Source organism: Catenulispora subtropica (assembly GCF_039531675.1).
Taxonomy (GTDB): domain Bacteria; phylum Actinomycetota; class Actinomycetes; order Streptomycetales; family Catenulisporaceae; genus Catenulispora; species Catenulispora subtropica.
Genome location: NZ_BAAAQM010000041.1, coordinates 1 through 95,860, shown reverse-complemented (window position 1 = coordinate 95,860; position 95,860 = coordinate 1). Strand labels below are relative to the sequence as shown.

Annotated in this window: 90 protein-coding genes and 2 pseudogenes; 36 read left to right on the top strand and 56 right to left on the bottom strand. The window is 72.0% G+C overall.

The genetic code is table 11. From position 1 onward, the window contains the following. Window positions 1-359: 359 nt before the first annotated feature. The 13 genes from tyrS to ABD466_RS29800 form a co-directional block, all read right to left on the bottom strand. The gene (gene tyrS, locus ABD466_RS29860) at window positions 360-1,622 is read right to left on the bottom strand and encodes a tyrosine--tRNA ligase (RefSeq protein ID WP_344660534.1); all 1,263 of its coding nucleotides are present in this window, start codon (window positions 1,620-1,622) and stop codon (window positions 360-362) included. A 91-nt stretch (window positions 1,623-1,713) separates the two neighbouring features. Beyond that, entirely contained in the window at window positions 1,714-2,355 is a 642-nt protein-coding gene (locus ABD466_RS29855) for a DNA-3-methyladenine glycosylase (protein ID WP_344660533.1), read from the bottom strand. Between the two features lie 50 nt (window positions 2,356-2,405). After that, window positions 2,406-2,930 carry a protein-tyrosine phosphatase family protein gene (locus ABD466_RS29850; protein WP_344660532.1) on the bottom strand — a complete coding sequence of 175 codons (525 nt, stop codon included), beginning with the start codon at window positions 2,928-2,930 and terminating at the stop codon, window positions 2,406-2,408. A 100-nt stretch (window positions 2,931-3,030) separates the two neighbouring features. Beyond that, on the bottom strand, window positions 3,031-4,449 hold the full coding sequence (gene argH, locus ABD466_RS29845; RefSeq protein WP_344660531.1) for an argininosuccinate lyase: 1,419 nt from the start codon (window positions 4,447-4,449) through the stop codon (window positions 3,031-3,033). An 84-nt stretch (window positions 4,450-4,533) separates the two neighbouring features. Beyond that, on the bottom strand, window positions 4,534-5,742 hold the full coding sequence (locus ABD466_RS29840; protein WP_344660530.1) for an argininosuccinate synthase: 1,209 nt from the start codon (window positions 5,740-5,742) through the stop codon (window positions 4,534-4,536). Between the two features lie 35 nt (window positions 5,743-5,777). Further along, window positions 5,778-6,284, bottom strand: a complete 507-nt coding sequence (locus ABD466_RS29835; RefSeq protein ID WP_344660529.1) for an arginine repressor — start codon at window positions 6,282-6,284, stop codon at window positions 5,778-5,780. Then, entirely contained in the window at window positions 6,281-7,204 is a 924-nt protein-coding gene (gene argF / locus ABD466_RS29830) for an ornithine carbamoyltransferase (RefSeq protein ID WP_344660528.1), read from the bottom strand. The genes ABD466_RS29835 and argF overlap by 4 nt, the downstream gene beginning before the upstream one ends. Before the next feature lie 3 nt (window positions 7,205-7,207). Further along, window positions 7,208-8,578: an acetylornithine transaminase gene (locus ABD466_RS29825; protein ID WP_344660542.1), complete on the bottom strand. Its 1,371-nt coding sequence runs from the start codon at window positions 8,576-8,578 to the stop codon at window positions 7,208-7,210. Between the two features lie 2 nt (window positions 8,579-8,580). Further along, complete coding sequence (gene argB, locus ABD466_RS29820; RefSeq protein WP_344660527.1) at window positions 8,581-9,492, bottom strand: acetylglutamate kinase; 912 nt, start codon at window positions 9,490-9,492, stop codon at window positions 8,581-8,583. Further along, window positions 9,489-10,640: a bifunctional glutamate N-acetyltransferase/amino-acid acetyltransferase ArgJ gene (gene argJ / locus ABD466_RS29815; protein ID WP_344660526.1), complete on the bottom strand. Its 1,152-nt coding sequence runs from the start codon at window positions 10,638-10,640 to the stop codon at window positions 9,489-9,491. Before argJ ends, argB begins: the two co-directional genes overlap by 4 nt. Next, window positions 10,637-10,789, bottom strand: a complete 153-nt coding sequence (locus ABD466_RS29810) for a hypothetical protein (protein WP_344660525.1) — start codon at window positions 10,787-10,789, stop codon at window positions 10,637-10,639. The genes argJ and ABD466_RS29810 overlap by 4 nt, the downstream gene beginning before the upstream one ends. After that, window positions 10,786-11,814 carry an N-acetyl-gamma-glutamyl-phosphate reductase gene (gene argC, locus ABD466_RS29805; RefSeq protein WP_344660524.1) on the bottom strand — a complete coding sequence of 343 codons (1,029 nt, stop codon included), beginning with the start codon at window positions 11,812-11,814 and terminating at the stop codon, window positions 10,786-10,788. Before argC ends, ABD466_RS29810 begins: the two co-directional genes overlap by 4 nt. Before the next feature lie 285 nt (window positions 11,815-12,099). Next, window positions 12,100-12,660 carry a hypothetical protein gene (locus ABD466_RS29800; RefSeq protein WP_344660523.1) on the bottom strand — a complete coding sequence of 187 codons (561 nt, stop codon included), beginning with the start codon at window positions 12,658-12,660 and terminating at the stop codon, window positions 12,100-12,102. Between the two features lie 78 nt (window positions 12,661-12,738). On the opposite strand from ABD466_RS29800, the gene ABD466_RS29795 reads away from it, so the two are divergent. Further along, on the top strand, window positions 12,739-15,672 hold the full coding sequence (locus ABD466_RS29795; RefSeq protein ID WP_344660522.1) for an AfsR/SARP family transcriptional regulator: 2,934 nt from the start codon (window positions 12,739-12,741) through the stop codon (window positions 15,670-15,672). Between the two features lie 543 nt (window positions 15,673-16,215). Continuing rightward, window positions 16,216-16,770 (top strand): AAA family ATPase, encoded by a 555-nt coding sequence (locus ABD466_RS29790; RefSeq protein ID WP_344660521.1) that lies wholly within the window; start codon window positions 16,216-16,218, stop codon window positions 16,768-16,770. A 124-nt stretch (window positions 16,771-16,894) separates the two neighbouring features. On the opposite strand, the gene pheT is transcribed toward ABD466_RS29790, so the two are convergent. The 7 genes from pheT to infC all read right to left on the bottom strand — a co-directional run bounded on the left by pheT (window position 16,895) and on the right by infC (window position 24,441). Continuing rightward, window positions 16,895-19,396: a phenylalanine--tRNA ligase subunit beta gene (gene pheT, locus ABD466_RS29785; protein WP_344660520.1), complete on the bottom strand. Its 2,502-nt coding sequence runs from the start codon at window positions 19,394-19,396 to the stop codon at window positions 16,895-16,897. Beyond that, the gene (gene pheS, locus ABD466_RS29780) at window positions 19,396-20,532 is read right to left on the bottom strand and encodes a phenylalanine--tRNA ligase subunit alpha (RefSeq protein WP_344660519.1); all 1,137 of its coding nucleotides are present in this window, start codon (window positions 20,530-20,532) and stop codon (window positions 19,396-19,398) included. Before pheS ends, pheT begins: the two co-directional genes overlap by 1 nt. Window positions 20,533-20,708: 176 nt before the next feature. Then, the gene (locus ABD466_RS29775) at window positions 20,709-21,944 is read right to left on the bottom strand and encodes a sensor histidine kinase (protein WP_344660518.1); all 1,236 of its coding nucleotides are present in this window, start codon (window positions 21,942-21,944) and stop codon (window positions 20,709-20,711) included. A gap of 169 nt (window positions 21,945-22,113) precedes the next feature. Beyond that, window positions 22,114-22,932, bottom strand: a complete 819-nt coding sequence (locus tag ABD466_RS29770; RefSeq protein WP_344660517.1) for a TrmH family RNA methyltransferase — start codon at window positions 22,930-22,932, stop codon at window positions 22,114-22,116. A 48-nt stretch (window positions 22,933-22,980) separates the two neighbouring features. Then, window positions 22,981-23,367 carry a 50S ribosomal protein L20 gene (gene rplT, locus ABD466_RS29765; protein ID WP_344660516.1) on the bottom strand — a complete coding sequence of 129 codons (387 nt, stop codon included), beginning with the start codon at window positions 23,365-23,367 and terminating at the stop codon, window positions 22,981-22,983. 54 nt (window positions 23,368-23,421) lie between these two features. Further along, complete coding sequence (rpmI, locus tag ABD466_RS29760) at window positions 23,422-23,616, bottom strand: 50S ribosomal protein L35 (RefSeq protein WP_344660515.1); 195 nt, start codon at window positions 23,614-23,616, stop codon at window positions 23,422-23,424. Window positions 23,617-23,757: 141 nt separating this feature from the next. Further along, a complete protein-coding gene (infC, locus tag ABD466_RS29755) occupies window positions 23,758-24,441 on the bottom strand; it encodes a translation initiation factor IF-3 (protein WP_344660541.1) in 684 nt (227 codons plus the stop codon). Window positions 24,442-24,876: 435 nt separating this feature from the next. On the opposite strand from infC, the gene ABD466_RS29750 reads away from it, so the two are divergent. Next, window positions 24,877-25,254 carry a DUF1844 domain-containing protein gene (locus tag ABD466_RS29750; RefSeq protein WP_344660540.1) on the top strand — a complete coding sequence of 126 codons (378 nt, stop codon included), beginning with the start codon at window positions 24,877-24,879 and terminating at the stop codon, window positions 25,252-25,254. 49 nt (window positions 25,255-25,303) lie between these two features. After that, window positions 25,304-25,738: a hypothetical protein gene (locus ABD466_RS29745; protein WP_344660514.1), complete on the top strand. Its 435-nt coding sequence runs from the start codon at window positions 25,304-25,306 to the stop codon at window positions 25,736-25,738. Between the two features lie 39 nt (window positions 25,739-25,777). On the opposite strand, the gene ABD466_RS29740 is transcribed toward ABD466_RS29745, so the two are convergent. Next, complete coding sequence (locus ABD466_RS29740; RefSeq protein ID WP_344660513.1) at window positions 25,778-27,862, bottom strand: S8 family serine peptidase; 2,085 nt, start codon at window positions 27,860-27,862, stop codon at window positions 25,778-25,780. A gap of 35 nt (window positions 27,863-27,897) precedes the next feature. Next, window positions 27,898-28,761, bottom strand: a complete 864-nt coding sequence (locus ABD466_RS29735) for a hypothetical protein (RefSeq protein WP_344660512.1) — start codon at window positions 28,759-28,761, stop codon at window positions 27,898-27,900. Between the two features lie 110 nt (window positions 28,762-28,871). Between ABD466_RS29735 and ABD466_RS29730 the strand changes: the two genes are divergently transcribed. The 4 genes from ABD466_RS29730 (at window position 28,872) to ABD466_RS29715 (ending at window position 32,626) form a co-directional block, all read left to right on the top strand. Then, window positions 28,872-30,095 carry an amino acid deaminase/aldolase gene (locus ABD466_RS29730; RefSeq protein WP_344660511.1) on the top strand — a complete coding sequence of 408 codons (1,224 nt, stop codon included), beginning with the start codon at window positions 28,872-28,874 and terminating at the stop codon, window positions 30,093-30,095. Continuing rightward, complete coding sequence (locus tag ABD466_RS29725) at window positions 30,092-30,664, top strand: P-loop nucleotide/nucleoside kinase family protein (RefSeq protein ID WP_344660510.1); 573 nt, start codon at window positions 30,092-30,094, stop codon at window positions 30,662-30,664. Before ABD466_RS29730 ends, ABD466_RS29725 begins: the two co-directional genes overlap by 4 nt. Window positions 30,665-30,816: 152 nt before the next feature. Continuing rightward, the gene (locus ABD466_RS29720; protein WP_344660509.1) at window positions 30,817-31,350 is read left to right on the top strand and encodes a SigE family RNA polymerase sigma factor; all 534 of its coding nucleotides are present in this window, start codon (window positions 30,817-30,819) and stop codon (window positions 31,348-31,350) included. Between the two features lie 7 nt (window positions 31,351-31,357). After that, window positions 31,358-32,626: a hypothetical protein gene (locus tag ABD466_RS29715; protein WP_344660508.1), complete on the top strand. Its 1,269-nt coding sequence runs from the start codon at window positions 31,358-31,360 to the stop codon at window positions 32,624-32,626. 168 nt (window positions 32,627-32,794) lie between these two features. On the opposite strand, the gene ABD466_RS29710 is transcribed toward ABD466_RS29715, so the two are convergent. After that, complete coding sequence (locus tag ABD466_RS29710) at window positions 32,795-33,778, bottom strand: ArsR/SmtB family transcription factor (RefSeq protein WP_344660507.1); 984 nt, start codon at window positions 33,776-33,778, stop codon at window positions 32,795-32,797. A gap of 59 nt (window positions 33,779-33,837) precedes the next feature. Between ABD466_RS29710 and ABD466_RS29705 the strand changes: the two genes are divergently transcribed. After that, window positions 33,838-35,094: an MFS transporter gene (locus ABD466_RS29705; RefSeq protein WP_344660506.1), complete on the top strand. Its 1,257-nt coding sequence runs from the start codon at window positions 33,838-33,840 to the stop codon at window positions 35,092-35,094. Here ABD466_RS29705 and ABD466_RS29700 read toward each other — a convergent pair. The 14 genes from ABD466_RS29700 to ABD466_RS29635 form a co-directional block, all read right to left on the bottom strand. Further along, window positions 35,021-35,560: a hypothetical protein gene (locus ABD466_RS29700; RefSeq protein ID WP_344660505.1), complete on the bottom strand. Its 540-nt coding sequence runs from the start codon at window positions 35,558-35,560 to the stop codon at window positions 35,021-35,023. The genes ABD466_RS29705 and ABD466_RS29700 overlap by 74 nt on opposite strands. An 11-nt stretch (window positions 35,561-35,571) precedes the next feature. Further along, window positions 35,572-36,267, bottom strand: a complete 696-nt coding sequence (locus ABD466_RS29695) for a class I SAM-dependent methyltransferase (RefSeq protein WP_344660504.1) — start codon at window positions 36,265-36,267, stop codon at window positions 35,572-35,574. A gap of 9 nt (window positions 36,268-36,276) precedes the next feature. Then, complete coding sequence (locus ABD466_RS29690; RefSeq protein WP_344660503.1) at window positions 36,277-37,278, bottom strand: phosphatase domain-containing protein; 1,002 nt, start codon at window positions 37,276-37,278, stop codon at window positions 36,277-36,279. Between the two features lie 13 nt (window positions 37,279-37,291). Further along, the gene (locus ABD466_RS29685; protein ID WP_344660502.1) at window positions 37,292-38,521 is read right to left on the bottom strand and encodes an RNA ligase; all 1,230 of its coding nucleotides are present in this window, start codon (window positions 38,519-38,521) and stop codon (window positions 37,292-37,294) included. After that, on the bottom strand, window positions 38,514-39,599 hold the full coding sequence (locus tag ABD466_RS29680) for an RNA ligase (ATP) (RefSeq protein WP_344660501.1): 1,086 nt from the start codon (window positions 39,597-39,599) through the stop codon (window positions 38,514-38,516). The genes ABD466_RS29685 and ABD466_RS29680 overlap by 8 nt, the downstream gene beginning before the upstream one ends. Window positions 39,600-39,701: 102 nt before the next feature. Further along, entirely contained in the window at window positions 39,702-40,511 is an 810-nt protein-coding gene (locus ABD466_RS29675; RefSeq protein ID WP_344660500.1) for a GNAT family N-acetyltransferase, read from the bottom strand. A 62-nt stretch (window positions 40,512-40,573) separates the two neighbouring features. Next, on the bottom strand, window positions 40,574-41,056 hold the full coding sequence (locus ABD466_RS29670; RefSeq protein WP_344660499.1) for a GNAT family N-acetyltransferase: 483 nt from the start codon (window positions 41,054-41,056) through the stop codon (window positions 40,574-40,576). 14 nt (window positions 41,057-41,070) lie between these two features. Then, window positions 41,071-43,641, bottom strand: a complete 2,571-nt coding sequence (locus ABD466_RS29665; protein ID WP_344660498.1) for a polynucleotide kinase-phosphatase — start codon at window positions 43,639-43,641, stop codon at window positions 41,071-41,073. Beyond that, window positions 43,634-45,310 carry a 3' terminal RNA ribose 2'-O-methyltransferase Hen1 gene (locus ABD466_RS29660; protein WP_344660497.1) on the bottom strand — a complete coding sequence of 559 codons (1,677 nt, stop codon included), beginning with the start codon at window positions 45,308-45,310 and terminating at the stop codon, window positions 43,634-43,636. The genes ABD466_RS29665 and ABD466_RS29660 overlap by 8 nt, the downstream gene beginning before the upstream one ends. 52 nt (window positions 45,311-45,362) lie before the next feature. Further along, window positions 45,363-45,920: an RNA 2'-phosphotransferase gene (locus tag ABD466_RS29655; RefSeq protein ID WP_344660496.1), complete on the bottom strand. Its 558-nt coding sequence runs from the start codon at window positions 45,918-45,920 to the stop codon at window positions 45,363-45,365. A 233-nt stretch (window positions 45,921-46,153) separates the two neighbouring features. Further along, the gene (locus tag ABD466_RS29650; protein ID WP_344660495.1) at window positions 46,154-48,346 is read right to left on the bottom strand and encodes a bifunctional polysaccharide deacetylase/glycosyltransferase family 2 protein; all 2,193 of its coding nucleotides are present in this window, start codon (window positions 48,344-48,346) and stop codon (window positions 46,154-46,156) included. Window positions 48,347-48,655: 309 nt separating this feature from the next. Further along, window positions 48,656-49,447, bottom strand: coding sequence for a hypothetical protein (locus ABD466_RS29645; RefSeq protein ID WP_344660494.1), 792 nt, complete (start codon window positions 49,445-49,447; stop codon window positions 48,656-48,658). A gap of 169 nt (window positions 49,448-49,616) precedes the next feature. Next, on the bottom strand, window positions 49,617-50,483 hold the full coding sequence (locus ABD466_RS29640; RefSeq protein ID WP_344660493.1) for a hypothetical protein: 867 nt from the start codon (window positions 50,481-50,483) through the stop codon (window positions 49,617-49,619). Window positions 50,484-50,802: 319 nt separating this feature from the next. Next, on the bottom strand, window positions 50,803-51,537 hold the full coding sequence (locus ABD466_RS29635) for an RNA polymerase sigma factor (protein WP_344660492.1): 735 nt from the start codon (window positions 51,535-51,537) through the stop codon (window positions 50,803-50,805). 191 nt (window positions 51,538-51,728) lie between these two features. Between ABD466_RS29635 and ABD466_RS29630 the strand changes: the two genes are divergently transcribed. The 3 genes from ABD466_RS29630 to ABD466_RS29620 are packed head-to-tail and all read left to right on the top strand — an operon-like array spanning window position 51,729 to window position 55,281. After that, window positions 51,729-52,556 (top strand): enoyl-CoA hydratase family protein, encoded by an 828-nt coding sequence (locus ABD466_RS29630; protein ID WP_344660491.1) that lies wholly within the window; start codon window positions 51,729-51,731, stop codon window positions 52,554-52,556. Continuing rightward, window positions 52,553-52,960, top strand: a complete 408-nt coding sequence (locus ABD466_RS29625) for a RidA family protein (RefSeq protein ID WP_344660490.1) — start codon at window positions 52,553-52,555, stop codon at window positions 52,958-52,960. The genes ABD466_RS29630 and ABD466_RS29625 overlap by 4 nt, the downstream gene beginning before the upstream one ends. Next, complete coding sequence (locus tag ABD466_RS29620) at window positions 52,957-55,281, top strand: bifunctional salicylyl-CoA 5-hydroxylase/oxidoreductase (RefSeq protein WP_344660489.1); 2,325 nt, start codon at window positions 52,957-52,959, stop codon at window positions 55,279-55,281. The genes ABD466_RS29625 and ABD466_RS29620 overlap by 4 nt, the downstream gene beginning before the upstream one ends. Window positions 55,282-55,291: 10 nt before the next feature. Here ABD466_RS29620 and ABD466_RS29615 read toward each other — a convergent pair whose 3' ends face one another. After that, window positions 55,292-56,194 carry an alpha/beta fold hydrolase gene (locus ABD466_RS29615; protein WP_344660488.1) on the bottom strand — a complete coding sequence of 301 codons (903 nt, stop codon included), beginning with the start codon at window positions 56,192-56,194 and terminating at the stop codon, window positions 55,292-55,294. A 54-nt stretch (window positions 56,195-56,248) separates the two neighbouring features. On the opposite strand from ABD466_RS29615, the gene ABD466_RS29610 reads away from it, so the two are divergent. Beyond that, entirely contained in the window at window positions 56,249-56,878 is a 630-nt protein-coding gene (locus ABD466_RS29610; protein WP_344660487.1) for a TetR/AcrR family transcriptional regulator, read from the top strand. Here the strand turns inward: ABD466_RS29610 and ABD466_RS29605 are convergent. Together ABD466_RS29605 and ABD466_RS29600 are read right to left on the bottom strand one after the other, a co-directional pair. Continuing rightward, the gene (locus ABD466_RS29605; protein ID WP_344660539.1) at window positions 56,851-57,648 is read right to left on the bottom strand and encodes a PaaX family transcriptional regulator; all 798 of its coding nucleotides are present in this window, start codon (window positions 57,646-57,648) and stop codon (window positions 56,851-56,853) included. The genes ABD466_RS29610 and ABD466_RS29605 overlap by 28 nt on opposite strands. A 154-nt stretch (window positions 57,649-57,802) precedes the next feature. Then, on the bottom strand, window positions 57,803-59,440 hold the full coding sequence (locus ABD466_RS29600; RefSeq protein WP_344660486.1) for a benzoate-CoA ligase family protein: 1,638 nt from the start codon (window positions 59,438-59,440) through the stop codon (window positions 57,803-57,805). A 117-nt stretch (window positions 59,441-59,557) separates the two neighbouring features. Between ABD466_RS29600 and ABD466_RS29595 the strand changes: the two genes are divergently transcribed. Continuing rightward, complete coding sequence (locus tag ABD466_RS29595; protein WP_344660485.1) at window positions 59,558-60,748, top strand: acyl-CoA dehydrogenase family protein; 1,191 nt, start codon at window positions 59,558-59,560, stop codon at window positions 60,746-60,748. Window positions 60,749-60,782: 34 nt separating this feature from the next. Here the strand turns inward: ABD466_RS29595 and ABD466_RS29590 are convergent, their stop codons facing one another. Further along, window positions 60,783-61,376, bottom strand: coding sequence for a hypothetical protein (locus ABD466_RS29590; RefSeq protein ID WP_344660484.1), 594 nt, complete (start codon window positions 61,374-61,376; stop codon window positions 60,783-60,785). A gap of 153 nt (window positions 61,377-61,529) precedes the next feature. Between ABD466_RS29590 and ABD466_RS29585 the strand changes: the two genes are divergently transcribed. Beyond that, window positions 61,530-61,733 (top strand): DUF6191 domain-containing protein, encoded by a 204-nt coding sequence (locus tag ABD466_RS29585; protein WP_344660483.1) that lies wholly within the window; start codon window positions 61,530-61,532, stop codon window positions 61,731-61,733. On the opposite strand, the gene ABD466_RS29580 is transcribed toward ABD466_RS29585, so the two are convergent. Beyond that, window positions 61,711-62,232 (bottom strand): ribonuclease FAU-1 family protein, encoded by a 522-nt coding sequence (locus ABD466_RS29580; RefSeq protein ID WP_344660482.1) that lies wholly within the window; start codon window positions 62,230-62,232, stop codon window positions 61,711-61,713. The two genes, ABD466_RS29585 and ABD466_RS29580, sit on opposite strands and share 23 nt — an antisense overlap. Before the next feature lie 139 nt (window positions 62,233-62,371). On the opposite strand from ABD466_RS29580, the pseudogene ABD466_RS29575 reads away from it, so the two are divergent. The 3 genes and pseudogenes from ABD466_RS29575 to ABD466_RS29565 all read left to right on the top strand — a co-directional run. Continuing rightward, window positions 62,372-63,061: pseudogene (locus tag ABD466_RS29575) on the top strand (lysophospholipid acyltransferase family protein); the annotation flags it as partial. 407 nt (window positions 63,062-63,468) lie between these two features. After that, entirely contained in the window at window positions 63,469-63,810 is a 342-nt protein-coding gene (locus tag ABD466_RS29570; RefSeq protein ID WP_344660481.1) for a DUF6401 family natural product biosynthesis protein, read from the top strand. Further along, window positions 63,810-64,190, top strand: coding sequence for a VOC family protein (locus ABD466_RS29565; RefSeq protein ID WP_344660480.1), 381 nt, complete (start codon window positions 63,810-63,812; stop codon window positions 64,188-64,190). Before ABD466_RS29570 ends, ABD466_RS29565 begins: the two co-directional genes overlap by 1 nt. Before the next feature lie 164 nt (window positions 64,191-64,354). Here the strand turns inward: ABD466_RS29565 and ABD466_RS29560 are convergent, their stop codons facing one another. From ABD466_RS29560 to ABD466_RS29550, 3 genes are all read right to left on the bottom strand, one after another. Continuing rightward, window positions 64,355-64,693: a hypothetical protein gene (locus ABD466_RS29560; RefSeq protein ID WP_344660479.1), complete on the bottom strand. Its 339-nt coding sequence runs from the start codon at window positions 64,691-64,693 to the stop codon at window positions 64,355-64,357. A gap of 373 nt (window positions 64,694-65,066) precedes the next feature. After that, window positions 65,067-65,879 (bottom strand): mechanosensitive ion channel family protein, encoded by an 813-nt coding sequence (locus ABD466_RS29555; protein ID WP_344660478.1) that lies wholly within the window; start codon window positions 65,877-65,879, stop codon window positions 65,067-65,069. A 101-nt stretch (window positions 65,880-65,980) separates the two neighbouring features. Beyond that, window positions 65,981-66,703 (bottom strand): TetR/AcrR family transcriptional regulator, encoded by a 723-nt coding sequence (locus tag ABD466_RS29550; protein ID WP_344660477.1) that lies wholly within the window; start codon window positions 66,701-66,703, stop codon window positions 65,981-65,983. Between the two features lie 243 nt (window positions 66,704-66,946). Between ABD466_RS29550 and ABD466_RS29545 the strand changes: the two genes are divergently transcribed. From ABD466_RS29545 to ABD466_RS29520, 6 genes are read left to right on the top strand one after another with little or no spacing between them, the layout of a single operon-like run. Further along, window positions 66,947-68,611 carry an amidohydrolase gene (locus tag ABD466_RS29545; RefSeq protein ID WP_344660476.1) on the top strand — a complete coding sequence of 555 codons (1,665 nt, stop codon included), beginning with the start codon at window positions 66,947-66,949 and terminating at the stop codon, window positions 68,609-68,611. 51 nt (window positions 68,612-68,662) lie between these two features. Next, window positions 68,663-70,333: an ABC transporter substrate-binding protein gene (locus tag ABD466_RS29540; RefSeq protein ID WP_344660475.1), complete on the top strand. Its 1,671-nt coding sequence runs from the start codon at window positions 68,663-68,665 to the stop codon at window positions 70,331-70,333. Further along, on the top strand, window positions 70,330-71,280 hold the full coding sequence (locus tag ABD466_RS29535) for an ABC transporter permease (protein WP_344660474.1): 951 nt from the start codon (window positions 70,330-70,332) through the stop codon (window positions 71,278-71,280). The genes ABD466_RS29540 and ABD466_RS29535 overlap by 4 nt, the downstream gene beginning before the upstream one ends. Beyond that, window positions 71,277-72,245 carry an ABC transporter permease gene (locus tag ABD466_RS29530; protein ID WP_344660473.1) on the top strand — a complete coding sequence of 323 codons (969 nt, stop codon included), beginning with the start codon at window positions 71,277-71,279 and terminating at the stop codon, window positions 72,243-72,245. Before ABD466_RS29535 ends, ABD466_RS29530 begins: the two co-directional genes overlap by 4 nt. Beyond that, window positions 72,229-73,200, top strand: coding sequence for an ABC transporter ATP-binding protein (locus ABD466_RS29525; RefSeq protein ID WP_344660472.1), 972 nt, complete (start codon window positions 72,229-72,231; stop codon window positions 73,198-73,200). Before ABD466_RS29530 ends, ABD466_RS29525 begins: the two co-directional genes overlap by 17 nt. Before the next feature lie 34 nt (window positions 73,201-73,234). Then, entirely contained in the window at window positions 73,235-74,071 is an 837-nt protein-coding gene (locus ABD466_RS29520) for an ABC transporter ATP-binding protein (RefSeq protein WP_425558778.1), read from the top strand. 136 nt (window positions 74,072-74,207) lie between these two features. On the opposite strand, the gene ABD466_RS29515 is transcribed toward ABD466_RS29520, so the two are convergent. After that, window positions 74,208-74,705, bottom strand: coding sequence for a GNAT family N-acetyltransferase (locus tag ABD466_RS29515; RefSeq protein WP_344660471.1), 498 nt, complete (start codon window positions 74,703-74,705; stop codon window positions 74,208-74,210). Between the two features lie 88 nt (window positions 74,706-74,793). Here ABD466_RS29515 and ABD466_RS29510 point away from each other — a divergent pair, with 88 nt between their 5' ends. Further along, a complete protein-coding gene (locus tag ABD466_RS29510; RefSeq protein WP_344660470.1) occupies window positions 74,794-75,372 on the top strand; it encodes a 3'-5' exonuclease in 579 nt (192 codons plus the stop codon). After that, on the top strand, window positions 75,356-76,168 hold the full coding sequence (locus tag ABD466_RS29505; RefSeq protein WP_344660469.1) for a phosphotransferase: 813 nt from the start codon (window positions 75,356-75,358) through the stop codon (window positions 76,166-76,168). The genes ABD466_RS29510 and ABD466_RS29505 overlap by 17 nt, the downstream gene beginning before the upstream one ends. A gap of 22 nt (window positions 76,169-76,190) precedes the next feature. On the opposite strand, the gene ABD466_RS29500 is transcribed toward ABD466_RS29505, so the two are convergent. Both ABD466_RS29500 and ABD466_RS29495 read right to left on the bottom strand, forming a co-directional pair. Further along, window positions 76,191-76,943: an alpha/beta hydrolase family protein gene (locus ABD466_RS29500; protein WP_344660468.1), complete on the bottom strand. Its 753-nt coding sequence runs from the start codon at window positions 76,941-76,943 to the stop codon at window positions 76,191-76,193. Window positions 76,944-77,171: 228 nt separating this feature from the next. Then, complete coding sequence (locus tag ABD466_RS29495) at window positions 77,172-78,344, bottom strand: trans-sulfuration enzyme family protein (RefSeq protein ID WP_344660467.1); 1,173 nt, start codon at window positions 78,342-78,344, stop codon at window positions 77,172-77,174. Between the two features lie 101 nt (window positions 78,345-78,445). Between ABD466_RS29495 and ABD466_RS29490 the strand changes: the two genes are divergently transcribed. The 4 genes and pseudogenes from ABD466_RS29490 to ABD466_RS29475 all read left to right on the top strand — a co-directional run bounded on the left by ABD466_RS29490 (window position 78,446) and on the right by ABD466_RS29475 (window position 83,225). Continuing rightward, a complete protein-coding gene (locus tag ABD466_RS29490) occupies window positions 78,446-78,949 on the top strand; it encodes an Lrp/AsnC family transcriptional regulator (RefSeq protein ID WP_344660537.1) in 504 nt (167 codons plus the stop codon). A gap of 43 nt (window positions 78,950-78,992) precedes the next feature. Beyond that, on the top strand, window positions 78,993-81,026 hold the full coding sequence (locus ABD466_RS29485) for a M3 family metallopeptidase (RefSeq protein WP_344660466.1): 2,034 nt from the start codon (window positions 78,993-78,995) through the stop codon (window positions 81,024-81,026). A 179-nt stretch (window positions 81,027-81,205) separates the two neighbouring features. Beyond that, a pseudogene (locus ABD466_RS29480) lies at window positions 81,206-81,688 on the top strand (sigma-70 family RNA polymerase sigma factor); the annotation flags it as partial. A gap of 127 nt (window positions 81,689-81,815) precedes the next feature. Continuing rightward, window positions 81,816-83,225: a hypothetical protein gene (locus tag ABD466_RS29475; protein WP_344660465.1), complete on the top strand. Its 1,410-nt coding sequence runs from the start codon at window positions 81,816-81,818 to the stop codon at window positions 83,223-83,225. Window positions 83,226-83,245: 20 nt separating this feature from the next. Here the strand turns inward: ABD466_RS29475 and ABD466_RS29470 are convergent, their stop codons facing one another. Next, window positions 83,246-83,731 (bottom strand): GNAT family N-acetyltransferase, encoded by a 486-nt coding sequence (locus ABD466_RS29470; protein ID WP_344660536.1) that lies wholly within the window; start codon window positions 83,729-83,731, stop codon window positions 83,246-83,248. Between the two features lie 80 nt (window positions 83,732-83,811). On the opposite strand from ABD466_RS29470, the gene ABD466_RS29465 reads away from it, so the two are divergent. Together ABD466_RS29465 and ABD466_RS29460 are read left to right on the top strand one after the other, a co-directional pair. Beyond that, window positions 83,812-84,813 carry an ADP-ribosylglycohydrolase family protein gene (locus tag ABD466_RS29465; protein WP_344660464.1) on the top strand — a complete coding sequence of 334 codons (1,002 nt, stop codon included), beginning with the start codon at window positions 83,812-83,814 and terminating at the stop codon, window positions 84,811-84,813. A gap of 17 nt (window positions 84,814-84,830) precedes the next feature. Continuing rightward, on the top strand, window positions 84,831-85,049 hold the full coding sequence (locus tag ABD466_RS29460; protein ID WP_344660463.1) for a hypothetical protein: 219 nt from the start codon (window positions 84,831-84,833) through the stop codon (window positions 85,047-85,049). A 7-nt stretch (window positions 85,050-85,056) separates the two neighbouring features. Here the strand turns inward: ABD466_RS29460 and ABD466_RS29455 are convergent, their stop codons facing one another. Together ABD466_RS29455 and ABD466_RS29450 are read right to left on the bottom strand one after the other, a co-directional pair. Further along, a complete protein-coding gene (locus ABD466_RS29455; protein ID WP_344660462.1) occupies window positions 85,057-85,485 on the bottom strand; it encodes a pyridoxamine 5'-phosphate oxidase family protein in 429 nt (142 codons plus the stop codon). Window positions 85,486-85,582: 97 nt separating this feature from the next. Continuing rightward, complete coding sequence (locus ABD466_RS29450) at window positions 85,583-86,449, bottom strand: alpha/beta fold hydrolase (protein WP_344660461.1); 867 nt, start codon at window positions 86,447-86,449, stop codon at window positions 85,583-85,585. A 58-nt stretch (window positions 86,450-86,507) separates the two neighbouring features. Here ABD466_RS29450 and ABD466_RS29445 point away from each other — a divergent pair, with 58 nt between their 5' ends. Beyond that, entirely contained in the window at window positions 86,508-87,035 is a 528-nt protein-coding gene (locus tag ABD466_RS29445; RefSeq protein ID WP_344660460.1) for a methylated-DNA--[protein]-cysteine S-methyltransferase, read from the top strand. Window positions 87,036-87,086: 51 nt separating this feature from the next. On the opposite strand, the gene ABD466_RS29440 is transcribed toward ABD466_RS29445, so the two are convergent. Then, a complete protein-coding gene (locus ABD466_RS29440) occupies window positions 87,087-87,659 on the bottom strand; it encodes a GNAT family N-acetyltransferase (RefSeq protein ID WP_344660459.1) in 573 nt (190 codons plus the stop codon). A 52-nt stretch (window positions 87,660-87,711) separates the two neighbouring features. Here ABD466_RS29440 and ABD466_RS29435 point away from each other — a divergent pair, with 52 nt between their 5' ends. Then, window positions 87,712-88,191, top strand: a complete 480-nt coding sequence (locus ABD466_RS29435; RefSeq protein ID WP_344660458.1) for a YbaK/EbsC family protein — start codon at window positions 87,712-87,714, stop codon at window positions 88,189-88,191. A 21-nt stretch (window positions 88,192-88,212) separates the two neighbouring features. Here ABD466_RS29435 and ABD466_RS29430 read toward each other — a convergent pair whose 3' ends face one another. Both ABD466_RS29430 and ABD466_RS29425 read right to left on the bottom strand, forming a co-directional pair. Continuing rightward, window positions 88,213-89,343, bottom strand: a complete 1,131-nt coding sequence (locus ABD466_RS29430) for a serine hydrolase domain-containing protein (RefSeq protein ID WP_344660457.1) — start codon at window positions 89,341-89,343, stop codon at window positions 88,213-88,215. A 24-nt stretch (window positions 89,344-89,367) separates the two neighbouring features. Continuing rightward, on the bottom strand, window positions 89,368-90,636 hold the full coding sequence (locus ABD466_RS29425; RefSeq protein WP_344660456.1) for an MFS transporter: 1,269 nt from the start codon (window positions 90,634-90,636) through the stop codon (window positions 89,368-89,370). 202 nt (window positions 90,637-90,838) lie between these two features. Between ABD466_RS29425 and ABD466_RS29420 the strand changes: the two genes are divergently transcribed. Then, window positions 90,839-91,987: a hypothetical protein gene (locus ABD466_RS29420; RefSeq protein WP_344660455.1), complete on the top strand. Its 1,149-nt coding sequence runs from the start codon at window positions 90,839-90,841 to the stop codon at window positions 91,985-91,987. Window positions 91,988-92,439: 452 nt separating this feature from the next. Further along, window positions 92,440-93,393 carry a serine/threonine-protein kinase gene (locus tag ABD466_RS29415; RefSeq protein ID WP_344660454.1) on the top strand — a complete coding sequence of 318 codons (954 nt, stop codon included), beginning with the start codon at window positions 92,440-92,442 and terminating at the stop codon, window positions 93,391-93,393. A gap of 21 nt (window positions 93,394-93,414) precedes the next feature. On the opposite strand, the gene ABD466_RS29410 is transcribed toward ABD466_RS29415, so the two are convergent. Together ABD466_RS29410 and ABD466_RS29405 are read right to left on the bottom strand one after the other, a co-directional pair. Then, window positions 93,415-94,149 (bottom strand): DUF7873 family protein, encoded by a 735-nt coding sequence (locus ABD466_RS29410; protein WP_344660453.1) that lies wholly within the window; start codon window positions 94,147-94,149, stop codon window positions 93,415-93,417. Between the two features lie 427 nt (window positions 94,150-94,576). Continuing rightward, window positions 94,577-95,860: SPFH domain-containing protein (locus tag ABD466_RS29405; RefSeq protein ID WP_425558777.1), on the bottom strand; the 1,284-nt coding region annotated here is incomplete at its 5' end.

Genomic DNA, 95,860 nt, shown 5'->3' with positions numbered 1-95,860 from the left:
ATCTTAGCAGATCCTCTGCGTTTCCCGCAATTTCGCTTTTCGCTTGATTGCGATTCGCTTCGGGCGGGATGTGAATTCCCGTTCCTCGGCGGTTCCCAGACTGTATCGGACTCTCCGGCCGGCGACCAAATCGGCGCCGTCGGGGTCCGGCATCATCCGCAGACGCTGACACGGCACCTACGGAGCTTCAGTCAGCCCCATACTTGCCGTGTGGTTTTGCCGCTTCGGATGGTTACCCGGAGTGATCTCGTGGTGACGTAGATCCTGTCTGGCGGGCAACGTCTACAAAATATACGCGGAGGCGTTGCCCGCGTCAACTCCTGGCGAACAGAGCTGATCAGGTCCCGGTCGGGCCGGGGTCAGGCGCCGACTTCGACCGCGCCGAGGGTGCGCTTGCCGCGGCGCAGGACGAGCCAGCGGCCGTGGAGCAGATCGTCCGCGGTGGGGGTCTCGTCCTCGGCCTCGATCTTGCGGTTGTTCACGTACGCGCCGCCCTCGTTGATGGTGCGGCGGCCGGCGCCCCGGCTCGCGACCAGGCCGGTGTCGGCCAGCAGCTGCGCCACCGGGACCAGCTCGGCCACCTTGGTGCTGGGCAGCTCCGACAGGGCGGCGCGCAGTGTCGGCTCGTCGAGCTCGGCCAGGTCGCCCTGCCCGAACAGGGCGCGGGACGCGGCGATCACCTTCGCGGTGTTGTCGGCGCCGTGCACCAGCGTCGTGACGTCCTCGGCCAGGGCCTTCTGCGCGGCACGCATCTGCGGCTTGTCGGCGGTGAGCTGCTCCAGCTCCTCGATCTCGGCGCGGGGGCGGAAGCTGAAGACCTTCAGGTAGGTCATCACCATCGCGTCCTCGGCATTGAGGAAGTACTGGTAGAAGGCGTACGGCGACATCAGGTCGGGAGAGAGCCAGACGGTGCCGGACTCGGTCTTGCCGAACTTGGTGCCGTCGGCCTTCAGCAGCAGCGGGGTGGCCAGCGCGTGCACCGAGACGCCCTCGGCCTTGTGGATCAGGTCCACGCCGGCGGTGATGTTGCCCCACTGGTCGCTGCCGCCGGTCTGGAGCGTGCAGCCGTACTGCCGGTACAGCTCCAGGTAGTCCATGCCCTGCAGGATCTGGTAGCTGAACTCGGTGTAGCTGATGCCGGCCTCGGAGTTCAGGCGGGCGCTGACCGCGTCCTTGGCGAGCATCTTGCCGACGCGGAAGTGCTTGCCGATGTCGCGCAGGAAGTCGATCGCGGACATCGGGGCGGTCCAGTCGAGGTTGTTCACCACGGTCGCGGCGTTCGGGCCCTCGAAGGACACGAAGCGGGAGACCTGCTCGCGGATCTTGCCGACCCACTCGGCGACCGTCTCCTTGCTGTTCAGCTGCCGCTCGGCGTTCGGCTTCGGGTCGCCGATCAGCCCGGTGGAGCCGCCGACCAGGACCAGCGGCCGGTGCCCGGCCTGCTGGATGCGGCGGGCCGCCATGAGCTGGACCAGGTTGCCGAAGTGCAGGCTGGGCGCCGTGGGGTCGAAGCCCACATAGAAGGTGACCGGTCCGTCGGCGAACGCCTTGCGCAGCGCGTCCTCGTCAGTGGACAGGGCCAGCAGGCCGTGCCACTTGAGCTCCTCGACGATGTCGGTCACTTTGGTCCCTCACGGTATCGGTAGGCGGCGTACGAGCTGTCGGATACCAGCCTGCCGTATCGGGCGCCGGTCTTGCGAACGAGTTCAGGACTCAGGACGACGTGGCGGAGGTCGGAGAAGTCGCCGCACTCCCCCGCGCCCGCGGCTTGTGGGCCTTGTACGCGCTCACCGTGCGGTCGCCCTCGATCCAGAACCGCCACGGCACCTCCGCGGCCGAGGACACCCCGACGCGGGGACCGCTCACCACAGCGAAGTCGGCGGACGCGCGCTCCATAACGGTCAGCGGGCCACCGTCACACAGGTCAAGGCCGTTGTCCTCACGTGCCAGCTCCAGCGCCTTGGTCAGCCGCGCCGGTCCGCGGGCCAGATCCCGGTCGGAGGATCCGGGACGGGCAGCGCGCGCCAACTCGGCACCTTCGACGATCTCGCCGGCGCGGATGAGGACTGCCGAGCATTCCCCCTCGGGACTACATACGAAGTTGATGCAGAAGTGCATCCCATAAGTGAAGTACACATAGAGGTGACCCGGCGGACCGAACATGACCGCATTTCGCGGTGTCTTCCCCCGAAAGCCGTGGGAAGCGGGGTCCAGTGGCCCGGCGTACGCCTCGACTTCCGTGATGCGTAGAACGCGGCGTCCCTCCGCACTTTCCCGTACGAGCAGACACCCGAGGAGCTCTGGGGCCACAGTCTCGGCGGGGCGGGAGAAGAAGGAGCGCGGGACGACGGGCATGGGGAGAGTCAATCATGCGGTACTGACGACCCTGGCGGTTTCCAGACCCGTCAGTCGTCCGCGCCCAGGGCTGTGAGCTGGGCCGCGAGGTCCAGTCCCGTTTCCAGGTACGAGACGAAGTGCTCGTTGTTCAAGGCGCCTGGAGCCCGGCGTCTCCGAATCATCGCTATAGCGTCCCCCGCGGTGAGCCCACCGCTGATCAGCACCGCCGCGACGACCAGCCCCGATCGGTTCATCCCGGCGCGGCAGCGCACCAGGACGCGGTTCCCCTTCGCATAGTCCCGCGCCACAGCTGCCGCGAAGTCCTCCACCGCGCGGATCTGCCCGGCGGTCAGGGCGTCGTCCGGCACCTCCAGCACCCGATGCCGGACTCCGTCCGCCGGGCCGTGGCCCTCCCGGGAGTGGAGGCTGTAGACGGCGTCGAACTCGTCGCCGACGATCGCCAGCGTCCACACCCCGTCGGGGTCGAGGTACTCGTGGCCGCCCATCCACAGTCCCGGCACGATCTCCGACCACGGCTCGTACGGCTCGTCGTCGTGCTCGCCGCGACCGCGCGACCTGTTCTTCGTACGCACAGTGGGTTCCCCCCTACGCAGACATGCCTTCCAGAGTGCCGAAAGCGCCGCCAACCCACCATGGGCGGCGGCGCTTTGGCGCGAATGCGTCAGGAGGCGGTCAGCGCCCGGCCCACTCCCGCTGCGCCGCGACGTCCGCCGCCAGCGCGTCCAACTGCTCGGCGACCCGCTTCGGGGCGGTGCCGCCGCGGCCGTCGCGGGAGGCCAGCGAGCCCTCGACGGTCAGCACGGTCCTCACGTCCGGGGCCAGGAACGGGGAGATCTCGGCGAGCTGGGCGTCGGTCAGCTGCTCCAGCGTGATGTCGCGTTCCTCGCAGTACCGCACCGAGGCGCCGGCCACCTCGTGCGCGACGCGGAACGGCACGCCCTGCCGGACCAGCCACTCGGCGACGTCGGTGGCCAGGGAGAAGCCGGCCGGGGCCAGCGCGGCCATCCGGTCGCCGTGCACGGTCATCGTCGCGATCATGCCGGTGAACGCCGGGAGGAGGACCTCGAGGGTGTCGACCGAGTCGAAGACCGGCTCCTTGTCCTCCTGCAGGTCCCGGTTGTAGGCCAGGGGCAGGGCCTTGAGCGTGGCGAGCAGGCCGGACAGGTTGCCGATCATCCGGCCGGACTTGCCCCGGGCCAGTTCGGCGATGTCCGGGTTCTTCTTCTGCGGCATGATCGACGAGCCGGTGGCGTAGGCGTCGTCCAGGGTGACGAAGGAGAACTCCTTCGTGGTCCACAGGATGATCTCCTCGGCGATCCGGGAGACGTCGACGCCGATCATCGCCGTCACGAACGCGAACTCGGCCGCGAAGTCGCGGGCGGCGGTGCCGTCGATCGAGTTGGCGGCGCTGGCCGAGAAGCCGAGGTCGGCGGCGACCGCTTCGGGGTCCAGGCCGAGCGAGGAGCCGGCCAGGGCGCCGGAGCCGTAGGGCGAGACGTCCGCGCGCTTGTCCCAGTCCCGCAGGCGCTCGGCGTCCCGGGACAGGGCCTGGGCGTGGGCCAGGATGTGGTGCGCGAACAACACCGGCTGGGCGTGCTGCAGGTGGGTGCGGCCGGGCATGGCCACGTCGAGATGGGCGGCCGCCTGGTCGATCAGCGCCTGCTGCAGGTCGGCGATCAGGGTGGCGATCTGCTTGGCGTGGTCGCGCAGGTACATCCGGAACAGGGTGGCGATCTGGTCGTTGCGGCTGCGGCCGGCCCGCAGGCGGCCGCCGAGCTCGGCGCCGAGCCGCTCCACCAGGCCGCGCTCCAGCGCGGTGTGGCAGTCCTCGTCGGCGACGGTGGCCACGAACGCCCCGGAGACCACGTCGACCTCCAGCGCGTCGATGCCGGCCAGCATCGCGGCCAGGTCCTCGTCGCCGAGCAGGCCGGCGCGGTGCAGCACGCGGGCGTGGGCGCGCGAGCCCGCCAGGTCGTAGCGGGCCAGCCGCCAGTCGAAGTGCACGGACGCCGACAGGGCGGCCAGCGCCTCCGACGGTCCGCCGCTGAACCGTCCGCCCCAAAGCCGCAGGGTGGGTTCCGGGCTGCTCATCATTCCTCGCCGTTTCTACCTTCGGGTTCTATCTCCTGTTACCGGCTCTGGGAGCCGGAAACGGGAGGCAGAAGCGGTTGTCAACTACAGCTGTCGTGGTGTGGCCAGGTCCCGCTTGGCCGCGATCTTCGACGGCAGGCCGAAGAGCTCGATGAAGCCCTTGGCCAGCGTCTGGTCGAAGACGTCGCCGGTGTCGTAGGTCGCCAGGTTGAAGTCGTACAGCGACTCCCCGCTGCGTCGGCCGGTGACCACCGCGCGGCCGCCGTGCAGTGTCATCCGGACATCGCCGGAGACGTGCTCGTTGGCGTCGTCGACGAACCCGTCCAGGGCCCGCTTCAGCGGCGAGAACCACAGGCCGTCGTACACCAGCTCGCCCCAGCGCCGGTCCACGCCCTTCTTGAAGCGGGCCAGATCCCGCTCCATCGTGACGTTCTCCAGCTCCTGGTGCGCCGTGATCAGCGCGATGGCGCCGGGCGCCTCGTACACCTCGCGGCTCTTGATGCCGACGAGCCGGTCCTCGACCAGGTCGATCCGGCCCACGCCCTGCTCTCCGGCGCGCCGGTTCATCTCCAGGACCGCCTCCAGCGGCGTCACCGGCCGGCCGTCGAGGGCCGTGGGCACACCCGAGGTGAAGGTGATCACGACCTCGTCGGGCTCGCGCGGCGCGGCAGGGTCCTGCGTGTACGAGTACAGGTCCTCGACCGGCCCGTTCCAGATGTCCTCCAGGAAGCCGGTCTCGACGGCCTTGCCCCACAGGTTCTGGTCGATCGAGTACGGGTTCGCCTTCGTGGTGCCCACCGGCAGCCCGTTGACCTCGGCGAAGGCGATGGCCTCATCCCGCGTCATCCCGTAGTCGCGGACCGGGGCGATGCACTTCAGATCCGGCGCCAGCGACGCGATGCCGGCCTCGAAGCGCACCTGGTCGTTGCCCTTGCCGGTGCAGCCGTGGGCGACGGTGCTCGCACCGTGCTTCTTCGCCGCGGCCGCCAGATGCTTCACGATGACCGGTCGCGACAGCGCCGACACCAGGGGATAGCGGTCCTGGTAGAGCGCGTTCGCCTTCAGGGCCGGGACGCAGTAGTCGGTGGCGAACTCGTCGCGGGCGTCGGCGACCTCCGCCTCGACCGCGCCGCACGCCAGGGCCCGCCTGCGGATCGCCTCCAGGTCCTCGCCGCCCTGGCCGACGTCGACGGCCACCGCGATGACCTCCGCGCCGGTCTGTTCGGCGATCCAGCCGATGCACACCGAGGTGTCCAGGCCGCCGGAGTAGGCCAGCACCACCTTCTCAGTCATGGCTTTCCGCTCCTCGCTACCGCTGTGGTCCGTTTCTAGTTCTCTGCCGCCGACAGCAGCTTCGCAGCCAGAGCGGCGCCACCCACGGGATCACGGCTGATCAGCAGCACCGTGTCGTCGCCGGCGATGCTGCCGAGGATCTCCGGCACCGCGGCCTTGTCGAACGCGCTGGCGAGGAACTGCGCCGCGCCCGGAGGCGTGCGCACCACCACCAGGTTCGCCGACGCCTCGGCGCTCACCATCAACTCGCCGAGCAGCCGGTTCAGCCGCTGTTCGAAGACCGGTTCGGCCTGCGCGGCCACCGGGGTGCGGTCGCCGCCCTCGGCCGGGATCGCGTAGACCAGGTTCCCGGCGCCGTCGCGGACCCGGACCGCGCCGAGTTCGTCCAGGTCGCGCGAGAGCGTGGCCTGGGTGACCGACAGCCCGTCCTCGGCCAGCAGCCGGCCGAGTTCGGCCTGCGACCGGACCGAGTGCCGTTCCAGCAGCAGGGCGATCCGCTGGTGGCGCGCGGTGCGGGTCTGCGGGACCGTGGCTTCGCTCATGGGGACTCCAACAGGAAAGCAAGAAGGGCCTTCTGCGCGTGGAGTCTGTTCTCAGCCTCGTCCCACACCACGCTCTGCGGGCCGTCTATCACCGAGGCCGAGATCTCGTAGCCGCGGTAAGCCGGAAGACAGTGCAGGACTATCGCGTCCGGGGCGGCGAGCGCCAATGCGTCGTCGTCGAGACCGTACGGCTTGAAGATCTCGGCGCGCTCGGCCTTCTCGTCCTCCTGGCCCATGGAGACCCAGGTGTCCGTGACGAGCACGTCGGCGCCGGCGCAGGCCTCCGCGGCGTCGGTGGTGAAGGTGACGGAGCCGCCGGTGGCCCCGGCGATGCGCGCGGCGTCGGCGACGATGTCCGGCCGCGGCGGGTAGCCGGCGGGTCCGGCGACCCGGACGTGCATGCCCGCGGTGGCGCCCCCGAGCAGGTAGGAGTGCGCCATGTTGTTGGCGCTGTCGCCGAGGTAGGTCATGGTGAGCCCGGCCAGGGCGCCCTTGTGCTCGCGCACCGTCTGCAGGTCGGCGAGGATCTGGCAGGGGTGGAAGTCGTCGGTCAGGGCGTTGACGACCGGGACGGCGCTGACCGCCGCGAGCTCCTGGATCCGGGACTGGCTGAAGGTCCGCCACACGATGGCCTCGACCTGCCGCTCCAGCACCTTGGCGGTGTCGCCGACCTCCTCGCCGCGGCCGAGCTGGCTGCCGGCGGCGTCGATGACCAGCGGGTAGCCGCCGAGCTGGGCGATGCCGACGCTGAACGACACCCGGGTGCGGGTCGAGGGCTTGTCGAACAGGACCGCGACGGCCTTCGGCCCGGTCAGGACCTGGTGGTCCAGCGGGGCCTTCTTGAAGACGGCGGCGAGGTCCAGGACGTGCGCCTGCTCGGCCGGGGTCAGATCGTCGTCACGGAGGAAGTGGCGGACCATTGCTCAGGCGTCCTTGTCGGTGGCTTCGGCGGCTTCAGTGGTTTCAGGGGCTTCAGGGGCTTCAGGGGCGACGGCGGCGGAACCGGCGTCGAGCAGCGCGGGCAGCGCGGCCAGGAACTCGTCGGCCTGGGCCGTGGTGAGCACGAGCGGCGGGGCCAGCCGGATGGCGTCCGGCGCCGGCGCGTTGACGATGAACCCGGCCTCCAGCGCGGCCTCGGCCACGGCGGCGGAGTACGGACCGGTCAGCATGATCGCCAGCAGCAGCCCTTCGCCGCGGACTCCGGCGACGGCCGGGTGCCCGAGCCCGGTGATGCCGGCCGCCAGGTGGGCGCCGACCTCGGTGACGTTGGCCAGGATGTCGTCCCGCTCGATGGCGTGCAGCACGGCCAGTCCGGCGGCGCAGGCGACCGGGTTGCCGGCGTAGGTGGAACCGTGCTGCCCGGGGCCGAGCAGGGTCGCGGCCCGGCCCAGGCCCACGCAGGCGCCGATCGGCATCCCGCCGCCGAGGCCCTTGGCCAGGGTGACCAGGTCCGGGACCACGCCGGCGGCGGTGTGCCCGAACCACCGGCCGGTGCGGCCGACGCCGGTCTGGATCTCGTCCACGATCAGCAGCGCGCCGTGCCGGGCGGTGATCTCCCGCGCGGCCCGCAGGTAGCCGGGCGGCGCCGGGACGACGCCCTTCTCGCCCTGGATCGGCTCGACGATGAAGGCGGCGGTGGCGTCGTCGACCGCGGCTTCGAGCGCCGCGACGTCGCCGTACGGCACGAACGTCACGTCGCCGGGCAGCGGCTCGAACGGCTCGCGGATCGCGGCCTTCCCGGTGAGCGCGAGCGCGCCCATGGTCCGGCCGTGGAACGAGCCCTCGGTGGAGACCATCTTGGTGCGGCCGGTGCGGCGCGCCGCCTTGAACGCCGCCTCGTTGGCCTCGGCGCCGGAGTTGCAGAAGAAGACCCGGGCGTCGGTGCCGTTGGCGTGGCCGAGCAGCTCCACCAGCCGCTCAGCGAGCACGATCTGCGGGGCCGAGGCGAAGAAGTTGGAGATGTGGCCGAGCGTGGTCAGCTGGGTGGTGACGGCCTGCACAATCAGCGGGTGGGCGTGGCCCAGGGCGTTGACCGCGATGCCGGCCAGCAGATCCAGGTAGCGCTTGCCGTCGGCGTCCCAGACGTAGGCGCCCTCGCCGCGCACCAGGACGCGCTGGGGCGTGCCGAAGGTGTTCATCAGGGCGTGGCCGTAGCGCTCGGTCCAGGCCGCGCCGTATCCGGGTTCGACGACCGGCAGCGTGTCGTCGCCGGTCCGCCCTGTTTCCAGCTCCGTGTCGGGCTTCGTCGTCCGGTCCGTCTTCGGGTTCGCGGCCGACCCCGTCCTCGCCACCATACTCATGCCGGCACCACCATCGTTCCGATCCCCTCGTCGGTGAAGACCTCCAGCAACAGCGCGTGCGGGACGCGGCCGTCCAGCACGTGGGCGCGCGGCACTCCCCCGCGCACGGCCCGCAGGCAGGCCTCCATCTTCGGGACCATGCCGGAGGACAGCGTGGGCAGCAGCGCGGCGAGCGCGTCGGCGCTGAGGCGGCTGATGACCTCGTCGGAGGCCGGCCAGTCCGCGTACAGGCCCTCGACGTCGGTGAGGACCACGAGCTTCTCCGCGCCCAGGCCGACGGCGAGCGCCGCGGCGGCGGTGTCGGCGTTGACGTTGTAGACGCCGGGGCCGTCGGCGGCGCGGGCGATGGACGACACGACCGGGATCCGGCCGTCGTCCAGCAGGGCGTCCAGGGCGCCGGGGTCGACGGACTCGATGTCGCCGACGCGGCCGATGTCGATCGGCGTGCCGTCGACGTCGAAGCCCTGGCGCTTGACCGCCTTCATGGTGTCGGCGTCCTCGCCGGACATGCCGACGGCGAAGGGGCCGTGGGTGTTGATCAGGCCGACGATCTCCCGCTGCACCTGGCCGGTGAGGACCATGCGGACCACGTCCATGGTCTCGTCGGTGGTGACCCGCAGGCCGCCGGCGAAGCGGTGCTCGATGCCGAGCTTGTCGAGCTGGGCGTTGATCTGCGGGCCGCCGCCGTGGACGACGACCGGGCGCAGGCCGGCGTAGCGGAGGAAGACGATGTCCTTGGCGAACGCGGCCTTGAGCTCGTCGTCGACCATGGCGTTGCCGCCGAACTTCACGACGACGGTCTTGCCGTGCAGGGCGGACAGCCAGGGCAGCGCCTCCGTGAGTATCCCGGCCTTGGCCAGGGCCTCGTGCCGGCGCGCGCCGGTGCCGGCGCTCTCGAGGGTGCTCATGAGGAGTAGGCCGAGTTCTCGTGGACGTAGCCGGGGGTCAGGTCGTTGGTCCAGACGGTGGCGGACTCCCCGCCCGCGGCGAGGTCGATGGTGACCTGGACGTCGCGGCCGGTGAGGTCGACGAGGTCGCGGTCGTCGCCGACGCCGCCGTCGCGGCAGACCCAGACGCCGTTGATGGCGACGGAGACGTGGTCGGGGTCGAAGGCGGCCTCGGTGGTGCCGACGGCGGACAGGACGCGGCCCCAGTTGGGGTCGTTGCCGTACATGGCGCACTTGAAGAGGTTGCTGCGGGTGACGGCCTTGGCGACCTGGACCGCGTCCTGCTCCGTGGCGGCGTGGACCACCTCGACGGCGATGTCCTTGGTGGCGCCCTCGGCGTCGCCGACGAGCTGGCGGGCCAGGTCGGCGCAGACCTCGGTGACCGCGTTCTGGAACTCGGCGGGGTCGGGGGTGATCTCGGAGGCGCCGGAGGCCAGGAGCAGGACGGTGTCGTTGGTGGACATGCAGCCGTCGGAGTCGACGCGGTCGAAGGTGACCTCGGCTGCGTTCCGCAGGACGGCGTCGAGGGTGTCGGACTCGACGACCGCGTCGGTGGTGACGACGACGAGCATCGTGGCCAGGCCGGGCGCGAGCATGCCGGCGCCCTTGGCCATGCCTCCGACCACGTAGCCGGTGCCGTGGGCCTCGGCGGTCTTGGCGACGGTGTCGGTGGTCATGATGGCGGTCGCGGCGGCCGGGCCGCCGTCCGCGGCGAGCGCTCCGGCGGCGGTCTTGAGGCCGGAGAGCAGGGCGTCCATGGGGAGGCGGACGCCGATCAGGCCGGTGGAGCAGACGGCCACCTCGGCGGCGGAGGTGCCGAGGAGGGCGGCGGCCTCCTCGGCGGTCTTGTGGGTGTCCTGGAAGCCGGCCGGGCCGGTGCAGGCGTTGGCGCCGCCGGAGTTGAGGACGACGGCGGTCACCGTGCCGGCCTTGAGCACCTGTTCGGACCACTGGACCGGGGCGGCCTTGACGCGGTTGGAGGTGAAGACGCCGGCGGCGGCGTGGTGGGGGCCGTCGTTGACGACCAGCGCCAGGTCGGGGTTGCCGGAGGCCTTGATGCCGGCGGCGATGCCCGCCGCGCGGAAACCTTTCGCGGAGGTGACACTCATAGTTCGGCTCCCATCCGAGCTGAGATCCCCATGGCGGCGACGATGGTGCGGCGCAGGGTGCGGGCGGCGTTGGTGAGGTGGCTGGCGGGGCTGGTGGCACTTGGGGCGTTCGCGCTGTGCGCGCCGGCCGAGGTGATGGCGGTGTTCACGGCGCGATCCCGACGGTGCTCAGGCCCGTGGTCTCCGGCAGGCCCAGGGCGAGGTTCGCGCACTGCACCGCCGCCCCGGCGGTGCCCTTGGTGAGGTTGTCGACGGCGCCGATGACGACGGCGCGGCCGGCGGCCTCGTCGACCGCGACCTGGAGCTGGATGGTGTTCGAGCCGAGCACGGCGGCCGTGGCGGGCAGCCGGCCTTCGGGCAGGAGGGTCACGAACGGTTCGTCGGCGTAGGCCTTGGTGTAGGCGTCCCGCAGCTGGTCGGACCCCACGCCTGTCTTCAGCTTCGCGGTACAGGTCGCGAGGATGCCGCGCGGCATCGGCACCAGCACCGGCGTGAAGGAGACCGTCACCGGCTCCCCCGCGATCGCGCCCAGGTTCTGTGCGATCTCCGGCGTGTGCCGGTGCACCCCCGCGATGTTGTACGCGGACACGTTCCCCATGATCTCCGAGCCGAGCAGGTTCGGCTTCAGGGACTTGCCGGCCCCCGAGGTCCCGGTGGCCGCGACCACGACCACGTCCGGCTCGACCAGGCCCGCGGCCACCGCCGGCGCCAGGGCCAGCGAGGAGACGGTCGGGAAGCAGCCGGGCACGGCCACCCGCTTGGCCGTCCGGAGCGCGGCGCGCGCGCCGGGCAGCTCGGGCAGGCCGTAGGGCCAGGTGCCGGCGTGCGGGGAGCCGTAGAACTTCTCCCAGGCCGCGGCGTCGGCCAGCCGATAGTCGGCCCCGCAGTCGACGACCAGGGTCTCCGGCCCGAGCGCCTCGGCGATGGCCGCCGACTGCCCGTGCGGCAGCGCGAGGAAGACGACGTCGTGCCCGGCCAGCACTTCCGCCGTGGTGTCGGCCACGACCCGCTCGGCCAGCGGCGCCAGGTGCGGCTGATGCTCACCGAGAAGCGAACCCGCGCTGGACCCCGCGGTCAGCGCCCCGATCTGGAACTCCGGATGCCCGAGCAGCAGGCGGAGCAGCTCCCCGCCCGCGTAGCCGGTCGCGCCGGCCACCGCCGCCGTGAATGTCATGTGCATGAGAATACGGAATACTGGAACTGTATGCAAAGCGCCGTCTCGGAGGATGGACCGGACCGCCGACGGGGCGGCGAAGGCGGCGGACTACCGCTGTAGCCAGGGAAACGCGAGCTCCGGGGGGCACTCCTCATTGCTTACCTTGGCTGGTTCGCGGAAGTGGTGCCAGGTCCGATCGCATTCGCGTTGGCTGGCACAGCCGTGGTTCAAGCCGTCTTCAAGCGCGCCGGTCGGGTTTACGCGGTCGGCGCATTGCTGGCGGCGCAACGCCACGGATCGGGGCTAGAAACGGTCCGCCCCAGCCGACAACGCCGCGACGATGTCCTCCCGCTCCAACGACGCGGCGCACCAGGCGAAGTGGCCGTCCTGTGCTGACAGGGCCCGTGGCCAGGTGTCGCCGCCGGACCGCATGGCCCGCGGCTCGTCGACGACCGGCAGGTCGCGGGCAGCGGGGCCGCCGGGAATCGTGCGCAGCGCGGCCAGCACCTCCATCACACACGCGCGGCCCTGTTCAACCGAAACGGCGCCGTCGGCCAGGCGCTCGCGCAGCGTCGTGCCGGTCAGCTTCCGCTCGACTGTCACCGCCTGGCCGGGGGCGTCACCGTCGAGGACGCCGACCTCGAGGATCTCGGGGAACCTGACCGGCGACGGGTTCGCGCCCAGCTCCCTATAGAACGCCTGAAGCACGCCGAGCTCCTCAGGCCGGCGTCGGAACCACACCTTCCCGACCACGTCGTCCCCGAGGTCGTAGACGATGCCCTCCATACCCCGGCCCAGGACTCCACCGAAGCCGTAGCCGCGTTCTGTGAAATACCGCTCTTCGGCACCCGTGTCCCCAGTCACGCGGGGATGCTATCGAGCAGACCCTCTCCGAGCTGCCGAATTGCCCCTTCCATGTTCAGTCCAATACTGTCCGTGTCCATGTCAGGGGTACGGTTCGGCATCCTGGGTCCGCTGCTCGTCGAGGATTCCACCGGACCGCGCCCGATCGCCGCGGCCCGCCAACGCGCGCTGCTCGCGGCCCTGCTCCTGACCGCGCCGCGGCCCGTCGCCGCCGCCGATCTCGCCGACCAGGTGTGGAACCTGGAGCCCCCGGCCGGGGCGGCGGGGACGCTGCACAGCTATCTCAGCCGCCTGCGGACCGCGCTGGGGCCGCTCGGCGACCGCATCAGGACCCACAGCTCCGGCTACACCGTCGAGTTCGAGACCGGCGAGCTGGACGCCGACGTGTTCCGCACACTGCGCGACCAGGCCCGCGCCGCGGTGGCGAGCGGGGATCTCGCCGCCGCCGCGACCGCCTACAACGAGGCGCTCGGGCTGTGGCGGGGCGCACCGCTCGCCGACGTGCCGGGCGGACCGTGGCGTGACGACGCCGTCCGCTACTGGGACGAGCAGGAGCTGGCGACCCGCGAGGAGTTGTGCGAGGTCGAGGTGCAGCTCGGGCGGGCCGCCGCTGTGATCCCGCGGTTGCGGGTGCTGGTCGCGGAGAACCCGTTCCGGGAGCGGCCCGCGGCCCTGTTGCTGCAGGCGCTGGCCGCGGACGGTCGGCGGGCCGAGGCGCTGGCCGAGTACCAGCGAGTGCGGCGGGTGCTTGTCGAGGAGGCCGGCATCGAGCCCGGGGAGCAGCTGCGGGCCGCCTTCCACGAGATCCTGCGCGAGGACGAGGACCGTCGGCCGGCCGCGCCGCACCTGCTCCCGGCCGGGGTCGCCGACTTCACCGGGCGCGAGGAGCAGCTCGCCGCCGTGGCGGAGGCGCTCACGGCGGCCGAGCCGGGCGATCCGGCCCCGGTCGTGGTGGTCACGGGGCCGGGCGGCGTCGGCAAGACCTCGTTCGCGGTGCGCCTGGGACAGCGGCTGCGCTCGGAGTTCCCGGACGGCCAGGTGTTCGTGCGGCTCGGCGGGCTGCGCGCGCCGCGGCGGCCGGGCGAACTGGTCGCCGAGGTGCTGCGGGCGCTGGGCGTCACCGAGTTCCCAGGCGACGCGGACAAGCGCTCGGCGCTGCTGCGCACCACGCTGGCCGACCGCCGGGTGCTGCTGGTGCTGGACGACGCCACCGACCCGGCTCAGATCCGCCGCCTGCTGCCGGCCGGCGCGCCGGCCGCGGTGGTGGTCACCACCCGGCGTCGGCTGCCGGGCCTGCCGGGCCAGGTGCCGGTGGAACTGGGCAGCCTGCCGACGGAGCAGGCCGCCGCCATGCTCGCCCGCATCATCGGCGCCGACCGGGCCGCGGCCGAGCCGGAGGCGCTGGTCCGCCTGGCCGAGGCGTGCGGCGGCCTGCCGATCGCGCTGCGGATCTGCGGCGCGCGGCTGGCGCAGCGGCGGAACCGGAGCGTGGCGTCGCTGGTCGCGCGGCTGGAGACGGTCGGGCGGCGGTTGGAGGGCATCGACGCGCTGGACGAGGATGCCGACGCGCTCGGCGACACCGGAGTTGGAAACGGCATCGTGGAACCGGGAGCTGGAGACCGGCCCGAGACCGACCCCGCCGATCGCTCCGCCCTGCGCGGTCCGCTGGAGGAGAGCTACCGCGCCCTCGACTACGGCGCCACCGGTCGCGACGTCGACTTGGCGCGCGCCTTCCGGCTGCTGAGCCTGATCGGCGGCGAGCGCTTCAGTCTTCCGGCGGCCGCGGCGGTGCTGGACGTCGACGAGTTCGACGCCGACTCCGCGGTGGAGCACCTGGTCGAGGTGTCGCTGCTGGAGGCTGCGGGGTCGGACCGGTTCGCGTTCCATCCGCTGATCCAGGAGCTGGCTCGGGAGCACGCGCGGGCGAGTGACGGCGCCGGCGAGCGGGCCGCGGCGCTGGGGCGCTGGACGGCGTGGTGCCTGGCCGTGGCCGCGGCGGCGGATCATCTGTTCAACCCGAACCGTCCCAAGCTGGCGTGGGAGGCCTGGATCCCGCGTGGCGGCCCGGTGCCCTTCGACGGGCTGCCCGAGGCCGGCGACTGGTTCGACCGGGAGTCGGCGGGTCTGCTGGAGGCGGTGACGACGGCGGCCGGCAACGGCGACCACGCCACCGCCGCCGCGCTCCCTCTGGTGCTGCTGCACGGTTTCCGCATCCGGGGACGGGTGGAAGAGCTCGAGGAGCCGCTGCGGGTGGCGGTCGCGTCGGCGGTGGCCCTCGGCGAGGCGGAGGTGGCGGGTGTCCAGTTGAACAACCTCGCCATCGTCTACGGCGCGCTCGGGCGCTTCGACGAGGCCATCGCCACGTTCGCGGAGGCCGTTGCGCACTACGAGAAGGCCGGGCTGGCCGAGCGGGTGGCGCAGGCCCGCATCAACGCGGCGATCACGGTCGCGCAGAGCGGCCGGCCCGGCGAGGCCGCCGAGCGGTTGCAGTCGTCGCTGGCCGAGATCGAGGGTCTGCCGGAGACTCCGCTGCTGGCCAGCATGCGGGTGTCGGTGCTGCTCGCGCTGGCCGAGTCGCTGCGGGACTCCGGGCAGCCGGAGCGGGCGTTGGCGGTGTATCCGCGGCTGCTCGCCGAGGCGGAGGCCGCCGGCGACACCCCGCGGCTGGCCATCGCCTGGGGCAACTTCGGCAAGCTCCACGTCAAGGACGGCCGGCCGGAGGAGGGCATCGGCTCCATCGAGAAGGCGCTGGAGCTGCACCGGTCGATCGGCAACCACGACGGTGAGGGCTACGCGCTGTGGGCGCTCGGCGAGGCCCAAGCGGCCCTGGGCCGGGTCGACGACGCCCGCCGGACGTGGGTCCGGGCCCGGGAGATCTTCCAGCGGCTGGGGCGGCAGGGCTTCGCCGCGGACCTCACGCGCGAGATCGCCGGTCTCGTCGAGCTCGCCGAGCTCGACGAGCACAGTGCGGAGGACGGCCTCGCCACAGAGGACGACCGCGCCGCGGAGTGAGTTCGGGATGAGCTCCGGCCCGGGCCCGGACTGAGTACAGGAACGATCTCGGCCTGAGCACCGACCCGATCCCGTCCCCGTTCCGATCCCGGCCCCCGTCCCGCGTCCCCGAACCGCCGGCCCCGGGAGCCGACCGCGTTCGGCCGACCCCCTCGACCGGCCCAACCCGCGGCGTCCACCAAGATCGCAGTCTGCCCGCCGCCCCACGACGGGCAGACTGCGCGCTTATGGACCCCCCGGGTCCTGCCAGCCCCCGATACGGAATCTCGCAGAACCCCTCCCGGCCAGGTCCCCGACGGTGTTCCCTGGTTGACATCAATTCTCAACGCCGAGGCTTGCGTTTGGCTTGCGCCGGATGTGCGCCGACGCAAGGAGCGAGGGGAGACACGGTGATCATCGCTAGGACCGCCGCTTGCGGCACTGCGAGCCGCTGTCGCGCAATGGGGAGGCACCACGCGCCGGGTTCCAGGCGGAGCCCGGCCGGCGCCGGCCTCCGGGGAAATCGGTTGCCCGGCGGATCAAAGGTCTGAATCATCGGCCCCCGTGACTGAATCCACCGCCCTCCCCGGAGTCCTGATCATCACGGGTATGCCCGGCGCCGGGAAGTCGACCATCGCCCAGCTCGCCGCCGAGAAGCTGAACCGGTCCGCACGGATGGACGGCGACGTCGTCAACCGGTTCGTGATCGGCGGCCGGGTCTGGGCCCTGGGCGAACCCGCCGACGAGGCCGCGCGCCAGGTCGAGCTGTGCAACCGCAACCTGTGCGCGCTGGCGGCCAACATGGCCGACGCCGGCTTCACCGCGCTGATCGACTGGGTCATCCCGAACCGCGAGCAGTTCGACCTCTTCATCGAGCTGCTCGCGCCCCGGCCGGTCATGTTCGTGGTCCTGGCCCCGGGCATCGCGGCGTGCCGGTACCGCAACACGATCAGGCATCCGGACCAGCAGTTCCACTTCGAGGGCTACGACGTCCTGGAGGCCGCGATGCGCCGCGAGCTCGGGGACGTCGGCTGGTGGTTCGTCTCCTCGGAGCTGAGCCCCGAGGAGACCGTCGACCGGATCCTGCGCGACGCACCGCGGCGGGCCCTGGTGGCGTAGCGCGCCCCCGGGACACGGAAACGCCCGGCCGAGGCGAGCCCGGCCGGGCGTTTCCAGCACCTGTTTCCAGCACCTGTCTCCAGCTCCCGTTCCCGTTTCCAGCTCCGGGATCCAGAAGCCGTTTCTAGCTCCGCAGCACCGCGCCGGTCCGCGCGGCCGCCAGCGCCACCGCCTCCTCGCGTGCCGCGCTCGCCTCCTCCGCGGTCAGCGTCCGGTCCTCCGCCCGGAACCGCAGCGCGAAGGCCAGGGACTTGCGGCCCTCGCCGATCCGCTCGCCGGTGTAGACGTCGAACAGCCTCAGCGACTCCAGCAGCGGGCCCGCGCCCTCGCGCAGCGCCGCCTCCACCGCGTGCTCCGGCACCGAGGCGTCCACGACCAGTGCCACGTCCTGGGTGGCGACCGGCATCGAGGAGATCCGCGGCGCCTGCGTCAGCACCTCCTCGGCCGGGATCATCCGGTCCAGTTCGAGCTCCAGGGCGGCGGTGCGGGGCGGCAGGCCCAGTTCGGCGACCACTCGGGGGTGCAGCTCGCCGGCGTGGCCGACCAGACGCCCGTTCACCGCCAGCCGGGCGCAGCGGCCCGGGTGCCAGGGCTCGTGCTGGTCCTGGGTGACCTCCAGGTCGACCCGGCAGGCGTCGGCGATGATCCGCGCCGCCTGGATCGCGTCCTGCCAGCCGGCCGGGCGCCCGGCGCCCCACCAGCCGGCCGGCTCGCGCAGGCCGGACAGCACCACGGCGACCCGCCGCGGCTGGTGCGGCAGCGCCGCGTCCAGGGTGGCCAGCTCCTCGTCGGTGGGACGGCGCTCGACCGTGAGCCGGGGCGCCACCGGGGCGGCGTCCCGCTTCGGACGGAACACCAGGCCCTGCTCGAACAGCGCCAGGTCGCCGGAGCCGCGGCCGACGTTGCGCCGCAGCGCCGCCAGCAGCCCGGGCAGCAGCGTCGTGCGCATCGACGGCTGCTCCTCGGAGATCGGGTTCGCCAGCGGCACGGTGTTGCGCCGCGGGTCGTCCTCCGGCAGGCCGAGCGCGTCCAGGTCGGCCGGCCCGAGGAACGGGTAGGCGATCACCTCGACGTAGCCGGCCGAGGCCAGCGCCGTGCCGACCCGGCGGCGGATCCGCTGGGCGTGGCTGTAGCCGGTGCCCGCGCCGGCCCTGGGCAGCGTCGAGGGCAGCCGGTCGAAGCCCTCCAGCCGGATGACCTCCTCGGCCAGGTCGTTCGGGTCGCGCAGGTCCGGGCGCCAGCTCGGCGGCGTGACCACCAGGTCGTCGTCGCCGGAGGGCGCCAGGTCGCACCCGACCTGGGTGAGACGCGTCTCGACCTCCTCGCGGGTGTAGTCCACACCCGCGACCCGGCCCGGGTACGTCCACGGGATCGTCATCGGCGCCGGCCGCGTCGCCGCGCCGACCACCGTCACGCCCGCGTCGGCGGTGCCGCCGGCCAGCTCGACCAGCAGGTCCACCACGCGCTGCGCCGCCGCCGCGGCGGTGGCCGGGTCCGCGCCGCGCTCAAAGCGCTTGGACGCCTCGGAGAACAGCTTGTGCCGCCGCACGGTGCGCGCGATCGACGTCGCCTCGAAGTGCGCGGCCTCGATCACCACCTCGGTGGAGCCGTCGTGGATCTCGGTGGACGCGCCGCCCATCACGCCGGCCAGGCCGATCGGCCCGGAGTCGTCGGTGATCAGCAGGTCCGCCGGGTCCAGCTGCCGCTTGGCGCCGTCCAGCGTCTCCAGCACCTCGCCGGCCCGGGCCCGCCGCACCACGATCGCCCCGGACAGCCGCTGCCGGTCGTAGGCGTGGATCGGCTGGCCCAGCTCCAGCATCACGTAGTTGGTGACGTCGACGATCAGCGAGATCGGCCGCATCCCGGCCATCTGCAGCCGCCGCTGCATCCACAGCGGCGACGGCGCCTGCGGGTCGATGCCGGTCACGATCCGAGCCACGAACACGTCGCAGCCGGCCGGGTCCTCGACCACCACGGGGTAGCCGCCGTCGTTCGCCTCCGGCGTCGCCAGCCCGGCCGGGTCCTGGAACGGCACCCCGAACCCGATCGCCGCCTCGCGCGCGATCCCGCGCAGCGACAGCGCGTATCCGCGGTCCGGGGTGATCTCGAACTCGATGACCTCGTCGTCCAGGCCCAGATAGGCGATCGCGTCGGCGCCCACCGGCGACTCCGCGGGCAGCACGATGATGCCGCTGTGGTCGTCGCCCAGGCCCAGTTCGCGCGCCGAGCAGATCATGCCGTCGGAGTCCCGGCCGTAGGTCTTGCGCGCGGCGATCCGGAAGTCGCCGGGCAGCACCGCGCCGGGCAGCGCGACCACGACGTGGTCGCCGACCGCGAAGTTGCGGGCGCCGCAGACGATCGACTGCGGGTCCGCGGCCGAGCCCGGCCCCTCGGCCGCCGCCGTGACGACGACGCGGCAGTGCCGGATCGGCTTCTTGAACTCGGTCAGCTCCTCGATGGCGACGACCTCGCCGACGACCAGCGGCCCGGTCAGGCCCTCCCCGGCGTGCTCGATGGTCTCCAGCTTGCCGCCGCCGGTGTCGGTCAGCTTGTCCGCGACCGCGAACGCGGTGGTCCCGTCCGGCAGCGCAACGTAGTCCTGCAGCCAGGAGTAGGGGACGCGCATCAGATCTCCATCCCGAACGGGAGCGTGAAGCGCACGTCTCCCTCGATCATGTCCCGCATGTCCTGGACGTTGTTCAGGAACATCAGGCTCCGCTCAAGGCCCATCCCGAAGGCGAACCCGCTGTAGCGCTCGGGGTCCACGCCGCACGCGATCAGAACGCGCGGGTTGACCATGCCGCAGCCGCCCCACTCGATCCAGCCCTCCGAACCGCAGGTGCGGCACGGGTTCTCGGGGTCGCCCACCGAGGCGCCCTTGCACACGAAGCACTGCAGGTCGACCTCGGCCGACGGCTCGGTGAACGGGAAGAAGTGCGGACGCAGGCGGGTGACCACGCCGTCGCCGAACATGGCGGTGGCCCAGTGGTCCAGGGTGCCCTTCAGGTCCCCCATCGTCAGGCCCTCGTCGACGGCCAGGCCCTCGATCTGGCTGAACACCGGGGTGTGCGTGGCGTCGAGCTCGTCGGTGCGATAGGTGCGCCCCGGGGAGACCACGTAGACCGGGGCGCCCTGCGCCAGCAGCGTGCGCGCCTGGACCGGGGAGGTGTGGGTGCGCAGCACCAGGCCGCTGGCCGTGTTCTCGCCCCCGGCGCCGTCCTCCTTGCCGGCCACGAAGAACGTGTCCTGCAGGTCGCGCACCGGGTGGTCCGGCGGGAAGTTCAGCGCGTCGAAGTTGTACCACTCGGCCTCGACCTCGGGGCCGTCCACCACCTGGTAGCCCATGGCCACGAAGATGTCCGCGATCCGCTCCTGGATCGTGGTCAGCGGGTGCCGGGCGCCGCGCGGGGCGCGGTCCCACGGCAGGGTGACGTCCACCGCCTCCTCGATGAGGACGCGGGCGTCCCGCTCGGCCTCCAGCTGCTCCTGCCGCTCGGCCAGCGCCTGCTTCACCGCGCCGCGGGCCTCGCCGATGCGCTTGCCGGCCTCGGCGCGCGCGGCCGGCGGCAGGGCGCCGATCTCGCGGTTGGCCAGGGCCAGCGGGGCGCGGTCGCCGGCCACGGCGATCTTCACCTGGTGCAGTTCGTCCAGCGTCGCCGCCGCGGTGATCGCGGCGAGCGCGTCGGCCCGGTGGCGGGCGACCTCGTCCGGCTTCACCGCCTCGACTTCCACCGGGTCGTACGACTTGTTCGGTGCCGACATGTTGTTGACGTCTCCAAGGATTCACGGCCCCGCGAGCTCAGCAGGGCACAGCCGAGTCTAGAGGGGGTATCGGGCGAACACGGATTCCGCCCGCGCTGTGACACGGCGCGAGTAGGCGAACAGGCGGAAAGACGTTCGGGAACGCGGAGCAGCCCGCGCGTCGGGCCGGGGCGGCCCTACGCGACGGGCAAGGTAAATCGGAAGCGGGCGCCACCGGTGGCGGCGTTCCCGGCGGACACCACACCGCCGTGGGCTTCCACGAGCCCCTTCACGATGGAGAGGCCAAGGCCGGTCCCGCCCCGGCGGCCACCCCGGAAGAACCGGGTGAAGACGCGAGTGAGCTGGTCCTCCGGGATCCCGGGACCTTCGTCGCTCACCGCAACCGCCACGCTCGACACACCTTCAGTATGGAGACTGTCCGGGTGGGACCGGTCGTCCTCGGCCCGAGCCTCGATTGTGACAGTTCCTCCGCCGTGGCGCACGGCGTTTTCCAGAAGATTGGCCAGTACTTGGCGGAGTTTGTCCGGGTCGGCGGAGACCGCGGGCAGCCCGCGCGGAACCTGGATGCGGAACGTCTCCTCCGGCACGCCCTGCGCCACGCAGGCCCGCACCTGATCGGTGATCAGCTCGTGCAGGTCGACCGGGACGCGGCGCAGCTCCATCCGGCCGGAGTCCAGGCGCGCGACGTCGAGCAGCTCGGCGATCAGGCGGACCACGCGGTCGGCGTCGGCGTCGACGGTCTGGAGCATCATGCGCTTCTGGTCGTCGGTGAACCGGTCCCAGCGCGCCAGCAGAGTCGCGGTGAAGCCCTTGACGCTGGTCAGCGGGGAGCGCAGCTCGTGGGCGACGGTGGCGATCAGGTCGGCCTGCCGGCGGTCGCGACGGCGGCGCAGCTCGGTGCCGCGCAGGGCCAGCACGAGGCCGGTGACCGGGGTGGAGCGGCCGTCGCGGCGCAGGTAGCGGGCGGTGACGAGGAGTTCGGTGCCGGTCTCGGGGTCGATCGCGGCGGCATCGGAGAGGAGAGGAATGCGCGTATCAGGACCGGCATCAGCGCCGATGTCAGCGTCGGCATCCCCGTCGGCACCGGCACCGTCGCCGGGCATCAGCCACAGCGGTACCTCGGGATGCCCGGTCCTTATGCTCAGCCCGCCGTAGGGGTCGGTGAGGCGCCACCAGTCGCGGCCGTCGGAGGTGCGCAGGGGCAGCACCTCGGTGAAATCGCGGCCCAGCGCGTCGTCCGCGGCGATGCCGGTGAGGGCCGAGGCCGCGCGGTTGAAGACCCGCACCACGCCGCCGTCGTCGGCGGCGACGAACCCGTCCGGGAGGTCGTCGGGCACCAGCAGGCCGTCGAGCGCGCCGGCGAACAGGCGCATGCCGCGCCCCGCCTCGCGTGCCCCGACCGATACGGTCACCTGACGGTCCTCCTGCCTGCCCGCGCCGTCCTCGCGCTGTGCGTCTTTTGCGTCACCTTCCGTCGATCCGCCACACTATCGTTCCGCCGCGACGGATCACGGGCTACCGGTGGCGGGCCATTCGCCACGGTGACCGCCTGCGGACTCGGGAGGGACTCGCGAGGGACGCTCAGCGCTGCGCCCGGGCAGAGGAATATAAGCACACTGCTGCCGCCGTCGCCAGGTTGAGGCTTTCGGCGCGGCCGTGGATGGGCACCCGCACCGCCTCGTCGGCCAGGCCCAGGAGCTGCTCGGGCAGACCCCAGGCCTCGTTGCCGAACAGCCAGCAGGTGGGCTGCGCCAGGCGGCCGGCGTCCAGCTCGTCGTCCAGGTCGGCCGCGCCGGTCCCGTCCGCGGCGAGAATCCTCAAGCCCGCCTCACGCAGAGCGCCGACGGCGTCCTCGGCGGTGACGCCGACGGCCACCGGGACGTGGAAGAGGCTGCCGGCCGAGGCGCGCACCGCCTTGGGGTTGTAGACGTCGACCGACTCGGCGGTGACCACGACCAGGTCGGCACCGGCGGCGTCGGCGCAGCGGAGCACCGTGCCGGCGTTGCCGGGATCGCGGACGTGGGCCAGGATCGCGACCAGCTTCGGCCGGTGCGCGGCGAGGTGCGCCTCCAGCGGCACGTCCAGGAAGCGGCACACGCCGATCAGACCCTGCGGCGTGACGGTCTCGCTCAGCGACGCGACCAGCTCGGGGGTGGCCGGAGTGATCTTCGCACCCTGTCGGCGGGCGGCGGCGACGATGTCGTCGTGGCGGTCCGCGGCCTCGCGGGTGGCGAACAGCTCGACCAGCACGCCGTCCAGGTCGGCGGCCTCGCGGACGGCCTGCGGCCCCTCGGCCAGGAAGAGTCGCTGTCTACTTCGATACGACCGCGAGGCGAGCCGCCGGGCCGCCACCGCGCGGGGTGCGCGCTGGTTGGACAGCTCGGGACTCGCCTCGCTCATCGCTTACCGTGCCGATCCTCGAGGTGGGGCTTCAGATCGGAAGGCTGCTCAGGCCGCGGCCTTGGGCGCGTTCACGTCGGAGGGCAGCGCCTTCTTCGCGACGTCGACCAGGGCGCGGAAGGCCTCGGCGTCGTTGACGGCCAGCTCGGCCAGCATCTTGCGGTCGACCTCCACGTTCGCCAGGTGCAGGCCCTGGATGAAGCGGTTGTAGGTCATGCCCTCGGCGCGGGCGGCGGCGTTGATGCGCTGGATCCACAGCCGGCGGAAGTCGCCCTTGCGGTCCTTGCGGTCGCGGTAGGCGTAGACGAGGGAGTGGGTGACCTGCTCCTTCGCCTTGCGGTACAGCCGCGAGCGCTGGCCGCGGTAACCGGCGGCCTGCTCGAGGACGACGCGGCGCTTCTTCTGGGCGTTCACTGCCCGCTTGACGCGTGCCATTGTTCTATCTCCTGCTCAGTAACTAGGTCGGGGGGCGTTGCGACGCGGGGCGCCTCAGCGGCCGAGCAGCCGCCGGACGCGCTTGACGTCGGACTTGGCGACCTCGACCTCGCCGGTCAGACGGCGGGTCAGCTCCGAGGACTTGCGCTCGAAGTTGTGGCGCATGCCGGTCTGGCCGCGCATGATCTTGCCCGAGCCGGTCACCTTGAAACGCTTCTTGGAACCGCTGTGGGTCTTCTGCTTCGGCATGGCGCCGCTTCTCCTTCACATGGGGCGGATCCGTGGGGGTGTCCCCGCACGGATCCGCTCTCGCTCTACGCTCCGGCCGGCCGCCGCGCTGGATTCAGCGTCGGGCGGCTCCGGCCCGGAGCCCGTCCGGCCTGACCGGGGTCAGGACTGCTCTTCTGTCGCGGCGTCGGCGGCCGGCTCGGCGGCGGTCGCCGTCGTCGCCGACTCGGCACCCGGAGCCTCGGCCTCCGCGGGCGGGGCCTCGGACTCGGCGGCCGGGCCGCCGGCCTTGCGCTGCTCCTTGGCCGCGCGGGCCTCGGCCATCGCCTCGGTCTTCTTCTTGTGCGGGCCGAGGACCATGATCATGTTGCGGCCGTCCTGCTTCGGCGCGAACTCGACGAAGCCGAGCTCGGCCACGTCCTCGGCGAGCTTGCTCAGCAGCCGCCGGCCGAGTTCGGGCCGGGACTGCTCCCGACCGCGGAACATGATGGTGATCTTGACCTTGTCCCCGGCCTTCAGGAACCGCACCACGTGACCCTTCTTGGTCTCGTAGTCGTGCGGGTCGATCTTCGGGCGGAGCTTCATCTCCTTGATGACCGTGTGCGCCTGGTTCTTGCGCGCCTCACGGGCCTTCAGGGCGGACTCGTACTTGTACTTGCCGTAGTCCATGACCTTGACGACCGGCGGGCGCGCGGTCGCGGCGACCTCGACCAGGTCGAGATCCTGCTCCTGAGCCAGCCGGAGCGCGTCCTGGATCGACACGATGCCGACCTGCTCACCGTTGGGGCCGACCAGCCGCACTTCGGGAACGCGGATCCGGTCGTTGATACGGGGCTCAGTGCTGATGGGGCCTCCTACGTTTTGGGCTCTTCGCCCGGCTCTGTTCGGTACGCGGCTCCTGCGCGGAAAACACAAAAGCCCCGCACGACATGCATGCGAGGCTCCACCACCGGACTGACCGACACTCGGAACGCGCTACCCTTCGGCGTGTACGCCGACGGACGCAGCCCCGAGTGTGAGGCTGTGTGACCGGAACCCGTCCGCCCGAGGGCTGACCAGGTGGGAGATGGATCTCCGCTTGCGGATCGGGGCACACACGAGCATGCCCGGATCGGTCGTGGAACCGATACTAGCAGCTTCCGCGGGGCGGCCGTGACACGAGGTCACCGACCACGGCGTGGGAAGCTGGACCGGCACAGGACAGATCCGCCGCAAGGAGCCGCAGTGACCGACAACACCCCCAGCGCCTCGGACATTCCCGCCGCCGACGCGATCGGCACCCTGGCGGACGACCTGGGAGCCGACCTGGGAGCCGACCTCGAAGCCGACCTGGCCGAGCAGCGCGACCTGGCGGACGTCCCGGCGGTCGAGGTCATCGGCACCCTGGCGGTGCACCTGATGAGCGCGGCCGCGGTGAAACTCGGCCTGGCCGAGAACGGCGAGGCCGACCTGGACCTGGACGAGGCCCGCAAGCTGATCACCGCACTGGCCGGCCTGATCACCGCGGCCGCCCCGGAGATCGGCTCACAGCACGCCGCACCGCTGCGGGACGGTCTGCGGACGCTGCAGCTGGCGTTCCGCGAAGCGTCGCCGTACCCGGACGAGCCGGGGCAGGGGCCGGGCGAGAAATTCACCGGGGCGGTTTACGCGCGGTCGTAGGTTCGGGCTCCTGGAGGGACCGTGGGGTCTTTGCTGAAAGGATCCCACCGTGACGCTTGCGTGGATACCTCTGGCCTCAGGGCGCGACATCGAACTGAATCGCTTGGAGATCTTCTCGACGTACGGCGGGATGCTCGAGGGCTATCCCTGCGCGTTGATCAACGACCGGCTGCTTTCGGCGCTGTCCAAGCGACCTGAGAGCCCCTTCTGGACACCTCCGGTGCACGTGATCACACCGCCGCGCAGCTACCCCGAGCCAAAGGCGGCACGGGCGTTCGGGCCCGTCGAGGTCCTGCCCGGGACGTACTGCCGTGGCGCGTTTCAATCGGACCGCGTCGACGAGCGACTCGACGACGTGCTCTACCGGTCGTACCTCACCGTGGTCTGGTTCCAGGAAGGACTTGACGGGACGGTTGCCGACTTCGTCACCGCCGCCTTATCCAGCCTCCAGTGGGAGCAGTTCGCCGAGGACAGCGAGTTGTAGCCCCGTTTTCAGCTCCCGAGGAAGCGGCCGCGTCGCGTTCTACGCCGGGCTCGCGCCGTCTTCGCCTGCGTTCCCCTCGGCCTCGGCCTTCTCCAGCACGGCCGCGAAGGCCCGCACCGCCGCCGGCTCAACCTCCAGGAACGACGGCAGCCCGAGGTCGACGAGCACGATCTCCGCGCCCTCCGCCTTCGCCGCCGCGCAGGCCCGCGGGAACGGCACCGGCATGGGCCGTGCCTCCGCGTTCCAGGCCGCGAGGGCCGCCACCGATGTGAAGACCGGCATGGCGCGCGTGCCGTCCGGCGCGACCAGTGTCACCAGGGCCATGTCGCTGTTCTTGTCCCGCCGCAGGTTCCTTCCCTGCTCGTCCTCGACCTCCTCGGCCTCGCCGAGCACCGCCACGATCGGCGCCAGCACCCGCGCGTTGAGCAGGTAGCCGTAGGCGTGCTCGACGGCTGCCTCCCCGCGCCCCTGCGCCTCCAGGACGGCCAGCAGGGCGGGATCCGCGGTGCCGTTGTCGTCGGGGAAGGCGGAGGGGGCGATGGTGCGTCCGGCGAAGTCGGTCATGGAGTCGACTGTAGTCGGGGCCGGCGGGTCCGCTTGCGCGGGTGCGTCAGCCTGCGCGGGCGGGCCGGCGGACTCGGTCGGCTCGGTGGACTCGGTCGGTGCGGTCGGCTCGGTCGGCGCGATGTCAGCCGTCTGCCAGCTAGGTGTATTAGTCGACAAGGCGATAGTTGACGCCGATCCCACGCTGGGAAAGGCGCCAGCCCATCCGGCGCCGACCGGTCGGACGGGTCCGACGGGTCCCATCGGTCCCATCGGTCCTGGCCCGGCCAGCCCGACCATCCCGCCGCCGCCCGTCGTCATGGCGGCGGCAGCCCGGGCTTCCCGGGCTTTCCTCCGTCCCCGAACCACCATCCATCCGGCGAGCAGCAGCGAACCGGTGCCCGCGATCGCGGCGTCGGCGATCCCGCGCTCCCGCCGGCTCAGCCCACCGAGCTGCTGGTCCGCGACCGTCTCGGGTCCGTAGCCGAAGTACTTCGGCCCCTTGTACGCCCCGGGGGTCGGCGTCGCCGGCTCGCCCGCGACGCCCGCGGCCGCCTTCAGGGCGGCGACCGGGTCGACGATGCCGTTGCCGAACTGGTCGTCGTGGCCGAGGGCCGGGCGGTGGGAGGCGGTGTCCTTGACGATCTGCGCGACCTGCAACGGGCTCAGGGCGGGGTTGGCCGAGCGGATCAGGGCCACCACGCCCGCGACGTACGCGCAGGCCGGGCTCGTGCCGCTGCCGACCAGGGTGTCGGTGCCGATCAGCGGGCCGAACTCGTCGTAGGCGCCGGTTCCCGCGTCGTCGACCGGCAGCGCCTGCGGGATGTCCACGCCCGGTGCGGCGACCGCGACGTCCCAGCCGGTTGAGGAGAACGACGCGCGCTTGCCGAAGCGGTCCACGGCCGCGACGCCGATGACCCCGCGCTCACCGGCCGGGTACTCGGTGACGTCCCTCGCCGGGTCCCGGCCGCCGTTGCCCGCCGCGACCACCACGGACACGCCGTGCGCGAGCGCGTAGCGGACCGCGTCGGCCTCGTGCGTGGTGTCGCTGTCCGCGCCCTCGACGGTGCCGCCGAGCGACATGCTGATCACCTGTGCGCCGTGGTCGACGGCGTAGCGGATGCCTTCGGAGATGGGTGTGTGCGACAGCTCCAGCAGTCCGCGGTCCGGGCTCTCGTCGTCCCGGATCACCCGCACCGAGAGGATCTTCGCCTCCGGCGCCACGCCCATCACGCCCGCGCCGTTGCCGGGTCCGTGGCCGTGCCCGGCGATCACGGACGCCATCCCGGTCCCGTGCACGCCCCACTGCGCGTCGCCCGGCTTCTCCTTGCCCCCGACCAGGTCCGGGCCGGTCGTGACCTGCCCGGTGAGGTCGGCGCGGGTCCCGACGACGCCGGTGTCCAGCACCGCGACCGTGACCCCGGCGCCCTTGGTGGTCTTCCAAGCCTGCGGCAGGTTCAGGAACCCGATCGGCCACTGCGCGTCGCGCACCGCGTCGGCGTGCGCGGCCGGAGCCGCGACGACCACCGGGAGCACGGAGGCGGCCGCCAAGGCCGCGATCCGACGCAGAATCCCCTGCACAGAGGTCCTCCCCGTTTCCCGCTCCGGAGCGGCGTTCACTGCTTCTTCCCGGCCTCGTCGAACTGCGCGGCGAAGCTCTGCGACAGCCCCAATGCCGCCTGCACCGGCGGCGAGTCGGCATTCAGCGATTTGACGGTCCCCACCCGCAGTTGCCCGTCCATGGTGCCGGGGCGGCCGTCGGCGAACGCCGAGACCACGTACACCAGGTAGGAGCCGTCGAGGGAGGACTGGGAGTTCCAAACCGTGCGCTGCTGGTCGGTCCACGTGGCCGCCGCCGTCCCCGGCACCGGGAACACGTCCGGCATCAGCTCCGGCCGCCTGGAGTCCCGGTCCGGAGTCCAGTTCCGCCACACCTTCTCCCGGTCCTCGGCGCTGCCGTCGATGACCACGATCCCGACCGTCGCGAAGACGGTCTGCGTGATGTCGGTGTACGTCGCCCGCAAAACCTTCACACACTTCGTCTCCGGCGCGGCCTCGGCCAGGTCGGTGACGAAGTCCTTGGGCAGCACCTCGCACCCGGCGGCGCCGGCGACGCCCAGCCGCACGTACTGGCTGCCGATCGCGACCGTCGCCGGGAACAGCTGCTCCACCGGCTTCGTCCGCCACAGTGCCCGCATCGCCTGATCCTGCAGCTGCGATGACGACACCACCGCCGGCTTCGCCGCACCGGACGGGCTCGGGCCCGAGCCCGTCGCCACCACCGCGGCCGCCGCCAGCGCCCCGCCGGCCACCAGCGTGGCCGCCGTCCCGAGCCGATAACGCTTGGCCATCCGGGGGCGCTCGGTCACCCCGCCCCCGACCTGGACCGATCCCAGACCGGCCGCACCGTCCCCCGCCCAAGCCGCCGCAGGCCCGGGCACGTCTGCCGACGCGGACTGCGCGCTCTCCTCCGCGTCCACCTCAACACCCCTATTCAGAACCGAACGCGGAGAACAGTAGCCGCCCGCCCTCCCCCACGTAACCTCACCTCCCCTACCGCCTCCCCGCTCGCGTGTGCGAGGCTGATCCCATGCCCCCCACCCCGCCCGGCCCCGAATCGGACCGCCGCCGTCTCGACACCGCGACCGCCGATCTCGAGCCGCCGTTCGCCGCCGTCGACCTGGACGCGTTCCACGCCAACGCGGCGGACCTGACCCGGCGCGCGGCCGGCAAGCAGATCCGGGTGGCGAGCAAGTCGGTCCGCTGCCGGGCGCTGCTGGAGGAAGTCCTCGCGCTGCCCGGGTATCAGGGCATCCTGGGCTACACGCTCCCGGAGGCCCTGTGGCTGGCCGGCTGCGGCTTCGACGACATCGTGGTCGCGTACCCGAGCACCGACCGCGCCGCCTACGCGCAGCTGGCCGGGGACGAGACGGCGCTGGCGGCCGTCACGGTCATGGTCGACAGCGTCGACCACCTGGACCTGATCGAGAAGGCGATCGCCGCCGCGCCCGACGGCCCCGGCGCCCCGATCCGGGTGTGCATCGACATCGACGCGGCCTTCCACGCCGCCGGCGGCCGCATCCGCATCGGCGCGCGCCGCTCGCCGCTGCACACCCCGGCCCAGGTGGCGGCCATGGCGCGGGAAGTGGTGCGGCGGGACACGTTCCACCTGGCGGGGCTGATGGCCTACGAATCGCAGATCGCCGGCGTCGGCGACGCCCCTCCCGGACGGCCGCTGCGCGGCGCCGCGATCCGGGCGATGCAGAGCCGCTCGGCCCGGGAGCTGGCGACGCGGCGCGCGGCGATCGTGGACGCGGTCCGGGCGCTGGCCCCGCTGGAGTTCGTCAACGGCGGCGGCACGGGCAGCATCGAGCGCACGACCGCCGAGGACGCGGTGACCGAGATCGCCGCGGGCTCCGGTCTGTACCAGCCGTGGCTGTTCGACTCCTACCGCTCCTTCCGCGGCCGGCCCGCGGCGTTGTTCGCGCTGCCGGTGGTGCGGCGTCCGGGACCGGAGGTCGCGACGGCGCTGGGCGGCGGCTACCCGGCCTCCGGCGCGGCCGGGAAGGACCGCCTGCCGCAGCCGTACCTGCCGCCGGGGCTGTCCTACGACCCGAACGAGGCGGCCGGCGAGGTGCAGACGCCGCTGCTGGGCAAGGTGGCCGCGACGCTGCGGGTCGGCGACCGGGTGTGGTTCCGGCACACGAAGGCCGGCGAGCTGTGCGAACGATTCGACACGCTGCACCTGATAGCGGGCGACGAGGTGGTCCGCTCCGTCCCGACCTACCGGGGCGAGGGTAAAACCTTCTTGTGACCTCAAGCGACGACGCGAGCGCGGCAGAGCCCTTCCATCGCAGGATCGTGATGATCTCCGGTGCGCCCGGAGTCGGCAAGACCACGATCGCGCGGCCGCTGGCCAGGGCGCTGGGGCTGCCGCTGTTCGCGAAGGACGGTATCAAGGAGCGGATGCACGACGTACTCGCCGAGAACGGCCCGGTGGACCTCACGTGGTCGCGGCGGCTGGGCGCGGCGTCGATGGAGCTGCTCTGGCTGCTGGCCGCGGACGCGCCGGGCTGCGTGCTGGAGGCGAACTTCTGGCACGGCCATGAGCAGCAGAACGCGTCTCTGCGGGAGCTGAGCACCGGCGGGACGTTGGTGGAGGTGTACTGCACCGCGCCGCACGAGGAAATCATCCGGCGGTTCCGCGCGCGGCAGGCTTCCGGCGAGCGGCACGCGGTGCATCCCGATCACGAGTTCACGCCCGACTACTGGGACCGGAACTTCGGCAAGCCGATCGGGATCGGTCAGGTCGTCGAGCTCGACACATCGGTGCCGGTGGACGTCGCCGGCCTGGCCGCCACCGTCCGGGCGCTCCTGGCTTGACCTTGACGTGACGGTCACGCTCGGGGAGCAGGTGGTGGCCGAAGGGCTGGCCGAGACGAGAGCCGGCCCGCACCCCCGAAATAGGCTGGCGGTTGCATTTTTCTTTGGAGAAGGGCTAGAACCCTGAGCCCGCTTACTCCGGTTGTATCTGCGTGAGATCTCTCAGGAAAGGCACCAGCCCGGAGCTCCAAGAGGAGTTCAGGGCCTTCGTCACGGGAAGCCAGGGCCACCTGAGGCGCTCGGCCTACGTGCTGTGCGGTGACTGGCACCTCGCCGAGGACCTGGTTCAGACCGCGTACCAGCGGATCTTCCGGTCGTGGCACCGGGTGCGGATGATCGACATGCCCGATGCCTACGCGCGGCGTGTGGTCTACCGCTGCTTCCTCGACAGCCGCAAGTGGCAGCGCGAGGCGGCGTCGCTGGAGGCGCTGGTCGACCGGCCGGCCGTGGAGGTCGACACCGCGGCGCGGCTGACGATCCTGGCCGCGCTGGCCGCGCTGGCGCCGCGTACGCGTGCCGTCGTCGCTCTTCGCTACTGGGAGGACCAGAGCGTCGAACAGACCGCGGCCGCGCTCGGAATCAGCGCGGGCACGGTCAAGAGCATGTCCGCTCGCGGGCTGGCGCAGCTGCGCGAGCGGCTGGGCGACTTCGCAGCCCTGCTTCCCGACTCCGTAGAAAACAAGTGAGGCAGCAGTGGAATCAGAGAATTCGGACCTGGTGGTCCATGCCGTGATCGGCCGGCTCTTCGAGGAGCCGGAGCCGACGCACCGCGCGGATCTGGCCGACGGCGCGATCGCGCAGGGGATGGCGGCCAACCGGCGGCGCGGGTTCGCCGTGGCCGGGGCGACCCTGAGCGTGCTGGCGGTGGTCGCCGGGGCGGCGACGGTGGCCGGCGGCCGCGGCGGGGGGAGTTGGTCGCTCGGAACGGAGTCGGCGAACGTCTCGCCGCAGTCATACGAGGATGCCGGTCCCACGTACGCCGACCGGCAGCGGGAGATCGCGGAGCAGCTGCCGGGGGTGCTCGGCCCGTTGTTGCCGGCCGGGATGACGGTGCGCCGCGATCCGCAGATCGGCAACGATTCGAAGTCGTTCCTGACCGGCGACTTCTCGCCCGCTTTCGCGGTGGAGTCGGGGGGGACCGAGTATGTCCTGCAGATCATCGGCGGCGAGAGCGGGGCCGCCGAAGCGTTCGCCAAGGCCTCGGTGAAACCGGTCGCCGTGACCGGTGGCTCGATCCGGATGACGGTGCCGTCCGGCGACAGCACCAAGGGCCCGGTCTATTACGAGTTCACGCCCACCGACGCCGCTGCGCCGCCGGTCCGCTTCGCCGTCTTCGGCTTCCGTACGCCCACGCCCTTCGATTCCTCGCCCATCGACGCGACAGCCTTCAAGAAGATGGTGGAGGCGCCGGGATTCGCGAAGCTCCGGCAGCTTCTGGACCCGTCGGCCAAGGCCTCGGCCGCCGCGGTCCGGAAGCGGTACACCATCGAGGCGAAGATCAACGCCGAGGCCGGGACCGTGCTGCCACCGGGATTCCGGCTGAAGCTCAGTCCGGGGGCGCCCGGTGAGCTCGAACTCGTCGGTCCCGATGGGGTGAACGCCTTCCAGTGGCACAGCCTCACCGGGGCTGAGGACCAGATCAAGTGCCCGGCCGAAGCGCTGTGTTTCGTCCCCTCCGACGGTCCCGGCTTCCAGAAGATGGGCCCGGACGGCAAAGCCCGGCTCGGCGTGTATGCGGGATGGGTCGGGAAGTCCACCGACTCGTCGGTCACGCTTTCCGTCTTCGGCAAGCCGCAGACGTTCACCTCGATGACGTTCCCGGACGTGCTGGAAATCGGCAAGCCCGTCGAGACCGCCCCGCAGGGTCCGGGCCTGACGCCGCAGGAGGCGCGGGCGATCATCGAGGCGCCGGGGCTGCCGAAGGTGATCGCGGACGTGCAGAAGCTGGTCGCTCTGACCTGAGCGGCTGATCACCCGTAGAGCCACAGATCCGGCAGTGAACACCGATCCGGCCGGCCGTCCCGAAGGAGGGCCGGCCGGATCCAGGTAGGGCGCGCAGGTGCTGCGCCGGGCCTCAGGAATTGTGAGGCCCTTCGACGCGGCGGCGCGGGCGGCCGTCGAGGTCGTGGCTCAGGTCTCGGGCGGCCTCGACGCGCCTTCGACCAGCACGTCGCCGCCCGCCGTGCGGTAGTAGAGCACGGACTTGCCCGAGCGGCGGCGGCGGACGAGGCCGGCGTCGAGCAGGATCCGGAGGTGGCGGCCGACCGAGCCGAGCGTCTGGTCCGTCAGCGCGACCAGCTGCGTGGTGCTCTTCGGCGCGTCGAGCAGGACCAGGATCAGCGCGCGGTTCGTTCCGAGCAACCGGGCGAGGGGTTCGGGCAGGGTCGTCTCGTCGACGTCGGCCAGGACGCCCGAGCAGGGGTAGACGATCGCGTAGCGCGGCGTGTCGTCCCAGGCCACCCAGCCGCGGGCCGGGGTGACCGGAGCGAAGTACAGGCGGGCGCCGGCGGTCTGTCTCGGCGGGAAGTCGTGGACGTTGATCTGCAGACGTCCGTCGCCGAGCCATCGCATCCCCGGCCGCATGTCGTTCAGCGCCGCCGCCCAGCCGGTGCGGCTCAGCTGCGCGGTACGGGAGATGACGTCCGCTTCCATGATCCGGCGGCGGCGCTCCCAGGTCGGCGCCACCGTCGCGGTCCACACCCGGGCCAGGACGTCCGCGAGCCGCCCGGCGATGTCGGCGTCCTCGAGCAGCTCCGGCAGCGGTCCGCCGGAGGACACGACGAGGTTCGCGCGCGCCCGGTCCGCGGGCGTCTCCCGGGTACGCCGAAGCTCCTGCTCGAAGCTCGGCGCGTCCTCGAACGGCACCGGGGTGAGCAGATCGGCGATCCAGTGCGTGCGCAGTCCCATCGCCGCGTCGAGCAGCGGCCCGGTCAGGGGGTCGGCCGCGACCATGGCCTGGAAGGCGGGACGGTGCGCGTCGAGCCAGACCCGCTCGGCGGGGTGGGCCGTCGTGCCCCGGTACAGGGTGTGCAGGCAGGCCAGCGTCTCGGCCAGCGGCGACACGACGAACCGCCCGCTGGCCAGCGTGTCCGTGTCAACCTGCCAGAACCCCATCGTTTCGCCTCCATGCGAAACAGTAACGGTCCCGCGGCACCCGGGCCGAGACTTCGGGCATGCGAACGTATCGACAGCTCTTCGCGGTGCCGGAGTTCGGATCCCTCTTCTTCATGAGCCTGGCGCAGGTCGCCGGGCAGACCGTCAGCGGCCTGGCGCTCGGCACCCTGATCTTCGCCGCGACCGGCTCGCCGCTGCTGTCCGCGCTCAGCATGTTCGGCCCCAGCCTCGCGCAGGTCGTCGGCGCGACCGCGCTCATGTCGGCCGCGGACCGCCTCGCGCCGCGCGCGGCGCTGTCCGGGCTCGCCCTCATGTTCGCGCTCGCCACCGCCGCGCAGGCGGTTCCCGGGCTCCCGGTCGCCGCCGCCTTCGGCATCCTGGTGGTGATCGGGACGCTGGCCTCCGTCGGCGGCGGGGTGCGCTACGGTCTGCTCAACGAGATCGTCCCCAAGGACGGCTACCTGCTCGGCCGCTCGGTCCTGAACATGTCCACCGGCCTGATGCAGATCTCCGGCTACGGCCTCGGCGGCCTGCTGGTCACGGCCCTGACGCCGCGCGCCACGCTGCTGGTCGGCGCGGGCCTGTACCTCGCCGCCGCCCTCACGGCCCGCCTGGGCCTGAGCCGCCGGCCGCCGCGCGCAGCCGGGCGAGCGTCGATCCGGCAGACGTGGCGCAACAACGCGGTCCTGTGGTCCTCGGTGCAGCGCCGTTACGTGTTCCTCGCACTGTGGGTTCCCAATGGCCTGATAGTCGGCTGCGAGTCCCTGTTCGTCGCCTACTCACCGCGGCACGCCGGCGTCCTGTTCGCCTTCGCCGCCTTCGGCATGCTGCTCGGCGACATCACGGCCGGGCGCTTCCTCCCAGCGCGCTGGCGAGCGGTCCTCGGGCCGCCGCTGCGTCTGCTGCTCGCAGCCCCCTACCTCGCGTTCGCCGTGCACCCGTCGCTCCCGCTGGCGGCCGCGACCGTCATGATCGCCTCGGTCGGCTTCGCCGCCAGCCTGCTGCTGCAGGAGAGCCTCATGGCCCTGACACCCGACGAGCTGAGCGGGCAGGCGCTCGGCCTGCACTCCTCGGGGATGCTGACGATGCAGGGCGTCGGCGCGGCGACCGCGGGCGTCATCGCCCAGTGGTCCTCGCCGGCCGCGGCGATGACGGTGATGGCCGTGCTGTCCGTGGTGGTGACGCTGTTCCTGGCGCCCGGGTTGCGGCCCGCGCGGTTGGCCTCCGGCCTGCGCGGCTCCCTTACAGACACATCCAGCAGTACAGCCGCTCCCCGCGCTCAGCCGCACCTCGTGCCAGCTCCCCCAGCGCCGTGAGCAGTCGCACGATCGGCTCCAGGTCCGGGGTGGGGGATCCCGGGAGCGCGGACTCCTCCGCCCAGGCCTGCGCCGCCGTTGTGAGCTCCGGCCCGGTCGCCGCCGCCAACGCCGCGCTCGTCGCGTCGCTGATCGGCAGCACGAGGCACTCGCCCTCGTCCCGTATCGCGACCGGCTCCGCCTCCCGCGCCATGAGCGCGTCGCCGGAGACCCCCGTCAGCGACTCCTCGATCGCCCCCAGGTCGACGACGGGATCGAAGTTCTTCGCCGACACCGAGGGGAACCCGTACTCCGAGACCCTGACCTGGGGCTTGAAGAACTCCATCGCACCGTCGTGACCGTACTCGGCCTGCAGCCGGGCGAACGGCATCGGCAGCTGGAACTTCCCCGGGCCGCCGACCATGTCGATCGCCTCGGCGGCCGCCGCGTCGTCGGCAGCTGAGAAATAGTCGAAGAGGACTCCCATGCGGCGCGACGCTAGTCGGCCGCACCGACAACGCCGGCCTTCACAGCCCACAACCGCGCGTGCCACCGTTGCGACCCGGGCACCTGCTCCTCCTGCCGCGCGGTGATCCGGAGCCCCGCCGCCTCGATCAGGCCCGCGACCTGATCGACCGGCAGCAGATGCGACTCGTACGACACCGGATGCCCATAGGCCTCCGTCTTCGCGACCCGCTCCCCCGTCCCGGCGTGGGAACCCCACAACAGCCGTCCGCCCGGTGCCAGCACCCGACACACCTCCGTGAACGCCTCCGCCACGAGCCCGGCCGGCATGTGGTGCGTCGAGTACCACGTCAGCACCCCGCCGAGCGAAGCGTCGGCGAGCGCCAGCCGAGTCATCGACCCGACATGGAAGCGCAGGTCAGGGTACTTCGACTCGGCCACCGCGATCATCCCCGGCGACAGATCGACCCCGAACACCGGCCCACCGCGGCCGGCCAGGAACGCCGTCACGTGTCCCGGCCCGCAGCCCAGATCGGCGATCGGGCCGAGTCCGTCCCCGCGCACCCGGTCGGCGAAATCGGCGAGCACCTTGTGGTCTTCCGACAACGCGTCGAACGCCGTCGCCGCCAACTCCGCATAATCGGCGGCGACGGTGTCGTACGAGGCGCGGATCGCGGCCAGGCCGATCGCGTCCGCGCCCGCTTCCGCGTCCCCGTACTCGTCCTTCATCGCTTGGCCTCAGAAGTCCCCGTAGTCGACCTGCCAGCAGGCCAGCCCCATCCGCCGCCACAGCGCCACCACGCGCGACCGGTCGTCCAGGACGACCCGGACCGCGAACCGGTGCCGCACGTGCGCGTCGAACAGCTCGCTCTTCACGACGTCGTCCGCCCGCTGGTCCCCGGCCTTGCGCATCCACAGCTCGTCGTACGCGACCCCGTTCGCGGCCAGCCAGCGCTCCGTGCCCTCGCGCACGTCCTCGCCCCGGCCCGACATCAGGATGATGCGGTCCCCGCGCGCGGCGAACGCGGTCAGCGCGTCGGCGGTGGCGACGATCAGCTCGTCGGTCTCCACCTTCGCCCAGTCGTACGGCCCCCGGTTCTTGTTGTCAGCGAGCGTGCCGTCGATGTCGCACAGCACGGCGGCCGGCAGCGCCGGGTCCGCCACGTAGGTCCGCGCCGGCAGGACCTCGTTCAGCTGGGCCTCGCTCAGTTTCCAGCCCGAGGCCTTCGTCGAGGCCAGCCGCAGCGCCATCGAGCGGATGTGCTCCTCCCCCACCGGGTTCGGGCGCAGCGCGTCGCGGCGGACGCACTCCTCGACGTCCACGTCCGTCAGGTCGTGCACCCGGAACTCCGCCCGCCCGCCGAGCAGCTGCTTGAGCCGCTTGGGGATCCGCGACACCAGGTGCGTGTTGTCCACGACCACGTCGAACCCGGACTCGACCGCGGCCAGCACCGTCGCGTCCTGCACCGCCAGCACCGTCTCCTCGTGCGCGCGCCCGAGCCGCTTGGAGCCGTCGTTGTCGTCCAGCATCCGGCGCAGGTCGTCCAGGCTGACCCGGCGCATCCGGCCCTGCGAGGCGGCCATCAGCTCCCGCGCCCGCGTCGACTTGCCCGACGCGGGCAGGCCGCGCATCAGGTGCACCACCGGCTTGCCGGCCGGCACGCCGGGCCCGGTGGGCACCGGCGCCTCGAAACCGCCCGGGACGTCGTCGGTGTAGTCCTCGTCCCGCAGGTCCTGCATCACAGCCCCACCCTCAGTTCTCGTCGTCGTCCCGGAACGCCTCCACGGCCTCCGGCTTCACCGCGCGCCACACGTGCATCGCGATCGGCCGGCCGTCCAGCAGCAGGAACATCCCGGACCGCACGAAGCCGTCGAAGTCCTTCGCGGCGCGCGCGTACGCGCCGCGGTCCCCCGCCAGGTGCGCCAGCGACCCGTGCGCGCCCTCGATCTTCGCAGTCAGCTCGGCGGCGCGCGCCGTCAGGTCGTCGCAGACCCCGCGCACCCAGGCGTCGTACTCGTCGGGCACGTCCTCCAGCAGCGGCGCCATCGGCCCTCCGGGGATGCGCCGCATCCCGACGACCTCGTTGGTCTGCACCCCGATCGCCTGGGCGATCTGCACGTCGGTGGCCTCCGGATGGCGCTGCACCGCCAGCGCCCGCCAGATGTGCTTGGGCGTGACGCTGGTCAGCCGGTAGTGCAGGGAGACGTAGCCGGTCAGCTTGGTCTTGGTCCGGACGCCGGAGGCGAAGCGGACGACCCAGCCCTCGGCGTCGGTGCCGGTGGCGTCGGCGCCGTCGAGATGCTGGTTCTTCTCCGCCAGCGCCGCGATCACGCCGAAGGTGTCGGACCAGTCGTAGGTGCGCACGACGCTGCCGACGCCCTGCCACGCCGCGGCGGCCTCGCGCAGCGGCAGCTCGGTGCCGTCGGCCCGGAACGCGGCCAGCAGCACCAGGTCGCGGCGGTCGCCGTAGTTCACGACGATGCGGTTCTCGGGGTAGACGATCTCGGCGAGGTAGGTCACCGAGGGGTCCAGCCCTGCGGTGTCGGCCTTGTCGAGGTAGCGCTGCGCCCACGCGGCCTGGTCGGAGATGAACGAGCCCTTCGACGCCGCCCGCCAGGCGCCGTCGTAGTGGAAGACGATCCCGAGGGAGCCGTCGACCTTGTCGTAGACCTCGAACGGCTCGTCGGGCAGCGGCGGGGCGTAGTCGAACTTGCCGTGCTGGCCGTGGTTGAAGAACTTCGGCAGGCACCAGGCCGCCACGCGGCCGGTCGTGTCGTCCACGACCAGGCCGCGGGTGCGGACGGTGACCGGCGTCCAGTATTGGTCGTACTGGCAGGTGCGGCTGTAGGAGTAGATCGACAGCGGCAGGGCCGGGTGCGCGCGGCGCGTGACCCGCTCGTCCGCGATCTCGCGGGCCAGCTCGTCCGGATCCAGGACGTCGGACAGCAGCGGGCGCTCCCCCGCGGTCACCTGGTCACTCATACTCGGTCCCCCCACTCCTCGTCACGTACTCGGCCGACACGATCTTGCCGATCGTGCGGCTTCCCACCACGTCGTTGCGGTGCTCCTTCCGGGCCCGCACGACGATGCCCTCCCGGATGTGCGCCCCGGTGCCGCTGACGGTCTCCTCGCCGGAGGCCAGAGCCAGCAGCAGCGCCTCATCGTAAGGGCCCTCGTACAGGACCGGGACCCGGGGTATCTCCAGATCGGCGACGGCGGCCAGCGCCTCGGTCAGCTCCGGGGCGTCCAGCCAGCGCACGACGCCGTCGACGTCGACGCAGACGTCGAAGACGGCGTAGCCGGGCTTGTCCTGGGCGTCGGCCCCGTAGGCCAGGTCCTGGACGCCCTTGCCGTAGACCTCTCCGTAGATGCCGACGCGCCGCGCGCCGTAGGACTCGGCGATCCGGACGGCGGCCTCGGGCAGCCGGTAGCCGTGGACGGCGCGCCAGTACAGGTTCCGGTCGGCCTCGGCCAGTGCCAGGTATTTGGCTCCGAAGCCCTTGGACGTCACCAGGCTCTCGCCGGTCTCGGCCAGGTACGTGTACAGGCAGCAGGTCCCGTGCACCTTCTCGGTGGCGGACACCGGTTCTCCGGGTTCGAAGATGCCGGGGTAGCGGGCGATGTTCTCGATGTCGGTCCACGGCAGCAGGTCGGCTGCCGAGACCACGTCGCCGGACATGCTCACCGGCACCGGCGGCACCCACTTGACGATGCCCAGCCGCTCGGCGAAGTCCTCCCCGTCGCGGTGGGCGGCGGCCAGGTCGACGTCGGCGAGGGCCTTCGGCAGGCAGACGATGCCCTGCGACAGCTCGCCGCGCAGGCGGATGGCCTTGACGCGGTCCTTGGCCGGTCCGGCCAGGCGGCCGGTGAGCCCGAGCTCGTCGATCAGATCCGGCGGCAGCACGGCCTGTTCGGGGACGTATATCGCGTGGTCACCGGTCCGATAGGCGCCCTTGGCGACGACGGCCCGGTAGAGGCCGACCTGCGCCAGCTCCAACGCGTCGGCGTCGGGGTGGACGTGGATCGTCAGCGGCTCGGCGGTGACACGCAGGGTGGACATGGCCTTCCTCGTCTTCGTGAGTCGTGAGGTGGTCCGGAGACAGACCTCCACGACCGTAGAGGCAGGCTTCAGAAGACGGCGATCGATTTTTGCGCGGCGGGATCAGGACCCGCCGAGCTTGACGGTGCGGTAGTCCTGGACTTCGCGGTAGCCGAGGCGCTGGTAAAGGGCGTTGCTGGTGGGGTTGGCCAGATCGGTGAACAGGACGGCCTCGTTGCCGGCATCCTGGGCGCGACGGCTGATCGCCATGGTGACGCCGCCGGCGTAGCCGCGGCCGCGCAGTGTCGGCGGGGTGTAGACGGGGCCGACCCGCACCATGCCGCCGACGGACGGGGTCGCACCGGCCATGGAGACCGGGACGCCGTCGACCTCCCAGAGCACCATGCCGCCGTGTTCCATGCGGTCGTCGACGAGGCGGGCCGAGGCGGCGGCGGGTTCGTCCGCCTCGTCGGCGAACGCGGCGAACCAGTCGAGCAGCACGGCGCGGTCGGCCGGGCCGGCGAGCCGCGCGGCGCCTTCGGGCATCGGCTGTGGCGGGGTGAGGTCCGTCAGGCGGTAGAGCCGGTGGCGGGCGGTGACCTCGGCGGCGCGGCCGGGCGCCGCGGCGACCCAGGTGTCGGAGAACGCCGTGACGACGTCGGAGGCACCGTCGACGGCGGTCACCTCCGGCAGCTCCGCGACCAAGGCTTCAGCGGCGTGCGGCGGCATGCCGGAGAGCAGCGCCGGGTGCGGTGGCGTACGCAGGAACACGCCCTGGACCCGCTCGCCGGCGGGCTGGTACCAGCCGAACCGCGGAGCGCCGGTGCCGAAGATGTCGACGCCGCTTCGCCGAAGAGTCGCCGTGACGCTCAGCAGCACGGTGTTGCGCACGGGATCGGCGAGGAGGAAGCTCCAGGCCGCGTCTTCAAACACTTCTACGTCAGCTGTCGCGTGCCAGGCCATGCCCCACCGTAACGCGGAACTTGATCGCGGAACTAGATCTCCTTGCGCATGGTCATGGACGCGACGTCGTAGCCGAGGCGGCGGTACAGCCCGATCGCCGCCTCGTTGTCGCCGACGACGTTCAGGCCCAGCGCGGTCTTGCCCTCCTGCGCGATGAGCACCTCGACGGCGGTGAGGATCGCGGAGCCGTAGCCACGGCGCCGGAACTGTTCGAACACGTTGACGTCGTACAGCCAGGCCGCGGCCGCGGTGGAGGCGGCCTTGCCGGGGTCCGGGCCGACCCACGCGTTGCCGACCGCCGCGCCGGCGGCGTTCTCCGCCGTCAGCAGGTGGTGGCCGGAGGTGTCGAGGCCGTCGGGCAGGAACCTCGCGGTTCCCGCCCGGACCCGCTCCCAGGCGAGCTCCTCGGGCATCAGTCTCCCGAGGGCCCGCACCGACTCCAGCTCGCGGTGCTCGGTCGCGGCCCGGTACTCCGCCGCCGTCATCTTCCGCAAGGTCACCTGCTGCGCTGTCATGCTGGTAACGGTACCTACAGCCGGGGGTCCACCGGTTCGGACTCCAGCGCCAGCACCGCGAACACCGCCTCGTGCACCCGCCACAGGGGCTCGCCGCCCACGAACCGCTCCAGCGACTCCAGCCCGAGCGCGTACTCCCGGCTCGCCAGCGACCGCTTGCGTCCCAGACCGCGCCGCCGCAGCCGCTCGAGGTTCTCCGGCTCCAGGTATTCGGGGCCGTAGATGATCCGCAGGTACTCCGGGCCGCGGCACTTCACGCCGGGCTGCACCGGGCCGCGGGGGCCGGGGGTGAAGCCGTGCAGCGGCTTGACCACCATGCCCTCGCCGCCGGCCGCGGTCATCGTCTGCCACCAGGCCGTCGCGTCGGCCACCGAAGTCTCGTCGTCGAGGTCGACGACGCGGCGCCCGGTCCGGGTGAAGAAGTCCGGGTCGGCGGCGACCAGGCGGTCGGCCAGCTCGAGGTGCCAGGCGTTGTCCTTGCCGACGGCGTGGTTCCCGCCCTGCGACGCCAGGATCTGGAACGGTGCCAGCCGCAGTCCCTCCAGGCCGTCGACCGGCCAGCAGTAGCGGCCGTAGGCGGTGGTGAAGGCGAGGGCGCCGGCCAGCCGGCGTTCCTGCCGCGCGGCGAGCTCGCCGACGTCCAGACCGCGCGCCGCCGCGGCGGACAGCACGGAGGTCGCCGCGGCCAGCGATGCGCGCGCCGCGGCGCCGACGGCCGCGTACTGGTCCCGCAGCAGTCCCATCGCCTTGGCGGACCAGGGCAGGAGTTCGCAGTCCAGGAGCAGCCAGTCCGTTCCCAGCTCCGCCCACAGGTCTGCGGTGTCGGCGGCCGACCGGACCCGTGCCAGCACCGCCTCCACCCGCTCGGGCCGGTCGAAGAACGGACGCCCGGTGCGGGTGTAGACGGCGCCGGTGCTTCCGTCGTCGACGCCGAAGCGGTTCCGGGCGGCGTCCAGGTCGCGGGCGAGGATGACCACGGCGCGTGAGCCCATGTGCTTCTCCTCGCACAGCAGTTCCCTGACGCCCTCATCCCGGTAGGCCTGGAACGCCTCAGCCGGGTGCTCCAGGAACCCGGGCAGCGTCGAGGTCCCGCACGGCGCCATCGTGGGCGGCAGGTACACCAGCCAGCGCGGGTCCACCGCGAACCGGCTCATCACCTCCAGCGCGGCGGCGGCGTTCTCCTCCTGCACCGTGACCCGTCCCAGGTGCCGGGCCTCCACGGTGCGGCGGCCCAGGACGTCGTCCAGGTCCAGCACGCCGGGGTCGCGGCGCACCACGCCGGCGGCCGAGGCGAACGTGGCGGCCTCCAGCGGACGCACGGGCTCGTACCAGACCTGTTCGGCCGGCACCGAGACCGGCTCGCGCTCGGGGTAGCGCAGAGCGCTGAGCCGGCCGCCGAACACGACGCCGGTGTCCAGGCACAGGGTGTTGTTGACCCACTCCAGGTCCAGGACGGGGGTGTGGCCGTAGAGCACCGTGGCCTGGCCGCGGTAGTCGTGGGCCCACGGGTAGCGCACCGGCAGGCCGAACTCGTCGGTCTCGCCGGTGGTCTCCCCGTACATCGCGAACGAGCGCACCCGGCCCGAGGCGCGGCCGTGGAACTCCTCCTTCAGGCCGGCGTGCGCCACGACCAGCTTGCCGCCGTCCAGCACGTAGTGGCTGATCAGGCCGTCGCAGAAGGCGCGGACCCGCTTGCGGAAGTCCTCGTCCTCGGCGCCGAGCTGCTCCAGCGACTCGGCCAGGCCGTGCGCGACCTTGACGTTGCGGCCGTCCAGCGCGCGGACCAGCTTGTTCTCGTGGTTGCCGGTGACGCACAGCGCGTGCCCGGCCTCCACCATGCCCATCGCCAGCCTCAGCACGCCCGGGGTGTCGGGGCCGCGGTCGACGAGGTCCCCGACGAACACGGCGGTGCGGCCGTCGGGGTGCGCGGCGTCCACCGGGCGGCCGAGGTCGTCGCGGACCAGGGCGTAACCGAGCGTGGTCAACAGCGTTTCGAGCTCCGAGCGGCAGCCGTGGACGTCGCCGATGACGTCGAACGGGCCGGTGAGGTCGCGCTTGTCGTTGTAGGCCTTCTCGTACGCGATGACGGCTTCGTCGACCTCTTCGACGCCGCGCAGCACGTGGACCTTGCGGAAGCCCTCACGGGCCAGACCGCGCAGGCCGTTGCGGAGCTCGCGGCGCTGGCGGGAGATCACGCGGGCGGGCAGGTCGGCGCGGTCGGCGCGCGCCGCGTTGCGGTCGACGCAGACCCGCTCGGGCACGTCCAGGACGATCGCGACCGGCAGCACGTCGTGCTCGCGCGCCACGCGGACCAGCGCCTCGCGGGCCTTGGCCTGCACGTTGGTGGCGTCGACGACGGTCAGCAGGCCGCGGCGCAGACGGATGCCGACGATGTGGTGCAGCAGCGCGAACGCGTCGGGGGTGGCCGCCTGGTCGTTCTCGTCGTCGGCGACGATGCCGCGGCAGGCGTCGGAGGACACGACCGCGGTGGAGCGGAAGTGCTTGTGGGCGAAGGTGGACTTGCCGGAGCCGCTGGTGCCGATCAGGACGACAAGCGACAGCTCCGGGACGGCCAGCTCAGACATCGGCCGTGACCTCCTTCTCAGCCCCGGTCGGGTTCTCCGTGGGGTTCTCGGTCGTGCTCTCGTTTCCAGCTACGGTGAACAGCGCCAGCTGCGTCGACGGGCCGAGCTCGGGGTCCTGCTCGCCGACCGGCTTGAAGCGGACGGCGTAGCCGTGCTCGGCGGCGACGCGCTCGGCCCAGGTGCGGAACTCGGCCCGGGTCCACTCGAAGCGGTGGTCGCCGTGGCGGAACCGCCCGGCCTCGAGGGTCTCGTAGCGGACGTTGAACTCGACGTTCGGCGTGGTGACCACCACCGCGCGGGGGTGCGCCGCCCGGAACACGGCGTGCTCCAGCGCGGCCAGGCGGTGCGGGTCGACGTGCTCGACGACCTCCATGAGCACGGCGGCGTCGTAGCCGGCCAGCCGGGCGTCGGTGTAGGTCAGGGCGCCCTGGCGCAGGGTCAGGCGCGCCCTGACGCGGTCGGGCAGCCGGGCCACGCGCAGCTTGCGGGCGGCCGTCTGCAGCGCCCGGGCCGAGACGTCGACGCCGACGATGTCGGTGAAGGCGCGGTCCTTGAGCAGGTCGCGGATCAGCGCGCCCTCGCCGCAGCCGAGGTCCAGGACGCGGGCGGCCCCGACCTCGTGGAGGCTGGCGACGACGGCTGCGCGGCGGGCGATGGCGAGGGACTGCTTGCGTTCCTTCGGCCCGCTCGACCCGCTCGGCTCGTTCGCCCCGCTCAACCTGCTCAACCCGCTCGGATCGCTCAACCCGCTCGGCTCATTCAGCCCGTTCGGCTCGCTCGGCTCCGAGGCGGGTCCGGGCACCGCGGCTTCCTCCTCCGCCTCGAACCCGACCGCGTTGTCCAGCGCCTCCGGCTCCACGTCGTCGACCTCTGCCAGGCGGGCCAGAGCCTCGCGGACCAGCGGCTGGCGGCGGGCCAGGTAGCGGCGGGCGATCATGCCGCGCAGAGGGTGGCTGCCGAGCCAGCCGCCGCCGACGCGGACCAGTTTGTCGACCTCGTCGCTGGCGACCCAGTAGTGCTTGGCACCGTCGAGCGCGGCGAGCAGGACGAACAGGTGCGACAAGGCGTCGGACAGGCGGAGGGTGCCGGTCAGGGTCAGGCTCAGGTAGCGGGAGGCGCCCCAGTCCGGGAAGGCGGGGTCCAGCGGGACCCGTTCAGCGATGACGGTCCAGCCCAGCGGTTCGAACAGCGCCTTCGCCAGCTCCGGTTCCCGGGCGTTGGATTCAGCGCGTTGGGATTCAGCGCGTTGGGATTCAGCGCGTTGGGATTCAGCGCAAATCAGGGCCGGAACTTCGATGCGCAGCGGCAGCGGGGTGGCGGCCAGTTCGGGGCGCTGGTCGCAGCGGCCGCGCAGGGCCGTGCGGAACACGTGGCCCAGGGCCGAGGCCAGCAGGGAGGAGGCCGCGTAGGGCCGGTCGTTGACGTACTGCGCGAGCGCGAAGTCCGGCGTGTTCGGGCCCTTGCCGCGGACCAGGGCGACCGGGTCCACTTCGAGCAGCAGGGCGACGGTGCACTCCCGCGGGTCGGCCGCCGGATAGAAGACGTGGGCCTTGCCGTAGGTCACGTCGAAGACCTGGACCCGCTCCGGGTTCTTGTGGAGCAGGTAGCCCAGGTCGGTGGCCGGCCAGTCGGCGCCGGGCGGCGGCGTCGCGGTGATCGTCAGGAGCATTGCACGATGTTCGCCGAGCGGCAGCGGCCCGGCAAACAGATATCACGTGGGGTCACGGACGGATCGGGACGTCGCTGAGATACGCCGGAGGCACGGCTTCGGTCAGCCACACGCCGTTCCCGGTCACGAAGAACACGTGCCCGTCGGCGTGCATGCGCGCCGCCGCCACGGCCAGAACCGCCGGCTTCCCGTGCCGGCTGCCGACCTTCACGGCGGTCTCGGTGTCCGGGGACAGGTGCACGGCGTGCCGTGCCATCGGCAGCAGCCCGTCGCGGCGGATCACGGCCAGCGAGCCCTGGCCGGTGCCGTGGAACAGCACCTCGGGCGGGGCCGCCGGCTCGTAGCCCAGGTCCACCGGCACCGAGTGCCCCTGCCGGGCCCGGATCAGCGACCCGGTGTCGTCGAACTCGAAGCGCCGTTTGTTGTTCTCGGCCACGACCTGTTCCAGCTGGTCGCGGCTGAACGCGCGGCCGTGCGCGGCCGCCTGCGCCAGCAGGTCGTCGACCAGCACCCAGCCGGCCTCGTCCATCGCCAGGCCGATCGCTTCGGGGTTGTGGCGCAGCCAGTTCGACATCCGCTTCGACAAGCGGACCAGTTCCTTCTCATTCATCTTGGCGCCCAAGGTCCCGCAGCCGGGAGGCTGATCGCAAGGGACTTTCGGGCGCCGGGCCGCGTGATGGGCGGCCGGGAGCCGGAAATACGGCGGATATAAGCATTCGGCTCCGGGCCCCGTCGGGAATGGGCGACGGGGTTCCGGAGCCGAACGCTGTACGAGATGCCACCTTCTCGCCGACATATAGGCGTCACAGCCCGCTCTGGCGTTACACCCCTCGGCGAAAGACGCTAAATACGCTGCTGACCTGCGGCGGGAGTGCCGAACGAGCCGTAACGCTGCATCCGCTGCCAGCGCAGCCGGGTGCCCACGACCGCCGTGACCAACGAGTGGATCACCACCAGGTACATCAGTTGGCGGTAGACCACTTGTTGCAGCGGCAGCGTCCACAGGGCGGTCGGGCGCTCCTTGTCGAGGCGGAACGCGTACAGCGCGATCAGGACCTGCACCGCCAGGAACGCCAGCCACACCGCGCCGACCCGGGCGGCGTCGTTGAACAGGAGTCCGTATATGGCGAACACGTCCACCACCGGGGCCAGCAACGGCATCAGGACCTGGAACAGCAGCATGTAGGTCAGGCCGCGGCGGCCCAGTTTGCCCTCGCTGCCGCGCCGCAGGACGCTGCCGCGGTGCTTCCACATGGCCTGCAGCGTGCCGTAGCACCAGCGGTAGCGCTGCCGCCAGAACTGCCGCAGCGACGACGGGGCCTCGGTCCAGGCGATGGCCCGTTCCTCGTAGACCGCGCGCCAGCCGTCGCGGATGACGGCCATGGTCAGGTCCGTGTCCTCGGCGAGGGTGTCGTCACTGACGCCGCCGACCCGGGCCAGCGCCTCGCGGCGGAACGCGCCGACCGCGCCGGGCACCGTCGGCATGCAGCCGGCCAGGTCGTACATGCGGCGCTCGAGGTTGAAGCCGACGACGTACTCGATGTGCTGCCAGCGCCCCAGGATGCCCTTGCGGTTGCCGACCTTGGCGTTGCCCGACACGGCGCCGACCGAGGGGTCGGCGAACGGCTGGACCAGCCAGGCGATGGTCTCGGGCTCGAAGACGGTGTCGCCGTCCATCATCACCAGCAGGTCGCCGCGCGCGGCGGCGGCGCCGGTGTTGAGGGCGGCCGGCTTGCCGCCGTTGGCCTGCCTGATCAGCCGCAGCGGCGGCTCGCCCGGCCGGCGGTGCCGGATGAGGTCCTCGACGACCGCGGACGTGCCGTCGGTCGACCCGTCGTCGACCACGATGATCTCGATCGGGTGACGGCTGGCCGACAGCGACTCCACGGTCGCGCGGATCCCGGCCTCCTCGTTGTACGCGGGGACGATCACCGACACCGGACGGCGCACCGGCGGCCCCCACGGCCGCGCCCGCCGCTTCTTGTGGCGGCGGGCGGCGAACAGCAGGACGACGACGCGGATCCCGCCGACCACGCCGGAGGCGAGCACGGCCCATCCGATCCAGCGCACGGCGGCCACCGAGACCTGGACAGCGGCGATCAGGGCCGCGCCCTTCCACCGGGCGGTGCTGCCGGCCGGCGCCAGCGGCGAGGGCGCGCCGACGGCTCCGCTGACGGTGTCGAAGGTGTACCCGCGGGCCTGCAACGCCGGGATGAGCTGGTCCAGGGCGGCGACGGTCTCGGACCGGTCGCCGCCTCCGTCGTGCATCATCAGGACGAACCCGGGCGGCGGAGCGGCCGCGGCGCCCTTCGGGTTCTTCTGGTCCTTCGGGTCGTGCCCGTTCTCGGCGCCCGAAGCCGGCGCCGCCGGTATCGAGGCGTCGAGGATCTTCTGCACGCCCTCGCGCCGCCAGTCCTCGCTGTCGCGGTCGGTGAGCACCACGAGGTAGCCGTGCTTGCCCGCGTCCTGGACGGCCCCCCAGTCCAACCGGTCCAGCGCGTCAGGCTCGGAGGAGTACGGCGGGCGCAGCAAGGGGGTCGAGATGCCGGCCGCGCCCGCGATCACCGACTGCGTCTGCGAGAACTCCAGGTTCCGGCGCCAGTCCGGGGCGGTGCCGAGGTCGTCGTGGGTGAACGTGTGGATGCCGACCTGGCTGCCCGAGGCCACCTCGTCGTGGACGATGCCCGGGTTCTGCGCCACATGCGCCCCGATCACGAAGAACGTGGCGGGCACGTGGTACTTGGCCAGCACCGCGAGCACCTGGGGTGTCCACCGCGGGTCGGGGCCGTCGTCGAAGGTCAGGGCGACCTTGCCGGGCTGCGCGGACAGGGAGCGCTCGGCCCCGGAGCGGGTGTCGACGACCGGCCCGCCCTGGGAGACCGACGGCGGCACGCCCGCGGCGCCCAGCGGGGTGTGCGGACCACCTCCGCCCTCCGCGCCGACCTGGTGGTCGAGCACGCCGCCGAGCAGCAGCATCGACGCCAGGACCAGCATCATGGCGCCCATCAGGAGCCAGTGGCTGCGCGGGTTGCGCATCTTGACGCCGCGATGCCGCACCGGGGGTTGGCGCGGCGGGCGGCTCGGCCCGCGCGGCGGGCGGCCGGGGCTGCGCGGCTGCGGCGCGGACCCGGGGCGTGAGTGCGGCCGGGCGGACGGGCCGGAATCGTGGTTGCGAGAAGGTGGGGTCGGCATCTCGTGGGGGGTGTCGGGGAGCAGGGGGACGGTTCGCTCGTCAGCTCCGGAACGGGGAGCCGAAGCTGGGGGCGGCAGCTAGAAACGGGTTCTGGCGACTGGAGCTGATAACGGGGACGGCTCGTCGGCGCGCATCAGGCCTCATCCACCGACTCAGCCGGTCGGTCCCGGCGACGACTTGCGCCCGTGCCCGGGCGTCGGGTTGCCGTGACTGGTCGAGGTCGACGAGACCGGGCCGCTCGTCGGCGCCGAGGTGGGGGTCGGAGGCGGAGCCGCTGTACCGGTCGCCGTGGGCTGCGGAGCGGAAGACGTACCCGGACCCGGCTTCGCAGCGGTCGAACTGGGGTGCGCCTCCGGCTTGCGCTCGGAGGTGCTGCCGCTGGGCCGGCCCGCGGAATGGTCGGTCGCGCCCGGCTTCCCGGAGGTCTCCGCGCCGTTCTGGGCGACCGAGGTCGACGCCGGCGCGGGATCCTTCTCCGCCGGCATCCCGGGCACCGGCAGCAGCGCCTTCGGCGGGATCGGCCCGCCGGCGAAGCTCACCGCGAGCAGACCGGCGTATCCGGCCACGACGGCGATCGCCGCCAGCGACGCCCGGCGGGCGAGCTTGCGCCGCCGCCCGGAGGCGTCCACGAAGATCGGGCCCGCCGGCGCGGTCTCCAGTCCGGGGTCGGCGTCGGCGTCGTCCCAGGCGGGCTCGGCTCCCGTTTCGGGGTCGGTGACCGCGTACGGGTCCGCGTACGGGTCCGCGTACGAATCCGGAGCCGACTTGCCGCCCTCTGGGGCGCTCCTCATCCCGGTTCTCAGCTCCGAGGCCGGGGAGCGGCCGTTCATATCGGCGAGGTAGTCGAGGTCGTCAGCGAGCACGCCCAGATCGGCCGGGCCGTGCGGACGGGGACGCGGTATCGGATGCGTCGGCGGCCGCTGCCGTCCCGTCGGAGTCTGCACTGTTCCTGGTAGTCCTTCACCGTGGGCTGACGGTTGTGCCCCGCCGGGGAAAACGGCGGGGCCCAACCCGGAGGACCGGCCGGCAGGGATGGGTACGGCCGGGCTCGCATGCCGCGATCCCTCTTGTGGGAAGAGGCGTTCGGACCCGCGTCGACGTTACCGTCGCAGGTCAGGGCTTGCTTGCGTGCGGCGTGCGCGTCGGGTCGGGTGTGCGGCCGTGCCCGTTGCCGTTGCCGCCGTCGGGGCTCCCGGGAGTCGTCGGCTGCGCGCCCGGGCTCGACGGGTCCGTGGGCTTGTGGTCCTTGGACGGGCTCGGCGCGTTGTTCGAACCGGCGCTGTCCGACGGCTGCGGCGAGGCGGGCGCGAGCATCCGGGCGCAGTAGCCGGCGATCTTCTCCTCGCCGCCGGCCAGCGTCGCCAGACGGCGCCGGTCAGGCGCGGAGAGCGCGGCGCCGCCCTGCTCCTGCGCGGTGTAGGCACGGCACAGGGTCAGCACGTCGGTGTCGGCCGCAGAGCTCGAGCCGGGTGCGCTCGCACTCCCGGTCCCGGTCGGAGTCCCGGTCGGCGTCCCGGGCAGCGATCCGCCGCTGCTGCCGGTCCTGCCGCCCGGCGTCGTCCCGGTCGGGTGCGGCGTCCCCGGCCGCGTGGACGAGCTCGAGGCCAGGCCCGGGGCCGTCGACGGCGCCGGATCGGGATCCGGGTCCGGCACGCCGACCCCGCCGAGCATCTGGTGCGCGACCCGCTGGAGGGGCGTCGGCAGCACGTCGGCCTCGGCCGCCACCGCCACACCGGTCACGGTCAGCGCCCCGGCCACCGCCGCGACCTTGACGCCGATCATCCGTCGCAGTGGGAGCCCGGCGCGCCGGACCGGCGTCGCCCCGGCCGTGCCGGCCCGCTCGAAGGCCCGGCGGGCGGCCTCGTAGCCGCGCAGCTCGTGCGGCCGCGGCGGGGCGGTCGCCGCCGCCAGGAGCCGAGCCACCGCCTGGGCGTCCGGCGACGCCAGGTCGATGGGGAAGTCCACGCTGCTCACGGTCATCTCACCTCCGCTGTCCGGTGCACCGGCGACGGGGGCGGGCCGCCACGCGCCGCCCGCGCCCGCCGGGTCCTGGACACCTCGGGCGCCGTGGACGCCTGGGACACCGGCCGGGCCGCGCGCGCCGGCGTGCCCGCTCGGGTCGTCGGCTCCATCCCAGCCGGCCGAGTATGCCACTCGCGCGGTGCTCCCTGCGACGGCAGAACTCTCAAAGTCTGGCAAATCTGTGGGCCGGACCGGCCGAGGAAGAGCCCAGGGGCCGTTCAGCAGGCGCTCGGCCTCGGCGTCGCTGAGCGCGCCGGGACCACGTTCGTCGAATTCCTCAGCCATGCTCCGCGCCCTTCACCGTCCGCGAGCCCCGGCCCGTCCGTCCCTGGCCCGCGTCCCCGGTCCCCTCCGCTCCCCCTGTGGCACGGGCCCGGGCCGCGCGTCCGGCCGGACGCTCCGCCGCACCGTCCACCGCGCCGTCCACCGCGCCCTCGACGGACCCGCCGTCGGCTCCCGCGCCGTCGGCCTGCTCGGCGAGGATCACCGCGAGCCGCTTCAGCCCGCGCATGGCGGCGATGCGCACCGCGCCGTCCCGCTTGTCGAGCACCTTCGCCGTCTGGGCCACGTCGAGTCCCGCGACGACCCGCAACAGGACGGCCTCGGCCTGGTCCTTGGGCAGCCGGGCTATCAGCCGCAGCGCCCGCTCGGTGTCCTCGCGCTCGGCGGCGACGCTCTCGGTGTCGTCGGCGGACGGCCAGTCCGTCGCGATCGCCGCGACGTCGCCGTTGTCCTCCTTGCGCCGGGAGGTCTTGCGCAGCTCGTCCAGAGCGCGGTGGCGCGCCACCCGGAACAGCCAGACCCGGAAGCCGGCCGCGTCGCCGCGGTATCCGCGCACGTCCTTGGCCGCCTGCAACCACGTCTCGCTGGCCACGTCCTCCGCCGTGTCGCCGACCACGGCGCGCAGATAGCGCAGCAGAGGCGGATGCAGGGCATGCCAAAGCTCTGCGAATCCCGTCTCCTCGCCGCGGCGGGCCGCGGCGAGGGCGGAATCCAGATCGCCCCAGGCCAAGCCGTACCCCTCCTCCAACCGTGCGTGCCGAGCACTGCTGCTACAGCTTGTCGCCGCGTGAACATTACACGGAAAGCAGCGGCCCTCCGGAACGGATCGGACGACACGGCCCCCGGGTATGGCGTTTTCATGACGGTGGTCATACATTGGTGATGGCCGTCAGAGTCGCAGCGCACCGGGAGGAACAGCGCATGAGCCCGTTCCGGGGTTCGGTCCCGTTCACCGACCAGTGGGACCACTTCCGCGTGGAGCACGCCGACGGGGTCGCGACCGTCACCCTGAACCGTCCCGACAAGATCAACGCCCTGACCTTCGAGGCGTACGCCGACCTGCGCGACCTGCTGGCCGAGCTGCCGCACCGCGGAGACACCCGGGTGCTGGTGCTGCGCGGCGAGGGTCCGGGCTTCTGCTCCGGCGGCGACGTCAACGAGATCATCGGCGAGCTGCTGAAGATGCGCCCGGACGAGCACCTGTCCTTCACCCGCATGACGGGCGACGTGGTGCGCGCCCTCCGGGAGATCCCCATCCCGGTCATCGCCTCGATCCACGGCATCGCCGCGGGCGCCGGCTCGGTGCTGGCGCTGGCGGCGGACTTCCGGGTCGTGGCCGCCTCGGCGCGGTTCGCGTTCCTGTTCACGAAGGTCGGCCTGTCCGGTTCCGACATGGGGGCGGCCTACCTGCTCCCCCGCATCGTCGGCCTCGGCAACGCCACCAAGCTGTTGATGCTCGGGGACACCGTCAAGGCTCCCGAGGCCGACAAGTACGGCCTGGTCAGCGAGCTGGTCGAGGACTCGGAGCTGGAAACGGCGACGACGGCGTTGGCCAGGCGGCTGGCCGAGGGGCCGGCCCTGGCCTACGCGCAGACGAAGATGCTGCTCACCCGCGAGCTGGACATGGGGCTCTCGCCGTCGCTGGAGATGGACGCGGCCGTGCAGGCGCTGCTGATGAACAGCCGCGACCACGCCGAGTTCCACCGCGCGTTCAACGCCAAGGAGACGCCGAAGTGGGAGGGCCGATGACCACGCCGCACGAGCTGGTGAACCCGCCGCAGCTGGCGGCGCCGGTCGGGTTCTCGCACGCCGTCGCGGCCGGCCCGGGCCGCACGGTCTACCTGGGCGGCCAAGCGGCCCTGCACCCGGACGGCACCGTGAGCCCGGGCTCCACCCTGGTCGAGCAGTTCGACCTCGCGCTGGCCAACATGGCGGCGACGCTGGAGGCCGCCGGCGCGGCGCCGGAGCACCTGGTGACGGTCACCGTCTTCGCCACCGACGCCGAGCAGTACCGGAAGGACCTCAAGGAGCTCGGCGCGGTGTGGCGCCGCCACCTGGGCCGCCACTACCCGGCGATGGCGTTCTTCGAGGTCAAGGGCCTGTTCGACCCGGCGGCGCTGGTGGAACTGACCGGCGTCGCGGTGGTGCCGTGAGGATCGCGGTCGTCGGCGGCGGCCCCGGCGGGCTCTACTTCGCGGCGCTGGCCAAGCAGCTGGACCCGGACGCGGTCGTCGACGTCTGGGAGCGCAACGCCGCCGACGACACCTTCGGCTTCGGCGTGGTGTTCTCCGACGAGACCCTCGGCGGGATCGAGCACGCCGACCCGGTGATCCACGAGGCGATGGCCGCCGAGTTCGCCCGCTGGGACGACATCGACGTGCACTACCGCGGTCAGGTCGTCACCTCCGGCGGCCACGGCTTCGCCGCGCTGAGCCGCGTCCGGCTGCTGCAGATGCTCCAGCGGCGCTGCGCCGACCTCGGCGTCGAGGTCCGGTTCCTCACCACGGCGCCGCCGGCCGAGGAACTGGCAGCCGAATACGACCTCGTGGTCGCCGCCGACGGCGTCAATTCTGCGATCCGCACCGAATACGCCGATGCCTTCGGCCCCACGGTGCGCACCCACGACTGCCGCTACATGTGGCTGGGCACCGACCTGGTCTTCGACGCCTTCCGCTTCCAGGTCCAGCTGACGCGTTACGGCGCCATGCAGGTCCACGGCTACCCGTACGACGCCCACGGTTCCACCTTCATCGTCGAGATGCACGAGCGTGTGTGGCGCCGCGCCGGCTTCGACAAGTTCGCCGCCCGCGACTTCCAGCCCGGTGAGAGCGACCACGAGAGCATCGCGGTCGTCGCCGACATCTTCGCCGACATGCTCGGCGGACACCGGCTGATCGCCAACAACTCCCGGTGGCTGAGCTTCCCGACCGTGACCACGGCGCACTGGTCGCACGGCAACATCGTGCTGCTCGGCGACGCCGCGCACACCGCGCACTTCTCCATCGGCTCCGGCACGAAGCTGGCCATGGAGGACGCGCTCGCGCTGGCCGCCTGCCTGCGCGAGAACCCGGACATCCCGTCCGCGCTGGCCGCCTACGAGGCGGAGCGGCGGCCGGTGGTCGCCTCCACGCAGCGCGCCGCGGCGGCATCCCTGCGCTGGTTCGAGGACATGGGCCGCTACACCGCCCAGGAGCCGCTGCAGTTCGCGTTCAACCTGCTGACCCGGTCGCGGCGGGTGACGTACGACAACCTGAAACTGCGCGACCCCGAGTTCGCCGCCGAGGTCAGCGGCGACCCGACGCCGCCGATGTTCCGGCCGTTCCGGCTCGGCGGGCTGACGTTGAAGAACCGCGTGATCGTCTCGCCGATGGACATGTACTCGGCGGTCGACGGCGTCCCCAACGACTTCCACCTCGTCCATCTGGGCTCGAAGGCGCTCGGCGGGGCCGGGCTGGTGATGACCGAGATGGTCTGCGTCTCGCCGAACGGCAGGATCACCCCGGGCTGCACCGGGCTCTACACCGCCGAGCAGGAAGCGGCGTGGCGGCGCATCGTCGACTTCGTGCACGAGCGGTCCGACGCGGCGATCGGCCTGCAGATCGGGCACTCGGGCCGCAAGGGTTCGACCAAGCTGATGTGGGAGGGCATCGACGAGCCGCTGCCCGACGGGAACTGGCCGGTCGTCGGACCCTCGCCCCTGCCGTACAAGCCCGGGGTGAACCAGGTTCCGCACGAGCTCTCGGTAGCGGAGCTCGAAACGGTGAAGAACGACTTCGTCGAGGCCGCCGAGCGCGGGGCGCGCGCCGGATTCGACCTGCTGGAGCTGCACTGCGCCCACGGCTACCTGCTCTCCAGCTTCCTGTCGCCGCTGACCAACCAGCGCACGGACGAGTACGGCGGCCCGTTGGAGAACCGGCTGCGCTTCCCGCTGGAGGTGTTCGACGCGGTCCGGGCGGTGTGGCCGGCGGACCGGCCGATGACGGTGCGCGTGTCGGCGACCGACTGGGCGCCCGGCGGCGTGGACGGTGCCGAGTCCGTGACGATCGCCAAGGCCTTCGCCCTGCACGGCGCCGACGCCATCGACGTCTCCACCGGCCAGGTCACCCCGGCCGAGAAGCCGGAGTACGGCCGGTCGTACCAGACCCCGTACGCCGACCGGATCCGAAACGAGGCCGGCATCGCGACCATCGCCGTGGGAGCCATCTCCTCCTACGACGACGTGAACTCGATCCTGCTCGCCGGACGCGCGGACCTGTGCGCGCTGGGCCGCACCCACCTGTACGACCCGCAGTGGACGCTGCACGCGGCCGTCGAGCAGGAGTACTCGGGCCCGGGCGCCGAGTGGCCGCTGCCGTTCCGCGCCGGCGCGCGCAAACCGGCGTCCGGCCGGACCGACGGTCCGCGTCCGCGGTTGGAGCTGATCAGGAGCGGATCGGAGGGCACGGCCCATGCACGGTGGCGGCCGCAGGGGTAGCCGGTAGCCGCTAAGCCTCCGCCGCGTCCGCCCGTGCGGGCGCGGCGGCCTGGAGGATGCGGTCGAGGACCAGGGCTGGTTCGTCCGTGGACAAGGCGTGGCCGGTGCCGGGCACGATCTCGACCTGCGCCGCCGGCAGGACTCGGTGAAGATGATCGGCGACCTGACCTGAGCGGTGCAGCGCGCTGCTCGCGCCGAGCAGGAACTGCGCGGGAACCCGGATTCGCTCCAGTTCCTCGTCGCTGAAGACGGTGGCTGCCGGCAGCCTGCGCCGGAAGCCCATCGAGGCCTTCATCAGCCCCATGAGGTCGTCGTCGAGGATGGCGCTGTTGTGCACGATGCGCGCCAACCGGGGACGCAGCGGGCGGAGAGCCAGGCCGGCCAGTCCCCCGCCGATGAGCCAGAGGTAGAAACGGAAGCCGACCTCGGCGAAGCCGGCCGAGTCCACGAGCGTGAGGCCCGCCGCCCGGCCTGGATGGTGGACCTGGTGGCTCAGGGCGACCCAGCCGCCGTAGGAGGCTCCGACGATGTGAACGCCTGCGAGGTCCAGGCCGTCGAGGGTCTGGTCGAGCCAGTCGGCGAGGTCCCGGCCGTCGGCGAGGGGCGCGGTCTGGACGCTCAGGCCGGGTTCGCCGACGGTGTCCACGGCGTAGACCGCGTGCTCGCGACTCAGGGGCTCGATGTACCGATGCCACATCAGCGCGTTTCCACCCGAGGCCGGAAGCAGCACGATCGGCGTGCCGTCCTGCGAGCCGCAGCGGTGGACGCGGGTCGTGCCGTAGGCGGTGGGGACGTCCAGGGGTGTGGCGGGGACCGGCCAGACCCGGTCGAAGGTCTGCTGGTAGGCGGCGCGGTAGCGGTCGGCGGCCGCAGTGGTCTTGAACTCGCTGGTCTTCACTTCGTGCGCTGTCATGATACAGGTGTACCACGGCGTGATACGGTCGTACCACGAGAGGGAGGTCACACCATGACCGCGCGAGTCGACCACGAGGCGCGCCGGACCCAGATCGCCGAGGCGCTGCTGCGGATCGCGGACACGGAAGGGCTGCAGTCGGCGAGCATGCGCGCGGTCGCGGCGGAGGCCGGCGTGTCGTTGCGCCTGGTCCAGTACTACTTCACGACCAAGCAGGCTCTGCTGCTGGACGCGCTGGCCCGGCTGCGCGACCAGCTGCAGGCGCGGATGAACGCGTGGATCACGGCCGCGGGCTCCCCGCCGACGCCGAGGTCGGTGGTGACCGCGATCCTGGCCTGCATCCTGCCGACCGACGCCGAGAGCCGGCGCATCACGCGGACCTACAGCGCGTACTACACGCTGGTGCTCAATGACCCCGAGGTGTTGGAGAAGCACGGCGCGGCGCAGCCGGACATCCTCGAAGGCTTTCTCGCCAAGCAGATCCGCGCGGCGCAGAAAGCCGGTGACGTCGACAGCCGTAAGGACCCGGCGATGGTGGCGGCCGGGCTGCTGGCGATGGTGAACGGACTGGGGTCGAGCGTGTTAGGCGGGCAGCGTGACAGCGACGAGGCGATGACCGTGCTCACCTACCACTTGGACGAACTCTTCGGACCTTCTCAGCGCTCCACGACACTACGGACGTAGTTCATGCCGCGGGCGCGCAGGGTGTCGTGCAGACGGAAGAAGATGTCCGCGGCCTGCACGCCGTGCCAGTCGTCGGGCAGCAGCTCCGGGGGCAGGCCCGGGTCCCGGTACGGCATGCGCCGCCAGGCATCCAGAGCCCTGAGGTACGTCGCGAAGGCCTCGGAGTCGTCCGCCGGGGCGTCGTCCGTTTCGAGGAACTGTGCGGAGAACTCGGCGTAGCCGGCCTGCACCGCGCCGAGATCCCACCAGCGGGCGGCGGCCTCGCGCAGGTCGGCATAGGCGAGGTAGTCGGCGTGGAACAAGTCGACGTACGGGGCCAGTTCCAGCCGCTCCAGCGTGTGCCGGGCCTCCTCGGCCAGGTGCGACGGCGCGATCCAGACACCGGGCGCGGTGGCCCCGAAGCCCAGGCGGGACAGGCGGGAGCGCAGCAGGTGACGGCGGTGGCGTTCGGATTCGGGGACGGAGAAGACGGCCAGCACCCAGCCGTCGTCGAGCTTCGCGTCCTGGCGGGTGTAGATACGGCGGTCACCGTCGGCGAGGATCTGCTCGGCCTCCTCCGACAGCGAGTAGCCCGCGACGCCGCCGGACTGGCGGGCTCGCAGGAAGCCGCGTTGCTTCTGCCGGGACACGGCGGAGCGGACGGCGGGGGCGTCGACGCCGAGCAGGCCGAGCAGCGTGACCAGGTCGGCGACCGCGATCCAGCCGCCGAGTTCGCGGCCGTAGGCACCGAAGAAGGACACGATGAGCGAGCGCGGCGTCGGCGCCTTCATGGCGGTGGCCTCGGGCGCCGGGGCCTGGGCCACCGGGAACCCGGCCGCTGCTTTCTCTGGCTTCGGCGGTGGGCTCACGGGCGGCTTCCTGGGGGTGGCGGCTTGGGCGGGCTGGGGCGACACAGCGGCAAGATACCGTGCGGACCTTTCCGGCTCAGGCCAGATCTCTGAGCCGGAAACGCTGGAGCTTGCCGGTCGCGGTCCGGGGCAGCGCCGGGACGAAGCGCACCGCCCTGGGGTATTTGTAGGGCGCGATCCGCGCCTTGACGAACTCCTGGAGCTCCTTGACCGTCGCCTCGTCCTGCGGCGTGTCCGCGCGCAGCACCACGAAGGCGGTGACGAGCTGGCCGCGGTCCGGATCCGGCATGCCGATCACGCCGGCTTCCAGCACCGAGGGGTGCCGCAGCAGGGCGTTCTCGACCTCGGGGCCGGCGATGTTGTACCCCGAGGAGATGATCATGTCGTCCGAGCGCGCCTGGTACCAGAAGTAGCCGTCCTCGTCGCGGACGTAGGTGTCGCCGGTGTAGTTCCAGCCATGACGGACGTACGTGGTCTGGCGCTCATCGGCCAGGTAACGGCAGCCGATCGGGCCGCGCACGGCCAACAGGCCGGGCTCGCCGTCCGGGACCGGGCGGCCGTCCTTGTCGAGGATGGCCGCCTGCCAGCCGGGCACCGGGCGGCCGGTGGACCCGGGACGGATGTCGTCGTCGGCGGCGGAGATGAAGATGTGCAGCAGCTCGGTGGCCCCGATGCCGTCGATGATCTTGATGCCGGTGGCGGTCTGCCAGGCGCGCCACGTCTCGGCGGGAAGGGCCTCGCCGGCCGAGACGCAGCGGCGGAGAGTCTGGAGCCGGGGGTCGCGACCGCCGGCCTCATCACCCTTTTCCAGCATCGCGAGCATGGCGCGGTAGGCGGTCGGGGCGGTGAACAGGACGCTGACACCGTGCTTCTCGACGGCCGCGAGCAAGGCCTCCGGGCTGCCACGCTCCAGCAGCACGGTCGAGGCGCCGGCGTAGAGCGGGAAGATGACCAGCCCGCCGAGACCGAAGGTGAAGCCCAGGGGCGGGCTGCCGGTGAAGACGTCGTCGGCCTGCGGCTTGAGGACGTGCTTGGCGAAGGTGTCGGCGATGGCCAGGACGTCGCGGTGGAAGTGCATGCACCCCTTGGGGCGGCCGGTGGTGCCGGAGGTGAAGGCGATCATCGCGACGTCGTCCTGGGACGTCCGCACCGTCGCGAACTTCCGCTGTGAGGAGCGGGCACAACGTGCGACCAGGTCATCCGGGCCGGGGCCGCCGACCGTGACCACGCGCATGCCCTCGACGCCGGCGTCGGCCGCCTCGGTGTCGCAGCCGGGCGCACACAGGGCCACGCTCACCTCGGCGATCCGGGAGACGGTCGCGATCTCCTCGCTGCGCAGCAGGGGCACGACGGTCACGACCACGCCGCCCGCCTTGAGCACGCCGAACCAGCAGGCCACCGTCCACGGACTGTTCGGACCACAGATCAGGACCCGGTTGCCGGGCACCACGCCGAAGTCCTCGACCAGCACCTCGGCGATCTGGTCGCTGCGGCGGTCCAGGTCGCCGTAGGTCCACGTCTCGGTGTCGGAGATGAGGCAGCGACGCTCCGTCCCGACCGCCGCGATCGCGGTGTCGAGCAGGTGGGAGGCGCAGTTCAGGCGGTCCGGATAGCGCAGTCCGTCGAGGCCGGGCAGAAGCTCGGGCCAGCGGTCGTCCGCGGGCAGGCGGTCGCGGGCGAAGCTGTCGACGTGCGCTGACGGGAGCAGGTCCATCGGGTCCTCCGGGACTCCGTGCTGCTGACTGGGTGCTGGCGGGGCGTGGTACCGGGCTCGACGGCACCAGCGTACGACTTCTGTGACGGCAGTCAAGATTTTGTTACATTGACAGGCATGGAATCCGCCCAGTTCCGCCTCACCCCCGCCCAGACCGCCTTCTGCGCCCAGGTCCGCGCCCTCGCCGAGACCGAACTGGCCCCCCTGGCCGCCGCCGGAGCACCGGGCCACGTCAACCGGCCCCTGCTGGAGGCCATGGGCCGGCACGGGTTGCTGGCACGGTTGTTCCCAGGGGCCGGCTCCGGCTCGGCTGCCGCCCCGGCCTCCGGCTCCGCCACCGCGGACCACCGCGCCGAAGCCGCCGCCCTGGACCTGTGCCTGCTGCGCGAGTCGCTGGCGCAGGTGTCGACCGAGGCCGAGACGGCCCTGGCGTTGCAGGGGCTGGGAACGTACCCCGTCGTTCAAAACGGGAGTGAGGAACAGATCGCCCACTGGCTGCCGAAAGTGGTGGCCGGCACCGCGGTAGCAGGGTTCGCCCTGTCGGAACCGGGCAGCGGCTCGGACGCGGCGTCCCTCTCCCTGGCCGCCACCGCCTCGCCCACCGGCGACGGCTGGACCCTGACCGGCGAGAAGATCTGGATCTCCAACGCCCCCGAAGCCGACTTCTACAGCGTCTTCGCCCGCACCACCCCGGACGCGGGCTCCCGCGGCATCACCGCGTTCCTGGTCCCCGCCGACCGCCCCGGCCTGACCGGCGAGCACCTGGACATGATCTCCCCCCACCCGATCGGCCGCCTGATCTTCGACGCCGTCCCCGTGACCCGCGCCGACCTCCTCGGCGAAGCCGACCAGGGCTTCCGCGTCGCCATGCGCACCCTCGACCTGTTCCGCCCCAGCGTCGGCGCCTTCGCCGTGGGCATGGCCCAAGCCGCCCTCGACGCCTCGATCACCCACGCGGGCCGACGCGAGGCCTTCGGCGGCGTCCTGAAGGACCTCCAGGCGGTCTCCCATTCCCTCGCCGAGATGGCGACCCGCATCGAAGCCGCCCGCCTGCTCGTCTACAGCGCCGCGGAGGCGTACGACGCCGGCGAGAAGCGCATCGCGGGCCGCTCGGCGATGGCGAAGCTGTTCGCGACGGAGACCGCGCAATTCGTGATCGACGCGGCGGTGCAGATCCACGGCGCCGTCGCCCTGCAGCACGGACACCTGCTGGAGCACCTGTACCGCGAGGTGCGCGCGCCGCGGATCTACGAGGGCGCGTCGGAGGTGCAGCGGACGATCATCGGGCGGGAGCTGTATCGAGGTTAGGATCGCCGGCGCGTAAGCCCGCGGCGGCGTCGCGCTACCCTCGGCGTTCGCTGGCCCGGAGCTGACGCTGGCACTCGTCGTGCAGGTCCGGGTAGGCCTTGGCGATCGCCTCGAACGTCCGTCGCAGCAGCGACCGTTCGGCGTCGGCCCGGCCGATGCGGCCGAACAAGCCCTCGATCATCGGGTCGTAGCGCGTGAGGTGCTGGCGCAGGTAGTTGACCTTCCAGCGGTTCAGGGTCTTGCGATCGACGCTCGCGCCGCCGACGCGGGCGCGGGCGTCGCGGTGGCGTACCGCGCGGGCTTCGAGGACTGCCGGGTCGAGGTGCGGGATGGAGATGTCCTCGGCGGCCATCAGGCGGAGCATCTCCATGCGCCGGCGTCGGGCCGCGGCTTTGCCCGAGGCGGAGCGGCGGGCGGCCAGGTCGCGACGTTCGGCGAACTTCCGGGTGCGTTCGGCGGCGTCGATGCGGGTGCGGGCGAACAGGGGGGTGGGCGGGGCGTTGTGGAAGCGTGGGTTGGGCGCGGTGGCGTCGGGCCGGCCCAGGAAGTCGCGGATCATGGCCGCGGTCCAGCCGCGGGCGGTGAGGCCGGTGATGTTCAGGTAGTCGGTCTTGGTGCGTGGTGCCATCGTGGCGCCCCCTTCCCCCTGTCCCCCAGGATTTCGAAGGCACCAGGATCTTGGGGGCGTTCCGGATGTTCAAGGCAGAATGCTCATAATTCACCCGGCCGGCCCACGGCGGGACGGTGGAACGTCCCGCGCCTCCTGATCGTTGAGCGGGGTGTGAGCATCATCTTGGACTGGCTGGTCCCGAGCCGGCGCCACCGGGAAGAGGAGCGGAACCGGCTCGAGTGGTCGCGGGACGAGGAAGGGCTCGGGGATCCGCATCGCGGGCCGATAGACCTGGAGAGCGGGGTCGTGAAGATCAAAGCCCCCGAGGAGGCGGCCGCCGCCGAACCGCCCGTCACCAGGCCAGAAGAGCCTTGAACCCGTCCGCGCGCGCCGTCGCCTCCAGCTCGTCCAGTGACGCCACCGCCCGGGCGGCCGTCTCGGGTTCGCGGTCGGCCAGGCCGCTGGCCTCGAACTCGTCCTCGTCCAGGCGCAGGACGCGGGCGTGGTCGGCGGAGAGCCACAGGTCCAGGTCGAGATCGGCGATGGCGATGCGGGGTCCGGCCGGCGGGTCGACGGTGACCGCGGCGGGTCGGGCGACGTCGCAGTACCAGCCCTTCACGGTGCCGTCGGCGGTTCGGACCTCCTTGATGGAGAACCAGCGGGTGCGCCAGAAGTGCTCGATCCACACGTCGCCGGGCTCGAAGACCTCGAAGCCCATGTCGCGGGGGCTGTCGCCGAACCAGGGGGCGCGGACGGCCACGTGGTCGCCGTCGTCGTGGAGGACCGTGGCCGGGTATTCGACGTCGGGACGCGGCGCTTTGAGGAGGCGGACGGTGATGGTCGTCGCGGGTGTGAGGGTCGGTACGGGGGTCACGGCATCCTCTTGTTCCAGTGGTGCGTACGGCGCCGAGGCTCATCTCCGGGGACGATGGGTGGCGCTAACCTACGGCACAGTAGGTTAGGGTCCTCCTGTGGCCGAACGCGAATACGTTTATCCCCCGGTTATCCGGGCGATGCTGGGTGCTTTCCGGGTGCTCGACCTGAAGGTCGACGTCCGCGGGGCCGACCGGATCCCGCGCAGCGGCGGGGCGGTGCTGGCCAGCAACCACATCAGCTACCTGGACTTCATCTTCGCCGGGGCGGCGGCGCTGCCGTCGAAGCGGCGGGTGCGGTTCATGGCCAAGAAGGAGGTCTTCGACAACCGGGTCTCCGGGCCGCTGATGCGGGGCATGCGGCACATCCCCGTGGACCGGGAAGCCGGGCTGTCGTCCTACCGGCAGGCGCTGGACTTCCTGAAGTCCGGCGAAGTGGTGGGCGTGTTCGGCGAGGCGACGATCAGCCGGTCGTTCATGATCAAGGATCTGAAGAACGGCGCGGTGCGGATGGCGCAGGCCGCGGACGTGCCGCTGATCCCGGTGGTGCTGTGGGGCACGCAGCGGCTGTGGACCAAGGGCCGGCCGCGCCGGCTGTGGCAGCGGCACGTGCCGATCACGGTGCTGGTCGGCGAGCCGATGCACCCGAAGAAGGGGCAGAACGCGACCGAGCTGACCGCCGAGCTGCACGCGCGGCTGAGCGCGCTGCTCGAGGAGGCACAGGCGTCCTACCCCGACAAGCCCGCCGGCCCCGAGGACTCGTGGTGGCTGCCGGCGTACATGGGCGGCACGGCGCCGACGCCGGAGGAGGCCGCGGAGATGGACGCGCGGGGCAAGGGCGCCGGCGAGGCGGCTGAAAAGGCACCGGAAAAGGCTCCCGGCAACGCGACGGCGAAGGCGTCGGACAGCGCGCCGGAGAAGAAGGCCGAGAACGCGAGCGAGGCGACCGCCGACAAGGCAGCCGAGAATGCAGCCGAAAAGCCGGCTGAGAAGGCGGCCGAAAAGCCGGCCGAGAAGCCCGCCGACAGTCCGGACACGTCGTCCGAGCAGGCTCCCGCCAAGGACGACGGAAGCGCCGCGGAGGCCGACAACCCGACCGAATGACCTTCGGCGCGCCCTCACCGGCGCGCCGAGACCGGGTCCCGGAAACCACCTCCGGCGATTACCGTCGGCACCGGCCCCGTCACCCAACAAAGTCCCCTTTGACGCGTCCTGAAATGGGCATTTACCGTCGACGGATGGACTTCCCGCCGCCCCACGACGACGCGCCGCCGATGGCCTCCCCCTTGGCCGGCGTGGTCGCCGCTTTCATGCCGCGCCTGGCCGAGTTCGCCTTCGACCCCGGCCTGGTCGCGGCGATCGACCAGCACGCGGCGGCGGTCTGCGACACCCTCGGCCCCACCGGCGCCCTCCTGCCGACCCAGCGCACGGTCGACCGCGCGGAGCTCACCGACTACGTGCTCGGATTCAACGACGTCCTGGCCGAGAAGGGCTGGCAGGAGCCGGTCGGCTACGACTTCGCCACCCTGCGCCTGACCGCCATCTGCTGGCTGGTCCGCGAGAAGGACCTGCTCGTCTGATGCGCTCACGGACCTCCGGCATGTGGTGGGGCACGGCCCTGGAGGCGCCCGACCCCGCCGCCCTCGCCCGTTTCTACTCCCAGCTCCTGGGCTGGCCCATCGGCCACGAGGAGCCCGGGACGTCCATCCTCACCGCCCCCGAGGGGCCGATCTACATCGTGTTCCAGCAGGCCGACGACTACCGGCCCCCGGTCTGGCCCCCGGCCGACGGCGACCAGCGCCCGATGATGCACTTCGACTTCCAGGTCGGCGACCTGGACGACGCGGTCGCCGAGGCGCGGGAGCTGGGAGCCACGCTCGCGGCGCACCAGCCGCGGGAGAACGTGCGGGTGCTGTTCGACCCGGCTGGGCATCCGTTCTGCCTCTGCCGCGAGAGCTAGCAGCTAACCGGTCACCGCAAGCGAGCAGAGGCCGCCGTTGCTCGTGACCCGGACCGGCACCGCCGTGAACTGGCCGACGCCGATGGTCAGCAGTGCCGCAGCAGTGACCCTGGGTCTCCGCACGTGGTGCGGACTGTGCGAATGAGCAGGCAGGCGCGCCGCGATCAAATGTACACCGCGTCAATCGTCGCGTTCGGGAAAGGACGAGCGTAATCGGAATAGCAGCCTTGCCACGCGTCTCCCGGCTGTGTTTCGACCGAATAGCAGCCTGCGTCGGGAAGCCAGTTGGCACCCGTGACACCGGTTATCGAATAGTGCAGGTAGAGGGTGCCACTCCCCGCGAAGCAGTAGGGAATTCCTCCCGCACCCCAAATCACCAGGTCGTAGTGTGCACATCCGACCTGGGATATCGTGTCGGCGCTGGCAGGCGCGGCCGTGACTACGCCGCCGGCAAAGACGCCGCCGGCAACGGCGGCTACGGCTAGTTTGTTGCGGATACTCATGAGCGTCTCCTTTTTGGGACATAGCACACCACCAACAGCCTCCGACATCGGAGGCTGCTAACCAGAGGAGTCTCGCCGATGCAGGGTCCACGGGCCAGCAATTAGGCTCTGGCCTAATCGTCACGACATCCCGGCAGCCACCGGCCTGCTCCAGCCCTGACGAACACCCATCCCCGATAGACCTTCGGCCTCCTCGCCCCGAAGGCACCCGCCAGAGCACGGGATCGGCCAACTTCTCTGGCACCGGCGCCGGGCGCTTGAACCGGGATCGAAGACCGGGATCGAAGACCGGGATCCGAAACCAAGGGCGCGGGCCCGCAACCGGGACCCGCGCCCTCCCCCGCACCTCCCCCGCACCTCACCCGTCAACCGCTCACGCCGTCGTACCCGGCTCCCGCCCGTAGGGCTGCTGCGGCTGCTGCGTCGTGGGCGGTGCGGTCGGCAGTCCGGCCTCCGCGTCGTGGCGTCCCATCTGGTACGCCGACAGGTCCGTGGTGGAGGCCACGCGGACCGTCTCCAGCTCGGCCTTGGTCAGCATCCGCTCCCAGCGGGAGCGCATGGGCTGGATCAGGCCGCCGCCCACGCCGACGACGGCGACGCCGGCGATGGTGGCCAGGACCGCGACCAGGATCGGGCCCAGGACGAAGTTGGCGATCCCGACCTGGGCCAGGGCCGCGATGGTGCCGAAGAAGGCGATGAAGGCCCAGGCGATCCAGCCCAGGGTCTTGCCGTAGGAGAAGGACGACAGGATGTTGGTCACGAGTTCGCGGACCACGTTGGCGAGCGCCATCGCGACCCCGAAGATGATCATGGCGACGATCAGCTTGGGCAGCCAGGCCACCACGCTGTGGATCATGTCGCTGATCGGGTTCGGGCCGAAGACGCCCAGGGCCAACTGCAGCACGACCAGCAGCAGGCCGTAGTACACGACCTTGGTCAGGATCGCGGTGGCGTCCCATTTCGAGCCGGCCAGGAACCGTTGCGAACCGGCGCGCTCGGCCATGCGCTCCACGCCGATGCGGCGCAGCACGACGTCCACGAGGCGGGCGATGGCCTTGCAGATCAGCCAGCCCACGAGCATGATCACCGCGAAGGCGATCAGCTTCGGGATGATGTTGACCACCGAGGACCAGGCACTCGTGATGCCCTGGCCCCAATCGACCGATATTGCGAGTCTCGGTCCCATGAAGGTTCCTCCAACGGTGCGGTGACGGGGCACATCCCCACAACGTTGGTAACACCCGTATCCCGGCGTCGCACCTCAGCACGGTGACACCGGTACGCCGATTAGGTGGCGGAGCCCTGGCGCCCGGCCAGCCGGGCCTGCACGCCGTCCAGGAACAGCCCGAGCGTGTATTCGAACACGGCCGCGTCATCCCGGGTCAGCTCCAACAGGCGGGCGGCGCTGGCGTGCACCAGCGGGAACCGCTCGGCCGGCAGCGTCGCGTAACCCACCGCCCACGCCTGCTCGTCACGGCTCTGGTATTCGGGGTCGAGCAGCGACCAGGCGGCGCTGTACTGCGTGAACGCCAGTGTCAGGTCCACCAGCGCGCGGTAGACCTCGGCGGCCTCGACCACCGGCAGCCCGGCGCCGTGCAGCACCCCGATGATCCGTTCGACGCTCTCGGTCTCGGACTTGCTGGCGGCGGTGCGGCTGGCGGCCAGCACCGCGATCGCCGGCCGGTCCAGGTAGACGGAGCGGATCGAGTGCGCGACCCGCCGCAGCCACTCGCGCCAGCCGACCGCGTCCGGCTCCACCCCGGCCATCCGCTCCACCGACTCGGTCACCATCCGGTCGGTGAGCGCCACCACCAGCTCGTCCTTGTCGCGGAAGTGCCGGTAGACGCTGGTCGGGTCGGCGCCCAGCTCCTTGCCCAGGCGGCTGAACGTCAGCGCCGAGCCGCCCTCCTTCGAGCCGATGTTCAGCGCGGCCTCGATGATCACCTCGCGGGACAGCGCGGCACGGCGGCGGCTGCCGCCCTTGGGGGACTCGGTCGCGGCGCGCGGCATCGCGGTTCTCCGTTCGGCACGGGTCGGCGGGGAGCTGGTCGCCCGGGTCGTCGGACAGGTCGGCGGCCGGCGCCTCCCCGTGCGACGTCCCGCCCGGCCCAGCAGTGTGCAGCGATCCCATCGTAGTCGCGATCACGTTGTCAATGCCATTGACAGGGGCGCTGTCATGAGTTTTGCTACTGCCCACGACGCACGCCGTGGCGTAGCTCACGGAAACTCGTTACGAACATCTCTGGAGGACCGGTGTCCCCTTCCCCGTTCGCAGACCTCGTCTTCAAAGGCGGTCCGGTCTTCACCGTCGACCCGGCCCGCTCCTGGGCCACCGCGGTCGCGGTGGCCGGCGGCCGGATCACCGCGGTCGGCCGCGAGCGCGACGTCACGGACCTGATCGGCCCCGCGACCGAGGTCGTCGACCTGGCCGGCAAGCTGCTGCTGCCCGGCTTCCAGGACGCGCACGTCCACCCGGTCCTCGGCGGCACCACCCTGCGCCAGTGCGACCTGCACGAACTGCACACCCTCGAGCAGTTCGTCGCCGCCGTCGGCGACTACGCGGGGCGCAACCCGCAGGCCGAGTGGATCCGCGGCGGCGGCTGGAGCATGGACGCCTTCCCCGGCGGCATGCCGACCAAGGACCTGCTGGACGCCGTCGTCCCGGACCGGCCGGTCGCGCTGCCGAACCGCGACGGCCACGGGATGTGGGTGAACAGCAAGGCCCTGGAGCTGTGCGGCATCACCCGCGACACCCCGGACCCGTTCGACGGCCGGATCGAGCGCGACGCCGACGGCGAGCCCAACGGCTGCCTGCAGGAAGGCGCGATGGCGCTGGTGAACGCGCACGTGCCGCCGCCGACCGACCGGGAACTGGCCGACGGCCTGCTGGCCGGCCAGGCGTATCTGCACTCGTTCGGGATCACCGCGTGGCAGGACGCGTGGGTCGGCGCCGGCCTCGGTCCCGCCGACGTGTTCGCCCCCTACCTGGACGCCTCCCGCTCCGGCGCCCTGACCGCGCGCGTGGCCGGAGCGTTGTGGTGGGACCGCGAGGGCGGCCTCGAGCAGCTCGAACTGTTCCGGGCCCGGCGTGAGGAAGCCGGCGACGGCCGGTTCCGGGCCCGCAGCGTCAAGATGATGCTGGACGGCGTCGCGGAGAACCACACCGCCGCACTGCTCGACCCCTACCTGGACGGCTGCGGCTGCGCCACCGACAACGCGGGCCTGGACTTCATCGATCCGGACAAGCTCCCGGCCTACGTCACCGAGCTCGACGCCGCCGGCTTCCAGGTGCACTTCCACGCCCTCGGCGACCGCGCCGTCCGCAACGCCCTGGACGCCGTGGCGGCCGCGCGCGCCGCGAACGGCGCCGGCGGCCGGCACCACCTGGCGCACCTGCAGGTCGTGCACCCCGACGACATCAAGCGGTTCCGACAGCTCGGCGCGACGGCGAACATCCAGCCGCTGTGGGCCGCGCACGAGCCGGCCATGGACGAGCTGACCATCCCGTTCCTCGGCGAGGAGCGCGCGGCGTGGCAGTACCCGTTCGGCTCGCTGAGCCGCGCCGGCGCGACGATCGCGGCCGGGTCGGACTGGTCGGTGTCCTCGCCGAACCCGTTGTGGGGGATCCACACGGCGGTGAACCGGGTGGAGCCGAGCCTGTCGGCCGAGGAGTTCGCCGCGCGCAAGGTGTTCTTCCCGTCCGAGCGGCTGGAGCTCGGCCAGGCGATCGCGGCGTACACGGCCGGTTCGGCGTACGTGAACCAGCTGGACGACGTGACCGGCTCGGTGCAGGTCGGCAAGTTCGCCGACCTGGTGGTGCTGGACCGCGACCCGTTCGACGGCCCGGCGCACGAGATCGGCGACGCCAGGGTCCTGCGGACGTTCGTCGAGGGCGTCCAGGTGTACGGCGCCGAGTAGGCGCGCGCGTGTCCCGTTCCCACTCCCGTTCCTAGGAAGGACAGCATCGCCATGAACCGCATACCGGCCCGCCTGGCCGCCCCTCTGGCCGCCACCGCCGCCGTGTCGCTGGCTCTGTCCGGCTGCTCCGGCAAGAGCAGCGGTGCGAAGCACGCCCCCGCGCCCAGCGCGAACATCGACGCCAACCAGCTGACCACCGGTACCGCCACCGGCCCGCTCGACTCCGTGACCTGGTCCGGGGACTACCGGGCGCCGTACTCGCTGGACCCGCTGAAGACCGCGGACTATCCGGAGGAGACGATCCTGGGCAACGTGTGCGAGCCGCTGCTGCGCACCAACCCGGACTACTCGCTGGCGCCGGGACTGGCCAAGGCCTGGTCGCAGTCCGACCCCACGCACATCGTGTTCGACCTGAACCCGGCCGCGCACTTCAGCGACGGCAAGCCGGTCACGCCCGAGGACGTGGTGTTCAGCCTCAAGCGCAACACGGACCCGAACGTCGCCTCGAACTACGCCGACTCCTACAACCCGGTGGCCGACATCGCCGCCACCGGGGCGTCGCAGGTGACGATCACCCTGTCGCGGCCGAACTACCTGTTCGTCCGCAACATGGGGATCCTGGCCGGGGCGATCGTGGAGAAGGCGAACACGGTGGCCGCCGGGTCGGACTTCGGCAGCGCCACCGGCAAGCTGGTGTGCTCCGGGCCGTTCACCGTCGACTCCTTCGACGGCACCAACACGCTGGTGCTGAAGAAGGACCCGAACTACTGGGACACCAAGCACGCCGCCAAGGTCGGCAAGCTGACCTTCTCCTTCCCGCAGGACCCGCAGAGCTTCGTCAACGGTCTGACCCAGGGCACCATGCAGGGTGCGTTCGACGTGCCGGTCTCGGCGCTGTCGGCGCTGCAGAAGGCGACCGACGGCAAGCTGTACGTCGGCGGTGAGGGCTCCACGACGCAGAACGTGGACCTGATCGTCTCCAAGCTCGACGGCGGCCTGAAGGACCCGGCGGTGCGGCAGGCGCTGTCGCTGGCCATCGACCGGGCTGGCATCGCCAAGTCGATCTACGCCGGCGCCGCGGACCCGCTGTACGCCGTGGCCGGGCCGGGCTTCTTCACCAGCCAGCCCGACCAGGTGAAGGCCGTCTACCAGGCCGCGTACGACAAGCTGAAGGTCACCCCGGACCTGAAGAAGGCCGCGGACATGGTCGACCAGGCCGGCGCCAAGGGCAAGACGGTCAAGATCGCCTACGCCGCCGACGGCGGGCCGTTCGCCCAGCTGGCGCAGGTGCTGCAGCAGACCGGCAACGCCATCGGCCTGGACCTGAAGATCGTCGGCCTGCCGATGCAGCAGTACGGCAGCCTGTTCACCGACCCCAAGGCGCGCGCCGACTACGACGGCTTCCTGACGCTGAACTACATGGAGTTCCCCGACGTCTCGACCATGTACACCAGCTACGCGACCAAGGACGGTGTGCAGAACTTCAACGGGTACGACAACGCCACCGTGCAGGCCCTGGTGGACAAGGCGGCGGGTACCGACGACCTGGCCAAGCGTGCGGACTTCGCGACGCAGGCGCAGGCGCAGGTGATGCAGGACCTGCCGTGGATCCCGATCGTGGCGCCGCGGGCGCTGGTGTGGCAGGGCAAGCAGGTGACCGGGGCGCCGCTGACGTTCTCGTACATGTCCTACGCGTGGGGCGCGGCGGTGGGCGCGCCGTGACCGCCCGGTTCCTCGTCCGCCGGCTCGGCGGGCTGGCGGTCACGCTGCTGCTGGCCAGCATGCTGATCTTCTCCTCGCTGTATCTGGCGCCGGGGAGCCCGGAGAACATCGTGTTCGGGAACCGGACGCCGTCACCGGCGGCGCGGGCGGCGGTGCGGCACCAGCTGCACCTGGACGACCCGCTGCCGGTGCGGTACTGGGACTGGCTGACCGGGGCGCTGCACGGCGACTTCGGGCGGTCGATGGTGACGAACCAGCAGGTGTCCGACCGGGTCGGCGCCGGACTGGCGACCACCGTGACCCTGGTGGTGCTGGCGGCGCTGATGATCGCGCTGCTCGGTCTGGCGCTGGGGACGGCCGCGGCGTTGAAGCCGGGGATCGTCGACTCGGCGGTGAACGTGTACACGTCGGTGTCGGTGACGGTGCCCCCGTTCGTGGCTTCGGCGGTGCTGATCTCGACGTTCGCGGTGAAGCTCGGCTGGTTCCCCGCTTCCGGGATCGAGGACGGGTTCTGGGGGCGGATCGACGGGCTGATCCTGCCGGCGGCGGCGATGGCGCTGATCTCGTGCGGGTTCCTGGCCCGGGTGACGCGCAACGCGATGCGCGAGCAGCTGGCCAAGGACCACGTGCAGACGGCGATGGTCCGCGGGCTGCCGCGGCGGCACGTGATCCGCCGGCACGTGCTGCGCAACGCGCTGCCGCCGATCGTGACGGTGATCGGGCTGCAGGTGGCCGGGCTGTTCGCTTCGACGCTGGTCGTGGAGTCGGCGTTCGGGGTGCCGGGGATCGGGCGGCTGACGATCCAGTCGGTGGCGCAGAAGGACTTCCCGGTGGTGCAGGCGGTGGCGCTGCTGCTGGTGACGGCCTTCGTGGTGGCGAACGCGGTGACGGACCTGGTGCAGGGTCTGGTGGATCCGCGGCTGAAGACGGCGGGAGGTGCGGTGTGACCGCGGTCTTGGAAGGCACGACGGGCGCCCCTGGGGCGTCCGGTACTGCCGGAGCTGGAAACGGGAGTAAGAAGCGGGGAAGGATCCGGGCCGCGTACCGGTGGCTGGGGCCGTCGGGGACGGCGGCGGCGCTGTTCTTGCTGCTGATGGTGCTGGCGGCGGTGTTCGCCTCGGCGCTGGCCCCGGCCGATCCGAACACCGGCAGCCTGCTGGACAACTATCAGGGCTCGTCGGCGGATCACCTGCTGGGCACCGACGGCATCGGCCGGGACATCCTGTCCCGTCTGATCTACGGCGCGCGGACCTCGCTGCTGGGGCCGGCGCTGGTGGTCGGAGTGTCGATGGCGGTGGGGATCCCGCTGGCGCTGATCGGGGCCTGGTACGGCGGCCTGGTCGACGCGGCCGTGGCGCGGGTGCTGGACCTGGTGTACGCGCTGCCGGGGCTGTTGCTGGCGGTGCTGACCGTGGCGCTGTTCGGCCCGGGGATGACCCCGGCGGTGGTGGCGCTGTCGATCGCGTATGTGCCGTTCCTGTCGCGGATCGTGCGGGCGGCGGCGCGGCAGCAGCGGGTGAGCCCGTATGTGGACGCGCTGACGGTGCAGGGCTTCGGCGTGTTCCGGATCAGCGTGCGGCACATCCTGCGCAACATCGCGCCGGTGGTGCTGGGGCAGGCGGCGATCGCGTTCGGGTACGCGCTGCTGGATCTGGCGTCGCTGTCGTATCTCGGTCTGGCGGTGCAGGCTCCGACCGCGGACTGGGGCGTGATGGTCAGCGACACCGACGCGCTGTTGAAGGGCTATTCGACGCCGGTGTTCCTGCCGGGGGTGCTGATCGTGTGTTCGGTGCTGTCGCTGACGGTGCTGGGGGCGCGGATCTCCGGCGAGCGCCCGGAGCGGCACCCGCTGTTCGGACGGGTGTTCGGACGGGTCTCGGGAAGGAGGCGGGCCGATGCTCCGGCTTCGTGATGTGAATGTGGCGCTCAACGTCGAGGGACGGATGCGGCCGGTGCTGTCCGGCCTGAACCTGGACCTGGCCGAAGGCGAGGCGCTGGGGCTGGTCGGCGAGTCGGGGTCCGGCAAGTCGATGACGGTGCGGACCATCACCCGGTTGTTGCCGCAGGGCGCACGGGTGAGCGGCTCCGTCGAGGTCGACGGCCGCGACGTGCTGGCGATGCGGCCGGCCGAGCTGCGGGCGTTCCGCGGCTCCGACGTCGGCGTGGTCTTCCAGGACCCGCGGGCCGCGATCAACCCGACGCACCGCATCGGCGAGTTCCTCGGCGAGGCGCTGACGGTGAACCGCGGCGTGTCGAGGGCCGAGGCGGCGCGGCGGTCGGCGGACCTGCTGGCCTCGGTCGGCATCGACGACGCCGGGCGGCGGCTGCGCCAGTACCCGCACGAGCTCAGCGGCGGCATGCTGCAACGCGTCATGATCGCTTCGGTGCTGGCCGCCGAGCCGCGGCTGATCCTGGCCGACGAGCCGACGACCGCCCTGGACGTGACGATCCAGGCCGAGGTGGTGGGGATCCTGGACCGGCTGCGCCGCGAGCGCGGGCTGAGCATGGTGTTCATCACCCACGACCTGGACCTGGCGCTGGCGGTGTGCGACCGGGTGGCGGTGATGTACGCGGGTTCGGTGGTCGAGGTGCGCTCGGCGCGGGACCTGCACGAGACCGCACGGCACCCCTACACGATCGGCCTGCTGGGCTCGCGGCCGTCGATCGAGGAGCGGGCGCCGCGGCTCGCGGCGATCCCGGGGCGCCCGGTGTCGGCGTTCGAAGCGGGACCGGGCTGCGCCTTCGCCACCCGGTGCGCCTTCGCCCAGGCCGAGTGCCGGGCGAGGCGGCCGCGGTTGGAGGCGTTCCAGGACGGGCTGGTCCGATGCCACCGGGTGGAGGAGATCCATGAACACTCTGTCGTCTGAACCCGCTTCCGGGCGCCCGGCAGCACGACGTCCGGTGACCGGAGTCAGAAGCGGGAACCGGCCGGCGGTGACGGTCAGCGGCCTGACGAAGTCCTTCCGGGTCACCGACGCCCACGGCCGCCGCTCGCAGTTCACAGCGGTGTCCGACGTGTCGTTCACCGTGCCGCCCGGCGGCTCGCTGGGCCTGGTCGGCGAGTCCGGCTCCGGCAAGACCACGACCGCCCGGATGCTCGTCGGCCTGGAGATCCCGACCGCGGGCCGCATCGAGGTGCTGGGCCACGACCGTTCCCAGCCCGCCCGCGGAGCGGCCGAACGCCGCCGCCGCGCCCGCGAGCTGCAGATCGTGTTCCAGGACCCGTACACCTCCCTGGACCCGAGCCAGACGGTGCGCGCCGCGATCGACGAGGTGCTCCGCGCCCACAGCGGTCTGGAGGGGACGGCGCGCGCCGAACGGCTGGCGGAGCTCCTGGACCAGGTCGGCTTCGACGAGCGCCAGGCCTCGGCCCGCCCCCGCGACCTGTCCGGCGGCCAGCGCCAGCGCGTGGCGATCGCCCGCGCCCTGGCCGCCGACCCCCGGGTGCTGATCCTGGACGAGGCGGTGTCCGCACTGGACGTGTCGATCCAGGCCCAGATCCTGAACCTGCTCGTGGACATCCGCGCGGCGACGGGGATCGCGTACCTGCTGATCTCCCACGATCTGGCAGTGGTGCGCCACCTGTGCGACTCGGTGGTGGTGCTACGCCGCGGCCGGGTGGTGGAGTCCGGGGACTGCGGCGCGGTGCTGGACGCTCCGGCGGACGAGTACACACGGACGCTGCGGGCTTCGGTGCCGGTGCCGGGGTGGCGTCCGGGGATGGGGCTGAGCACCTAAGGGTTCGTATTGAGGGCGACGTACCAGCTCCGGAACGAACCGGGCTGCGGGGTGGCGCGTTGCTGTGAGTAGGTGCTCCCGTGCCGGGGCGGCCGTCGGAACTCGTGGGGTTGGGACGGCGGCCGTCCCTCTTTTGTCAGTTCACCACCCCACTGCGCCGTTCCAGCAGCACGACATCCCGCCATACTCCGGCGGCCGTCTTGCCGACGCGTTCCTGCCGGCCCAGCACGCGGAAGCCGTGGCGGGTGTGGAGGGCCAGGCTGGCGGTGTTCTCGGGGAAGATGCCGGCGTTGATGGTCCAGATGCCGGCGGCCTCGGTGGAGGTGATGAGGGCGGAGAGCAGGCGGCTGCCGATGCCGCGGCCGCGCGCTTCGGGGCCGACGTAGACGGAGAGTTCGACGACGCCGGCGTAGCAGGCGCGTTTCGAGACGGCGGAGGCCACGACGTAGCCGAGGGCGGGTCCGGTTGCGGCGTCGAGCGCGACGAAGCGGTGGTCGGGGAGTTTGGCGGCGTCGAAGGCGTCCCAGGTGGGGGCCTTGGTCTCGAAGGTGGCGTTGCCTTCGTCGATGCCGTGCTGGTAGACGCGCAGGACGTCGGCGGCGTGGGCCGGCGTCATCGGAACGATGGCGATCATGGAGGGATGCTAGGACCGGGCTGTTACCGCGATGTTTCCGTCCGATAATCCGGAGGATCACGGGGTGGTGCCGCCTACGCTGCCTGGCATGGAAACGTATGGCAGATATCTGAACGTGGTGGATGTGGAGGCCACTTGTTGGACCGGCCGGCCTCCGGCCGGACAGGTGTCGGAGATCATCGAGATCGGACTCACCGTCGTCGACACGCAGGAGCGGACGCGCGTCGGCAAGCACCGGATCCTGGTGCGGCCCGAGCACTCGACCGTCAGCGCCTTCTGCACGGAACTCACAGGGTTGACGCAGGAGGAGGTCGACACCGGTGTAACGTTCGCGGAGGCCTGCGCGCAGCTGCGGAAGGAGCACCGCTCCGATTCGCGGGTGTGGGCGAGCTGGGGCGACTACGACCGCAAGCAGTTCCAGCGGCAGTGCGACGCCGGCGGCGTGAGCTACCCCTTCGGGTCCGCGCATGTGAACGCGAAGCAGCAGTTCGCCGCGGCACAGGGCTGGACGAAGGGCGTCGGCATGCGCCACGCGCTGGAGGTCGCAGGCCGCCCCCTGGAAGGTCGGCACCACAGCGGGGCCGACGACGCGTGGAACATCGCAGCGCTCGTCCTGGACCTGATGGCCGGGCGGGCCTGGCCGGAGGTGGATGGCGGTGGCGGATGAGGTGCTGGGCGGCGGGCTCGCGAACTTCGGGCAGGTCGTGCGACGCGGCGACGTCGTGGAACGTCCCGCTCCCCCGCACGCCGAGGCGCTGCACCGGTATCTGCGCGCGCTGCGCGACGCCGGATTCGACGGCGCGCCGGAGCCGAAGGAGCTGCTGGACGGCCGCGAGGTCCTGAGCTTCGTACCCGGTGACGTCGCGGTGGCGCCCTTCCCGGAGTGGTCCCGGGGCGAGCCAGCGCTGGCGTCCGTGGGACGGCTGCTGCGGCGCCTGCACGAGGTCGCCGCCGAGGTACCCGTTCCGGACGCGGACTGGCCGGCCGAGTTCCGCGACCCCGCCGCCAAGAGCGGAGAAGACCAGCTCATCCTGTGTCATAACGACGTCTGCCAGGAGAACGTGGTCTTCCGTGACGGCGAGGCGGCGGCGCTCATCGACTTCGACTTCGCCGCTCCGGGGCGTCCGCTGTGGGACTTGGCCTTCTGCGCCTGGTACTGGGTGCCGATGGTTCCGGACGAGATCCGCGGCGTCGAGGGCATGGGCGGCCTCGACGCGCTCAGCCGCCTGCGGGTGCTGGCGGACGCGTACGGCCTTGACGCCGCCGGGCGCCGCACCCTGCTGGAGCTGCTGCCGCTGGTGTCCGAGTCCTGCCACCGGTTCGTCGACGGACGCGTCGCGAGCGGCGATCCGGTCTTCACCGAGATCGACGCGCAGCGTGATCCGCAGCGGTGGGACAAGATCCAGAAGTGGCTCGCCGAGCACCACGAGGAGTTCCTCGCGGCACTCGGCGTCGGGAGCTAGAAACGGCAGCCGGGAACGGCCGCTAGGAACGAGTGCCGAAGTGCCGGGCGAAGAACCGCACCGCGCTCTCGGCCTCGAACCGCGGCAGTTCCTTGTGCCGGCCCGAGTTGACGTGCAGCGACTTCTGCTCGGACGCGAAGGCGTCGAACAGGGCGAGCCCCTCTTCGCGGGAGATGTGCTCGTCGTCCCACTGCATGACGAACTCGATCGGGACGGTGATCCGCTCGGCCTGCTCGGCCAGGACGTCGGGCCAGTGCTGGCCGAGGACCGCGGCCTTGATCCGGGGCTCGGACGCCACCAGGGGCACGCCGATCGCGGTGCCCATGTTGATGCCGAAGTAGCCGACCGGTCCGTCGGGGCCGATCTCCGGGAGCGCCTGGAGGGCGTCCAGGGTCGCCCGCCACTCCGGCACGGCCTGCTCGGCCAGGTGCGCGTTGTAGCGGACGACGATCGGACCCTCCGGTTCGCCCGCCTCCCGGGCCCGGAAGAGGTCGGCGATCTCGGCCTCGTCATGAGCGGTGCGGGGACGGTCGCCGTGGCCGGGCGCGTCGATGACCGCGACGTGGAAGCCGCAGCCGAGCACGAGGAGGCGGGCCCGGCCGGCCATCGCCGGGTGCTTCTTGTGGTTGCCGCCGCCGTGGCCCATCAGGATCAGCGGTGCGCCGTCGGCACCGGCGGACGGTGACCAGAGCACACCGGGGACGCCGCCCACGGTGAAGTCACGTTCGCGGATGCCGCCGGCCGACGACTCGGAGGTGAAAACGAGAGAGTACATAGTCAGTGCCCTTCGGGAGTGCCTTGATGTCGAGGCGCTCCCGGCGACACCTGCGTCTATCGCCCGACCGTGACGATGAGGGGGAGCACCCACTGCGGTACTGCGTCCATGGGTCTCACCTCCCTAGACAGGTCTCGGTCGGGGAAGAACCTATCAGCGCCCAGGCCGACGGCGCTAGATCAATCTTCTGACCGCGACCGCGACCGCGACGATGACCGCGCCCGCGGCCTACGACCGCAGCGCCCGTTCCAAGTCGGCGTACAGGTCCTCAGGGTCCTCCAACCCGACCGACACCCGCAGCACCGATGCGTGCGGCTTGGCGTCGGCGGCGACCGGCCGGTGGGTCAGCGAGGCGGGGTGCTGGATCAGGGTGTCCACTCCCCCGAGCGACACCGCGTGCGTGATCAGCCGCACCGAGTCCGCCACCCGCGCCGCGGCCTGGTAGCCGCCGCGGACCGACATCGCGAACACCGCGCCGGGTCCGCTCATCTGGCGGCCGACCAGATGGCGGGGGTCGCAGTCGGGCAGGCCCGGGTAGTGGACGCGTTCGACCGCCGGGTTGGCGAGCAGGCGGTCGACGAGCTTCTGCGCGTTCTGCGACTGGTGGCGGACGCGCAGCGGCAGCGTCTGCAGGCCGCGGTGCAGCAGATAGGACGACAGCGGGTGCAGGACCGAGCCGGTGATGGCGCGGATGGGGCGCAGCCGCTCGGCCCAGGCGTCGGTGGTGGCGACGACGCCGGCCAGCACGTCGCCGTGGCCGCCGAGGTACTTGGTGGCGCTGTGCACGACCAGGGTGGCGCCGAAGTCGGCCGGCTTCTGCAGGATCGGCGTGGCGAAGGTGTTGTCGACCAGCAGCGGCACGTCGCCGCACTGTTCGGCGACGCGCGCCAGGTCCAGCAGCTCCAGGGTCGGGTTGGCCGGGGTCTCGACGATCACCAGGCCGGTGTCCGGGCGCAGCGCGGCGCCGACGGCGTCGGCCGCGGCCCAGGTCACCTCGGTGCCGAGCAGGCCGCTGGCCAGCAGGTGGTCGCTGCCGCCGTAGAGCGGGCGCACGGCGACGACGTGCCGTTTGCCCTCGGCGGCCGCGGCGAGCAGGCAGGCGGTGATGGCGGCCATGCCGGAGGCGAAGGCGACCGCGGCCGGAGTGTTCTCGAGCCGGGCCAGGGCCTCCTCGAACCGCGCGGTCGTGGGGTTCCACAGGCGCTGGTAGACGTGGCTGCCGCCGGCGATCGGGGTGCCGCCGGTGGCCAGGGCCTCGTAGCTGTCGCCGCCGAGGCCTACCTCCGGCAGCGGGTTGGTGGTGGACAGGTCGATCGGCGGGACGTGGACGCCGAGGGCGGCCAGGTCGTCGCGGCCGGCGTGGACGGCGACCGTGTCGGGCAGAGCGGTAGCGGGCAGCATGCGGTCATTGTTGAAGATCCATCGGGAGAAGGGAAAGTCTCGCGAAGAAGATTCTGTAACACGCGTGTGCAGCATTGAAAGGTTCATCGGTGCTGGCGATACTGGCGAGTATGCCGAACGATGTGCGAGCTCCGCGGCCCGTCCTGGACGCCACCGACCGCGCGATCCTGGCGGTGCTGGCCGCCGACGCGCGCACCCCGAACAACGCGATCGCCGACGCGGTGGGGATCGCGCCGTCGACGTGCCTGGGCCGGATCCGGGCACTGCGGGAGCGGGGGGTGATCCGCGGGTTCCACGCCGACATCGACCCGGCGGCGTTGGGGCGCGGGCTGCAGGCGATGATCGCGGTGCGCCTGCGGGCCCACACCCGGGAGCGGGTGCAGGAGTTCATCCGGGACGTGCCGGGCCTGCCCGGCGTCGTCGGGGTCTGGCACGTGGCCGGCGCGGACGACTATCTGCTGCACGTGGCGGTGGCCGACTCCGACGCGCTGCGGGACTTCGTGCTGGAGCACCTGACGACACACCCGGCGGTCGGGCACACCGAGACCAGCCTGATCTTCGGACACCTGCGCGGCGCGGTGGGAGCAGCTGCGGTAACCGACTAAACCCCTGTACGCCCGCTACCGGCCACGGGCTAGAGTCGGGGGCGTGACCACTGACAACCCCTTCTTCCAGCCCAGCGCGCTCCCGTATGAACTCCCGCCGTTCGCCGCGATCCGCGAGGAGCACTACGTGCCGGCTTTCGACGCCGGTTTCGCCGAGCACCTCGCCGAGATCAGGGCGATCGCCGACAACCCGGAGCCGGCGACGTTCGAGAACACGATCGTCGCGCTGGAGCGGGCCGGCGTGCTGCTGAACCGCGTGGCGCTGGTGTTCTTCGCGCAGACCTCGACCGACACCAGCGAGGGCCTGCAGGAGATGGAGCAGGTCGTCAACCCGCGCTGGGCCGCGCACAGGGACGCGATCACGCTGGACGCGGCGCTGTTCGCGCGGATCGACGACCTGTACGGGCGGCGCGCGGAGCTGGGTCTGAGCGACGTGGAGCTGATCCTGCTGGAGAAGCGGCACCGGGACTTCGTGCTCGGCGGGGCGAAGCTGTCGGCGCCGGACAAGGCGCGGCTGAAGGGTCTGAACGAGCGGCTGGCGGCGCTGTCGACGGACTTCGACCGGAACCTGCTGGCCGCGAACAAGGCGGGGCAGCAGGTGTTCGACACCGCCGAGCAGCTGGCCGGGATGTCGTCGGACGCGGTCGCCGCGGCGAAGGAGAACGGCGAGACGCTCGGGCTGCCGGGCAAGTACGTGATCTCCCTGAAGAACTTCTCCAACCAGACGGAGCTGGCCGCGCTGGACGACCGCGAGGCGCGCCGGACCCTGCTGACCGCGTCGCTGGACCGGGCGTGGGACGAGAACGGGCCGCTCATCGTCGAGATCGCCAAGCTGCGGGCCGAGCGGGCGGCGCTGCTGGGCTTCGCCACCCACGCCGAGTACGCGGTGCAGGACCGGACCGCGAAGACCACGGCGGCGGTCGAGGACCTGATGACGCGGCTGATCCCGGCCGCGGTGGCCAACGCGGGGGCGGAGGCCGAGGCACTGCGTGCGCTGCTGCCGGAGGGGCAGAGCCTGGAGGCGTGGGACTGGACCTACTACTCGGAGAAGGTGCGGCAGGCCGAGTACGACGTGGACTCCGAGGCGCTGCGGCCGTACCTGGAGCTGGACAACGTCCTGGTCGACGGGGTGTTCCACGCCGCGGAGCTGGTCTACGGGATCACCTTCAAGGCCCGGCCGGACCTGGTCGCGTACCACCCGGACGTGCGGATCTGGGAGGTGTTCGACGCCGACGGCACCGGGATCGGGCTGTTCCTCGGCGACTTCTACGCCCGGAGCTCGAAGCGGGGCGGGGCGTGGATGACGAACTACGTCGAGCAGTCGCGGCTGCTGGGCCGGCCGCCGGTGGTCGTCAACAACCTGAACCTGGCCAAGCCGCCGGCCGGCGAGCCGACGCTGCTGACCTGGGACGAGGTCCGCACCCTGTTCCACGAGTTCGGGCACGCCCTGCACGGCCTGTTCTCGGACGTGGAGCACCCGACGCTGGCCGGCACGAACACGCCGCAGGACTTCGTCGAGTACCCGTCGCAGGTCAACGAGATGTGGGCGGAATGGCCGCAGGTGCTGGCCCACTACGCCAAGCACCACCGGACCGGCGAGCCCGTGCCCGCCGACCTGGTGGAGCGCATGGGCCGGGCCGAGAAGTTCGGGCAGGGCTTCGCGGTGGTCGAGGTCCTGGCCGCGGTGATGCTCGACTGGGCGTGGCACTCGCTGGCTCCCGGCCAGGAGCCGGGCGACCCCCGGGCGTTCGAGGAGGCGGCGCTGAAGCGCTACGGCCTGCTGGTGCCGGAGGTGCCGCCGCGCTACCGCTCCAGCTACTTCTCGCACATCTGGAGCCACGGGTACGCCGCCGGCTACTACTCCTACCTGTGGAGCGAGGTCCTGGACAAGGACACCGTCGACTGGTTCAAGGAGGGCGTGGCGGCGGGCCGGTCGATCCGCGAGAGCGGCGAGCTGTTCCGGCGATCGGTGCTCTCGCGCGGCGCGAGTGTGGACCTGATGGCGGCGTTCGCCGAGTTCCGGGGGCGCGCGCCGGAGGTGGAGCCGATGCTGCGGGCGCGGGGCCTGGCGGCCTGAGAGCCGGGATCGGGGGCTGAGGACGGAGGGCGTCCGCCGGTCGCGAGATCGGCGGACGCCCTCGGTTTTCTTCGTCCGGTGTGCAACCGGATCATCGCCTCGGGGGTGTGTTGCCGAACCGGCTCGTGGAAGCCGGACGGATCGGAGCAAGGGGCGACGTGGCCGAAGAGGCTGAGCCGATGGATTTCGGGGGGTTCTACACGGCGACGGTGAGCCGCGTCGTGGGGTACCTGTATGTGGTGCTCGGCAGTGTCGCCGAGGCCGAGGACGCCGCGCAGGAGGCGTATACCCGCGCCTGGCTGCGCTGGTCGAAGGTGCGGGCGTACGACGACCCGGAGGCCTGGGTGCGGACGGTCGGGTTCCGGGTCGCGCTGAACTCGTGGCGCAAGACGAAGAACCGGCTGGTCGCGCACCGGGCGAGCGGGCAGGGGGCGGCGTACACGCACGTGCCGGCGCTGTCGCCGGACCGGCTGGCCGTGGTGGAGGCGCTGCGGCGGATCCCGGCCGAGCAGCGGCGGGCGCTGGTGCTGCACCACATGCAGGGGCTGACGGTCACGGAGATCGCGCACGAGATCGGCGCGCCGGAGGGGACGGTGAAGGCCCGGCTGGCGCGGGGGCGGAAGGCGCTCGCGCCGTATGTGTCGGAGTTCGCCGACGAGGAGGCGGCTCCGGGCGCCGCGAGATCGCAGGCGGCTTCGGCCCCCCGTCCGGCTGCCGCCTCGGATCCGAGTTCCGATCCCGCTTCGACGAACCAGTCGGCCGCGTCGGCCGAGAAAGGAATGGTCTCCGGTGCCTGAGGACTTCTCATCCCTGCTCGACGCCCTCGCCGCCGAAGGGCGTGGCGTCGCCCGGCCACTCCCGGCGGGCGCGATCGAGGCGAGCGGCCGGGTGCGGCGCCGTCGGCGGCGGAACCTCACGGCTGTGACGTCGGCGCTGGCCGCGTGTGCGGTGGCGGGCGGGGTCACGTGGGGATTCGGGGGGTCCCATGGCGGTTCAGCGCCGATCGTCCCGGGCGGCGTGACGGCCTCGCCGATCCCGCCGCCGGGGCAGTCGCCGAACTCCCAGGTCACCATCGACACCAGCCGCTTCCTCCAGAACGACGAGGCACCGAACCCGGGCGCCTTCCAATGGAAGATCGACGTGGCGATGACCACGGGGCTCATGGGCGTCGAGTTCGGGCTCTGCGGCAACGGGCCCACGCTCGGCCCTCCGCATCTGCGGGCGAAGACCGAGGACGTGGCCCAGTACCGGAGCCCCTACGCCGCCGCGAACTCCTTCGAGTCGATCTTCCACTACCCCTCCGCCGAGGCCGCGCAGCAGGACTTCGCGATGCTGACGCCGGATCCGGCCAAGTGCTCCGGGACCCTGACGGGACATGTGACCGGAACAGTGCCGGACGGCTTCGCGTGGGTCCAGAGCTGGCCGGCGTCGAACGGCGGAAGGCCGGCGGCCGAACACGCGCTGGTCGTCCACTCCGGGGACACCATCGCGTACTGGCGCTACCAGGACGAGGGCCAGGGCACGCCGTACGACACCGCCGACGACCAGAAGGCCCTGCAGCGGATGGCCGACCGGCTCGACGGCCGCACACCGGTCCCCGCGACGAACACCGCCCCGCCGCCGGACGCCATCCCCGACTCGGCATGGCTGGACGCCCTCCAGATCCCCTTCGCGACCGCCGACAAGTCCCACGGCTGGTACCAGATGGGGACGACGCCCCCGCAGCCCGGAGACGACCAGCCCAGCGATCTCTGCTCCTCAGCCGGCCTCGACATCGTCACGGGCAAAGACGCCACGATCGCGGAACACATGTTCCACGGCACCCCCGACACCACTCCGGCCTACCCGGGCTCGAACTACCTCTACTCAGGCGCGAACCAGTCGATCGCCACGTTCCCGACCGCCGAGCGCGCCCGGGCCGCGTTCACCACCGCCAAGCAGCTGACGTCACAGCACGGCTGCACGTACACGGACACAACCTCGCACCACAAGATCACACGGGCCGTCAAGGTCGGCACGGTCTCCCCGTCCGGCTTCTCGCTCCAGGTCGACGACACGCCGGGCTCGTCCCACATCCACCTGTACGTCGTGGCCAAGGGCACGCATGTCAGCACGCTGTTCGTGTCCTTCGAGCAGGGCGACAACACGACGGCCGGGGATGCGGCGGTGCTGGCGGCGATGACGGCGCGGTTGCCGTGAGCTGGAGCTGGAAAGGGGCGTCAGCTCAGCTTCAGCTTGAACCCGACATGCGACGGCACGAACCCGAGCCGCTCGTAGAACCGGTGCGCGTCGGGGCGCTCGGCGTTGGAAGTGAGCTGGACCATGCCGCAGCCGGCGGTACGGGCTTCCGAGACGGCCCACGTCATCATGGTGGTGCCGAGGCCGGTGCCGCGTTCGGTGGCGACGACGCGGACGGCTTCGATGAGGGCGCGCTTCATACCGCGCTGGCTGACGCCGGGGATGTAGGTGAGCTGGAAGGTGCCGACCACTTCCCCGGCGCGTTCGGCGACGATGAGGCGCTGGTTGGGGTCGGCATCGAGTTCGGCGAAGGCGGCGAGGTAGGGAGCGAGGTCGTCCGGGGTCTCGCGGGTGGAGCCGAGCTTGTCGTCGGCGAGGAGGGCGATGATCACCGGGAGGTCGGCTTCCGTCGCGTCACGCAGGGTCAGGGCGTGCGGGTCCGGACCGGTGGCCGGGTCGTGCCGCATGGGGTCTTCGCCGGGATAGTCGCTCATGATGCGGCACTGTAGCTGGCAGACTGGCGGCACCAAGCCACGGGAGGGATCGCATGTCGGCGACCGGTTCTTTGTTCGGGCTCGCATACGGGGACAGCATGGGCAAGCCCACCGAGTTCCGGCGGTTCGAGGAGATCGTCCGTGAGTACGGGGCGGGTGGACCTACCGATCTGCCGGAGGGCGCGCTCGTCACCGACGACACGCAGATGGCCTTGGCGGTCGCCGAGGCGCTGCTGGAGCAGCCCGCGGGCACGGCGCTGGAGCCGGAACCGCTGACGGCGTCACTGGTGCGGCACTTCCTGGCGTGGGCGGAGTCCCCGGACAACAACCGTGCGCCGGGCATGACGTGCCTGCGGGCGTGCGGGCTGCTGTCCCAGGGCGCGGCGTGGGCCGACGCGTCGCAGCGGGGGTCGAAGGGCTGCGGCGCGAACATGCGCGTCACGCCGATCGGCCTGGTGCCGCTGCTGCCCGCGTCGACCGTGGCGGGAGTGGCGCAGCTGCAGGCGGCGCTGACCCACGGCCACCCGACCGCGCTGGCCGCCTCGGACCTGACCGCGTTCGCGACCCGCCGGCTGCTGGAGGGCATGGCGCCCGCCGACCTGGTCTCCGCGCTGCGCGACCGCTGCCGGGAGCAGCGCGAGGTGTATCACGGCACGTGGCTGGGCGACGACCTGTGGCGGGTGCCGGGCCGGACGTCACCGGAGGACTTCATCTCCCGCGGCTGGGACGAGTGCGCGGAGGCCCTGGACCGCCTGGCCGCGGCCCTGGTCCGGCCGGACCGGGACGCCGACCCGTGTCGCGCCACCGGTGAAGGCTGGATCGCCGAGGAGGCGCTGGCCACGGCGCTGCTGTGCTTCCTCATGTATCCGGACGAGCCGGTCCGCGCCCTGGGGCGCGCCGCGGCGACCAGTGGCGACTCCGACTCGATCGCGGCGCTCGCGGGCGCGTTCGCGGGGGCGCGCCTCGGGATGGCGGCGTTTCCGGCGGACTGGGCCGAGCGGATCGAGTACCGGGACCGGCTGGCCCGGGCGGGTGCCGCCTGGGACCGGCCGTGAACAGGAGCGGCGTGGACGTGACCGAAACTGAAGACGGGGCAGGGTTCGCAGGCCCCGGACGACCTGAAAGGGCCGAGGTGTTCGAAGTCTGGCGTCAAGACGACAACGGCAACCGCTTCCTGATGTCCCGGCACCCCGATCGCGCCTCTGCCGAGGCCGCCGTGGCCGCGATGGAGGCCGGGGTCCAGCACAAGCAGCTGTACTTCGTCGTCGAGCGGTCTGCGCAGCCGGAGTGAGCGCGCCTCATCCGGCGTAGTACTTCGTCGGGGTGATCACCAGCCCGGCGGTGAACTGTTCGCCGAAGTTCTCGGGCGTGTCGAACATGGCGCCCATGCGCTCGACGTACTTCGCGAGGTAGGCCGGGTGACGGTCGGCGCGCGGCAGCGTGGGGTCGTGCCGGGCCTCGCCCTCGATCCGCACGATGTTGCGCCCGATGTCGGTGACGTCCAGGCCCAGGCTCACCTTGGGGTTCTCGGCGATGTTCCGCAGCTTGGCCTTGCTCGCCCGGCTGTAGACGACGATCGTGCCGTCCTCGCGCGCCAGGAACCACACCGGGACGCTGACCGGCTGGCCGTCCGGCCGCACGGTGGTCAGCCACGCCATCAGGTTGCTGCGGAGCCGGTCCTGGACGCGCTGCCGGTCGCTGTCGGAGAGGTGAGCCAGAAGATCCATGGCTCCGTTCTATCCGGCGCGCGACCGACGCGCACCGGATTCGGTTGGCGCCGAATCCTCGGGCCGCGCTTGCGGCCGGCGCCTTCCGGCGGCACTCTCAAGCGGCGCGCCGGGCGTTCTCCACGATCGCGCCGACGTAGGTCTCCCACAGCTCTTCAGGCAGGTCGTGGCCGGCGCCGGCGATGATGAGCGGGGTCACGCCGAGCGCGGCGGCGGTGGCGTAGCCGCCGCTGACGTCGACCAGCTTGTCGGCCTCGCCGTGTACGACGGCGGCCGGCACGGTGACGGAGCCGAGTGCGGCGGTCCGGTCCGGCGAGGCGATGATGCAGGCCAGCTGGCGTGCGGTCCCGGCCGGGGCGTAGGAGCGGTCGTAGGCCTCGCCGATGCGGGTCCGGAGCGCCTCGGTGGGCGTCGGATAGGCGGGCGAGCCGATGGTCTCGAACATCTTCTGGCCCCGGTCGATCGCTTCCTCGCGGGTCTTGGCGGCCGGGGCGAACACCAGCATCAGCACTTCGGGGGCGGGCTGGCCGACGTCGCGGGCGCCGGTGGTGGACATGATGGAGCACAGCGACCGGACGCGCCGCGGGTGGTCGATCGCCATCTGCTGCCCGATCATGCCGCCCATGGACGCGCCGACGACGTGCGCGGCGGGGATGTCCAGGACGTCGAGGAGCCCGGCGGCGTCGGAGGCCAGGTCGGACATCCGGTACGGGACGCCGGACAGGTCGCCGCCGAGCAGCTGCCCGAAGTCCGGGACCGGGGCGTCGACCATCGTCGACAGGCCGCTGTCCCGGTTGTCGAACCGGATGACGTGGTACCCGGCGTCGGCGATCATCCCGCAGAACGGGTCGGGCCACGCCGTCATCTGTGTTCCGAGGCCCATGATGAGCAGCAGGGGTTCGGCGGCGGGGTCGCCGAAGGTCTCGTACTCGAGCTCGACGCCGTTCGTGGAAGCCTTGGGCATGCCGGTCACCCTAGCGCCGCCGAGCGGGTTGTCAGCCCCGGTTGGCACAATGACGGTCATGCAGACCGCGTTGCTGGACACGCCGATCGGGACGCTGAACGTCGGGGCCACGGCCCGCGGGTTGCGGCTGGTCCAGTTCCCGCGCGACCGGGAGTCCGATCAGCCGTTCGTCACGGGGGACGAGGCCGCGCCGGGGAAGAAGCCGGACCGGATCGCCCAGGCGCAGCTCGATGAGGCCCTGCTGCAGCTGCGCGAGTACTTCGACGGCACCCGCACCGTGTTCGACATCGCCCTGGACTGGTACGGCGTGAACGGGCTGCGGCTGACGGTGCTGAAGCTGCTGGCCGAGGTGCCGTTCGGCGAGACGGTGACGTACGGGGACCTGGCCAAGGGGTCGGGCGCCGGGGTGACGGCCTCGCAGGCGGTCGGCGGGATCATGGGCAGCAATCCGCTGCCGATCGTGGTGCCCTGCCACCGGGTGCTGGCCGCCGACGGGCTCGGCGGGTTCGGCGGCGGGCTGCGGACGAAGGAGTGGCTGCTGGCGTGGGAGGGCGTGATGCCGCCGGCACTGGACTGGGAGCTGTGAGCGGAGGGCTCGGCCCGGCCGTGGCTGTCCAGCGGTGGCGACAGACCACCGCTACCGCTGGTCCCCCACCGGATCGGTCGCGAGCCGGCCGTGGAGGTGCTCGTCGTGCAGCTTGCCGTCGCCGTAGCGGTAGGAGCTGCGCGTCGTGCCCTCCAGCAGGTAGCCGGCCTTGTCGGCCACGCGGCAGGACGCCGGGTTCTCGACGGCGTGGATCAGCTGCATGCGGGTCAGGCCGAGGAAGCCGAAGGCCCAGTCGGTGACGGTCCGGACGGCGACCGTCGCGACCCCGCGGCCGCGGGCCCACGGGGCGACCCGGTAGCCCAGCTCGCCGAACGAGTGCTCCAGGTCGATCTTGTGCAGCGACACCATGCCCAGCAGCCGGCCCTCGGTGGCCTCGTAGACGCAGAACAGCCCGCTCGTGCCGCCGTCGAAGTCGGCCCAGCGCTCGGCCCAGGCCCGGGCCGTCTCCTCGTCGCCGCCGGAGGGCAGCGGGTTCCAGAGCCGGATGTCCTCGTCGAGCGCCATCGCCATCATGTCGGGCACGTCCCGCGGCGACGGCGGGCGCAGCTGGTAGCGGCCGGCGACGATCTCGGTGGGCTCGACGATGCGATCAAGCTGGTCCATGGCGCGTATTTTGCCGGACGGCACGCGAGGGGCGGAGCTAATATCGGCGGGCATGGAACGGATCACGAACCACCCCGCCGTGCTGGCCGTCGAGAAGGAGCTGCGCGCGAAGGGCTTCGAGCCGGGGGTCGTGGTGCTGCCGGAGTCCGCGCCGACCGCCCAGGCCGCCGCCGACCAGCTCGGCTGCGCGGTCGGCGCGATCGCGAACAGCCTGATCTTCGAGGCCGACGGCGCCCCGCTGCTGGTGCTGACCTCGGGCGCGCACCGCGTGGACACCGCCCGGGTGGCCGCGGCGCTGGGAGTGGCGAGCCTGGGCCGGGCGTCGAAGGAGTTCGTGTACGAGCACACCGGCCAGCGCATCGGCGGGGTCGCGCCGGTCGGTCACCCGAAACCGGTGCGCACGCTCATCGACGGGACGCTGCGCGTGTATCCGCAGGTGTGGGCGGCCGCCGGGCACGCGCACACGGTGTTCGCCATCACGTTCGACGAGCTGGTGCGGGTGACCGGCGGCGCCGTCGTCGCGGTGAACTGAGAGCCGGAAGCGGGTCCGGGCTCAGCGCAGACCGTCGTAGGCGGACATCACCAGGCTGAGCCCGCGCCCGTCGTTCTGCGTCCGCGGGTCGAGCATCCGGTTCATCACGTAGGCGACGGTCATGTGCGCCTTCGGGTCGGTCATGACCATCGAGCCGCCCCAGCCGCCCCAGCCGAAGGTCGTGCCGAACACGCCGAAGCCGGTGCTGTAGGTCGAGGCGATGCCGAGCACGCGGTCCTCGCCGCTGAACTCCGGACGCCACGCCGGCTCGCAGCCGGCCTCGGAAAGCAGGCGCACGCCCTGTGCCACTCCCCCGTTGCCCAGCACGTTCTGGACCAGAGCGACGGACCGCGCGTTGCCGATGCCGTTGGCGGCGGGGATCTCGGCACGGCGCCAGGCCGCGGTGCCGGCGTCCTTGATCCGGACGCCGCCCCGGGCGGTTTCCCCGGCCTGCTCGCCGTCCCCGGGGTCGGCGGCCGGGGCAGCCGAGGCGGACGAGAACTCGTCGGTCAGCCCGGGCGGCGGTACCAGGGAGGCGACCCGGCCGTCGTGTTCGGCGGGCAGGCCGATGTGGAAGTCGGCGCCCAGCGGCCCGGCGATCTCCTCGGCGAAGAATCGGCCGAGGCTGCGGCCGGTCACGCGCCGCACGACCTCGCCGACGAGGAACCCGAAGGTCATCGAGTGGTAGCCGCATGCCGTTCCCGGCTCCCACTGCGGCGGGGCGGCGGCCAGCCGGGCGGTGGCGGCCTGCCAGTCGTAGAGCTCGTCGACGGTCATGGTGCCGGGCCAGTCGGCCAGGCCGGCGGTGTGCGACAGCAGGTGGCGGACCAGGACGCCGTCCTTGCCGGCCGCGGCGAACTCCGGCCAGTAGGCGGCGACGGGGGCGTCCAGGTCCAGGTCGCCGCGGTCGGCCAGGAGCAGCGCGCACAGCGCCGTCATCGGCTTGGTCGTCGACATGACCGTGGTGATCGTGTCGTGTTCCCACGGCGTGGTGCGGGCGGCGTCGGCGTGGCCGCCCCAGATGTCGACGACCGGTTCGCCGGCGACGAACACCGCCGCCGACGCGCCGACGTCGTCCCGGTCCAGGATCTCGGCGAGGGTGTCGGCGACGGCGGTGAAACGCTTGTCGTATGTGCCCTGAATCTCGGCCATATCGCGGACGTTACCGGACCGTTTCTAACTCCCCGAGCCAATAACGGGGACGGCCTCCGAGGCCGGCGGCGCGGGACGCGCCCCGAGATGGCGCACGGCCGGCACACTGAGCAGCGTGACCAACACGGCCACCAGGATGGCGCCGGACGCATAGAGCGCGGCGCTCGTGCCGACCGCACCGCTGACCGGGCCGGCGAGCGCCTGGCCGATGGGGAAGGCGACCAGGGACCCGCCGATCTCGTAGGCGGAGATGCGGTTCAGGACGGTCGCGGGGATGTGGGTCTGCACGCTGGTCGACCACATCACGCCCCAGTAGGCGATCGTCGCGCCGCCGACGGCCGCGCCGAGGCAGACCAGCGGCAGAGCCGCCCCGGTGGCCATGATCAGGGGCCACCCGGCCCAGGCGAGCAGGACGGTGGCGCCGGAGGCCAGCGGGCGCGCCGGGCGGAAGCGGATCCCGGCCAGCCCGCCGACGACGCCGCCGGCGCCGAACGCGGTCCACATCAGGCCGAGACCCGAGGCGCCGTCGTGGTCGGTCACCAGAATGGTGGCCAGGGGGCGGATCGGGCCCCACACGGTGATGCCGAGGACCATCCAGCCGACGATCACCGACGCCATCCAGGTGCGGGACCGGAACTCGTGCCAGCCTTCGACCAGGTTGCGCCAGGTGGAGTCTTCGCTCCCGCGGTGAGGAACGCTGTTCAGCCGCAGCATCAGCAGGCAGACGCCGCTGACGGCGAACGTGGCCGCGTCGACGGTGAGCACGACCGGCACGCCGGCGGCGGCGATCAGGACGCCGGCCAGAGCCGGTCCGCCGAGGTTGGCCATCGATTCGGCGACGCGGATGACGGCGTTGGCGCGTTGCAGGTCGTCGGAGACCTGGGTGACGACGCCGGCCAGGCCGGGCTGGAAGGCGGCGGTGGCGGTGCCGGACAGCGCGGACAGGGTCATCAGCAGCCACAGCGCGGGGTGGCCGGCGGCGAAGGCGGTGGCGGCGGCGGCCATCAGCACGAACCGGGCGGCGTCGGCGCCGACCATCATCCGCTGGGCCGTGAACCGGTCCATGAGCACGCCGCCGAACAGGACGAACGCCACGAACGGCACCATCTCGGCGGCCAGCACCAGGCCGACACCGGTGGTGCCGTATCCGAGCTCGACCACGCCGTACATCAGGGCGACCGGCAGCATGGCGTCCCCGAGCAGGGACACCAGGCGGGCGGTGAAGTACAGCTGGAAATCGCGGCTCCACAGCGGCGCGGCGGCGCGGAGCGGGACATCACAGGTCGCCGTCAAGGCGCCCCCCTCTAGGTCTAGACCAATGGCGTCAACGGTGGGGGAACGTGGGCGGCGGCGCAAGATATTTCCGGTGCGCCGCCGATCTCGGTCCGCGATCGCTCGACGGTCGCCGGGCGGTTCGCGGACGGCGGCTCCTAGACGGCGCCGCCGCGCCAGAATGGGCCGCGACAGCGAACCACCGCCGACGGAAGGCCCGCGCATGCCCGTCCCGCTCCCCGATGCCGCGTCCGTCCTGCTGCTGCCGCCGGACGCCGCCGAGGTCGCGACCCTGGCTCGCGGCGTGATCTCCGCGGTGGCGCCGGAGGGCGGCCTGACCGGACTGCAGCAGACCCTGCTGGCTGCCATGTTCCGGTCGCTGACCGGCTTCGACGTCGACCCGGCGGCGGTGCAGGCCGAGCTGGCCGCCCGGCCCTACGGCGCGCGGGACTTCGCGCAGGACCTGCACCGGCGCGACGCGGCGTTCCGCGGCCGGATCGTGCAGAACATGGTCATCGCCGAGCTGGTGCTGGACCCGCTGCCGGCGGCGGTGGCCGGGCGGGTGGCGGAGTTCGCCGCCGAGCTGGGGGTGCACGACGACCTGGAGGACGTGCTGGCCGGCGCGGCCGAGCGCGGCCGCCGGCTGGCCGCGATCGACTTCGACCGCAACGGCTACCTGCACGACTTCGACCTCGGACACGTCGGCCACCTGCACGTCGGCGACGGCGCCCTGCACGGCCCGTGGACGCCGGTGGAGGACGACCCGGCGCTGGCCGCGCGCTGGGCCTCGCTCGGGGAGCTGCCGCCGGGCACCCTGGGCCGCGGCGTGTTCGACTTCTACCGCACCCGCGGCTTCTCCTTCCCCGGCTCCCCCGGCTCGGCGCCGCCGCTGCTGGCCCAGCACGACTGGGTGCACATCCTGGCCGACTACGGCACCCGGGTGGAGTCCGAGATCGAGGTGTTCGCCTTCATCGCCCGCGCCAACGACGACCTGCACGCGTTCTCGCTGCTGGCGATGGTGGTCAGCCTGTTCGAGACCGGGGCGCTGGCCGCCGGCGCCGGGCTGTTCGAGGCGGACCGCGGGCACCTGTCGCAGCCGGGGATGACCACGCGGTTCGGGGACGCGCTGCGCCGCGCGGCGCTGTGCACCGGCAGCAACGACTTCATGGCCACCGACTGGTTCGCGGTCGCGGACAAGCCGGTCGCGGTGCTCCGCAGGGAACTGATGCTGCCGGGCAAGAGCGACGAGGCGGTCGCGGCGGGAAGCGTGGGCCCGTGGGACGCCGGCGGCATCAGCCCGTTCCAGCTCGACGCCGGGCGCAAGCTGGCCGAGGCCGAGGGCCGGGAGTACACGGGACCGAGCTTGGGGTGAGAACGAGGGCGAGGCCCAGGGTTTTGCCCGCCCTGGGCCTCTCCACGCTGCTCAGTGCGTGGTGCCGTCGTTGTGCGCACGCCGATGGCGTTTAAGGAGGTGGGTCAGCCTCATGACACTGCGCTCTCCCAATTGAGCTATCCCCGCACGAAGAGCAGGGAACAGGGCTCGAACCTGCAACCTCAGTGAAAAACCCACTTCCGGTCGATCCGGCGATGGACGGCGAGGACTTAGCTTGGAGCGAGAGTCTGAAGTTCGTCACCGCTGCCTCTACCATTTGGGCTACCTCCGCGCGCTATGCGGAGAGAGGGACTCGAACCCCCACTGTCACGGTGTTGGTCAATCTCAAGCGTCACATTAAGCTTGGTCGCTCGCCGTTGATCCTACCGGAGCGGCGGGATGTGCGAGCAACCTGAAAACCGTCTCGGGCGACATGACGTGGGGGGTCGTGGATGACGCCGCTGCAACCCGGGGATCCTTCGCGGATCAGCGGCTACCGGCTCCTCGGCCGGCTCGGCTCCGGCGGTATGGGGCACGTGTATCTGGGCCAGACCTCCGACGGGCGCAAAGTGGCCGTGAAGGTGATCCGGCCGGAGTTCGCCGCGGATCCGGAGTTCCGCGCGCGGTTCCGCCGCGAGGCCTCGGCGATGATGGCCGTGTCCAGCCGGTACACGGTGAAGGTGGTGGGGGCCGATCCCGACGGCGAGCCCGCCTGGCTGGCCTCGGAGTACGTCGACGCCTCGGCCCTGGACGCCGCCGTGCACAAGCGGGGCCCGCTGCCGGTGGCCGGCGTGTTCCGGCTCGCCGCGGGACTGGCCGAGGCGCTGGACACCATCCACCGCGCCGGCCTGACCCATCGCGATCTGAAGCCCAGCAACGTCCTGCTGGGCCGCGACGGGCCGCGGGTGATCGACTTCGGCCTGGCCGTCGGCGACCACAGCAGCGGTGTGACCCGGACCGGGATCGTGGTCGGCACGCCGTCCTACATGTCGCCGGAGCAGATCGGCGGGGTGCAGGTCGGGCCGAAGAGCGACGTGTACTCGCTCGGCGCCGTGCTGACGTTCGCGGCCGTGGGGCGCGCGCCGCACGGCGACGGCCCGGTGCAGGAGGTGATGCTGCGGATCCTGCATCAGCAGCCGAACCTGGCCGGGATCGACGACAGTCTGCTGCCGATGATCGAGGCGTGTCTGGTGAAGGATCCGGCGCTGCGGCCGGCTTCCTCGCACGTGTTGCACGTGCTGCGGACCCTTCCGCAGGACACGCCGAGGAAGCCCGCCGCGCCGCCGGCCCCGGAGGTGCCGCCGACCCAGCCCGCGCCGGCTCAGCCCGCTTCGGAGGCACCCGCAACCGTCCCGGCGTTCAAACAACGGATAGTGCGCACCTTCCCGCCGGGCAAGCACCGGTAGGCGGTACGCACCGCGCATCCGCTAGGCGAACAGGTAGCCGAAGACGGCCTCACCGACGCGCTGGTCGGTGACCTCGAAGGTGTTGGCCTCCTCGCGCGCGAACTTCACCGCCTGGCTCAGCTTCTCCACGCGCTCGACGAGCTCGTTGACGCGCTGCGCGGGCAGGGCGCCGGAGAACTTGGTCTGGGTCCAGTAGCCGACGGCGATGTCCTCGTAGTAGACCTCGACCTGCGCCGGGTGCTTCTCGGTGGCCTCGGCCTTGACGTGGTTGCGCGGCACCTTCTTGGTGCGCAGGGTGCGGACCGCCTCGGTGCGATACCAGTCGGTGGACGGGTCGTGGGTCCAGGACTCGGCGGCGTCCAGCACCGGCAGCTTCTTGACGAAGGTGTGCAGGTCAGTGAGCTGCTTCTCAAGGAACAGCAGGTAGGACACCGGGACGTCGCGCAGCAGGGTCCGGCCCTCGACGACGACGTCGGCACGCGCGGTGCAGTTGGCCCAGTCCTTGGTGGCGGTGACGTCGAACAGCCGGGTGAGGTTGGCGGCGATCTGGCGCAGCACGTCCTCAGCCTTGACCTGGACGCGGGTGGACTCCGGCGGCAGCTGCTCGCCGTCCTCGTCCTTGGGCTGGTAGGTACGGCTCAGGCCGGTGAGGAGGGCCTGCTTCTGGACGTCGTGGTGCGCCTGGGTGAGGTCGGCGTAGGACTTGCTCTTGACGCCCTTCTCGATCGCGATGATCTGGCTGAGCTTGGTGGCCATGGTGGATCCCCCCAATATTCGTGTGCGGTGAGTCTGAGCGTTCTGATCGCAGCCTAGGGACGCGGGCCGACAGTCCGGCGGCCGGGGCGGCGGCCGCGGGGTGGCGGCTGCCGGACGGCGGGACGTCCGCTGCGGTGTCCCGATGATGGCAGATGCTCAGGCGATGGGTGGAGCCGATTTCGCCGACGCGTTCATTGACTGACTGCATCGCCGTGGGGCTGCTGTGCTCCCGGCGTGAGGTCCTGCGGACGCCGACGCCGCCGCGAACCTGCCGCCCGACGTGCCGATCTTCGCCGGCGGCTTCGGCGAGGCCGGCGCGCTGCAGATCCTCGGTCCGGCGGACGGCCCGCGCCGCGCCGTCTGCTCCGGCCACGACAGCTACACCAGCTCTGGCCGCGCCTACGCCACGTGGACTAACGGACGAGGGTCACTGCCCCGTTTTCAGAGCATTGACCACCGCCGTCAGTTGCGCCACGATCCCCGCCAGCGATGCGGCGTCGCCGCCGCCCACCGTCACCGCCTTGTACTCCGACGGCGCCGGCAGCTTCTCGACGATGTCCGGCAGGGCGCCGATCAGGTCGGCCTGCAGGGCGGCGGTGGTGCGGGCGTTGGCGATCTCGGCGCGGATGCGGTCGCGCTCCAGCTCCATCAGCTGCCGCTCGTGGTCGGCGGCGTGGCGCGCGCGGGTGGCGGCCAGTTCGCCGTCCAGGCGGAGACGCGCCAGTTCCTGCTCCTCCTCCAGGCGCAGGCGGGCCATCACGCTCTCCTGCTCGTGGCGTTCCCGCTCCAGGGCGAGGGCGTGCAGGCGGGTCTGGTGGGCGGCGTCGGCGGTCTTGCGGGCGTTCTCCTGGGTGCGCTCGTCGCGGCGGGCCTGTTCCCGGCTGTCACGGTCGAACTCGTGGGCGGCGGTGGTGGCGCGGAGCTCGGCCAGGTCGCGTTCGTCGGCCAGGCGGCGGGTCTCCTGCTTGCGGGCCTCGGCCATGCGGCTCTCGGTGACCGCGCCGTCGGCGGCCAGCTCGGCCAGCGCCGCCAGCCGGCCCTGCTCGGAGCGGAACGGCTTCTGCAGGTTCTCCCACAGCGTCTTGGAGCTGACCACCGCCTCCTTGATCTGCACGGTCACGATCCGCAGGCCCAGGCCCCCGCTGTCGTCCCCGCCGGAGCCCTCGGCCACGCCGCGCAGCCGGGCGGTGAGCTCTTCGATGATCGGCTGCCGGTCGCTGAGCACCTCGTGCACGCTCATCGTGGACACCTTGTCCTTGATGGCGGCCTCGGCCTGTTCCCGCAGCTGGAGGTTCACCAGCCGCATCGGGTCCTCGGGGTCTGAGAAGTCCAGCTTGCGGTAGGCGGTGCCGAAGTCCTGGATGATCCACTGCACGTAGGCCTGGACCAGCACGCCCTGCAGTTCGCTGCAGATGCAGAAGGCGTTGAGCAGGATGGTCTGCATCGCGCCCGGCACGACCAGGAACGAGTCGATGGCCGGCCGGTAGCGGAAGGACACGCCCAGGCCGATGTGGCGGGGCCGGTCCTCGCCGCGCCGGGTGTGCACCACGAACGCGTTCGGCGGCACCAGCACCGTCTTCCAGCGGCCGACGCCGGTGATGCGGACCTCGACGCCGCTCGTCCCGCCCGCGCCGCCCGGTCCCCCCGGCCCGGCGGCCCGCACGTGCGCGCCCTCGGCGGCGAACCGCTCCGGGCGCGCGGCGCGCCCGCG

Coding starts and splice junctions, on each gene's coding strand:
- ABD466_RS29770 (WP_344660517.1), bottom strand. CDS start 22,932: ATGAGCGAGGCGAGTCCCGAGCTGTCCAACCAGCGCGCACCCCGCGCG.
- ABD466_RS29700 (WP_344660505.1), bottom strand. CDS start 35,560: ATGGGAGTCCTCTTCGACTATTTCTCAGCTGCCGACGACGCGGCGGCC.
- ABD466_RS29540 (WP_344660475.1), top strand. CDS start 68,663: ATGAACCGCATACCGGCCCGCCTGGCCGCCCCTCTGGCCGCCACCGCC.
- ABD466_RS29710 (WP_344660507.1), bottom strand. CDS start 33,778: ATGGGGTTCTGGCAGGTTGACACGGACACGCTGGCCAGCGGGCGGTTC.
- ABD466_RS29665 (WP_344660498.1), bottom strand. CDS start 43,641: ATGTCTGAGCTGGCCGTCCCGGAGCTGTCGCTTGTCGTCCTGATCGGC.
- ABD466_RS29835 (WP_344660529.1), bottom strand. CDS start 6,284: ATGAGCGAAGCCACGGTCCCGCAGACCCGCACCGCGCGCCACCAGCGG.
- ABD466_RS29610 (WP_344660487.1), top strand. CDS start 56,249: ATGACCGCGCGAGTCGACCACGAGGCGCGCCGGACCCAGATCGCCGAG.
- ABD466_RS29430 (WP_344660457.1), bottom strand. CDS start 89,343: ATGGCCGAGATTCAGGGCACATACGACAAGCGTTTCACCGCCGTCGCC.
- rpmI (WP_344660515.1), bottom strand. CDS start 23,616: ATGCCGAAGCAGAAGACCCACAGCGGTTCCAAGAAGCGTTTCAAGGTG.
- ABD466_RS29455 (WP_344660462.1), bottom strand. CDS start 85,485: ATGGATCTTCTGGCTCACCTCTCCGACAGCGACCGGCAGCGCGTCCAG.
- ABD466_RS29650 (WP_344660495.1), bottom strand. CDS start 48,346: ATGCGCAACCCGCGCAGCCACTGGCTCCTGATGGGCGCCATGATGCTG.
- ABD466_RS29550 (WP_344660477.1), bottom strand. CDS start 66,703: ATGCCGCGCGCCGCGACCGAGTCCCCCAAGGGCGGCAGCCGCCGCCGT.
- ABD466_RS29445 (WP_344660460.1), top strand. CDS start 86,508: ATGCAGACCGCGTTGCTGGACACGCCGATCGGGACGCTGAACGTCGGG.
- ABD466_RS29640 (WP_344660493.1), bottom strand. CDS start 50,483: ATGACCGTGAGCAGCGTGGACTTCCCCATCGACCTGGCGTCGCCGGAC.
- ABD466_RS29705 (WP_344660506.1), top strand. CDS start 33,838: ATGCGAACGTATCGACAGCTCTTCGCGGTGCCGGAGTTCGGATCCCTC.
- argF (WP_344660528.1), bottom strand. CDS start 7,204: ATGGTCCGCCACTTCCTCCGTGACGACGATCTGACCCCGGCCGAGCAG.
- ABD466_RS29555 (WP_344660478.1), bottom strand. CDS start 65,879: ATGGGACCGAGACTCGCAATATCGGTCGATTGGGGCCAGGGCATCACG.
- ABD466_RS29505 (WP_344660469.1), top strand. CDS start 75,356: ATGGCGGTGGCGGATGAGGTGCTGGGCGGCGGGCTCGCGAACTTCGGG.
- ABD466_RS29570 (WP_344660481.1), top strand. CDS start 63,469: ATGGACTTCCCGCCGCCCCACGACGACGCGCCGCCGATGGCCTCCCCC.
- ABD466_RS29840 (WP_344660530.1), bottom strand. CDS start 5,742: ATGACTGAGAAGGTGGTGCTGGCCTACTCCGGCGGCCTGGACACCTCG.
- ABD466_RS29795 (WP_344660522.1), top strand. CDS start 12,739: ATGTCAGGGGTACGGTTCGGCATCCTGGGTCCGCTGCTCGTCGAGGAT.
- ABD466_RS29450 (WP_344660461.1), bottom strand. CDS start 86,449: ATGCCCAAGGCTTCCACGAACGGCGTCGAGCTCGAGTACGAGACCTTC.
- ABD466_RS29420 (WP_344660455.1), top strand. CDS start 90,839: ATGCCCGTCCCGCTCCCCGATGCCGCGTCCGTCCTGCTGCTGCCGCCG.
- ABD466_RS29660 (WP_344660497.1), bottom strand. CDS start 45,310: ATGCTCCTGACGATCACCGCGACGCCGCCGCCCGGCGCCGACTGGCCG.
- ABD466_RS29470 (WP_344660536.1), bottom strand. CDS start 83,731: ATGCGGCACGACCCGGCCACCGGTCCGGACCCGCACGCCCTGACCCTG.
- ABD466_RS29500 (WP_344660468.1), bottom strand. CDS start 76,943: ATGTACTCTCTCGTTTTCACCTCCGAGTCGTCGGCCGGCGGCATCCGC.
- argC (WP_344660524.1), bottom strand. CDS start 11,814: ATGACATTCACGGCGGCGGTGGCCGGCGCGACCGGCTACGCGGGCGGG.
- ABD466_RS29415 (WP_344660454.1), top strand. CDS start 92,440: ATGACGCCGCTGCAACCCGGGGATCCTTCGCGGATCAGCGGCTACCGG.
- ABD466_RS29685 (WP_344660502.1), bottom strand. CDS start 38,521: ATGAGTGACCAGGTGACCGCGGGGGAGCGCCCGCTGCTGTCCGACGTC.
- ABD466_RS29630 (WP_344660491.1), top strand. CDS start 51,729: ATGAGCCCGTTCCGGGGTTCGGTCCCGTTCACCGACCAGTGGGACCAC.
- ABD466_RS29730 (WP_344660511.1), top strand. CDS start 28,872: ATGCCCCCCACCCCGCCCGGCCCCGAATCGGACCGCCGCCGTCTCGAC.
- pheS (WP_344660519.1), bottom strand. CDS start 20,532: ATGTCGGCACCGAACAAGTCGTACGACCCGGTGGAAGTCGAGGCGGTG.
- ABD466_RS29600 (WP_344660486.1), bottom strand. CDS start 59,440: ATGGACCTGCTCCCGTCAGCGCACGTCGACAGCTTCGCCCGCGACCGC.
- ABD466_RS29565 (WP_344660480.1), top strand. CDS start 63,810: ATGCGCTCACGGACCTCCGGCATGTGGTGGGGCACGGCCCTGGAGGCG.
- argH (WP_344660531.1), bottom strand. CDS start 4,449: ATGAGCAGCCCGGAACCCACCCTGCGGCTTTGGGGCGGACGGTTCAGC.
- ABD466_RS29515 (WP_344660471.1), bottom strand. CDS start 74,705: ATGATCGCCATCGTTCCGATGACGCCGGCCCACGCCGCCGACGTCCTG.
- ABD466_RS29825 (WP_344660542.1), bottom strand. CDS start 8,578: ATGGTGGCGAGGACGGGGTCGGCCGCGAACCCGAAGACGGACCGGACG.
- ABD466_RS29690 (WP_344660503.1), bottom strand. CDS start 37,278: ATGCAGGACCTGCGGGACGAGGACTACACCGACGACGTCCCGGGCGGT.
- ABD466_RS29605 (WP_344660539.1), bottom strand. CDS start 57,648: ATGAAGGCGCCGACGCCGCGCTCGCTCATCGTGTCCTTCTTCGGTGCC.
- rplT (WP_344660516.1), bottom strand. CDS start 23,367: ATGGCACGCGTCAAGCGGGCAGTGAACGCCCAGAAGAAGCGCCGCGTC.
- pheT (WP_344660520.1), bottom strand. CDS start 19,396: ATGCGCGTCCCCTACTCCTGGCTGCAGGACTACGTTGCGCTGCCGGAC.
- ABD466_RS29495 (WP_344660467.1), bottom strand. CDS start 78,344: ATGCTGCCCGCTACCGCTCTGCCCGACACGGTCGCCGTCCACGCCGGC.
- ABD466_RS29465 (WP_344660464.1), top strand. CDS start 83,812: ATGTCGGCGACCGGTTCTTTGTTCGGGCTCGCATACGGGGACAGCATG.
- ABD466_RS29615 (WP_344660488.1), bottom strand. CDS start 56,194: ATGACAGCGCACGAAGTGAAGACCAGCGAGTTCAAGACCACTGCGGCC.
- ABD466_RS29595 (WP_344660485.1), top strand. CDS start 59,558: ATGGAATCCGCCCAGTTCCGCCTCACCCCCGCCCAGACCGCCTTCTGC.
- ABD466_RS29625 (WP_344660490.1), top strand. CDS start 52,553: ATGACCACGCCGCACGAGCTGGTGAACCCGCCGCAGCTGGCGGCGCCG.
- ABD466_RS29560 (WP_344660479.1), bottom strand. CDS start 64,693: ATGAGTATCCGCAACAAACTAGCCGTAGCCGCCGTTGCCGGCGGCGTC.
- ABD466_RS29680 (WP_344660501.1), bottom strand. CDS start 39,599: ATGTCCACCCTGCGTGTCACCGCCGAGCCGCTGACGATCCACGTCCAC.
- ABD466_RS29525 (WP_344660472.1), top strand. CDS start 72,229: ATGCTCCGGCTTCGTGATGTGAATGTGGCGCTCAACGTCGAGGGACGG.
- ABD466_RS29855 (WP_344660533.1), bottom strand. CDS start 2,355: ATGCCCGTCGTCCCGCGCTCCTTCTTCTCCCGCCCCGCCGAGACTGTG.
- ABD466_RS29655 (WP_344660496.1), bottom strand. CDS start 45,920: ATGAATGAGAAGGAACTGGTCCGCTTGTCGAAGCGGATGTCGAACTGG.
- ABD466_RS29510 (WP_344660470.1), top strand. CDS start 74,794: ATGGAAACGTATGGCAGATATCTGAACGTGGTGGATGTGGAGGCCACT.
- ABD466_RS29670 (WP_344660499.1), bottom strand. CDS start 41,056: ATGACAGCGCAGCAGGTGACCTTGCGGAAGATGACGGCGGCGGAGTAC.
- ABD466_RS29590 (WP_344660484.1), bottom strand. CDS start 61,376: ATGGCACCACGCACCAAGACCGACTACCTGAACATCACCGGCCTCACC.
- argJ (WP_344660526.1), bottom strand. CDS start 10,640: ATGAGTGTCACCTCCGCGAAAGGTTTCCGCGCGGCGGGCATCGCCGCC.
- argB (WP_344660527.1), bottom strand. CDS start 9,492: ATGAGCACCCTCGAGAGCGCCGGCACCGGCGCGCGCCGGCACGAGGCC.
- ABD466_RS29410 (WP_344660453.1), bottom strand. CDS start 94,149: ATGGCCACCAAGCTCAGCCAGATCATCGCGATCGAGAAGGGCGTCAAG.
- ABD466_RS29435 (WP_344660458.1), top strand. CDS start 87,712: ATGGAACGGATCACGAACCACCCCGCCGTGCTGGCCGTCGAGAAGGAG.
- ABD466_RS29440 (WP_344660459.1), bottom strand. CDS start 87,659: ATGGACCAGCTTGATCGCATCGTCGAGCCCACCGAGATCGTCGCCGGC.
- ABD466_RS29695 (WP_344660504.1), bottom strand. CDS start 36,267: ATGAAGGACGAGTACGGGGACGCGGAAGCGGGCGCGGACGCGATCGGC.